At 64.8% G+C, this 113460-nt stretch carries 98 protein-coding genes, 1 tRNA gene and 2 riboswitches (2 of these 101 only partly in view); of the genes, 45 read left to right on the plus strand and 54 right to left on the minus strand.

Features of this window, described 5'->3' with window-relative positions; translation table 11 throughout:
* From ACT89O_RS11880 to ACT89O_RS11895, 4 genes are all read right to left on the minus strand, one after another.
* Window positions 1–899, minus strand: partial view of a tripartite tricarboxylate transporter substrate binding protein gene (locus ACT89O_RS11880; RefSeq protein WP_055397442.1) — the 5' portion only. The gene continues 85 nt to the left of window position 1, outside the view; only the first 899 of its 984 coding nucleotides appear in the window; its start codon is at window positions 897–899; its stop codon lies beyond the left edge, outside the window.
* Between the two features lie 176 nt (window positions 900–1075).
* On the minus strand, window positions 1076–2260 hold the full coding sequence (bktB, locus tag ACT89O_RS11885) for a beta-ketothiolase BktB (RefSeq protein WP_055397440.1): 1185 nt from the start codon (window positions 2258–2260) through the stop codon (window positions 1076–1078).
* A 93-nt stretch (window positions 2261–2353) separates the two neighbouring features.
* On the minus strand, window positions 2354–3115 hold the full coding sequence (locus ACT89O_RS11890) for an SDR family NAD(P)-dependent oxidoreductase (protein ID WP_055397439.1): 762 nt from the start codon (window positions 3113–3115) through the stop codon (window positions 2354–2356).
* 39 nt (window positions 3116–3154) lie between these two features.
* Entirely contained in the window at window positions 3155–3670 is a 516-nt protein-coding gene (locus tag ACT89O_RS11895) for a MarR family winged helix-turn-helix transcriptional regulator (RefSeq protein WP_431152845.1), read from the minus strand.
* A gap of 87 nt (window positions 3671–3757) precedes the next feature.
* Between ACT89O_RS11895 and ACT89O_RS11900 the strand changes: the two genes are divergently transcribed.
* Window positions 3758–4642: an EamA family transporter gene (locus tag ACT89O_RS11900; protein WP_121506588.1), complete on the plus strand. Its 885-nt coding sequence runs from the start codon at window positions 3758–3760 to the stop codon at window positions 4640–4642.
* 118 nt (window positions 4643–4760) lie between these two features.
* Here the strand turns inward: ACT89O_RS11900 and ACT89O_RS11905 are convergent, their stop codons facing one another.
* From ACT89O_RS11905 to ACT89O_RS11925, 5 genes are all read right to left on the minus strand, one after another.
* Complete coding sequence (locus tag ACT89O_RS11905; protein WP_487262756.1) at window positions 4761–6422, minus strand: methyl-accepting chemotaxis protein; 1662 nt, start codon at window positions 6420–6422, stop codon at window positions 4761–4763.
* Between the two features lie 85 nt (window positions 6423–6507).
* On the minus strand, window positions 6508–7581 hold the full coding sequence (locus ACT89O_RS11910; RefSeq protein ID WP_487262757.1) for a sulfotransferase family protein: 1074 nt from the start codon (window positions 7579–7581) through the stop codon (window positions 6508–6510).
* Complete coding sequence (locus ACT89O_RS11915; RefSeq protein WP_487262758.1) at window positions 7578–8603, minus strand: hypothetical protein; 1026 nt, start codon at window positions 8601–8603, stop codon at window positions 7578–7580. Before ACT89O_RS11915 ends, ACT89O_RS11910 begins: the two co-directional genes overlap by 4 nt.
* 27 nt (window positions 8604–8630) lie before the next feature.
* Window positions 8631–9305: an adenylyl-sulfate kinase gene (gene cysC, locus ACT89O_RS11920; RefSeq protein WP_487257150.1), complete on the minus strand. Its 675-nt coding sequence runs from the start codon at window positions 9303–9305 to the stop codon at window positions 8631–8633.
* Between the two features lie 57 nt (window positions 9306–9362).
* Complete coding sequence (locus tag ACT89O_RS11925; RefSeq protein WP_055397429.1) at window positions 9363–9917, minus strand: acyl-homoserine-lactone synthase; 555 nt, start codon at window positions 9915–9917, stop codon at window positions 9363–9365.
* A gap of 252 nt (window positions 9918–10169) precedes the next feature.
* Here ACT89O_RS11925 and ACT89O_RS11930 point away from each other — a divergent pair, with 252 nt between their 5' ends.
* Entirely contained in the window at window positions 10170–10850 is a 681-nt protein-coding gene (locus tag ACT89O_RS11930; RefSeq protein ID WP_121506585.1) for an autoinducer binding domain-containing protein, read from the plus strand.
* 58 nt (window positions 10851–10908) lie between these two features.
* Window positions 10909–11352, plus strand: coding sequence for a DUF4902 domain-containing protein (locus tag ACT89O_RS11935; protein WP_055397425.1), 444 nt, complete (start codon window positions 10909–10911; stop codon window positions 11350–11352).
* Between the two features lie 65 nt (window positions 11353–11417).
* Here the strand turns inward: ACT89O_RS11935 and ACT89O_RS11940 are convergent, their stop codons facing one another.
* Complete coding sequence (locus ACT89O_RS11940; protein ID WP_121506584.1) at window positions 11418–12104, minus strand: RluA family pseudouridine synthase; 687 nt, start codon at window positions 12102–12104, stop codon at window positions 11418–11420.
* Window positions 12091–14316 (minus strand): PAS domain-containing hybrid sensor histidine kinase/response regulator, encoded by a 2226-nt coding sequence (locus tag ACT89O_RS11945; protein ID WP_487262759.1) that lies wholly within the window; start codon window positions 14314–14316, stop codon window positions 12091–12093. Before ACT89O_RS11945 ends, ACT89O_RS11940 begins: the two co-directional genes overlap by 14 nt.
* A gap of 306 nt (window positions 14317–14622) precedes the next feature.
* On the opposite strand from ACT89O_RS11945, the gene ACT89O_RS11950 reads away from it, so the two are divergent.
* Window positions 14623–15285, plus strand: a complete 663-nt coding sequence (locus tag ACT89O_RS11950; RefSeq protein WP_121506582.1) for an NAD(P)H-dependent oxidoreductase — start codon at window positions 14623–14625, stop codon at window positions 15283–15285.
* Window positions 15286–15348: 63 nt separating this feature from the next.
* Here ACT89O_RS11950 and ACT89O_RS11955 read toward each other — a convergent pair whose 3' ends face one another.
* The 4 genes from ACT89O_RS11955 to ACT89O_RS11970 all read right to left on the minus strand — a co-directional run bounded on the left by ACT89O_RS11955 (window position 15349) and on the right by ACT89O_RS11970 (window position 19490).
* Window positions 15349–16689, minus strand: a complete 1341-nt coding sequence (locus ACT89O_RS11955; protein WP_487262760.1) for an MFS transporter — start codon at window positions 16687–16689, stop codon at window positions 15349–15351.
* 1 nt (window position 16690) lies between these two features.
* Window positions 16691–17971, minus strand: coding sequence for an acyltransferase family protein (locus ACT89O_RS11960; RefSeq protein ID WP_487262761.1), 1281 nt, complete (start codon window positions 17969–17971; stop codon window positions 16691–16693).
* 72 nt (window positions 17972–18043) lie between these two features.
* A complete protein-coding gene (locus ACT89O_RS11965; protein ID WP_121419944.1) occupies window positions 18044–19084 on the minus strand; it encodes a MerR family transcriptional regulator in 1041 nt (346 codons plus the stop codon).
* A gap of 4 nt (window positions 19085–19088) precedes the next feature.
* Window positions 19089–19490, minus strand: a complete 402-nt coding sequence (locus ACT89O_RS11970) for an FKBP-type peptidyl-prolyl cis-trans isomerase (RefSeq protein ID WP_369801340.1) — start codon at window positions 19488–19490, stop codon at window positions 19089–19091.
* 233 nt (window positions 19491–19723) lie between these two features.
* On the opposite strand from ACT89O_RS11970, the gene soxC reads away from it, so the two are divergent.
* Together soxC and ACT89O_RS11980 are read left to right on the plus strand one after the other, a co-directional pair.
* Window positions 19724–20971 carry a sulfite dehydrogenase gene (soxC, locus tag ACT89O_RS11975; protein WP_487262762.1) on the plus strand — a complete coding sequence of 416 codons (1248 nt, stop codon included), beginning with the start codon at window positions 19724–19726 and terminating at the stop codon, window positions 20969–20971.
* Window positions 20964–21617: a c-type cytochrome gene (locus ACT89O_RS11980; protein ID WP_487262763.1), complete on the plus strand. Its 654-nt coding sequence runs from the start codon at window positions 20964–20966 to the stop codon at window positions 21615–21617. Before soxC ends, ACT89O_RS11980 begins: the two co-directional genes overlap by 8 nt.
* 6 nt (window positions 21618–21623) lie before the next feature.
* Here ACT89O_RS11980 and ACT89O_RS11985 read toward each other — a convergent pair whose 3' ends face one another.
* The 7 genes from ACT89O_RS11985 to ACT89O_RS12015 form a co-directional block, all read right to left on the minus strand.
* The gene (locus tag ACT89O_RS11985) at window positions 21624–22235 is read right to left on the minus strand and encodes a Crp/Fnr family transcriptional regulator (protein ID WP_487262764.1); all 612 of its coding nucleotides are present in this window, start codon (window positions 22233–22235) and stop codon (window positions 21624–21626) included.
* A gap of 23 nt (window positions 22236–22258) precedes the next feature.
* Entirely contained in the window at window positions 22259–25150 is a 2892-nt protein-coding gene (gene gcvP / locus ACT89O_RS11990) for an aminomethyl-transferring glycine dehydrogenase (protein ID WP_487262765.1), read from the minus strand.
* Window positions 25151–25227: 77 nt separating this feature from the next.
* Window positions 25228–25602 carry a glycine cleavage system protein GcvH gene (gcvH, locus tag ACT89O_RS11995; RefSeq protein ID WP_055397402.1) on the minus strand — a complete coding sequence of 125 codons (375 nt, stop codon included), beginning with the start codon at window positions 25600–25602 and terminating at the stop codon, window positions 25228–25230.
* Between the two features lie 85 nt (window positions 25603–25687).
* Window positions 25688–26824, minus strand: coding sequence for a glycine cleavage system aminomethyltransferase GcvT (gene gcvT / locus ACT89O_RS12000; protein ID WP_487262766.1), 1137 nt, complete (start codon window positions 26822–26824; stop codon window positions 25688–25690).
* A 48-nt stretch (window positions 26825–26872) separates the two neighbouring features.
* A riboswitch (glycine riboswitch) is annotated at window positions 26873–26999 on the minus strand.
* A 21-nt stretch (window positions 27000–27020) separates the two neighbouring features.
* Window positions 27021–27104, minus strand: a riboswitch (glycine riboswitch).
* Between the two features lie 13 nt (window positions 27105–27117).
* On the minus strand, window positions 27118–28395 hold the full coding sequence (locus ACT89O_RS12005) for a TRAP transporter large permease (protein ID WP_055397398.1): 1278 nt from the start codon (window positions 28393–28395) through the stop codon (window positions 27118–27120).
* Window positions 28392–28886 carry a TRAP transporter small permease gene (locus tag ACT89O_RS12010; protein ID WP_055397396.1) on the minus strand — a complete coding sequence of 165 codons (495 nt, stop codon included), beginning with the start codon at window positions 28884–28886 and terminating at the stop codon, window positions 28392–28394. The genes ACT89O_RS12005 and ACT89O_RS12010 overlap by 4 nt, the downstream gene beginning before the upstream one ends.
* A gap of 128 nt (window positions 28887–29014) precedes the next feature.
* Entirely contained in the window at window positions 29015–29986 is a 972-nt protein-coding gene (locus ACT89O_RS12015; protein WP_121419952.1) for a TRAP transporter substrate-binding protein, read from the minus strand.
* A gap of 381 nt (window positions 29987–30367) precedes the next feature.
* Between ACT89O_RS12015 and ACT89O_RS12020 the strand changes: the two genes are divergently transcribed.
* The 10 genes from ACT89O_RS12020 (at window position 30368) to ACT89O_RS12065 (ending at window position 43214) form a co-directional block, all read left to right on the plus strand.
* Window positions 30368–30826 (plus strand): Lrp/AsnC family transcriptional regulator, encoded by a 459-nt coding sequence (locus ACT89O_RS12020; RefSeq protein ID WP_010458688.1) that lies wholly within the window; start codon window positions 30368–30370, stop codon window positions 30824–30826.
* Window positions 30827–31090: 264 nt separating this feature from the next.
* Window positions 31091–32005 carry a LysR family transcriptional regulator gene (locus ACT89O_RS12025; protein WP_121419953.1) on the plus strand — a complete coding sequence of 305 codons (915 nt, stop codon included), beginning with the start codon at window positions 31091–31093 and terminating at the stop codon, window positions 32003–32005.
* Window positions 32006–32324: 319 nt separating this feature from the next.
* A complete protein-coding gene (locus ACT89O_RS12030) occupies window positions 32325–33164 on the plus strand; it encodes a putative hydro-lyase (RefSeq protein ID WP_370641343.1) in 840 nt (279 codons plus the stop codon).
* Window positions 33165–33189: 25 nt separating this feature from the next.
* Window positions 33190–34155 (plus strand): TRAP transporter substrate-binding protein, encoded by a 966-nt coding sequence (locus ACT89O_RS12035; protein ID WP_487262767.1) that lies wholly within the window; start codon window positions 33190–33192, stop codon window positions 34153–34155.
* Between the two features lie 110 nt (window positions 34156–34265).
* A complete protein-coding gene (locus ACT89O_RS12040; protein ID WP_055402379.1) occupies window positions 34266–34775 on the plus strand; it encodes a TRAP transporter small permease in 510 nt (169 codons plus the stop codon).
* 21 nt (window positions 34776–34796) lie between these two features.
* Window positions 34797–36095, plus strand: a complete 1299-nt coding sequence (locus ACT89O_RS12045) for a TRAP transporter large permease (protein ID WP_121506566.1) — start codon at window positions 34797–34799, stop codon at window positions 36093–36095.
* Between the two features lie 43 nt (window positions 36096–36138).
* Window positions 36139–37104 (plus strand): TRAP transporter substrate-binding protein, encoded by a 966-nt coding sequence (locus ACT89O_RS12050; RefSeq protein ID WP_055402383.1) that lies wholly within the window; start codon window positions 36139–36141, stop codon window positions 37102–37104.
* A gap of 34 nt (window positions 37105–37138) precedes the next feature.
* Window positions 37139–37711, plus strand: coding sequence for a hypothetical protein (locus ACT89O_RS12055; RefSeq protein ID WP_121419956.1), 573 nt, complete (start codon window positions 37139–37141; stop codon window positions 37709–37711).
* A gap of 44 nt (window positions 37712–37755) precedes the next feature.
* Window positions 37756–41409: a hydantoinase B/oxoprolinase family protein gene (locus ACT89O_RS12060; protein WP_218299711.1), complete on the plus strand. Its 3654-nt coding sequence runs from the start codon at window positions 37756–37758 to the stop codon at window positions 41407–41409.
* 131 nt (window positions 41410–41540) lie between these two features.
* The gene (locus ACT89O_RS12065) at window positions 41541–43214 is read left to right on the plus strand and encodes a methyl-accepting chemotaxis protein (RefSeq protein WP_487262768.1); all 1674 of its coding nucleotides are present in this window, start codon (window positions 41541–41543) and stop codon (window positions 43212–43214) included.
* A gap of 82 nt (window positions 43215–43296) precedes the next feature.
* Here ACT89O_RS12065 and ACT89O_RS12070 read toward each other — a convergent pair whose 3' ends face one another.
* Window positions 43297–44997 carry an electron transfer flavoprotein-ubiquinone oxidoreductase gene (locus ACT89O_RS12070; RefSeq protein WP_487262769.1) on the minus strand — a complete coding sequence of 567 codons (1701 nt, stop codon included), beginning with the start codon at window positions 44995–44997 and terminating at the stop codon, window positions 43297–43299.
* 139 nt (window positions 44998–45136) lie between these two features.
* Here ACT89O_RS12070 and ACT89O_RS12075 point away from each other — a divergent pair, with 139 nt between their 5' ends.
* Together ACT89O_RS12075 and ACT89O_RS12080 are read left to right on the plus strand one after the other, a co-directional pair.
* Complete coding sequence (locus ACT89O_RS12075) at window positions 45137–45919, plus strand: SDR family oxidoreductase (RefSeq protein ID WP_436130146.1); 783 nt, start codon at window positions 45137–45139, stop codon at window positions 45917–45919.
* Between the two features lie 20 nt (window positions 45920–45939).
* Complete coding sequence (locus tag ACT89O_RS12080) at window positions 45940–46371, plus strand: acyl-CoA thioesterase (RefSeq protein WP_431152866.1); 432 nt, start codon at window positions 45940–45942, stop codon at window positions 46369–46371.
* Window positions 46372–46444: 73 nt separating this feature from the next.
* On the opposite strand, the gene ACT89O_RS12085 is transcribed toward ACT89O_RS12080, so the two are convergent.
* Both ACT89O_RS12085 and ACT89O_RS12090 read right to left on the minus strand, forming a co-directional pair.
* Window positions 46445–47017, minus strand: a complete 573-nt coding sequence (locus ACT89O_RS12085) for a peroxidase-related enzyme (protein ID WP_055402394.1) — start codon at window positions 47015–47017, stop codon at window positions 46445–46447.
* A gap of 45 nt (window positions 47018–47062) precedes the next feature.
* Window positions 47063–47866, minus strand: a complete 804-nt coding sequence (locus ACT89O_RS12090) for an IclR family transcriptional regulator (RefSeq protein WP_370108519.1) — start codon at window positions 47864–47866, stop codon at window positions 47063–47065.
* Between the two features lie 146 nt (window positions 47867–48012).
* Here ACT89O_RS12090 and ACT89O_RS12095 point away from each other — a divergent pair, with 146 nt between their 5' ends.
* From ACT89O_RS12095 to ACT89O_RS12125, 7 genes are all read left to right on the plus strand, one after another.
* On the plus strand, window positions 48013–49008 hold the full coding sequence (locus ACT89O_RS12095; RefSeq protein WP_121422712.1) for a tripartite tricarboxylate transporter substrate binding protein: 996 nt from the start codon (window positions 48013–48015) through the stop codon (window positions 49006–49008).
* A gap of 195 nt (window positions 49009–49203) precedes the next feature.
* On the plus strand, window positions 49204–49890 hold the full coding sequence (locus ACT89O_RS12100) for an RraA family protein (protein WP_228895083.1): 687 nt from the start codon (window positions 49204–49206) through the stop codon (window positions 49888–49890).
* A complete protein-coding gene (locus ACT89O_RS12105) occupies window positions 49887–50828 on the plus strand; it encodes an NAD(P)-dependent oxidoreductase (protein WP_487262770.1) in 942 nt (313 codons plus the stop codon). The genes ACT89O_RS12100 and ACT89O_RS12105 overlap by 4 nt, the downstream gene beginning before the upstream one ends.
* A gap of 73 nt (window positions 50829–50901) precedes the next feature.
* Window positions 50902–51900, plus strand: a complete 999-nt coding sequence (locus ACT89O_RS12110) for a Bug family tripartite tricarboxylate transporter substrate binding protein (protein WP_487262771.1) — start codon at window positions 50902–50904, stop codon at window positions 51898–51900.
* 187 nt (window positions 51901–52087) lie between these two features.
* Window positions 52088–53044, plus strand: a complete 957-nt coding sequence (locus ACT89O_RS12115; RefSeq protein WP_121419964.1) for a tripartite tricarboxylate transporter substrate binding protein — start codon at window positions 52088–52090, stop codon at window positions 53042–53044.
* 3 nt (window positions 53045–53047) lie between these two features.
* Window positions 53048–53950 carry an amidohydrolase family protein gene (locus tag ACT89O_RS12120; protein ID WP_487262772.1) on the plus strand — a complete coding sequence of 301 codons (903 nt, stop codon included), beginning with the start codon at window positions 53048–53050 and terminating at the stop codon, window positions 53948–53950.
* Between the two features lie 17 nt (window positions 53951–53967).
* Window positions 53968–54891: an SMP-30/gluconolactonase/LRE family protein gene (locus tag ACT89O_RS12125; protein ID WP_487262773.1), complete on the plus strand. Its 924-nt coding sequence runs from the start codon at window positions 53968–53970 to the stop codon at window positions 54889–54891.
* 35 nt (window positions 54892–54926) lie between these two features.
* On the opposite strand, the gene ACT89O_RS12130 is transcribed toward ACT89O_RS12125, so the two are convergent.
* Complete coding sequence (locus ACT89O_RS12130; RefSeq protein ID WP_487262774.1) at window positions 54927–56051, minus strand: NADH:flavin oxidoreductase/NADH oxidase; 1125 nt, start codon at window positions 56049–56051, stop codon at window positions 54927–54929.
* A gap of 139 nt (window positions 56052–56190) precedes the next feature.
* On the opposite strand from ACT89O_RS12130, the gene ACT89O_RS12135 reads away from it, so the two are divergent.
* The 3 genes from ACT89O_RS12135 to ACT89O_RS12145 all read left to right on the plus strand — a co-directional run bounded on the left by ACT89O_RS12135 (window position 56191) and on the right by ACT89O_RS12145 (window position 59936).
* Window positions 56191–57141 carry a LysR family transcriptional regulator gene (locus ACT89O_RS12135; protein WP_487262775.1) on the plus strand — a complete coding sequence of 317 codons (951 nt, stop codon included), beginning with the start codon at window positions 56191–56193 and terminating at the stop codon, window positions 57139–57141.
* Window positions 57142–57221: 80 nt separating this feature from the next.
* Window positions 57222–59417, plus strand: a complete 2196-nt coding sequence (gene katG, locus ACT89O_RS12140; protein ID WP_487262776.1) for a catalase/peroxidase HPI — start codon at window positions 57222–57224, stop codon at window positions 59415–59417.
* Window positions 59418–59546: 129 nt separating this feature from the next.
* Window positions 59547–59936, plus strand: coding sequence for a carboxymuconolactone decarboxylase family protein (locus ACT89O_RS12145; RefSeq protein ID WP_176885831.1), 390 nt, complete (start codon window positions 59547–59549; stop codon window positions 59934–59936).
* Between the two features lie 3 nt (window positions 59937–59939).
* On the opposite strand, the gene ACT89O_RS12150 is transcribed toward ACT89O_RS12145, so the two are convergent.
* A complete protein-coding gene (locus ACT89O_RS12150; RefSeq protein WP_487262777.1) occupies window positions 59940–60482 on the minus strand; it encodes a LuxR C-terminal-related transcriptional regulator in 543 nt (180 codons plus the stop codon).
* Window positions 60483–60571: 89 nt separating this feature from the next.
* On the opposite strand from ACT89O_RS12150, the gene ACT89O_RS12155 reads away from it, so the two are divergent.
* Together ACT89O_RS12155 and ACT89O_RS12160 are read left to right on the plus strand one after the other, a co-directional pair.
* On the plus strand, window positions 60572–61279 hold the full coding sequence (locus ACT89O_RS12155; protein WP_055402415.1) for a CoA transferase subunit A: 708 nt from the start codon (window positions 60572–60574) through the stop codon (window positions 61277–61279).
* Between the two features lie 64 nt (window positions 61280–61343).
* Window positions 61344–61985, plus strand: coding sequence for a CoA transferase subunit B (locus tag ACT89O_RS12160; protein WP_055402417.1), 642 nt, complete (start codon window positions 61344–61346; stop codon window positions 61983–61985).
* Between the two features lie 119 nt (window positions 61986–62104).
* Here ACT89O_RS12160 and ACT89O_RS12165 read toward each other — a convergent pair whose 3' ends face one another.
* Together ACT89O_RS12165 and ACT89O_RS12170 are read right to left on the minus strand one after the other, a co-directional pair.
* A complete protein-coding gene (locus tag ACT89O_RS12165; protein WP_121419969.1) occupies window positions 62105–62398 on the minus strand; it encodes a DUF4148 domain-containing protein in 294 nt (97 codons plus the stop codon).
* 82 nt (window positions 62399–62480) lie between these two features.
* A complete protein-coding gene (locus tag ACT89O_RS12170; protein WP_121419970.1) occupies window positions 62481–62768 on the minus strand; it encodes a DUF4148 domain-containing protein in 288 nt (95 codons plus the stop codon).
* Window positions 62769–63235: 467 nt separating this feature from the next.
* Between ACT89O_RS12170 and ACT89O_RS12175 the strand changes: the two genes are divergently transcribed.
* Window positions 63236–64546: an HD-GYP domain-containing protein gene (locus ACT89O_RS12175; RefSeq protein WP_121506551.1), complete on the plus strand. Its 1311-nt coding sequence runs from the start codon at window positions 63236–63238 to the stop codon at window positions 64544–64546.
* A gap of 9 nt (window positions 64547–64555) precedes the next feature.
* On the opposite strand, the gene ACT89O_RS12180 is transcribed toward ACT89O_RS12175, so the two are convergent.
* The gene (locus ACT89O_RS12180; protein ID WP_487262778.1) at window positions 64556–65161 is read right to left on the minus strand and encodes an IPTL-CTERM sorting domain-containing protein; all 606 of its coding nucleotides are present in this window, start codon (window positions 65159–65161) and stop codon (window positions 64556–64558) included.
* A 187-nt stretch (window positions 65162–65348) separates the two neighbouring features.
* Between ACT89O_RS12180 and imuA the strand changes: the two genes are divergently transcribed.
* From imuA to ACT89O_RS12195, 3 genes are read left to right on the plus strand one after another with little or no spacing between them, the layout of a single operon-like run.
* On the plus strand, window positions 65349–66233 hold the full coding sequence (gene imuA / locus ACT89O_RS12185) for a translesion DNA synthesis-associated protein ImuA (protein WP_228895105.1): 885 nt from the start codon (window positions 65349–65351) through the stop codon (window positions 66231–66233).
* On the plus strand, window positions 66196–67749 hold the full coding sequence (locus ACT89O_RS12190; RefSeq protein WP_436130157.1) for a Y-family DNA polymerase: 1554 nt from the start codon (window positions 66196–66198) through the stop codon (window positions 67747–67749). Before imuA ends, ACT89O_RS12190 begins: the two co-directional genes overlap by 38 nt.
* A 16-nt stretch (window positions 67750–67765) precedes the next feature.
* Complete coding sequence (locus ACT89O_RS12195; RefSeq protein ID WP_487262779.1) at window positions 67766–71029, plus strand: error-prone DNA polymerase; 3264 nt, start codon at window positions 67766–67768, stop codon at window positions 71027–71029.
* Between the two features lie 41 nt (window positions 71030–71070).
* On the opposite strand, the gene ACT89O_RS12200 is transcribed toward ACT89O_RS12195, so the two are convergent.
* Both ACT89O_RS12200 and ACT89O_RS12205 read right to left on the minus strand, forming a co-directional pair.
* Entirely contained in the window at window positions 71071–71586 is a 516-nt protein-coding gene (locus ACT89O_RS12200) for a M23 family metallopeptidase (RefSeq protein ID WP_487262780.1), read from the minus strand.
* Between the two features lie 43 nt (window positions 71587–71629).
* The gene (locus ACT89O_RS12205; RefSeq protein WP_487262781.1) at window positions 71630–73921 is read right to left on the minus strand and encodes an AsmA family protein; all 2292 of its coding nucleotides are present in this window, start codon (window positions 73919–73921) and stop codon (window positions 71630–71632) included.
* A gap of 203 nt (window positions 73922–74124) precedes the next feature.
* Between ACT89O_RS12205 and ACT89O_RS12210 the strand changes: the two genes are divergently transcribed.
* The gene (locus ACT89O_RS12210; protein ID WP_487262782.1) at window positions 74125–75042 is read left to right on the plus strand and encodes a pseudouridine synthase; all 918 of its coding nucleotides are present in this window, start codon (window positions 74125–74127) and stop codon (window positions 75040–75042) included.
* A gap of 153 nt (window positions 75043–75195) precedes the next feature.
* A complete protein-coding gene (locus ACT89O_RS12215; RefSeq protein WP_487262783.1) occupies window positions 75196–77226 on the plus strand; it encodes a Cache 3/Cache 2 fusion domain-containing protein in 2031 nt (676 codons plus the stop codon).
* A 46-nt stretch (window positions 77227–77272) separates the two neighbouring features.
* Here the strand turns inward: ACT89O_RS12215 and ACT89O_RS12220 are convergent, their stop codons facing one another.
* Entirely contained in the window at window positions 77273–77635 is a 363-nt protein-coding gene (locus ACT89O_RS12220; protein WP_218300983.1) for a hypothetical protein, read from the minus strand.
* A gap of 233 nt (window positions 77636–77868) precedes the next feature.
* Here ACT89O_RS12220 and ACT89O_RS12225 point away from each other — a divergent pair.
* Both ACT89O_RS12225 and ACT89O_RS12230 read left to right on the plus strand, forming a co-directional pair.
* Window positions 77869–77942: transfer RNA gene (locus tag ACT89O_RS12225), tRNA-Gly, on the plus strand.
* A 197-nt stretch (window positions 77943–78139) separates the two neighbouring features.
* A complete protein-coding gene (locus ACT89O_RS12230; RefSeq protein ID WP_487262784.1) occupies window positions 78140–79285 on the plus strand; it encodes an ROK family protein in 1146 nt (381 codons plus the stop codon).
* Window positions 79286–79353: 68 nt separating this feature from the next.
* On the opposite strand, the gene ACT89O_RS12235 is transcribed toward ACT89O_RS12230, so the two are convergent.
* The 7 genes from ACT89O_RS12235 to ACT89O_RS12265 all read right to left on the minus strand — a co-directional run bounded on the left by ACT89O_RS12235 (window position 79354) and on the right by ACT89O_RS12265 (window position 89097).
* Entirely contained in the window at window positions 79354–80844 is a 1491-nt protein-coding gene (locus ACT89O_RS12235; protein ID WP_487262785.1) for an NAD-dependent succinate-semialdehyde dehydrogenase, read from the minus strand.
* Between the two features lie 133 nt (window positions 80845–80977).
* The gene (locus tag ACT89O_RS12240) at window positions 80978–81799 is read right to left on the minus strand and encodes an ABC transporter permease (protein WP_487262786.1); all 822 of its coding nucleotides are present in this window, start codon (window positions 81797–81799) and stop codon (window positions 80978–80980) included.
* A 21-nt stretch (window positions 81800–81820) separates the two neighbouring features.
* The gene (locus ACT89O_RS12245; protein WP_487262787.1) at window positions 81821–83086 is read right to left on the minus strand and encodes an ABC transporter permease; all 1266 of its coding nucleotides are present in this window, start codon (window positions 83084–83086) and stop codon (window positions 81821–81823) included.
* Between the two features lie 34 nt (window positions 83087–83120).
* Window positions 83121–84152 (minus strand): ABC transporter substrate-binding protein, encoded by a 1032-nt coding sequence (locus ACT89O_RS12250; RefSeq protein WP_010458579.1) that lies wholly within the window; start codon window positions 84150–84152, stop codon window positions 83121–83123.
* Between the two features lie 66 nt (window positions 84153–84218).
* Window positions 84219–85319, minus strand: a complete 1101-nt coding sequence (locus tag ACT89O_RS12255; protein WP_487262788.1) for an ABC transporter ATP-binding protein — start codon at window positions 85317–85319, stop codon at window positions 84219–84221.
* 43 nt (window positions 85320–85362) lie between these two features.
* Window positions 85363–86655 (minus strand): 4-aminobutyrate--2-oxoglutarate transaminase, encoded by a 1293-nt coding sequence (gabT, locus tag ACT89O_RS12260; protein ID WP_487262789.1) that lies wholly within the window; start codon window positions 86653–86655, stop codon window positions 85363–85365.
* Window positions 86656–87288: 633 nt separating this feature from the next.
* Window positions 87289–89097: a right-handed parallel beta-helix repeat-containing protein gene (locus tag ACT89O_RS12265; RefSeq protein WP_487262790.1), complete on the minus strand. Its 1809-nt coding sequence runs from the start codon at window positions 89095–89097 to the stop codon at window positions 87289–87291.
* Between the two features lie 479 nt (window positions 89098–89576).
* Between ACT89O_RS12265 and ACT89O_RS12270 the strand changes: the two genes are divergently transcribed.
* Window positions 89577–90995 (plus strand): aminotransferase-like domain-containing protein, encoded by a 1419-nt coding sequence (locus ACT89O_RS12270; protein ID WP_055398091.1) that lies wholly within the window; start codon window positions 89577–89579, stop codon window positions 90993–90995.
* Between the two features lie 155 nt (window positions 90996–91150).
* Here ACT89O_RS12270 and ACT89O_RS12275 read toward each other — a convergent pair whose 3' ends face one another.
* The 9 genes from ACT89O_RS12275 to ACT89O_RS12315 all read right to left on the minus strand — a co-directional run bounded on the left by ACT89O_RS12275 (window position 91151) and on the right by ACT89O_RS12315 (window position 99739).
* Window positions 91151–91825, minus strand: a complete 675-nt coding sequence (locus ACT89O_RS12275) for a GntR family transcriptional regulator (protein WP_121419987.1) — start codon at window positions 91823–91825, stop codon at window positions 91151–91153.
* Window positions 91826–91892: 67 nt separating this feature from the next.
* Window positions 91893–92912, minus strand: a complete 1020-nt coding sequence (locus ACT89O_RS12280) for a TRAP transporter substrate-binding protein (protein WP_108498414.1) — start codon at window positions 92910–92912, stop codon at window positions 91893–91895.
* 58 nt (window positions 92913–92970) lie between these two features.
* Complete coding sequence (locus tag ACT89O_RS12285; protein ID WP_436075086.1) at window positions 92971–94236, minus strand: TRAP transporter large permease; 1266 nt, start codon at window positions 94234–94236, stop codon at window positions 92971–92973.
* Window positions 94237–94273: 37 nt separating this feature from the next.
* Complete coding sequence (locus ACT89O_RS12290; RefSeq protein WP_487262791.1) at window positions 94274–94909, minus strand: TRAP transporter small permease; 636 nt, start codon at window positions 94907–94909, stop codon at window positions 94274–94276.
* Window positions 94910–95059: 150 nt separating this feature from the next.
* Window positions 95060–96427 (minus strand): FAD-dependent oxidoreductase, encoded by a 1368-nt coding sequence (locus ACT89O_RS12295; RefSeq protein WP_487262792.1) that lies wholly within the window; start codon window positions 96425–96427, stop codon window positions 95060–95062.
* Window positions 96424–96684 (minus strand): 2Fe-2S iron-sulfur cluster-binding protein, encoded by a 261-nt coding sequence (locus ACT89O_RS12300; protein ID WP_487262854.1) that lies wholly within the window; start codon window positions 96682–96684, stop codon window positions 96424–96426. Before ACT89O_RS12300 ends, ACT89O_RS12295 begins: the two co-directional genes overlap by 4 nt.
* 23 nt (window positions 96685–96707) lie before the next feature.
* Window positions 96708–97823 carry an NAD(P)/FAD-dependent oxidoreductase gene (locus tag ACT89O_RS12305; RefSeq protein WP_487262793.1) on the minus strand — a complete coding sequence of 372 codons (1116 nt, stop codon included), beginning with the start codon at window positions 97821–97823 and terminating at the stop codon, window positions 96708–96710.
* 28 nt (window positions 97824–97851) lie between these two features.
* Window positions 97852–98787 (minus strand): 4-hydroxyproline epimerase, encoded by a 936-nt coding sequence (locus tag ACT89O_RS12310; protein WP_487262794.1) that lies wholly within the window; start codon window positions 98785–98787, stop codon window positions 97852–97854.
* 34 nt (window positions 98788–98821) lie between these two features.
* Window positions 98822–99739, minus strand: coding sequence for a dihydrodipicolinate synthase family protein (locus tag ACT89O_RS12315; RefSeq protein WP_055398099.1), 918 nt, complete (start codon window positions 99737–99739; stop codon window positions 98822–98824).
* A 254-nt stretch (window positions 99740–99993) separates the two neighbouring features.
* On the opposite strand from ACT89O_RS12315, the gene alaS reads away from it, so the two are divergent.
* The gene (alaS, locus tag ACT89O_RS12320) at window positions 99994–102621 is read left to right on the plus strand and encodes an alanine--tRNA ligase (protein WP_487262795.1); all 2628 of its coding nucleotides are present in this window, start codon (window positions 99994–99996) and stop codon (window positions 102619–102621) included.
* Between the two features lie 100 nt (window positions 102622–102721).
* Window positions 102722–105715 (plus strand): HD domain-containing phosphohydrolase, encoded by a 2994-nt coding sequence (locus ACT89O_RS12325; protein WP_487262796.1) that lies wholly within the window; start codon window positions 102722–102724, stop codon window positions 105713–105715.
* 60 nt (window positions 105716–105775) lie between these two features.
* On the opposite strand, the gene ACT89O_RS12330 is transcribed toward ACT89O_RS12325, so the two are convergent.
* From ACT89O_RS12330 to ACT89O_RS12350, 5 genes are all read right to left on the minus strand, one after another.
* The gene (locus ACT89O_RS12330; protein WP_055398103.1) at window positions 105776–106828 is read right to left on the minus strand and encodes a GGDEF domain-containing protein; all 1053 of its coding nucleotides are present in this window, start codon (window positions 106826–106828) and stop codon (window positions 105776–105778) included.
* A gap of 33 nt (window positions 106829–106861) precedes the next feature.
* Entirely contained in the window at window positions 106862–107623 is a 762-nt protein-coding gene (gene trmB, locus ACT89O_RS12335; RefSeq protein WP_487254891.1) for a tRNA (guanosine(46)-N7)-methyltransferase TrmB, read from the minus strand.
* On the minus strand, window positions 107620–108597 hold the full coding sequence (gluQRS, locus tag ACT89O_RS12340) for a tRNA glutamyl-Q(34) synthetase GluQRS (RefSeq protein WP_487262797.1): 978 nt from the start codon (window positions 108595–108597) through the stop codon (window positions 107620–107622). The genes trmB and gluQRS overlap by 4 nt, the downstream gene beginning before the upstream one ends.
* Window positions 108594–109736 carry an NAD(P)/FAD-dependent oxidoreductase gene (locus ACT89O_RS12345; RefSeq protein ID WP_255669567.1) on the minus strand — a complete coding sequence of 381 codons (1143 nt, stop codon included), beginning with the start codon at window positions 109734–109736 and terminating at the stop codon, window positions 108594–108596. The genes gluQRS and ACT89O_RS12345 overlap by 4 nt, the downstream gene beginning before the upstream one ends.
* Before the next feature lie 97 nt (window positions 109737–109833).
* Window positions 109834–110772, minus strand: coding sequence for a LysR substrate-binding domain-containing protein (locus ACT89O_RS12350; protein WP_487262798.1), 939 nt, complete (start codon window positions 110770–110772; stop codon window positions 109834–109836).
* Between the two features lie 104 nt (window positions 110773–110876).
* Between ACT89O_RS12350 and ACT89O_RS12355 the strand changes: the two genes are divergently transcribed.
* From ACT89O_RS12355 to ACT89O_RS12370, 4 genes are all read left to right on the plus strand, one after another.
* The gene (locus tag ACT89O_RS12355; protein WP_487262799.1) at window positions 110877–111578 is read left to right on the plus strand and encodes a pirin family protein; all 702 of its coding nucleotides are present in this window, start codon (window positions 110877–110879) and stop codon (window positions 111576–111578) included.
* Window positions 111579–111627: 49 nt separating this feature from the next.
* Window positions 111628–112041 carry a DoxX family protein gene (locus ACT89O_RS12360; protein ID WP_055398108.1) on the plus strand — a complete coding sequence of 138 codons (414 nt, stop codon included), beginning with the start codon at window positions 111628–111630 and terminating at the stop codon, window positions 112039–112041.
* Window positions 112042–112152: 111 nt separating this feature from the next.
* The gene (locus ACT89O_RS12365) at window positions 112153–112707 is read left to right on the plus strand and encodes a flavodoxin family protein (protein ID WP_436130175.1); all 555 of its coding nucleotides are present in this window, start codon (window positions 112153–112155) and stop codon (window positions 112705–112707) included.
* A gap of 109 nt (window positions 112708–112816) precedes the next feature.
* Window positions 112817–113460, plus strand: partial view of a pirin family protein gene (locus ACT89O_RS12370; protein ID WP_487262800.1) — the 5' portion only. Its footprint extends 241 nt past the window's final position; 644 of the gene's 885 nt are visible here — the first part of the coding sequence; its start codon is at window positions 112817–112819; the stop codon falls past the right edge of the window.

Here is a 113460-nt window from a genome sequence, read left to right on the forward strand (position 1 = left end):
GACATGGCTTCGGGCTCGGCGCCCTGGGCCTGGATGGCGGCCTTCATGTCGGGCGTGGCCAGCAGCTTGTTGATTTCAGCGTTCACGGTGGTCACCACGGCGGCGGGTGTACCGGCTGGGGCAAACACGCCGTACCAGGTGCTCACATCAAAGTCCTTGAAGCCCGACTCGGCCACGGTGGGCACTTCGGGCAGCGACGAGCTGCGCTTGGCCGACGTGACGGCCAGCGGACGCAGCTTGCCTGCCTTGATCTGGCCCATGGCAGAGGGCAGGGACGAGACCAGCAGGTCCACGTTGCCCGCCAGCGCATCCATCAACGCGGGGTTCGATCCTTTGTACGGGATGTGGCTCAGCTTGACGCCTGCGGCCTTCTCGAACAGGTCACCTGCCAGGTGGATGGAGGTGCCGTTGCCGGGCGAGCCATAGGTGATGGTGCCGGGCGAGGCCTTGGCGGCGGCCACCACGTCGGCCAGCGTTTTGTACTTGGAGTTGACGCTGGTGGCGATGACCACGGGCGTGTAGGCCACGTGGGCGATGGCGGTCAGGTCCTTGGTGGGGTCCCAGGGCAGGTTTTTGTACAGCCAGGGGCCAATCACGAGGTTGTCCTTCTGGCCCATCACCAGGTCATAGCCCGTGGGCGCGGCCTTGACAGCTTCGCCAATGCCGATGGTGCCGCCCGCGCCGGCCTTGTTGTCGGCCACCACGGTCCACTTGGCGCTTTCGGTGAGCTTGGTGGCCACCAGGCGCGAGAGGATGTCGGTGCCGCCGCCGGGCGGGAAGGGCACGATCAGGCGGATGGGCTTGGTGGGGTAGGCCGCAGCCGGTGCGGGTGCCTGGGCGTGCGCGGTGGTGCCCACGGCAAAAGCGATCGCAGTGAAGGAAAGCAGGGTGCGAATCATGGTGTGGTTTGTCTCCGTCGGTTCATGGAATGTGCAGGCGGTGGCTGGGCACACGCCACCTGGCTGATCTGGGTCAGCGGGCGCCAATGATCGCTGATGACCGGAGGCGCCCGCCTTGCCAATGGCAGGTGGCAGCATCGCGGGTGGCGATGGCAGTGTTCCCACCCGCAGGGAGGTCAGATGCGTTCAAAAATCGCTGCAATGCCCTGACCACCGCCGATGCACATCGTCACCAGCGCGTAGCGGCCCTGGATGCGTTGCAGCTCGTGGATGGCCTTCACGGTGATGAGCGCGCCGGTCGCGCCAATGGGGTGGCCCAGCGAAATACCCGAGCCATTGGGGTTGACCTTGGCAGGGTCCAGGCCCAGGTCCTTGGTCACTGCGCAGGCCTGGGCGGCAAAGGCTTCGTTGGCTTCGATCACGTCCAGGTCGTTGACGGTGAGGCCCGCCTTTTTCAGCGCCAGCTGCGTGGCAGGCACGGGGCCGATGCCCATGTACTTGGGGTCCACGCCTGCGTGGGCGTAGGCCACCAGGCGTGCCAGGGGCTTGGCGCCGCGGGCCTTGGCGGCACCGGCTTCCATCAGCACCACGGCGGCGGCAGCGTCGTTGATGCCCGAGGCGTTGCCGGCCGTCACCGTGCCGTTTTCCTTGATGAACACGGGCTTGAGCTTGGCCAGGTCGTCCATCGTGGCGCCGGGGCGGAAGTGCTCGTCGGTGGCGTACAACACGTCGCCCTTCTTGCTCTTGAGCGTGACGGGGACGATCTGGTCTTTGAACACGCCGTTTTGCGTGGCGCGTTCGGCGCGGTTGTGGCTTTCCACCGCCAGCTTGTCCTGGTCTTCACGCGTGATGCCCCATTTGGCGGCAATGTTCTCGGCCGTCACACCCATGTGGATGTTGTGGAAGGGGTCGTGCAGAGCGCCGATCATCATGTCCACCATCTTGGTGTCGCCCATGCGGGCGCCCCAGCGCATGTTCAGGCTGGCAAAGGGCACGCGGCTCATGTTTTCAGCGCCGGCGCCAATCGCCACGTCGGTGTCGCCCAGCAGGATGGACTGGCTGGCATTGACGATGGCCTGCAGGCCCGAGCCACACAGGCGGTTCACGTTGAAAGCAGGCGTGCCTTCGCCGCAGCCACCGTTGATGGCGGCCACGCGCGACAGGTACATGTCCTTGGGTTCGGTGTTGACCACATGGCCAAACACCACGTGGCCCACGTCCTTGCCTTCCACGTTGGCACGTGCAAGCGATTCGCGCACCACGAGTGCGCCCAGTTCGGTGGGAGGCACGTCCTTCAGGCTGCCACCAAAGGTGCCAATGGCGGTGCGCACTGCGCTGACGACGACGACTTCACGGGTCATGGGGAGGTCCTTTCAGATGAATTTGAGGCTAAATTGGCCGCTAGCGCTTGTCCAGAAAGCGCTAGCAGCTATAAAAACAGGAGTTTCGGGGCTTTAGGCATCTCTGACATCGGCCACCGGGTTGGTGCCAAAGTCTGCGCGCTCCAGCCAGGCGAGCACGCGGATAGCGGCGTCGGTGGGCGATGTGAGTTGGCCACCCGTCTTGAGGTTGGCGAAATTCTGGCGGTCCGGGAATGCGGCCGGGTCGGCGCCGCGCAGCTGGACCTGCATGTCGGTGTCGATCACACCAGGCGCCAGCGAGCATACCTTGGCACCGTGGGGCTTGAGGGCCTCGTCCAGCGCCACGCAGCGCGTGAAGTGGTCCATGCCGGCCTTGGCCGCGCAGTAGGCGGCCTGCGAGGCCATGGCCCGGCGGCCCAGGCCCGAGGAGATGTTGAGCACCTTGCGGGGCACCGTCCAGCTGTCCGTTGCACCCAGGAAGGCGGCGGTCAGTTGCATGGGAGCCTCCAGCCCCACACGCAGGGCGGTGGCCAGGTCGTCCACATTGCTGTGTGACAGCGGTGCAATCTGCGGAATCATGCCCGCGTTGTTGATCAGCGTGGCGCTGGCAAATGCCTGAGGGCCTTGCGCCTGCAGCCAAGCCTGCAGCTTGTGGGCGGCCTGTTCGCCCTGCGACAGGTCTTGCTGCCACTGTTCGATGGTGACGCCTGCCGCTTTCGCTTCGATGGCCAGGTCGGCGTTGGTGCTGCGCGCGATGCAGACGAGAGTGTTGCCGCTCTTCAAAAGCTGCTGGGCCATGGCCAGGCCCATGCCGCGCGATGCGCCGGTGAGGATGGTGAGGTGGTTTTGGGGCATCCCGCCATGTTACTGCGCAGTACCCATGGCCGGGGGTAATTACTGCCCTGTGGGCGACTCAAGCGCCGCCAGCAGCAGTGCCAGCCGGGCGTCAAGTGCCGCGAGGTCGGCGGCCTTCAGTGGCGCCAGGATGCGGTGCTCGTTGGCCACATGGGCTTCCACGGCGCGGTCGATCAGTGCCAACCCCTCGGGTGTGAGCTGCACCAGCGAGCTGCGCGCGTCGTCGGGGTTGGGCAGGCGGGTGATCCAGCCCTGGGCTTCGAGCTTGCCCATGCGGTGCGTCATGGTGCCCGAGGTGACCATGAGCGTGGAAAACAGCGTGGTCGGTGCCAGGCAGTGGGGCGCGCCGCTGCGGCGCAGCGTGGCCAGCACGTCGAACTCCCAATAGCTCAGGCCGAATTCGGCAAAGGTCTCGTCGAGCCTGCGCTGCAACAGTGCGGCGCAGCGTTTGATGCGGCCGATGGGGCCCATGGGGCTCACGTCCAGGTCGGGGCGCTCACGGTGCCACTGGGCCAGGATGGCGTCCACGGCGTCGGGTTGGCGTTGAGTGGCCATGGTGTTGGTGATGAAATTATCTTGAATTCAAGATTGTAGGGCACAGGCGTGGTAGGATTATTTATCTTGAATTGAAGATAGATTGCCATGCAAAACCACCGTACCTCTCCTTGGCTGGATGCGCTCACGACGGCTCTGGGCCCGGTGATCTGGGGCTCTACCTATATCGTCACCACCGAGCTGTTGCCGCCCGACCGGCCCTTCACGGCGGCGCTGCTGCGCACGCTGCCTGCAGGCCTGCTGCTGGTGTTGTGGTGCCGCCGTTGGCCGGCGTGGGGCGATTGGGTGGGGTGGCGGCGCCTGCTGGTGCTGTCGGCGCTGAACATCGGGGTCTTCCAGGCGCTGCTGTTTGTGGCGGCCTACCGGTTGCCGGGGGGCGTGGCGGCTGTGGTGGGCGCCATAGGTCCGCTGGTGGTGATGGGGCTGGTCTGGGCGCTGGACCATCGGCGTCCGCCCGGCCTGGCGTTGGCGGCGGGTGCCCTGGGCGTGCTGGGCATGGCGGCGCTGCTGCTGTCGCCGGGGGCGCGGTGGGACATGGTGGGCGTGGCTGCGGCGCTGGTGGGCACAGTGTGCATGGCAGCGGGCACGTTCTGGTCGCGGCGCTGGCGGTCGGACCTGCCGGTGCTGGCATTCACGGGCTGGCAGCTGCTGGCGGGCGGCATCATGCTGGCGCCCGTGGCCTGGGTGGTCGACCCGCCGCTGCCCGCGCTCTCGGCCACGCAGGTAGGCGGCTATGTCTACCTGAGTCTGGCGGGTGCCCTGTTGGCCTACGCGCTGTGGTTTCGTGGCATTGCGCGGTTGCCGTCGGTGGCGGTGTCGTCGCTAGGGCTGCTGAGTCCGGTCACGGCCGTGCTGCTGGGCTGGGTGTTGCTGGGGCAGGCCATGACAGGGGTGGCGCTGGGGGGCATGCTGGTGGTGCTGGCCAGCATTTTGGCGGTGCAGTGGGCGATGTCGAGGCCGGTGCAAGGGTAGGTTCGTTGGTGGCGCCGGGAGGCGGTCTTGATTGCTATATTTTGTATAGCTAACAATGAGAACCATCATGCGCCAGGGCCTCAAAAGGCCCTGAACCATCGCCCTGCCTTGCGGCGCCTCAGGCTGCGGCGATGGCGCGGGGCGCGCTGACGCGTGCAACCGGTGCCAGGGCTGGGTGGGCCGTGTGGGTCGGCGGTGTGGGCGCCCGGCTCGCGGCTGGCAGGGGGGGGCTGCTGCCCGCTGTATCCAACTGGAACACCGAGACCAGCTGGACGAGATCCTGGGCCTGGCTCTTCATGCTGCTGGCGGCGGCGGCCATTTCTTCGACGAGGGCTGCGTTCTGTTGCGTGGCCTGGTCCATCTGCATCACGGCTTCACCCACCTGGCCCACGCCGTCGCTCTGCTCGGCGCTGGCGGCACTGATCTCGCTCATGATGTCCGTCACACGCCGGATCGACTGGACAACATCCGTCATCGTCTGCCCGGCTTTGTCGACCAGGGCCGTGCCCTGGTCCACACGGCTGACGCTGGCCGAGATGAGTTCCTTGATCTCCTTGGCAGCTTCGGCCGACCGGCCCGCCAGCCCCCGCACTTCGGTGGCCACCACGGCAAAGCCCCGGCCCTGCTCGCCCGCACGCGCGGCTTCCACGGCGGCGTTCAGTGCCAGGATGTTGGTCTGAAAGGCGATGCCGTCGATCACGCTGATGATGTCGGCAATTTTCTTGGAGCTGTCGTTGATGCCCTTCATGGTCTCCACCACCTGGGCCACCACTTCGCCACCCTGCACGGCCACGTCGTTGGCATTGCGGGCGAGCTTGTTGGCTTGCTGGGCGCTGTCGGAGTTCTGCTTCACGGTCGAGCCCAGCTCCTCCATGGAAGCAGCGGTTTGCTGCAGCGCGCTGGCCTGGCGTTCGGTGCGGGCCGAGAGGTCGTGGTTGCCCTGCGAGATTTCTGCACTGGCGGTGGAGACGCTTTCGGCGCTTTGCCGCACGTTGGCCACGATGTCGGCCAGCTTGGCACGCATGTGTGCCAGCTCGGTGAGCAACTGGCCCGGCTCGTCCTTGGCCCCCAGGGGGATGGGAGTGGCCAGGTCACCCGCCGCGATGGCCGTGGTGGCCTGTACGGCCTGCCGCACAGGGGCGGTGATGGAGCGGGTGGTCCACCACGCCAGGAACAACCCCACCAGGATGGCCAGCACGGTGCTGCCGCTCACCCAGGCGGTGCTGGCCTCGGCCTTGCGCGTGGTGTCCTTCAGGGTGCTGGCCACGCCTTCGTCCAGCGTGTGGGTCAGCTCTTGCAGCACGGCCGCGTAGCTCTGAAAGACGGGCGCGAGCACGGTATCTGCCTGCGCGGCCACGTCCTGTCCCGCCTCCTTGGCTTTGACGAGTTCGGTGCGCTTGACGCGGTAGGCATCGCGCGCGGCAATAGCCTGGTCGTAAAGCTGTATTTCCTTGCCGGGCAACAGGTAGCTGTGCACCTCCTGCATGCGCTTGCTTTGCACCTCGACCACGGCAGACATGTCTTTCTTGAGCTTGCCGGCGTACTGGGCGTCGTTGGCTTTGAGGAAGGCCTCGGTGCGCAACCAGTTCATCTGGATGTCGGTCTGCCACTGGTGCACGATGCCCTGGCGCTTGAGTTCCGAGGTGGCAATGTGCTCGTTGCTGTGCTGCAGGGCGGTTACGCTCATGACGCCGAGTACAGCGATGACCATGGTGATCAGTAGCAGCAGCCCGAATGCCACTCCAAGTCGAATGCCCAGTTTCAGGTCTTTGATGCGCATGGCGGTTCCTTGAGGGTGCAGTGGCGAAGGTGTGTGAAGGGGCTGGGGTAGGGGTCCTGTGCACCAGGTTGGTTTGCCGCGCTGGTCAGGACAAGGCCGCTGCCCCGGTTTCCAGGGAGCTGGTGCTTTGCAGGCGCTGGCGCACGCGCTCCAGGTAGTCTGCCCGCACGCGGCGGGCCGCATAGTCGCGCGGCGCACTGCGCAGCAACTGCTCCCAGGCCTCGCCGCGCCGCTTTTCTGACTGCTGGTGGCACTGCGCCAGCACCACGGGCGTGGGGGGCAGGGCCTGGGCCTCGGTCATGCATTCGTAGCCGTAGTAGTGCATGGTTTCCCACGCCAGGCTTTCGATGGTCTCGATCTCGTGGGGCTGCAGTTGGGTCTTGAATTTGTCCTTGTTGGCTGGCAGGGGGGCAAAGCAGTTGGACTCCCACAGGGCGGACATGCGGGACAGGTCTTGCGCCTCTTGCGATGCCGCGATGTCCAGCATCTGCGGCAGGAACTCGATGCCGATGAACTGGCAGATGCGCCGCAGCGTGTGTTCCTGGTCGCTCAGGAAGTCTTCGTAGCGGATGGTGAGCACGCGGTCCGGGTAGCGCAGTGCCAGTGCGCGGCCTGTGGCGTGGGCCTTGACCCAGGCCAGGGCGTTGAGTGTGGTGTCGAAGTCGTGAATGATTGCCCGGTTCATCGAAGCCACCTGCGCCCGGGGGTCGCGCACCACGTTCAGAAAGCGCATATCCGGAAACAGGGCCATCAGGTCGTGCGCGTAGTGGACGCTGTCGAGCGACTTGTCCATGGCCACGCTGGCACCGTGCTGCTCCGCGCTGCGCAGCAGTAGCTCCCACACAATGCGGTGCACGCTGCGGGGTTCATTCTCCAGCGCGTTGAAGATCTCCTCGGCGTCGAAATGCACCCCCGGCCACTTCACCATGCTGGATTGCTGCAGTCCCACCACGTCTTTGACCATCTGCCGGTACGCGCTGTCGTCGCGCAGGTCGCCATACAGCGGCACCAGGGGCATGAAGTCCACGATGTGCAGGGGGTAGGGGGAGTGGAACTGTGGGCTGGCGTTCAGGCGCAGGCGCAGTGCATGGCTGCCGCAGCGCCGCAGCGGAATCATCAACAGCGGAAGCGGGCGTGTAGTGCGGGTTGGCTGGTTCATGGTGTGTCTGACTCCAGGTGCGCGAAGAACTCGTTGATGAAGCGATCCATATCCTGGTCGGGCAGCCGGTCGATGCCGCCCGCGCCATGGCGACCGCCACCCGCCGGGTAGCGGCTGCAGAAAATGTCGGCACGGCTGGCGCTGGCGCTGCCGATACGCAGGTTCACCAGAAAGTCGCCGTCCGAACGGGGCGTGAGCACGGCGACCGAACGCCCGTTGTTGCGCGCCACCAGCTGGTTGGCCAGGGTGCCGCACAGACGCCGGGCCCATGCGCGGTCGGGCAGCACGTACACGGTGGCCCGGTCGTTGGCGGTGTAGGGGGCCAGGTCCTGCACGGCCTGCTGGTCGCTGGCATGGCCTTCTTGCAGGCGGCGGAATTCGTAGGCCTTGGCCATGAAGTCGAGCGGGCTTTCAAAGCGATGGAGTGACCGGTACAGCTGCACGGGGCAAAAGTGCAGGTCTTCGCGGCTTTCGCCATAGGCGTTGTAGTTGAGCAGGTAGCCCAGCTGCGCCAGCGCACCGCGTGTGGCCGCCGTGCAGCCATACTCGCGCGCCATGCGGTCGGCCACGGCGTCCAGGTTGTCACCGTAGGCCGCCACGATGGCCCACTGGCGCAAAACGCCGCCCAGGTGGCGGTCTACCAGGATGCTGGTGCAGACGTCCAGGCCGGTGTCAATATGGGCGGTGAGCTGCGGGTGGCGGAAAAGGGTTTTTGCGCTGTGGTGGTCGAAATAAGTCACGTTGCCGCCGCCATTGAGCACCCGGCACACGCCCTGCGCATTGCGGTCCCACGAGATGTCGAGCGCCGTCACCTGCAGCGGCCGCCCGGAGGGCAGCTGGTCGAACAGGGCAATGTCCCGTTTCACCCCGCTGATGAGAAAGCTGTCGCGGGGCTCTACCAGGCGCAGCTGGTGCAGCGCACACAGCCCGTCGGCATCACCGTTGAAGAGGTCATAGGCGTGCACCCCATGGGCCGTGGGGGTTGGCGCCGGGGCGGAGACTGGGGCGTGGTCGGTAGACATGGAAAGAAACGTGCAAAAAAGACAGCCCTAGCGGATGTACCCGCGCTGGCGCAGGAGCGCGAGCACCTGCGCGCAGGCATCGGGCAGGCTCAGGTGGGCGGTGTCGATGCTGAAATCAGGCGATTCGGGTGCCTCGTAGGGGGCGGAAACCCCTGTGAACTGTGGGATGTGCCCCGCTCGCGCCAGGGTGTACAGGCCCTTGGGATCGCGGCCCTCGCACACGTTGAGCGGGGTGCTCACATGCACCTCCAGAAAGCGGTGTTCTCCGATGAGCGCACGGGCCATGGCACGGTCGCTGCGCTGGGGGGAGATGAGTGCGGTGAACACCATCAGCCCGGCGTCGTTCATGAGGGCGGCGACTTCGGCCACGCGCCGAATGTTTTCCGAGCGCTCGGCGGCGCTGAAACCGAGGTCGCGGTTGAGCCGGTGCCGCAGGTTGTCCCCGTCCAGCACAAAACTCGCAAACCCGAGTCCATGCAGTTCTTCCTCCAGCGCATAGGCCAGGGTGGACTTGCCCGCGCCGCTCAGGCCGGTGAGCCAGAGGGTGACGGGGCGCTGCTGCAGCAGGTCCTCGCGCAGGGGGCCGGTGACCCGTCCGGCATGCGGGATCACCACCCGCAGGCCGTGGGGCGTCAGGCCTGGAGAGGCAGCCGCAGGGGTCGGGCCCTGGGCCGGGTGCTGGAGCGAGGAAGGCTGCGGCATGGTCATGTCAGACAAAGGCTGTGGGCGGCGAGCGTGTCAGCAGGCGGTTTCGTGTTGTCACTTGCACCGAATGGAGCAGGCAAAAAGCGGATGGCCCTGGACCACGGTGGGCGGGCCCAGGCGATGCGATTCAAAACCCGTGCGGCGCAGCAGGCGCTCCACTCCCAGTGGAGAGACAGTGACCATGCGCTGGGCTCCGTGTGCCATGGCGCACCGGCTGGCCGCCTGCAGCAGGCCGGTGGTGATGGGCGAGGAGAACTGGTCGAGCGCAGAGCCCGTGGGGCCTGAAAAATCCATGGATGCAAAGCGGGACAGCTCCCACACCTCCGGCGCGTCGGGGGCCGGGGCACCGTTGAGCAGTTGCGGAAACACCTCGGCCAGCAGGTAGGGGCGGGTGGTGGGTAGAAGCCGGGCGGTGCCGATGACCTCGCCGTCTTCGTTCTGGGCGATGACGTAGACGGTGTCGTCCCGGTCGAACTGGTCCAGCTCCAGGGCATCGCGGCAGTGCAGCTGCCAGCCCAGTTTTTCCACAAAAACGCGGTGCCGGTACCGGGCCATGCGGGTCATCAGTGGTGGACGCAGTTCCGCAGAGCAGCCAGAGGTGATGCGCATCGGAGGTTCCCTCATGAGTTTTCCCCATTAGAAAATCACCCGAAAATATTTGTAACTACCAACTCTGGTAGGTGTTGCCTGACCCCGTCCCTCTCAAAATCAACTCGCCAAAGGGCTTCAATGCCGCCAGAATGTGGAAAAACGTAACGGCGGTTGATGGTGCGTAATTCGCATGCGGATGGTCAGTCTCTGTGGGGTGGTGCTCGGTGTTGGAGTCCTATGACAAGCTGGCAAGAAGATCTTTTGGGGGTGATGGACCGCGCGCAGTCTGAGCAAGAGGTTTTTTGCAAAATCGAGCTTGCTGCGCACGCCTTGGGGTTTGAGTACTGCGCCTATGGCCTGCGGGTACCCATGCCCCTGTCCAACCCAAAGACCATTTTCTTGAACAATTACCCGCCGGCCTGGCAGGAGCGGTATGTGCAGCAGGGCTATGTGCAGGTGGACCCCACGGTGCAGCATGGGTGCCGCAAGCAGACCCCGCTGGTCTGGTCGGACGACGTGTTTGCATCAGCCCAGGATTTCTGGGAGGACGCGCGATCGTTTGGCCTGCGCTTTGGATGGGCGCAATCGTGCATTGATGGGGGCGGGGTGCGCGGCATGCTGACGCTGGCGCGTTCGTCCGATGCCCTGACACCCGACGAGATTGCCCACAGCGAGATGAAGATGCGCTGGCTGGCGCACATTGCGCACCTGATCCTGTCGCGCATCTTTACGACACGCCAGGCCGAAGAGATGCAGCCGCATCTGACGGCCAGAGAAATCGAGGTGCTCAAATGGACCGCCGACGGCAAGACCTCTGCCGACATCTCCTCGCTGCTGGATGTGTCGGAAAACACCGTGAACTTCCACGTCAAGAATGCCGTGACCAAACTGCAAACCACCAACAAGACGGCTGCCACCGTGCGTGCCGCCATGCTGGGGTTGCTGGGCTGATGCAGCGGCCCGGGGGCGCTGTAGGCCCTTGCGCACAGCCAGACCGCACCAAGCTGGGATGGGCCGCAACCTGGGCGGCCTGTGGGGAGCGGGCGTGAACGCCATGCAGGTGTCGCCGGATGGCCTGCTGCGCCTGTCGATTGACGAGTTGCTGTCCCTGCCCATCCACCATCTGATGTCAGCGGTAGACCTGGACCTGGTGGTGCCGCGCACCGCAGTGTGCGGCTGCGAAACCACCATCAGCGGCTATACCGAATGGGTGAGCGCGTCCTGCCCCGTGGTTTCCATTGGCTGGGACTGGCACATCAGTCTCTGGACAGCGCAACGGCCCTTTGCCTGGGCACGGCTGGGCCAGCCCCGCAGCAACGTGATGCTGGTGTATTCCACGGGCAACGATACCGGGTGGCATAAGAACCTGGAACTGCTGTCCACGGTGGTGGACGCTTTGCCCTGGCAGGAGCAATTGAGCCATTCGGTGACGGCCCTGCTGCCCAGTCATTGAGTATGGTTTGCTATTAAAAATATAGCTGTAAATGACGCCCTTCAAGCGCTGGGTGGCAAAAACCTTCAAAAATCAGCTGCCAGCGCCCACCGCATGGCCTGCCCGGTGGCGGGGTGGGCCAAGGCCAGTTCCCCGGCATGCAGCAGCAGGCGTGGCGCCTGGGCCTGGGTGGCGGCATTGGCGTACAGCGCGTCTCCCAGGATCGGGTGGCCCAGGGCGGCCAGATGCACGCGCAGTTGGTGCGTGCGGCCAGTGACGGGTTCGAGCTCGACCCGCGTGGTTCCTGCCGCCGTGTTGTGGTCCAGCGGGCGCCAGCGGGTGTGGCTGGGCTTGCCGTGCTCTGCATCAATCACGCGCAGGGGGCGTCGCTCCCAGTCGGCAGCGATGGGCAGATGGATGTCTGCCCAGGAGCCGGTCGGTTCGGCCACCAGGCCTTGCACGATTGCGACGTAGCGCTTGTGAATCTGCCGCTGTTCGAACGCCAGGCTCAGGCGCCGTTGTGCATCGGCATGCCGGGCCATGAGCACCAGGCCTGAGGTGGCCTGGTCCAGCCGGTGCACGATGAGTGCGCCGGGCCAGTGCTGCTGAGCGCGGGCACTCAGGCAGTCTTGCTTGTCGGGGCCGCGCCCTGGTACGCACAGCAGGCCTGAGGGCTTGCAGAGCACGAGCAGATCGGCATCCTCATGCAGTGCCACCGGGGCGGGTAGGCCAGCAGTGTCCGCAGCCAGCGCGCTGGTTTCAGCCTGCGGCATGGCTGTCGCCGCCCACCAGGCGCTGCACGGTGGCGCAAAGCTCTTCCACGTCGTTGGGCTTGTGGATCAATGCCTGTGCGCCTTCGGCCAGCGCAGCCTGTTCGATTTCGGCCGTGACGTAGCCCGAGGCCAGGGCCACGGGCAGGTCGGGGCGGATCAGGCGGGCTTCGCGCACGAGGTCCACTCCACAGAAGCCGGGCATGTTGTAGTCGGTGACCAGCAGGTCAAAGGCCTGCGGGGCAGCGCGCAGCGCGGCCGTGGCCTCGTGCGGGTCGGTGTAGCCGCTGACCTCATAGCCCCGGCGGCGCAGCAGGCGCTGAACCAGAAACACCAGGGCCTGGTCATCGTCCACGTACATCACGTGGTGCTTCTTGCGCGGTGCGCTGCCGGGGGTATCGGTGGCGGGAGGCGTCGAGGGTGCGGAGGATGCTGGTGCGGCCTGCACCGCTTGAGTGGGCTGCGCATCCAGGGTGCTTTGCGCCGCGCTGTGGGCGACCGGAAAGTACAACGTGAACCGGCTGCCCTGGCCGGGGGCACTGTGCACGTCCACGCCGCCTTCATGTGTGCGCATCACGCCGTGCACCACCGCCAGGCCGAGGCCCGTGCCCTGGCCCACGGGCTTGGTGGTGAAGAAGGGCTCGAAGATGCGTTCCAGCGTGGCAGCGTCCATGCCGGGGCCACTGTCGCGCACGGTCAGTGCGACATAGTCCACGGGGGCCAGGCCCAGCCGTTCGCTCAGGCGCTGGTCGGGCTGCACGGCAGCGGCTTCCACATGGATGCTGCCGCGCTCGGTGCCTTGGCTCTGGATGGCGTGGACCGCATTGGTGCACAGGTTGAGCAGGGCCTGCTCGACCTGCGTGGCATCGGCCAGCACGGGGGGCAGGCCCGCCTGCAACTGCATGTGCAACTCGATGGCGGGGGGCAGGGTGACGCGCAGCAGGCGTTCGGTGTCGTGCACCACTTCGGCCAACGACACTGCGGAGCGCTGCGGTGGCTCGTTGCGGCTGAAAGTGAGGATCTGGCGCACCAGGTCGCGCGCGCGGCGGCCGGCCTTGTCGATCTCCATCAGGCTTTCCAGCACTGGTGAACCCGGTGCGCAGTCGGCCTTGGCCAGCTCGACATTGCCCAGGATGGCGCCCAGGATGTTGTTGAAGTCGTGCGCAATGCCGCCCGCCATGGTGCCCACGGCCTGCATCTTGTGCGACTCGCGCAGTTGGGCTTCCAGCTCGCTGCGGTGCGCCTCGGCCTTCTTGCGGCCGGTCAGGTCGCGGGCGAACACGGTGGTGGTTTCGCCTTCGGCATGGCGCTCGAACGACACGCTCACCTCTACCGCCAGTTCCTTGCCGCTGGCGGTCAGCGCCGTCATTTCACCCAGCAAGGCCTGGGTGGTGAGCTGGGCAAACGCCAGGGCCTGCGCCGCGTCGGGCAAAAAGCGGTCCAGCGTACTGCCCAGCGCGTCGCTGGCGCTGCACTGGAACAGCGCTGCCGCCGTAGGGTTGAACACGGTGATGCGCTGGTGCTGGTCCACGCAGATGATGGCGTCCAGCGCGGAGTTGATGATGGCCTCCAGCCGCTTCTCACTGGCGCGGATCTGTTCGTTGCGCTGCTGCAGGGTAATGGCGCTGTGCTGCAGCGCCTGGCGCTCGGCCAGCAGTGGGCCTTGGTCGATCACTGCACACAGAAACTGCGACAGGGGTGGACCACTGCTTTGCGGGGCCTCAATGTGCGCGATGTGCAGGTCGCCCGTGATGGGCGTATCTGCATTGATGGAAAAAACGACCTCCTTGACCTCGCTGCGGCCCAGGTCCTGCGCCAGCGCGAAGGCCTCGCGCACGCGCCGGGCGTCCTGCGGGCGCACAAAGGGCATCAGTGCCGTGAGCGGGCGGTCGCGTTCGGTGGGCTGGAACGAGCGGTGCGCCATCGAGTTGGCCTGCACCACCATGTCGTGTTCGTCCACCACCATGAGGGCCAGCGGCACACTGGCAAACAGGGTCTCGAAGCGTTCGTAGGCGCTTTCCGCCACGGTCTGGCTGTAGCGCAGGACCTTGTTCTGGCTCTCCAACTCTGCCTGGTAGGCGCGCAGCTCAGCCACCAGGCCCTCGGCTCCTGTGCTGGGGGGCGTGGCACGCGGGGTGGGAGTCCCGGGCGCATGACCTGTGGGAGCGGGCTGCCGCCCCGCAGGGTCCAGAAACGACAGGTCGGGTTCACTCATGGGAGGGGCGCGGCCAGGGGTTTTGGCGCGAGGAAAGTGCGCGCGCTGCGCAATGCTGTGGGCCAGAAAGCATGGCCACGAGTGTACGCCCGCAAGCCTGCGGATCCTGCAGGCCCCGGGGGCTCGTACGCGCAGAGACCGGGGTGAACGGCTTCAGCGCCTCTTTCAAGGGGCGATTGTTGATCAATTGCGAACAATCCTTTTCTCTCACGGGGCTTACCGAAGGAGATTCGGATCCCTACAGTTCCACCATCCCGCATTTTTTAGATCCAACCCGATCGCTACTGACTGTCAGGAATTTTTGCCATGAACCCCATCGACGACACCTCCCTTGCCCAACCCCTGCTGAACAAACTGCAATGGCGCTATGCCGCCAAGAAGATGAACCCCGCCAAGGCGGTTCCGCAGGAGAAGGTGGAGCGCATTCTCGAAGCCGCGCGCCTGGCGCCCACCTCCAGTGGCCTGCAGCCCTTTGAAATCATCGTGGTGACCGATCCAGCTGTGCGCGCCAAGATCCAGCCCATCGCCTGGAACCAGGCCCAGATCACCGATGGCTCGCACCTGCTGGTGTTTGCTGCATGGGACAACTACACGGCCGACCGCATCAACATGATGTTCGATCTGACCAATGACCAGCGTGGCTTCAAGAACGAAGGCTGGGAAAACTACCGCCAGATGCTGCTGAACAGCTACCCCCAGCGCGATGCCGAGGTGAACTTCCAGCACGCAGCCCGCCAAGCCTACATTGGCATGAGTGCCGCACTGATCGCCGCTGCGTTTGAAGAGGTGGACTCCACCCCCATGGAAGGTTTTGACCCCAACGCGCTCGATGAGATCCTGGGCCTGCGGGCACGTGGCCTGCGCAGCGTATCGATCCTGCCGCTGGGTTACCGCGCCGATGAAGGCGACTGGCTGGTGAACCTGAAGAAGGTGCGCCGCCCCCGCGAGCAGTTCGTGACTGAAGTCTGAGGATCTCCTCCTAAGGCACAAAAAAGGCTGGACGGTGGTCCAGCCTTTTTTGCGTGGGGAGCCTCAGCGTGTGGCGGGTGCTGCATCCGTCACGCGGCGCATGGGCGTCAGTACAAAAGCCAGCGCGGCCAGCACCACCAGCGTACCTCCGCTGGCCGCAAACAGCTGGGTCAGCGTGATGCTTTTCATCACCCAGCCCGTGACGGCTGCGGAGATGGGGGCCAGGCCCATGAAGATGAACATGAACAGGCTCATCGCCCGGCCAATCAGGGCCGGTGGCACACGTTGCTGGATCCAGGTGAACACGCTCACCTGCATGAAGCCGCCGAGCAGGCCGATGACCAGCATCAGCGTTGCGCCCTGCCACACGGCCGTGATCAGCCCCAGAGGCATGAACAGTACACCGATGATGGCGTCGAACGCCAGGATGGTCATGCCCAGGCTGCCAAAACGCAGTCTCGGCAACATGCCCGACACCACCATGCCCAGGAGCGTGCCCGCGCCATGGGCGCCCACCATGGTGCCGAACGCGGCCGCGCCCAGCGCTGGCGTGCTGCTGGCCAGCACGGGGATGGCGATGTGGATGGGGCCCATGATGAACAGGGCGATGGCGCTCCAGTAGAGAAAGCAGGTGCGCAGCTCTCCATCACGCCAGAAGTGAACCAGGCCCTGCGCCACCGACGCCAGCACCGCCTGGGGTGCCGCAGCCGGGGCCGAGTTGCCAGCATGGGTCTGCACCTTGGACAGCGTCCAGGCGGACACCGCAAAGCTCAGGGCATCCAGCGCGAAGGCCAGGCCGATGCCGGTGGCGTTGGCATGGGCCGGTGCACTGGCGACTTCTTTGACTGCGTCGCCCGCACCAAACAGCGCAATGAGCAGCCCTGCCAGCAGGGGCCCAAGGAACATGGTCAGCTGGCGCAGGCCCAGGCTGATGCCGTTGGCGGCCTGCAACTGCGAGCGCGCCACCACGTGCGGCATCATGGCCGTGCCAGCAGGAATGCTGAAGGCCGTGGCCAGGCCAATGCCCAGCGACAGCGCATACACCATCCACAGCGTCAGGGTGCCTGCAAGCACCAGCCCCGCCAGCACGGCCAGCAGCACCAGGTTGATGTATTTGGTGATCATCAGCACCTGTTTGGGCGAGTGGCGGTCTACCAGTGCTCCGCCGATCAGGATGAACAGTGCGCGCGGCACGCTGATGAGGGCCAGCACGGTGCCCAGCACCAGGGTGTCGCCCGTCATCTGCAGCACCAGCCAGGGCAGTGCAATCAGCGTGAACTGGTCGCCCAGCATGGACAGGAAGGAGCCGCTCGTCATCCAGCGAAAGTTGGGGTCCTTGAACAGCGCGGCGCGCGGGTCCTGGGGAGCGCTCTTTGGGTGGGGGGGCGTAGGGTGATGGGGCATTTCAGGTCGCATGAACAGGGTCTCCAAAAGATTTGCGGGTGTGCCGGCGCCCGTTGAGCCACTGGCTCACGGCAGTGAATCGCACGCACAGGTGGTAGCTGGCCAGGCACAGGGCCGTGGTGGCCAGCACGTTGAGAGCCATCTTGGCCAGGACGGGAATCGGCACGCCATACAGCAGCGCGCCAAAACCAATCGTCAGCGGCAGGTGCACGAGGTACACCCAGTACGAGCTGTCGGCGAGGTAGGCGAGCCAGGCACGGGGCTGTCCGACGTGGCGCAGAAAGAGTCCGATCAGCGCAAAGCTCCACAACCAGGACGCGGCGTTGTAAGCCAGTGCCATCCAGAACTGCAGGTGCCGGGTGGCAGAGACGGGCTCGGCCAGGATCTCGGTGAAGGCACCGGTGACCAGGACCAGAGCAAAGGCCGAAGCCTCAGGCTGGGCCAGCACTTCCGACAAGAATGCAGTGATCAGGAAGCACACGAGCCCCAGGCCCGCCAGCACGGGCCAGTGCCTTGCGTAGCGCACCATCAAGTCCCTGCGCTGCGTGTACAGGCACAGCCCGAATCCATAGAACAGCCCGTTGTGGAGCCATTCCGCCAAGGGAGGCAGAAAGGAACCGCTGGGCGTGACGATTCCGTGGTCGTAGTGGGCGCCGATCCAGGCGAGTGGAAGGGTGAGCGCCACAACGCCCAGGGCCGAACCGCCCAGCCAGGCGGTGAAGCGCCCCAGGGCTTTTTGCACGCCGCCGGGCAGCGCACGTGCTGCAGCCCACCCCACAGGCGTGAACACGGCCAGCCACAGCAGCATCCACAGAAACCACAGGTGCATGGTCGGCGGGCCTTTGGGTACGTTGGGGCCGTGGGGCAGCAGGCTGCGGTCCACGCCCCAGGTGCCATGGGCCATGCGGTGCAGGAACAACAGGCCCAGCAGGGCGCTGACCGCCAACAAGGGCGGCCAGAACACCACAAAAGGCAGGCCCAGGCGGCGCAGCCGGTTGCGCACCATGCCCGCCAGCCCTCGGTGCTGCACCAGTGCCGACACAAAAAAACCGGCCAGGATAAAAAACAGGGGCATGCGGAACGCATGGATCACCGCCACCAGCAAGTCGGCCACCGGCGTGGACAAATCGTCGTGCCAGGGCAGGGGAGACGGCCGGCTCATGTAAATGACCGAGACATGCAGCACGATGCCCAGCCACATCATGGCGGCGCGCAGATTGTCCAGGGCATGCAGCTTTCGGCCCGGGGCGGCGGATTCTGGGGTGTGAGTCGGTCCATTCATAGGGACCGACTGTGAAGCCTCACGTTGCGTGAGGGTCAAGCACTTTTCTGACTTTTTGGGGCGGTGCTGTTGTCAGCGGTGTGGGGATACCACAGCGGCCGCAGGTGCTGGCATGGCGTGCGCCAGCGCTGCCTGCAGATAGGCGCGCACGGGAGCACTCAGGGGCGAGCCTGCCTGCAGCAGCGGTTCATTGGCGGAGGCCATGAGCAGCTTCTGGCGCAACTCGGGGCTGCGCCGCGTGAGTGTGTCGAACAGATCGTTCCAGCGCAAAGCGGCAGCCACCGCATCGGGGTGGTGGGGAGGAAGGGCGCGGGCCAGAAGCTGTTGAACGTCCTGCTCCAGCGCTGCCCAGTCGGTATGGGGCACATGGCCCAGTGTGCGCAGATCGTTGCGGGTCAGGTACTTTTCCAGCAGCGCCATGCGCAGCTTGATGGCCGTTTCGATGTACTCGATCATTTCACCCGGCGGTGCATGGTTGCGCCCCTGGGTGCTGGGTTCGGTGCGGAACATATGGCCCCAGCGCTCCAGCAGGTCCAGATCGCCCTTCATCCAGTGCAGCATGAGCGCCATCCAGCGGTAGGCCAGCGCCTGCACCTCGGGTGTGTCGGGTGCCAGTTGGCGGTCCATGGCGCTGCGCACCAGGTCTTTGACGATCAGCCAGTCAGCCTCAATGAGGTTCCAGTTCTGAAAGATGTGCTTGAGTTCGGCCGAGCTGAAATACTTGCCATAGGTCGTCATCAGCGCCAGGGCCTCCAGCCAGTTGCCCATGTCTGGCTCGGCACCGGCCATCAGGCCGTCCCTCAGCATGGTCAGGCGTCCGCGCAGTTCGGTGGCCTGCGCGATTTGCTGGTCCAGCGAGCGGATCTGCTGCCCGATGATGCGTTCGGGGGCCATGCCGTCACCCGCCAGCAGCGCCCCGATGTCGCTGAGCGCCAGGCCCATCTGGCGCATGGTCTGGATGCCGTGCAGTCGCTGCACATCGGCCTGGCTGTAGAGGCGGTAGCCGGCCTCGGACCGGCCTGAAGGCTTGAGCAGCCCGATCTCGTCATAGTGGTGCAGCGTGCGCACCGTCAGGCCGGTGCGCCGCGCGAGATCACCGACCTTGAGCAGCATGGGGTCAGCGGCCGATGGAGATGAGTTCGATCTCGAAGTTGAGCGTGGCATTGGGTGGGATCACGCCACCGGCTCCCCGGGCGCCGTAAGCGATGGAGGGCGGGCAGGTCAGCTTGGCCTTGCCACCCGGCTTCATGCGTTGCACGCCTTCGGTCCAGCAGGGGATCACGCCGTTGAGCGGGAACGACGTCGGCTCGCCGCGCTTGTAGGAGCTGTCGAACTCCTTGCCGTCCAGAAACATGCCTTTGTAGTGCACCTTGACGGTGTCGGTGGCCTTGGGCGAATCGCCGGTGCCGTCCTTGAGCGATTCATAAACCAGGCCACTGGCCGTGGTGACGGGGCCTGCGGCCTGGGCAGAGGCAAAGGGGGCAGCCAGAAGGCCAATGAGCACAAGGGCGGAAGAAATGCGCACGGGGAGTCCTTGAAACAAAAAAGAAAGGGGGAAAAGTCAGAACGCCATTTTGCTCGTCAGCAACGGTTGGGCTGAGAGCGGCGCGCCAGTGTAAAGGGCGTGGCGCCGTGGCTGGTGCCAATCCACTGTGGGCGCGTTAACCAACGTTAATGCGCAGCGGCATGCGGAGGGCAACACTGCAGCTGCGGCCAATGGGTGCCGAGTGCTTGTTTTTGCGGAGATGACGGATGCGTTCATTCAACGGCCACAGCGGACTGGCTCGGAGGACTTTTTTGGGGGGGCTTGCGACGGGGGGCGTGGGTATGGCGGTGGCGCAGGGAGCGCCGCCACAGCCACTGGCCGCCCGTTTGCCCGATGCGATGACCCGCCCCGGTGGGGCCGATCTGCCGTACGGCCTGCCCGCAGCACAGGAGGCGCAGGTGGAGCGGACCTTGTCCACTGCGGCAGGCTTTCCGGTGTGGCGCACGCCGTTGCAGCACCAGCGCGGCATCATCACCCCCAGCGGCCTGCACTTTGCCGTGCACCACAACGGCGTGCCCGACATTGCGCCGGAGCGCCACACACTGAAGGTGCATGGGCTGGTGCACAAACCGCTGCGCTTTGACTTGGAACGCCTGCTGCGCTACCCCATGGTCAGCCGCGTGCATTTTCTGGAATGCGCGGGCAACTCAGCCGCCAACGCGCTATCGCCCACGGCTCTGGACCAGACGCTGGGCGAGATTGCGGGCGAGGTGTCGTGTTCGGAGTGGACGGGCGTGCCGCTGGCCTATCTGCTGAACGAAGCGGGGGTGAAGGACAGTGCCCAGTGGGTGGTGGCCGAAGGCGCCGACGGTGGATCGCACAGCCGCAGCCTGCCCCTGAAGGCCTTGCTGGAGCACGGCATGGTGGCGCTGTACCAGAACGGAGAGCGGCTGCGGCCTTCGCAGGGCTACCCCATGCGCCTGTTCATGCCGGGCTGGGAGGGCAACGTCAACGTGAAATGGCTGCACCGGCTCGAAGTGACCGACGCGCCCGCCTACACCAAGGACGAGTCGGGTCTGTACACGCAAGTGCTGGCCGATGGACGGATCGAGCGCTTCGCGTTCCACATGGAAGTGAAGTCGGTGATCACGCACCCCTCCGGCCAGCAGCGTTTGCCTGAGCCCCATGGGTTTTGCGAAATCGCTGGTCTGGCCTGGTCGGGCCGGGGGCGCATAGCGCGTGTGGATGTGTCCTTGGACGGAGGTCGCACCTGGGCTGCGGCGCAGCTGCACGGCCCGGTACTGGACCGGGCCTTTACGCGCTTCACGCTGCCCTGGCAGTGGAACGGCCGCAAGGCCGACCTGATGAGCCGCGCCACGGACGAGCATGGTCGTACACAGCCACTGCGCAGTGAATGGAAGCGGCGCTATGCCATGCACTCGTTCAATCACTACAACGCGGTGCAGGCCTGGCGCGTGCAGGCCGATGGCCGCGTGGAGAACGTCTATGCGTGAAGACCTGTGCAGCCAGTTGCTGCCCGCAGGACGCGCCACCCTGCGGCGGGGCGTGGCCGTGGCGATGGTGGTGGGACTGCTGAGTGCAGGCAGAGCCAGCGAGGCCCAGGCGCCATCCGCTGCGGCTCCTGCACCAGCTGCGCCGCCAGTTGTCATCGGCTTAGGCCAGCCGCTCTCGCCTGCCGACATCGATCGCTATGCCATCACCGTCTTCCCCAACGGCCGCAATCTGCCACCCGGCCGGGGCAGTGTGGAGCAGGGCGCGCGGCTGTATGCCATGCACTGTGCCGCCTGCCACGGCGCACAGGGCATCGAAGGGCCTGCCGCACGGCTGGCGGGCACAGATGGTTTTATCGGCTGGAGCGACCCGCTGCGCCCCCTGCGCGTGCGCAAGTACCCGCTGCAGGTGTTGTCGGTGGGCGCGATGTGGCCTTATGCCACGACGGTGTTCGACTATGTGCGCCGGGGCATGCCGATGCACGCGCCCAAGAGCCTGACCGATGACGAGGTGTACGGCATCACCGCGCACCTGCTGCATCTGAACGGGTTGGTGGCAGGTGACGCCATCATGGACAAGGAAAAATTGCCCCAGGTGGTGATGCCAGGGCGGGATCGCACGCTCAGTGCGTGGCCACAGGAACGCTGAAAATTCTCAAACGCCGCGTGACGCTTCCACCAAGCCCAGCCGTGCCCGGATGCGTGATAGCGATACCGGCGAGATGCCCAGGTAGCTGGCCACATGGTGCTGCGGCAGGTGGGGCGTCAAATCACCGTGTGTAGCGAGAAAAGATTGGTAGCGCACCTCGGGCGGGTGGCTCAACAACTCGGCTTCGCGCTGTGCGTTCTGCTGAAACACATAGCCCAGGGCCTCTTCCAGCAAGGGGCCGATGTGGGCAAAGCTGCGTTGCCACTGCTGCAAGGTGGCATAAGTCAGCTCCACAGCCTCTACGGGTGCCAGGGCCTCGATGGCATAAGGGCTGGGCAGCGCCAGAGGCGGCAGGTTGCCAGCCACCCAGCTGCCGGTGCCGTGAAACGACCGGTTGCGTTCGGTACCTTGTTCGTTCAGGTAGAACAGCCGAACCACACCGCTGCGCACCTGCCAGCAGCGCGTGCTGGTCTCGCCCGCGGGCTGCAGCAGCGTGCCTGCGCCGAACTGACGGCGGGGCAGGGCCTGCCACAGAGCGGCCAGGGCAGGTTCAGACCGGACCAGCGCGTCCAGCGCAGGCGGCTGGCAGACAGTGCAGGCGCTGGTGGTCGAGGTCACTGCGTTCAGGCAATTCAGGCGTCTCAGGCGTAGTCAGACACCGGGATGCAGCTGCAGCTCAGATTGCGGTCACCCCATACGTTGTCCACGCGGCCAACAGGAGACCAGTACTTGGCCTGGCGCAGGGCGGCCACCGGGTAAGCGGCGGCTTCGCGGGCGTAAGGGCGAGCCCATTCGCCGCCCAGCAGACTCTCGGCCGTGTGGGGTGCGTTCTTCAGCGGGTTGTTGTCCTGCGGCCAGGCGCCGGATTCGATCTGGCGGATCTCTTCGCGGATGGCAATCATCGCGTCGACGAAGCGGTCGATCTCGAACAGCGTTTCGCTCTCGGTGGGCTCCACCATCAGCGTGTTGGGCACGGGGAAGCTCAGTGTGGGCGCGTGGAAGCCGTAGTCGATCAGGCGCTTGGCGACATCCTCAGCCATCACGCCGCTGGTGTCCTTGAGGCCGCGCAGGTCCAGGATGCACTCGTGCGCCACGTGGCCATTGGCACTCGCGTACAGCGTGGGGTAGTGATCCTTGAGGCGTGCACTGATGTAGTTGGCCGAGAGGATGGCGGTTTCGGTCGCAGCCTGCAGGCCTTCGGCGCCCATCATGCGGCAGTACATCCAGCTGATGGGCAGCACGGCGGCATTGCCCAGAGGCGCTGCCGACACGGCACCCACGCCGCCGGCCACACCGGCCGTGGCATGACCAGGCAGGTAGGGCACCAGATCGGCCACCACACACACGGGACCTACGCCGGGGCCGCCACCGCCGTGCGGAATGCAGAAGGTCTTGTGCAGATTCAGGTGGCTCACGTCGCCGCCGAACTCGCCAGGGGCGGCCACGCCGACCAGGGCGTTCATGTTGGCGCCGTCCACATACACCCGGCCGCCGTGGCTGTGCACCAGGGCGCACAGCTCCTTCACCTGCGTTTCGAACACGCCGTGCGTGCTGGGGTAGGTGATCATGATGCAGGCCAGGTTGGCACTGTGCTGTTCGCACTTGGCCTGCAGGTCGGCCATGTCCACGTTGCCGTTGGCGTCGCAGGCGGTCACTACCACCTGCATGCCCACCATCTGGGCGCTGGCGGGGTTGGTGCCGTGTGCGCTGCTGGGGATCAGGCAGATGTTGCGGTGGCCGTGGCCCTGGGCCTCGTGGTATGCCTTGATGGCCAGCAGGCCCGCGTATTCGCCTTGCGATCCGGCGTTGGGCTGCAGGCTGATGCCTGCGTAGCCCGTGGCCTGGCACAGCCATGCGCGCAGCTGCTCATCCAGCTCCTTGTAGCCCAGCAGCTGGTCGGCAGGGGCAAACGGGTGCACGTTGGCAAACTCGGGCCAGGTGATGGGGATCATCTCGCTCGTGGCGTTGAGCTTCATGGTGCAGCTGCCCAGAGGGATCATGCTGCGGTCCAGCGCCAGGTCCTTGTCAGACAGCTGGCGGATGTAGCGCAGCATGCCGGTTTCGGAGTGGTGGGTGTTGAACACCGGATGAGTCAGGTACTTGCTGGCGCGGCGAAGTTCGGTGGGGATCAGCGGCTCTACACCCTTCTCGAAGGCGTCAAACGTGGGCAGCGCCTGGCCATCCGCGGCGAACACCTTCCACAGCAGCTCGATGTCGGCGCGCGTGGTGGTCTCGTCCAACGAGATGCACAGGTAGTTTTCGAAATAAATTCGCAGGTTGGCGCCCAGCTGTACTGCGCGAGCAGCTATGGATTTAGTAGCGCCATCGGTCTTGAGCGTCAGCGTGTCAAAACACGCCTGCGGGCGCACCGGTGCGCCCAGTTGGGTGAGCCCCTTGGCCAGAATGGCGGTGTAGCTGGCCACACGCTGTGCAATGCGCTTGAGCCCATCGGGGCCATGGTACACGGCGTACATGCTGGCGATCACGGCGGGCAACACCTGCGCGGTGCAGATGTTGGACGTGGCCTTTTCGCGGCGGATGTGCTGCTCGCGCGTTTGCAGGGCCAGGCGGTAGGCGGGCTTGCCATGTGTATCCACGCTCACGCCCACCAGGCGGCCGGGCAGGCTGCGCTTGAACTCGTCGCGGCAGGCCATGTAGGCAGCGTGCGGGCCACCCGCGCCCATGGGCATGCCGAAGCGCTGCGTGGTGCCTACGACGATATCGGCACCCCATTCACCGGGCGGGGTGATCAGCGTGAGGGCCAGGAGGTCGGCCGCTGCGATGAAGGCCGCCTGTTTGGCATGCGCCTTTTCCACGTCGGCGCGCAGGTCATCAATGCGGCCGCTGGTGGCGGGGTACTGGGCCAGCACGGCGAAGTAGTCGCCGTTCAGCGCTGCATCCCATTCGGCGGCGGAGTTGGCCAGCACCACATCGATATTGAGGGGCTTGGCACGGGTCTGGATCACTTCGATGGTTTGCGGGTGGGCATCACCGGCCACCACAAACACATTGCTTTTGCTCTTGACGGAGCGCTTGGCCAGCGTCATCGCCTCAGCGGCGGCCGTGGCTTCGTCCAGCATCGACGCATTGGCAATCGGCATGCCGGTCAGATCGCAGACCATGGTCTGAAAATTGACCAGCGCCTCCATGCGGCCTTGCGAGATTTCGGCCTGGTACGGCGTGTAGGCCGTGTACCAGGCGGGGTTCTCCAGGATGTTGCGCAGGATGACGCCCGGTGTGTGGGTGCCGTAGTAGCCCTGGCCGATGAAGCTCTTCAGGACCTGGTTCTTCGATGCCATCGCCTTGAGTTCGGCCAGCGCCGCCGCTTCCGTGATCGGCAGGGGCAGGTCCATCGCGCGGCTGCGTGCAATGGAGCGCGGCACGATGGAGTCGATGAGGGCGCGGCGCGAGGCCTCACCAATCACCGACAGCATGTGCGCTTCATCGGCCGCATCGATGCCGATGTGGCGTGGCAGGAATTCGGTGGCGTTTTCAAGCGCTGCGAGCGTGGGCAGGGGGGCGAGGGTGGTCATCGGCGGCGGCGTGGGACAACAAGGAGGCACATTGGCCCGGCAGGGCGCCGGGCCTCGGGGAACAAAAGATCCGGAGATCAGGCGTTCTTGGCGAACTCTGCGTACGCAGGTTCGTCCATGAGCGCGTCGAATTGCATCATGTCGGTCACGTGGACCTTGAAGAACCAGCCAGCGCCCAGCGGGTCGGTGTTGGCCAGCGAGGGGTCGGCGCGCAGGGCTTCGTTCACCTCGACGATTTCGCCGCTGACGGGCATGTACACGTCGGCGGCGGCTTTGACGGACTCCACCACGCCGGCGACTTCACCTTGGGTGAAGGTCTTGCCGACTTCGGGCAGGTCCACAAACACCACATCGCCCAGCGCGTCCTGGGCGTGTACCGTGATGCCCACGGTGGCGGCTTCGTGGTCGGAGATGTCGATCCACTCGTGATCCTTGGAAAACTTGACGGTCATGGGGGCTCCAGAAAAAAAGGGGAAAAACAAACAAAAGTGCCGATGCCAGCCAAGACTGTAGCCGGGCTGGCGCAGTTTCAGACGGTCAGCCGCGGTAGTAGCGCGCGGGGGTAAAGGGCATGGCACGCACTTCCATGGGCACGGCCTTGCCGCGCACGATGGCGTTCACCCGCGTGCCGATGGCGGCGAAGGCGGGTGTGACATAGCCCATAGCCACGGGTTCGTTCACCGTGGGGCTCAGCAGGCCGCTGGTCACTTCGCCAATCTTCTGGCCGTCTTCGCTCTGCAATTCGGTGTGTTCGCGCACAGGCACACGCTCCAGTGCGACGAGGCCGACGCGCTTGCGCTGCAGGCTGGCGGGGTTGTCGATCTGCGCGAGCACCTTGTCTGCTCCGGGGAAACCCCCTGCGCGGGCGCCGCCCGTGCGACGCACCTTCTGGATGGCCCAGTTCAGCGCGGCTTCAGGCGGCGTGGTGGTGGTGTCGATGTCGTTGCCATACAGGCACAGGCCTGCTTCGAGGCGCAGCGAGTTGCGCGCACCCAGGCCGATGGGCTTGACTTCAGGCTGCGCGAGCAGTGCGCGGGCCAGGGTGTCGGCCTGCGCAGCGGGCACCGAGATTTCAAAGCCGTCTTCGCCCGTGTAGCCGCTGCGGGTGACAAAACAGTCGCAGCCCGCGATGGAAAAATCACCGCCCGTCATGAACACCAGCTTTTCAACGCCGGGCGCCAGGCGCGCCAGGGCAGTGACGGCTTGCGGGCCTTGCAGCGCCAGCAGCGCGTGGTCGGGCATGGGGATCACGTTGCAGCGCTGGCCGATGCGGGCCTGGATGTGGGCGATGTCGCCCACCTTGCAGGCGCCGTTCACGATCACGAACAGGGTGTCGTTGCCTTTGTTGAAGAACATCAGGTCATCAATCACCGTGCCTTCGTCGGTCAGCAGCAGGCCGTAACGCTGCTTGCCCACGGGCAGGTCGATCACGTCCACGGGCATCAGCGTTTCAAACGCCGCTGCGGCGTCAGGGCCGACCAGCTTGAGCTGACCCATGTGCGAGACATCAAACAGACCCGCCGCGTTGCGCGTGTGCTGGTGTTCAGCCATCAGCCCTGCGGGGTATTGCACGGGCATGGAATAGCCGGCGAACGGCACCATGCGGGCGCCCAGCTCGATGTGCAGGGCGTTCAGGGGCGTGGTGAGCAGGGGGGCGGTGGTGGCTGACGACATGGCGGACTCCGGGCAAATGGGGGCCGCAACCACGGAGGTGGTCACGGGATTTGCCCTGCTGTCCGCTTTACCTGAGAGATTCACCGCAGCGCCCTGGCTGGCCGTGCGGTTTGCTCCTTCGGTGGATGGCCTCAACACGCGGTGCGGCGGACCATCTCTCTCCAGCAAGGGAACGCCCGCATCACTGCGGGCGGTTGTCAGTCCTTTTGCCTGAGCGTTCGGCTGTTGCCTGCGCCTTCGGCGGTGCGGTGGCCTGTGGGGCTTGGCACTCTCTCCTGACCGGGGGATTCTAACTACTTTGCGTAGACCAGATCGCGCAAACCCAGCGACAACTGCGGCACATAGGTCACCACCATCAGGCAGGCCATGATGACAAGCACAAACGGAATCAGGTGCCCGACGATGCGGTCTAGCGATATTCGCGCCACGGTGCAGGCTGCAAACAGGTTCACGCCAAACGGCGGCGTGATCATGCCCATGGCCAGGTTCACTACCATGATCAGGCCAAAGTGCACCGGGTCCACACCAAAGTGGATGGCCACGGGAGCCAGGATGGGCGCCAGAACGATGATGGCGGCACTGGTCTCGATGAACATGCCGATCACGAACAACGCCGCGTTCACCCCGAGCAGGAAGAGGGTGGGGGATTGCAGCACCGCCTCCAGCCAGCGGCCAATGGCATCCGGCACGCCAGCACGGGTGATGAGGAAGGCGAACAGGCCCGCATTGGCAATGATGAACATGATCACTGCGGACGAGATGGCCGATTTGCGCAGGATGGCAAACAGGTCCTTGAGCCGGATCTCGCGGTATATCACCACCCCCACAATCAATGCGTAGAACACCGCCACGGCCGATGCTTCAGTGGGGGTGAATACGCCACCGTAGATGCCGCCAAGGATGATCACCGGCATCAGCAGCGCCCAGCCCGCCTGCAGCGTGGCCTTGCCAAGAGGCATGCGGCCGTCGCCGTCGTTTTTGCCCCAGCCCTTGTACTTGCAGTACGCCCAGACAAAAAGCATCAGCGCGCCACTGATCAGCAGCCCCGGGCCAAAGCCGGCGATGAACAGCTCGCCAATCGACACTTCGGCGCTCACGCCATACAGGATCATGGGGATGGAGGGCGGGATGATCACGCCCAGCTCGGCGCTGGTGGCCTGCAGGGATGCGGCGTAGCTCGTGGGGTAGCCATGCTTGATGAGCGCGGGGATCAGGATGGCGCCAATGGCAAATGTGGTGGCCACCGACGAGCCCGACACGGCCGCAAAGATCATGCAGGTCAGCACGCAGGTCATGGGCAGGCCACCCTGCACGCCGCCCACGATGCTCTTGGCAAACTCCACCAGGCGGCGGGATATGCCGCCCGTTTCCATCAGGTTGCCCGCGAGGATGAAGAACGGAATGGCGGCCAGCGGAAATTTGTTGATGGAGCCAAACATCTCCTTCACAGAGATCAGCATGTTGGCATTGGCTACCTGGATGCCCAGGATGGAGGCCAGGCCGATGGAAACGGCCACGGACACAGTGAGTGCAAAACACAGCACCATGGTGGTGATCATGACGGGCGTCATTGCGCGGTCTCCAGCTCAAGGCGTTGAGGGTCTAGCAGGTTGCCGACGATGCCAATGGCGCTGAACACGCCACCCACCGGCATGGCCACGTAGGCCCAGAACATGGAGACGGATTCGAGCCCCGCCATCGACTGCACGCCGCCGCGTTGGGCATAGTCCCAGCCCCACCACACGATCACGCCAATCAGTGCCAGCGCCGCCACTGCCACGACATAGTCCAGCACCCGGCGCACGCGCGGGGGGCTCCAGCGGTACAGCACATCCACGCTGACCATCGCGCCCTGGCGGAACGCGCTGGGGATGGCCAGGAACACCATCCAGATCAGGCTGAAACGGATCAGCACTTCAGTCCACTCGGCGGGCTGCTCCAGCACAAAGCGGGTCACGATCTGGAACATGCCCAGCGATGCGGCAATGACCAGCATGGCGCACGCGCCGAGCAACGCTGCAAACGTGGCCCCGCGTTCAAACATCAGAAAAGCTTTTTTCATGGGGCGGACAACGCCATGGGTTCGGATGATTCGGTGGAGAGAATCAGATTGAAGATAAAAAACGCCCGTAGCGCTTATTCTACGGGCGTTGTGTGCTACTAAAAATATAGTAGCTGATGCGCATGCAACTACTTGACGTCGCGGATCTTGTCCAGGGTGGCCTTGCCAAACTGTTTTTCAAACTCGGCGTTCACAGGCGCCAGCGCCGCCACAAACTTGGACTTGTCCGGATTGTCCACCACCGTCATGCCTTTGGCGCGCAGGTCGGCCACGCCCTTGGCGTCGTCTTCATCCACGCGTGCACGGTTGGCCTTGGTGCCTTCCTTGGCGGCGTCGATGAAGGCCTGCTTGTCGGCGGCCGAGAGCTTGTCGAACGAGGCCTTGTTCATCACGAAGATGGCAGGCGAATACACGTGGCCGGTCAGCGTCAGGTGCTTTTGAACTTGGTCGAACTTGGCCGAGATGATCACGGGCAGCGGGTTCTCCTGGCCGTCCACGGTGCCTTGTTGCAGGGCCGTGAACACTTCGGGGAAGGCCATGGGCGTGGTGATGATGCCGAAGCCCTTGTACGCGGCGATGTGCACGGGGTTTTCCATGGTGCGCATCTTCAGGCCCTTGAGGTCTTCAGGCGTGTTCACCGAGCGCTTGCTGTTCGTCATGTGGCGAAAGCCGTTCTCGGCCCAGGCCAGGGCCTTGAAGCCCTTGCTGTCGAACTTGGTCAGCATCTCCTGGCCGATGGGGCCATCCAGCACCGCACGCGCATGGGCCTTGTCGCGGAACAGGAAGGGCACGTCAAAGATGCGCGCTTCGGGCACAAAGTTGGGCACGGGGCCGGTGGAGCTGAAGGCCAGCTCTTGCGTGCCCAGCTGCACGGCTTCAATCGATTCGCGCTCGCCACCCAGGGCGCCGTTGTAGAACGTCTGTACCTTGTAGCGGCCGGCCGTGCGCTTTTCGACTTCCTTGGCAAACGTGTCGATGGCAATCCCCTGGTGGGAATTCTGGGCTGTCGAGATGCTGATGCGCATGGTGGTCTGCGCGGCAGCGGTGGCCACAAAGCCGAGCGCAAGGCTCAGGCCGACGACGAGTTTGGTCAGTTGCATGCTGTCTCCTGTTAATGGTGGGCTGGGTTGGTGGGGATGCACGGTTGCTCCTTGCAGAGCGGACCCCAGCCTCTGCCAAATTATGGCGGTGCAGCATCGGCGCAGGCATCGGGGTTTGTGCTGGTAAGCGTGCTTATTAACTACCCACCAGGGCGCTAGCCAAGGCGCTTCTGTTGGCCATGGGCGACGCCAAAAAATGCCAAGGGCCCCGTGCTGGCGGTAACCAGCCGGGGCCTTGTCAGTTTGTGCGCTCCGGTAAGAGCGCCTTGATGGAAGAAGTATGCGCGGGGCGGATGAGATGAATTTGCTGAATTCGCTTCAAATGGAGTGAATCGCAGGATATTTTTCTGTGTTGGCGAAGATTGGTGAATAATCCAGCCGATGGATCGACTGGATAGAAAAATTCTCGCTGTGCTGCAGGGCAACGCCCGCGCCAGCCTGCAAGAGATCGGGCAGGCCGTGGGCCTGAGCGCATCGCCCTGCTGGGGCCGCATCAAGAAGATGGAAGAGGCGGGTGTGATCCAGGGCTATACCGTGCGCATCAACCCGCAGTCGCTGGACCTGGCCGACACGGTGCTGGTGCAGGTCACGCTCGACAGCCATTCCGACAACACGCTCGAAAAATTTGGCGAAACACTCGCCAGCATTCCCGAGGTGATCGAGGCGCACCTGGTGTCGGGCGACTACGACTACCTGCTGCGCATCGTCGTGAAGGACACGCGCGATTACGAGCGCTTGCTGCGTGAGAAGCTCTACAAGATCAAAGGCATCCGGCACAGCCGCTCCAGCTTCGTGCTGCGCACGCTCAAGAAGGCCGATCTGCCCCTGTTTGTGGGGTGAGTTTGAATGAAATTGGACTCTAGCGCTTATCTTTAAAGCGCTAATAGCTATTGTTTTTATAGTATTTGCATCCGGTCGCAATTCCATTGCGCAGGCATCGAGGAAACCCGGCGATGCTCTGTTTTTGCGGTTCAAAGGCTGTGGAACACGCGGATCAACGGCAGAATGGCCACGCCTTTCAGCGCTGGCTTGGGGGGTGTTGCACCACCAGGGTGCACCGCCCAGGAGCTTGCAACGTGCCAGCAAGGCCGGAGAACCACCACCATGAACCTGCGTTTTGTCGAAGCCTTTTACTGGGTGGCCTCCCTCAAGAGCGTGACGCGCGCAGCGGAAAAGCTCTTTCTGACGCAGTCGGCCATGTCAAGTCGCGTGGCGGCGCTGGAGGAAGAACTGGGCGTGCTGCTGCTGGACCGGCGCGACAAACATTTCAAGCTCACAGTGGCGGGCACGCGCTTTCTGACGTACGCCAAGCGGATGCTGGAGCTGCAGCGCCAGCTCAAGGCCGAGATGGGCTCGGGCGGCCCGCTGGAAGTGTCGATTCGACTGGGCGCCATTGAGTCGGTGCTCCACTCGTGGCTCATCCCCTGGGTGGAACAACTGCGCAAGGACAACCCGCTGCTGGAGCTGGAACTCACGGTCGAATCCACGCCGGTGCTGCTGGATCAGATCCGCCGGGGCACGCTGGATGCCGTGTTTGCGGCCTTGCCCGCATCGGCCGAAGGCATTCGCAGCCAGGCGCTGACGCCGATGGAGATGGTGTTCGTCGGCAACAGCAAGATCCACCGCAAGCGGCGCTATGCATCAGAAGACTTTGCCGGCACCGACATCCTGACCTTTCAGCGCGGTTCTCAGCCCCATGTGTACCTGTTGGACACGCTGCGCCAGGCGCAGGTGGAGCCGCGCTGCGTGCACACCATTTCCTCAATCTCTGCCATGGTGCAGCTGGTGCAGGGCGGTTTTGGCGTTGCCACGCTGCCGCGCCTGGCGGTGCAGAGGATGCTGGCATTCCCGGATCTTCGTGCGCTGGCCTGCGACATTGCGCTGCGTCCGCTGCCCATTCACGTGAGCTACCGCGAAGACCCGTCTTCGCCCGCGATGGAGGCGATCGTGCGTTCGGCGCTCAGCTTCATCGAAGCGCAGCAACCCCCAGCGCCCAAGCCCCGCAAGGCCCGCGCCTGAGCGCGGGGACCACGCACGCTCCTTTTTCCGCTGCGCGCACTGCGGCTGCAGTGTCTGCGTTTACGGCGCAGCCCCGAGAACTTCGCATTGAAGCGACATGCGCAGTTCGGTGCGGCTGCGCTTGTGCAAATTCTCCTTTCGAGGACTCGGGTTAACCCTAAATAGAAATTCAAGGGTTAACCCTGAGCACCAAATTGGTTTGCTTCGCCCCAATGAAGTGCATCGAAAAAATCGATGAGCTAAGAGAAATTTTTTGAATTTGCCAGCGCAGTTACACCCCAACACAATCCGTCCAACGTCATGCAATTGACTTTTCTCAATGCAAGGAAATACGGTGGACTTAGCTCAAGAAAATTCGCTCGCGGTGTTTGGCCCTGAGGGCGCCAGCAATCCGAACCACGTCCGCGACACCATCCGCAAGGGCCTGTGGACATCGCACACCAGCGGTCTCGCAGACGGCCATGTGCAAGGCAACGTGGTCATCCTGCCCGAGGTGCTTGCCAGTGACTTTCTGCGGTTCTGCCAGCGCAATCCCAAGCCTTGCCCCGTGCTGGCGGTCAGCGAGCCCGGCCAGTTCACCCTGCCTTCGCTGGGCAAGGACATCGACATCCGCAGTGATGTGCCGCTGTACCGCATCTGGCGCCACGGTGAAATGTCGGAGGAGGTGGCGGACATTGCCAGCCTCTGGCGGCCGGACCTGGTCACCTTCATCCTGGGCTGTTCGTTTTCGTTCGAGTCCGCATTGATCGAGGCAGGCATCCGCCTGCGCCACATCGACGAAGGCAAGAACGTGGCCATGTTCCGCACCAACGTGCAAACCGAGCCGGCCGGCCCTTTTGGCGGCGCCATGGTGGTGACCATGCGTCCCATGCCCGCAGCGGATGTGATCCGCGCCGTGCAAGTCACTTCTCGTTTTCCCAACGTGCATGGAGCACCTGTGCACATCGGTGACCCGGCGCTGATCGGCATCGCCGATCTGGCCCATCCCGACTACGGCGACGCCGTAGCGCTGATGCCGGGCGAAATCCCTGTTTTCTGGGCCTGCGGCGTCACCCCGCAATCGGCCATCTTGAATGCCCAGCCCGCGTTCTGCATCACGCATGCACCGGGCTGCATGCTGGTCACCGACCTTCTCAACCACCAGCTCGCCAGTTTCTGATCCGCTTTCAACAAGGAGTTCCACCATGAAGAAAATCACAATTTGTTTGTCCGCAGTCCTCAGCGCCTGCGCCGCCCAGGCCCAGATCAAGTGGGACCTGCCCACGGGCTATGGCGCCAACAGCTTCCAGACGCAGAACGTGCAGCAGTTCGCCAACGAGGTGGATCAGCTCACGGGCGGCAAGCTCAAGATCGTGTTGCACCCCGGTGGCTCGCTGTACAAGGCCAACGAAATCAAGCGTGCGGTGCAAACCGGCCAGGTGCCTTCGGCCGAGTTCATTCTCTCCGGCGCATCCAACGAGAACCCGCTGTTTGGTGTGGACTCGATTCCGTTCCTGGCCACGAGCTATGCCGATTCCAAGCGCCTGTATCTGGCCGCCAAGCCTGCCCAGGAGAAGCTGCTCGCGTCCCAAGGCGTGAAAGTGCTGTTCAGCGTGCCATGGCCCGGCCAGTCGCTCTACTCGCTCAAGCCCGTGAGTACGCCCGCGGACTTTGCAGGCACCAAGATGCGGGCCTACAACCCCGCCACCACGCGCATTGCGCAACTGCTCAAGGCGCAACCGGTGACGATCCAGCTGTCGGAGCTGGGCCAGGCCCTGGCTACCAACACCGTGCAGAACTTCCTGACGTCCAGCGCCAGCGGCGTGGAATCCAAGCTGTATGAGCAGGTGAAGCACTTCTATCCCGTCAGCGCATGGCTTCCGCGCAATGCCACCGTGGTGAACCAGAAGGCGTTCGATGCCCTCGACAAGCCTTTGCAGGACGCCGTGCTGAAGGCAGCGGCAGCCGCCGAAGAGCGCGGCTGGTCCACGAGCGAGCGAGTGGACAAGGAGTTCATCAAAGAGCTGGGCGCCAAAGGCATGACCGTGGCCGAGCCCAGCGACAGCATCAAGAAGGAACTGGCAAGCATTGGCGAGTCCATGACGGCCGATTGGATCAAGTCTGCTGGACCTGAGGGGCAGGCCATCATCGACGCCTACCGCAAGAAGTAATCGTCGTTTTCCGAGCCCCCGCAGTGGGGCCGGGGTAGCACAGGCGCATGCTGCCCAGTTCTTTCGTCGCCACTCCCCCTCATTTTTTTCAAGCGTTACCGGAGTACGCCATGGACAAACTCGTCCGAAATTTCTACAGGCTGCTGATGTTGCTGTCCGGCCTGTCCATGCTGGCTGCGTTCGCCGCAGTCACGCTGGGCGTGTTTGCCCGCGAGGTCATTCACGTCAACATCGACGGTCTCGACGCGTATGCAGGCTACGCCATCGCCGCAGCGCTGTTCTTTGCATTGCCCGGCACATTGCAAAACGGAGACCACATCCGGGTGACCCTGTTGCTCGACCGGCTGCCGTCACGCTGGCGCGGCGCCTTTGAATGGTTCTGCCTGTCCAGTGCACTGGTGCTCACGGCCTATATCGCCTGCTACGCAGTGCGCTCGGTGTGGATTTCCTACGTCACGCACGACATTTCGCCTGCGGCCGATGCTTCGCCGCTGTGGATTCCCCAGATCAGCATGGCCATGGGCTGCATCGGCTTTGCGCTGTCGTTTGCCCATGCGCTCATCCTGCGCTTTCAGGGCGTGGCCTTCATGGCCGTGTCTGAATCGGCCCGTTCCGAGTAACCCCCTGCAGGAGAAATCAACATGGACGTCATCATTGCCTTTGGCCTGATCGTGGTGCTCTTTGCAGTGCTCGGTTCGGGTTTGTGGATCGGCCTGTCACTGCTTGCGGTGGCGCTGGTCGGTATGGAGCTTTTTACCAGCCGCCCCGTGGGTGACAGCATGATGCTGACCATCTGGGGGTCTACCTCCAGCTGGACGCTCACGGCCTTGCCGCTATTCCTCTGGATGGGCGAGATATTGTTTCGCAGCAAGCTGTCGAGCAGCATGTTCAAAGGCCTGGCGCCCTGGCTGGACCGTCTGCCCGGCCGCCTGTTGCACGTGAACGTGGTGGGCTGCACCATCTTCGCTGCCATCTCGGGCTCATCGGCGGCCACTTGCGCGACCATCGGCAAGATCACGCTGCCCGAACTCAAGCAGCGTGGCTATCCCGAAGACATCTCGGTGGGCACACTGGCTGGCGCAGGCACGCTGGGCCTGCTGATCCCGCCGTCGATCATCATGATCGTCTATGGCGTGGCGGCCAATGTGTCGATCTCCAAGCTGTTCCTGGCCGGCGTGATTCCAGGCCTGCTGCTGGCAGCACTGTTCATGGGCTACATCGTCGTGTGGGCCTTGTTCAACAAGGACAAGGTGCCAGCGCCCGATGCCCGCCTGAGCTTTGTGCAGAAGCTCTATGCGTCGCGCCACCTGATCCCTGTGGTGTCGCTCATCGTGGTGGTGCTGGGCGCCATCTACAGCGGTATTGCCACCGCCACCGAGGCCGCGGCGCTGGGTGTGGGCGGGTCGCTGATTCTGGCGAAGATTGAGGGATCACTCGATTGGGCGCGCTTCAAGGACGGGCTGGTCGCTGCCTGCCGCGTGTACTGCATGATCGGCCTCATCCTGGCGGGCGCCGCGTTCCTCACACTGGCCATGGGCTTCATCGGCCTGCCACGCCACCTGGCCGAGTTCATCGGCGCCCTGCACCTGTCGCCCTTTGCGCTGATGCTGCTGCTCATCATGTTTTTCATCCTGCTGGGCTGCTTCCTGGATGGCATCTCCATGGTGGTGCTGACCATCGCGGTGCTGCTGCCCACGGTGGAAGCTGCAGGCTTTGACCTGGTGTGGTTCGGCATCTTCATCGTGTTGGTGGTGGAGATGGCGCAGATCACGCCGCCGGTGGGCTTCAACCTCTTTGTGCTGCAGGGCATGACGCGCCGCGAAGTTACCTGGATCGCCCGCACTGCGCTGCCTTTGTTCGCATTGATGATCGTTGCGGTCATCCTGACGTATTTCGTGCCCGACGTCGTGCTCTGGCTGCCACGCCAGATGCAGGGCTGACCCCGCAGCACCTCTCGCCGAAAAATCCGTACAGGAGCTCACCATGAAGACCATCGTGTTGTTGGCCGCGCTTGCCGTGGCCCCGGTGCTGCACGCCCAAACCCAGTGGAAGCTGGCCACGGGCTACCGGGCGGAGTCGTTCCACACGCGCAATATCGTCCAGTTTGCGCAGGACGTGGAGCGTGCTTCAGCCGGTGCATTGCGCATTGAAGTGCATGCCAACAACGCCTTGTTCAAACTGGCGGAGATTCCTCAGGCGGTGCAGGACGGCAAGGCCCAGGCGGGCGAAACCATCATGACGAGCCTGGTGCGCGAGATCCCCATGGCAGGTGGCGATTCCGTGCCTTTTGTGGTCCGCAGCTATGCCGACGCACGGCGCATGTGGGATGTGCAGCGACCGTTGATCGAAGTGCACATGGCGCGCAAGGGGCTCAAAGCCTTGTACGCCGTGCCGTGGCCTCCGCAGGGGCTGTTCACCACGGTCCCGGTGCGTTCGTCTGTGGATTTCAAGGGAACCCGCATGCGCACCTACAACCCGGGCACGGTGCGTATTGCCGAGCTGCTGGGCGCCACGCCCGTGGATGTGCCCATGGTCGAGGTCAACCAGGCACTGGCGGCCGGAAAGCTGGATTCGATGATCACATCGGCCCTGACCGGGGTGGAAAACCAGGTCTGGGGCCAGATCAAGCAGTACTACGGTATCAACGCCTGGTTCCCCAAGAACATCGTCTTTGTGAACCAGCAGGCGTTTGACGCACTGCCCGCCCCGGTGCGCCAGGCCGTGAGCCAGGCTGCAGCAGACGCCGAAAAACGGGGCTGGGCGATGAGCGCCGCAGTGGCCGAGGAGTCGGTGATCGAACTGCAGCGCAAAGGCATCAAGGTCGAGCCCCCCACCGCGGTGCTGGACTCCGAACTCAAACGCCTGGGCGAACGGTTTTCCCGCGAATGGGTGCGGTCCGTGGGGAGCGAGGCCAACCAGCTCTTCATCCCGTACTACACGCAGCGCTAGGCCATTGCATTGTTGGCATCACCAAGGAATCACCATGCAAACCCCTTCCGACACCATCGAGATGTATCTGCTGGCCAAGGATGGCAACCGGCCTCACCTGATCGAGCGGGCCTTTGCCGGTGGCGCGCTGCTGCGCATGGACGTGCGGCAGGGCGACATGGACTTTCCGCCGGTGGCCCACGGCCGCGACGCCATTGCCGAAACCCTGGTACGCCGCTTTGGCCGCACTTATGAAAACGTGTACAGCTTCTGTTTGGCCGATCCTCCCGATCCTGCGTGCGCGGAGTTTCACTGCCCCTGGCTCGTGGCCATGACCGAAAAAGACAGCCGCGCGGTGCGCCTGGGTTGCGGCCAGTACCACTGGCGCTTTGCACCGGGCTCGCGCCTGGCGCAGGAGCTGAGCATTGTGGTGGACAGCATGCAGACCCTGCCGCCCTCGGACATCCATGTCGTGATGCCCTGGATCGCTGCACTGAGCCGCCCCTGGTGCGGAGCGGACAAGGCAATGGTCACAGCGCCCTCCATTCCTTCTGTGCGCGCGGTGCTGGAGGCACTGGCTCGCGCGCCGCGCGCCCCGGCCCGCTCCCCTCTGGCCCTGGCGGCCTGAGCGAGCACCGAACCCTTTCATTTCACTTTGCAAACCATCACACCATGACACAACTTGCACCCACCACCCACATTCCCCGCTGGCAGTTCTGGATTGACCGTGGGGGCACATTCACCGACATCGTGGCCAAGCGGCCCGATGGCTCGCTGACCACCCACAAGCTGCTGTCCGAAAACCCCGAGCAGTACAAGGACGCCGCCGTGGCGGGCATCCGCCACCTGCTGGGTTTGAAGCCTGGCGAGCCCGTCACACCCGCGCTGGTGGAGTGCGTGAAGATGGGCACCACCGTGGCCACCAACGCATTGCTGGAGCGCAAGGGCGAGCCCACGCTGCTGGTGACCACGCGCGGCTTTCGCGACGCGCTGCGTATTGCCTACCAGAACCGCCCCCGTTTGTTCGATCGCCACATCCAGTTGCCCGAGCTTTTGTACACCGAGGTGATCGAAGCGTGCGAACGGGTGGGCGCCCATGGCGATGTGCTGCAGGCACTGGACGAACCCAGCCTGCGCGGCGACCTGCTGGCCGCCTACGGACGTGGTCTGCGCAGCGTGGCCATTGTGTTCATGCACGGCTACCGCTACACCCAGCATGAACAGGCGGCTCAGCGCATCGCCAAAGAGGTGGGCTTCACGCAGATCAGCACCTCGCACGAAACCAGCCCGATGATGAAGTTCGTGAGCCGGGGCGACACCACCGTGGTGGATGCTTACCTCTCACCCATCCTGCGCCGCTATGTGGAGCAGGTCGCCAGCGAGATGCCGGGCGTCAAGCTGTTCTTCATGCAGTCTTCGGGGGGGCTCACCGATGCGGGTACCTTTCAGGGCAAGGATGCGATTCTGTCGGGGCCCGCAGGTGGCATCGTAGGCATGGCGCGCACGGCGGGCCTGGCCGGGCATGAAAAGGTCATCGGCTTTGACATGGGCGGAACGTCCACGGATGTAAGTCACTACGCCGGTGCGTTCGAGCGCGAGTTCGAAACCCACGTCGCCGGTGTGCGCATGCGCGCCCCCATGATGAGCATCCACACGGTGGCGGCTGGCGGCGGCTCGGTGCTGGCCTACGACGGTGCCCGCTTCCGAGTGGGCCCCGAAAGCGCAGGCGCCAACCCAGGTCCGGTGAGCTACCGCCGGGGCGGCCCGCTGGCCGTGACCGATGCCAACGTGATGGTGGGCAAGGTGCAGCCGCGTTACTTCCCCAGCGTGTTTGGCCCCGCCGCCAACGAAACACTGGACGCCGATGCGGTGCGTGCCCGCTTTGAAGAAATTGCTGCGCAGACCCAGCGCAAGCCCGAAGAAGTGGCTGAAGGCTTCATCCAGATCGCTGTGCAGCAGATGGCCAACGCCATCAAGAAGATCAGCGTGGCACGCGGCTACGACGTGACGCGCTACACGCTGCAGTGTTTTGGTGGCGCGGGCGGCCAGCATGCCTGCCTGGTGGCCGATGCCTTGGGCATGTCGCGTGTGTTTGTGCACCCGCTGGCGGGCGTGCTCAGTGCTTACGGCATGGGTCTGGCGGACCAGACGGTGATCCGCGAACAGGCGGTGGAGATGCCGCTGGCCGCCGCATCGCTGCCGCTGATTGCGGAACGCCTGGACGCACTGGGCTCTGCGGCCCAGGCCGAGCTGGAGCGCCAGCAGGTCAGCGCCAACCCGGTGCAGGTGCGCCACAACGTGCACGTGCGCTACGAAGGCACCGATTCGGCCCTGGTGGTGCCGTTTGGCGACATGGCCAGCATCCAGGCCGCTTTCGAATCTGCCTATCGCCAGCGTTTTGCCTTCCTGATGGTCGGCAAGGGTCTGGTGGTGGAGGCAGTGTCGGTCGAGGCCATGATTGCGGGCGATGCCCCCGCCGAGCCGCGCCTTCCCGTGCATCCGCACCGCAAGCACCCACAGCGCGAGACGGTGAAGATGTACTCGGGCAGCGCATGGCACGATGCTGCCCTGGTGGTGCGCGAGGACCTGCACCCTGGCGACGTGATCCCAGGCCCGGCCATCATTGCAGAGAAGAACACCACCACCGTGGTGGAGCCCGGCTGGTCTGCGCGCCTCACGGACCTGGATCACCTGGTGCTGGACCGCGTCACCGCGCGCAAGGTGCAGTACGCCGCAGGCACCACGGTGGACCCGGTGCTACTGGAGGTGTTCAACAACCTGTTCATGAACATCGCTGAGCAGATGGGCCTGCAGCTGCAGAACACGGCCTACTCGGTCAACATCAAGGAGCGCCTGGACTTCAGCTGTGCGCTCTTCGATGCCACGGGCAACCTGATCGCCAACGCGCCGCACATGCCCGTGCACCTGGGTTCCATGGGTGAGAGCATCAAGACCGTGATCCGCGAGAACGCGGGGAAGATGCACCCGGGCGATGTGTACATGCTCAACGACCCGTACCATGGCGGCACCCATCTGCCCGATGTGACCGTGATCACCCCGGTGTATGTGGCCGAGGGCAACGAGCCCACGTTTTATGTGGGAAGCCGGGGCCACCATGCCGACATCGGTGGCACCACGCCGGGCTCGATGCCACCGTTCTCCACGCGTATCGACGAAGAGGGTGTGCAGATCAACAACGTGAAGCTGGTGGACCGTGGCATCTTTCTGGAAGAAGAGGTGCGCAGCCTGCTGACGACGGGTGGCGGCACCACGCCATACCCCAGCCGAAATCCCCAGCAGAACCTGGCCGATCTGCGCGCGCAAATCGCTGCCAACGAGAAGGGTGTGCAGGAACTCTCGAAGATGGTGGGGCAGTTTGGCCTGGATGTCGTGCAGGCCTACATGCGCCATGTGCAGGACAACGCGGAAGAGTCGGTGCGCCGCGTGATCACGCAGCTCAAAGACGGGCAGTTCACCCTGAAGTTGGACAACGGCGCACAGATCAGCGTGTCGGTCAAGGTCAATGTGGCCGAGCGCAGCGCGGTGATCGACTTTGCAGGCACCAGTGCGCAGCAGACCAACAACTTCAACGCCCCGCGTGCTGTGTGCATGGCGGCGGTGCTGTATGTGTTCCGCACGCTGGTCGACGATGACATTCCGCTCAATGCCGGGTGTTTGAAACCCCTGCAGGTCATCATCCCGCAGGGCTCCATGCTCAACCCCAATCCGCCGGCCTCGGTGGTGGCGGGCAATGTGGAGACCTCCACCTGCATTACCAATGCGCTGTTCGGCGCTTTGGGCGTGATGGCGGGCAGCCAGCCCACCATGAACAACTTCACCTTTGGCAATGCGCAGTACCAGTACTACGAAACCATTGCCGGCGGCAGCGGTGCCGGTGCGGTGTTCGATGCTTCGGGCCGCACGGTGCGCGGGTTTGACGGCACCAGCGTGGTCCAGACGCACATGACCAATTCGCGCCTGACCGACCCCGAGGTGCTGGAGTTCCGCTTCCCCGTGGTGCTCGACAGCTACGAGATCCAGCGCGGGTCCGGCGGGGCAGGCCGCTGGGCGGGTGGTGATGGTGGCGTGCGGCGCGTGCGCTTTCTGGAGGCGATGACGGCCAGCATTTTGTCCAACGGGCGCCTGAACCCCGCCTTTGGCATGGCAGGCGGCCAGCCCGGCCGGCCCGGTGCCAACCGCGTGCTGCGTGCCAACGGCCAGGTGGAAGAGCTGGGCCATATCGGCGCGGCGCTGATGGAGCCTGGCGATGTGTTCGAGATCGCTACCCCCGGCGGTGGCGGCTTTGGCGAATGTGTCACGTCGTGACGTGATGGGCCGCTGACCCCAGTGGGGCATGTGCTGTGTGCGATGTACCTGCGGGGACACACTGGGCACAGCGCTTGCCACCACTGGTTTCCACCCCCGCACGGTGCGGGAAATGAACCAGGAGAACGCTCATGAACTACTTGCCAGCCACTTCCGGGGCGCTTGGCGGCGCCACCTTCTCCGCCGCACCTGTACAAGCGGATGTCAGCCGTGCCACAACAGACTCTGCCGCCCAGAGCCCAGAGCCTGCGCGGCGCAGCCGCACCCTGAGCGTGGGGCAGAAGCTGGCGGCCAGCTTTGGCATTCTGGGCTTCGCGGTGGCCTTGCTCGGCGCCACCACCTGGCTGACGGGCCAGGACACCAGCCGCCAGGCTACGCTGCTGACTGCAGAGCAGCTGCCCATTGAGCGCACGGTGCGGGACTGGAAAACGCAGTCTGTCTATATCGGCCAGATTGCATTGCGTGCCACGTTGTCGTCCGACGTGTTCCCGCTGGTGGCTGAGATGCGCAGCCAAATCGCCGCCGAAGACGCGATGCGCAAGCGCATTGAAGAAGCGATGGCCAAGGCGTCCTCCAGCGAGAGCGCCGGGCCGCTGTGGACCGAAGCCCAGGAGCAACGCCAGAAATATGCAGTGTTGCGGGATGCGCTGGTGCAAAACGCCCTCGAAGCCAAGATCATCAGCCAGAAGGAGTTGCAGGAACACGCTGCTGCGTTGACCCAGTACCTGCGCTCCATTGACCAGTTGCTCGCAGCCTCCGAGCAGTCATCCCTGAAAGCGGGTGACAGCATGATTACCGACGCGTCCCGTGCGCAATGGGTCAGTGCTGTGGCGGTGCTGGTGGTGGTGGCGCTGTCGGCGCTGTTTGGCTGGCTGCTGCGGCGCTCCATCGTGCTGCCGCTGCGCCAGGCCTGCGAAGCGGCGGACCTGGTGGCGCGGGGCGACCTGACGGTGCGCATGAAAACCCAGCGCACCGACGAGATTGGCCAGCTGCTCACGGCGCTGGACAAGATGGTCGAGTCGCTGCACTACGTGGTGACCGAGGTGCGTGACTCGGGCGAATCCATCCATGTGGCCAGTTCGGAGGTGGCAGCCGGCAACACTGACCTGAGCATGCGCACCGAGCATGCCGCCAGCAACCTGCAGCAGACTGCGGCCAGCATTGCGCAGCTGGCGCAGATGGTGGCCGCCAATGCCGACAGCACACGCCAGGCCAATGCCCTGGCGCTGAACGCCACCGAAGTGGCCAGCAAAGGCGGCGAAGTGGTCAGCCAGGTGGTCAAGACCATGGAAGAGATCAACGCCAGCAGCAAGAAGATCGCCGACATCGTGGGCATCATTGATGGCATTGCGTTCCAGACGAATATCCTGGCACTGAACGCCGCCGTGGAGGCCGCCCGCGCGGGCGAACAGGGGCGCGGCTTTGCCGTGGTGGCCAGCGAAGTGCGGGGCCTCGCAGGGCGCAGTGCCAATGCGGCGCGCGAGATCAAGGCGTTGATCTCCACCAGTGTGGACAAGGTGAGTGACGGCGCCCGGCTGGTGGTCACCGCAGGTTCCACCATGGGCGACATCGTGCAGAGCGTGGAGCGGGTGACCACGCTGATGTCCGAGATCAACGAGGCCAGCAGCGAGCAGAGCACGCAGATCGGCCAGGTGAGCCAGGCGGTCGACCAGCTCGACCACATGACGCAGCAAAACGCCGCGCTGGTGGAGCAGGGCGCTGCAGCGGCCCAGAGCCTCAAGGACCAGGCCAACCGGCTGGCGGGTGCGATGGGGCAGTTTCAACTCACGCGGGCAGCCGCGTGAGCGCCAGTGCCAGATACATCAATAAAAAAGGGCCTGCAGCGCAGGCCCTTCAAGCGCAAGGTGCTATGAATTTTGATGGTGCTTACATGCCCGCGTAGTTCGGACCGCCGCCGCCTTCCGGCGTGACCCACACGATGTTCTGCGTGGGGTCCTTGATGTCGCAGGTCTTGCAGTGCACGCAATTTTGCGCATTGATCTGCAGACGCTGGGCATCACCGCCTTTGGTGGTGTCGGGCACGAACTCGTAAACGCCCGCCGGGCAATAGCGCGCCTCGGGGCCCGCGTACTTGGCCAGGTTGATGTTGACCGGCACGCTCGCGTCCTTGAGCGTCAGGTGGGCGGGCTGGTTCTCTTCATGGTTGGTGTTGCTGATGAACACGCTGGAGAGGCGGTCGAACGTGAGCTTGCCATCGGGCTTGGGGTAGACGATGGGTTTGCACTCGGCCGCAGGCTTGAGGTACGCGTGGTCGGGCTTGTCGCGGTGCAACGTCCAGGGGATGTGGCCGCGCAGCACAAATTGTTCGAAACCGTTCATCAGCGTGGCCGTGGTCAGGCCGTACTTGAACCAGTTCTTGAAGTTGCGGTCCTTGTTCAGTTCGGTGTGCAGCCAGCTCTTTTCAAAGGCTTCGGGGTAGGCTGTCAGCTCGTCGTGCTGGCGGCCAGCCACCACGGCGTCGTAGGCGGCTTCAGCGGCCAGCATGCCGGTCTTGATGGCGGCGTGGCTGCCCTTGATGCGGCCCACGTTCAGGTAGCCCGCATTGCAGCCCACCAGTGCGCCACCCGGGAACACGGTCTTGGGCAGGGCGTTGATGCCGCTGGCGTTGATGGCGCGCGCGCCGTACGACAGGCGCTTGGCCGTGATTTCGCCTTTTTCGTTTTCGAAGTAATAGCGGACGTTCGGGTGCGTCTTCCAGCGCTGGAATTCTTCAAACGGGCTGAGGTAGGGGTTCTGGTAGCCCAGGCCGGTCACAAAACCGACGGCGACTTTGTTGCCCTCCAGGTGGTACAGGAAGGCGCCGCCATAGGTGTCGTTCTCCATGGGCCAGCCAGCGGTGTGCATCACAAAGCCGGGCTGGTGCTTCTTGGGGTCGATCTCCCACAGTTCCTTGACGCCGATACCGAAGCTCTGCGGGTCGCGGTCCTTGTCGAGGTGGAACTTGGCAATCAGCTGCTTGCCCAGGTGGCCGCGCGCGCCTTCGGCAAAAACGGTGTACTTGCCCAGCAGTTCCATGCCGAGCTGGAAGTTCTCGGTGGGCTCGCCATCCTTGCCAACGCCCATGTTGCCGGTGGCCACGCCCTTGACGGAGCCGTTGTCGTTGTAGAGCACTTCAGCCGCAGTGAAGCCGGGGAAGATCTCCACGCCCAGGGCTTCGGCCTGTTCGCCCAGCCACTTGGTCAGGTTGCCCAGGCTGATGATGTAGTTGCCATGGTTCTGCGCAAACGGTGGCAGGAACATGTTGGGCACGCGAAAGCCCGACTTTTCGCTGAGGAAGATATAGGCGTCGTCGGTGACGGGCTGGTTCAGCGGCGCGCCGCGCTTTTTCCAGTCGGGGATCAGCTCGGTGAGGGCCTTGGGGTCCATGATGGCGCCCGACAGGATGTGCGCACCGGGTTCGGAGCCTTTTTCCAGCACCACCACCGAGACGTCCTGGCCTTTTTCGGCCGCCAGTTGCTTCAGGCGGATCGCAGTGGCAAGGCCGCCAGGGCCGCCGCCAACGACCACCACGTCGTATTCCATGGATTCGCGGGGGCCGTATTGGGCGAGGATTTCTTCGTTGGTCATGGGCTTCTCGTCGGGCGTTTGATAATGGATTATTTTCTACAGAGCGCCGACCGCGCTCTGTCTGTCTGGCGACTGATTGTATTCACGGAATATAGACAATCGAACGACCGTTCTATTTTGATCAGTAGGGAGACTCTAAATGGCATACAGCATCGACTTGTCCGGCCGCGTGGCCTTCATCACGGGCGCCTCCAGCGGGCTGGGCGCGCAGTTTGCCCGCACCCTGGCCCGCGCTGGCGCAGGCGTCGTGCTGGCCAGCCGCCGGGTGGAAAAACTCAAGGAGCTGCGCGCGCGCATCGAAGGCGAGGGCGGTGACGCCCATGTGATCGAGCTGGACGTGACCGACCACGACTCCATCAAGTCCGCCGTGGCACATGCCGAGACCGAAATGGGCTCCATCGACATTCTGGTGAACAACTCCGGCGTGAGCACCACGCAGCGCATCCAGGACGTGACGCCCGAGGACTATGACTTCATCTTCGACACCAATGTGAAGGGCGCCTTCTTTGTGGCGCAAGAGGTGGGCAGGCGCATGCTGGCCCGCTCCCGCGGTGCAGCGCCGGGCAGCTTCACCGGCGGTCGCATCATCAATATCGCTTCGATGGCGGGCCTGAAGGTGCTGCCGCAGATCGGCGCCTATTGCATGAGCAAGGCAGCTGTGGTGCAGATGACCCGGGCGATGGCCCTGGAGTGGGGCCGGTTCGGCATCAACGTGAATGCGATCTGCCCCGGCTACATCGACACGGAAATCAACCACCACCACTGGCAGACCGAGCAGGGCAAGAAGCTCATGGACATGCTGCCGCGCAAGCGCGTGGGCCAGCCGCAGGACCTGGATGCGCTGCTGGTGATGCTGGCCAGTGACCAGAGCCATTTTGTGAATGGCGCGGTGATCGCAGCCGACGACGGCTTCGCGGTCTGATCCCTGGGGCACGAGCGGGTATGAAGATCGAAATCCCTGAGGTCAAGAAGCTGGTCTTTGAGATGCGGTTCCCGGTGCGCTGGGGCGACATGGATGCGATGGGCCATGTCAACAACACCGTGTACTTCCGCTACCTGGAAACCGCGCGCATCGAGTGGATGGTGTCGGTGGGCTGCAACCCCGACCCGCGCGGACAGGGGCCTGTCATCGTCAATGCGTTCTGCAATTTCTACAAGCAGCTCGAATACCCGGCCGACGTGTTGCTCAAGCTCTACGTGAGCGACCCGGGCCGCACCACGTTTGAGACCTGGGGCACGATGGAGCGCGTGGACCAGCCCGGCGTGATTTGCGCGGCAGGTGGCGCCACCACCATCTGGGTGGACTTCCCGCAGCAGAAGGCAGCGCCCTTGCCGGACTGGATGCGGGCGCTGGTCTCTGCGGATAGAATTTGAATGAAATTGGGCTCTAGCGCTTATTGGATAAGCGCTATTGGCTATTAGATTGATAGTAAATGCGCCAGGGCACTTACTTCTGCTTGGGCACCCGTCCCATCAAGTAAAACTCTGGGTTGGGCTGCATGCCCGCAAAGCTGGCCATGCGGTTGCTCAGGCCAAAGAATGCAGTGATGGCCGCGATGTCCCAGATGTCCTCGTCGTCAAAGCCGTGGGCGTGCAGCGCAGCGAAGTCGGCGTCCTCGATCTCGTGCGAGCGCTGGCAGACCTTCATCGCAAAGTCGAGCATCGCGCGTTCGCGTGGGCTGATGTCGGCCTTGCGGTAGTTCACGGCCACCTGGTCGGCGATGAGGGGTTTCTTTTCATAGATGCGCAGGATCGCGCCGTGCGCCACCACGCAATACAGGCACTGGTTGGCCGCGCTGGTGGTAGTGACGATCATCTCGCGCTCGCCCTTGGTCAGGCTGCCTTCTTCTTTCAGCATGAGTGCATCGTGGTAGGCAAAGAACGCTCGCCACTCGGCCGGGCGGCGCGCAAATGCCAGGAACACGTTGGGGATGAAGCCCGCCTTCTCCTGCACTTCCACGATGCGTGCGCGGATGTCTTCGGGCAGGGTGTTCAGGTCGGGAAAAGGGTAGCGGCTCACGGCGGTCTCCTGTGGTTTTTGTGAGTTGAGGTTGCGGGGCAAGTATCACGGATGCCACTGGGTGGCTCGTACAGGGCTTTGTGCGGGCGCGGCCGAATTGCCCGCCAGCGCATACGACAACTGGGTGGCCGCAGCCATCACTGTCTGCGCCAGCGCTTCGAGCTTTTCGGCGGGCAGGCGCGATGCCGGGCCCGAAATGCACACCGAGCCCATCAGCCGCCAGTGCATGCCAAACACCGGCGCCGACACCGTGGCCACGCCCTGTTCGCGCTCGCCAATCGACCAGTGGTAGCCCTTCTTGCGGATCTCTTCATAGGCCTTGCCCGGCTCGCCCGAAAACGCCAGGATCACACGGCCCGGCGATCCTTTGTCCAGCGGCAGGCCTTCGCCCATGCGTGCGTGGTGGCGCAGCGCCTGCGGGCCTTCCACACGCACGAGGCAGGTCCGCACATTGCCTTCGCGCACATAAAACGCGGCGCTTTCGCCCGTGGCAAGAGTCAGCTCGCGCAGCGCGGGCTCCAGCACGTTCTGCACGTCAAAACCGGCCTGGTAGCGCGCCCCCAGCCAGCCTGCGGCCGGGCCCAGGCGCCAGTCGCCGTCCTCGCGCTGCACCATGAAGCCCGACTGCGCCAGCGTGCGCGCCAGGCGCAGCACGGTGGTCTTGTGCAGGCCGCAGCGGCGGCTCAGCTCGGCCAGGGGCAGGCTGGATTCGCCCAGTGCAAAGGCTTCCAGCACCTGCAGGGCACGTGTGACGGCGATGACACCACCACCGGGTTCTGCATCTGCCGGAGCCATGGGACGGGGCGCGGGGGCGAGGGGTTGGGAGGGCTTGGCGGGGTGGTTGCTCATGGCGCAATTCGTTTCATGGTACGCAACTGCATTGTATGGGTTGAAACGTCTGCGTACAGTCGCACCCACGGCGCCGGACCAGAACACGTATCACAACAAAGGCCCTGCAGACCGGCGTGACGAACCACCACAACGGAGACAAATTCATGACCGCCTTCACTTCGCTTTCGCGCTCCCTGTGCGCTGCCTTCCTGGGCTTTGCGGCCGCAGCCGCACCCACCGGGGCCGCTCTGGCGCAGGCCGCTTACCCCAGCAAACCCATCCGCCTGATCGTGCCGTTCCCTCCCGGCGGAGGCACCGACATGATTGCCCGCACGGTGGCGCAAAAGCTCACGGACCAGAACAAGTGGAACGTCATCGTGGACAACCGCCCCGGCGCGGGCGGCAACCTGGGGGTGGATGCCGCCGCCAAGTCACCCGCCGACGGCTACACGCTCGTCATTGGCCAGACCAGCAACCTGGCCATCAACCCCACGCTGTACCCCAAGCTGCCGTACGACCCGCTCAAGGACCTTGTGCCCGTGGCGCTCGTCTCGTCCTCGCCCATCGTCATGGCTGCGCCCATCAACTCACCCTTCAAGAGCTACGCTGATGTGGTGGCGGCCGCCAAGGGCAAGCCCGATGCGCTCACGCTGGGCTATTCGGGCAACGGCACCGTGGCCCACCTGGCCGGGGAGCTGGCCGAAAACGCCGCCGACATCAAGCTGCGCCACATCCCCTACAAGGGCGCGGCCCAGGCCATGACGGACCTGGTGGGCGGGCAGATCGACCTGTACATGTCGTCGGTGCCCACGCTGCTGGGCCAGGTGCGCAACGGCAAGCTCAAGGTGATTGCCATCACCTCGGCCAAGCGCTCGCCGCAACTGCCGGATGTGCCCACGCTGGCCGAGTCGGGCTACAAGGGCTTTGAGGCCGTGACCTGGTTCGGCATCCTGGCCCCTGCCGGTACGCCCACACCCATCCTGGCGCAGCTCAACAAGGCCATCAACGCGGCCCTGCAGCAGCCCGATGTGGCCGACAAGCTGCGCTCCGAAGGCGGCGATGTGCTGGGCGGCACCGCCGAGCAGTTCAGCGCGCTGCTCAAAGCCGAAGTGCCGCGCTGGGCCAAGATCGTCAAGGACTCCGGCGCCAGCCTGGACTGACGGGCTCACGCTGGGGGGGCGGTTTGTCCCGCGTATCTGCCCGCCCCACTTCTTCACCTTCGCATTTCGTCTGCACTTCGCCAGCCGCTGAGTCCGGGGCTGGTTGCGCTGCGGCATGGGCGCCTTGCACGCGCATCCCAGTCAGCCGCGCCCATTCGCTCCCCAGCATCTCCGCGTTCTTTCCAAGGATTCCCCATGAGCCAACTCCCTGAAATCATCCGCACCATCGACCGCGTGAGCGCCGACGTAGTGCAAAAAGCCGCCACCTACCAGGCCGCCATCCTGGCCGACGTGGCAGGCCGCCGCGGCACCATGCACGGCCGTGTGGCCCCTGTGCACCAGAACATGAAGGTGGCGGGCCCTGCCTTCACCGTCGAAGTGCGCCCCGGCGACAACCTCATGATCCACGCCGCCATTGCCCTGGCTCAGCCGGGCGATGTGCTGGTGATCGACGGCAAGGGCGACCAGACGGCGGCCCTGATGGGCACGCTGATGCTCAGCGCCTGCAAGAAGCGCGGCCTGGCCGGCGTGATCGTGGACGCCGCCATCCGAGACAAGCTGGAGATCCTGGAGCTGGACTTCCCCGTGTTCAGCGCGGGCTTCAACCCCGCTGGGCCCACCAAGTACGTGCCCGGCCGCATCAACCACCCCATCTGCGCCGGTGGTGCCGTGGTGAACGCGGGTGACCTGGTCGTGGGCGATGCTGATGGCGTGGTGGTGATCGAGCGCGAAAAAGCCCCCGCCATGCTGGCCCTGGCCGACAAGAAGGTGGCGGACGAAGCCGCTCGCATCGAAGCCATTGCACGCGGCGACACCGCATCGAAATGGCTGCCTGCCGCGCTGCGCGCTGCGGGCGTGCTGAAGGAAGGGGAATCGCTGTGAGCCAAACCATCATCGTCACCGGCGCCGATCTGGCGCAGCAAGCCCTGGACCTGCTCACGGGCTACGACATCGTCTACGCAGGCAAGACGCCTACCGAAGAAGACATGGTGGCCCTGTGCGGTGCGCACAACCCCGTGGCCATCATCGTGCGCTACGGCAAGGTGGGCGCTGCGGTGATGGACGCGGCCCCCGCGCTCAAGGTCATCTCCAAGCACGGCAGCGGCACTGACACCATCGACAAGGTGGCGGCCAAGGCCCGGGGCATTGAGGTGGTGGCCGCCGTGGGCGCCAACGCCGCCGCCGTGGCCGAGCAGGCGCTAGCGCTGCTGCTGGCCTGCGCCAAATCGGTGGTGCAGCTCGATGCGCGCATGCACGCGGGCCACTGGGACAAAGCCACGCACAAAAGCCTGGAACTGGGTGGCCGCACCGTGGGCCTGGTGGGCCTGGGCGCCATCGGCCTGCGGTTTGCCAAGATGGCCGACGCCCTGGGCATGCGCGTGATCGGCTTCGACCCGTTTGCCAAGAACCTGCCCGCCTACGTGCAGAGCGTGGGCCTGGAGACGATCTGGCGCGAAGCCGATGCTGTGTCTCTTCACTGCCCGCTGACCGACGAGAACCGGGGCATGCTGAACGCCACCACGCTGGCGCAATGCAAGCGCGGCGTGATTGTGGTGAACACGGCGCGTGGCGGCCTGATCGACGAGGCCGCGCTGCTGGCTGCCGTGCGTTCGGGCCAGGTGATGGCGGCGGGGCTGGACAGTTTTGCGGTCGAGCCGATGACGGCGGGCCATCCCTTCCAGGGCGAGAAGCACTTCATCCTCAGCCCCCACATCGGCGGCGTGACCAGCGATGCCTACGTGAACATGGGCGTGGGCGCGGCGCAGAACCTGCTGGCCGTGCTGGCCCGGGTGCCTGGCGCAGCGATGGCTGCGGCCTGACGCCAGCCCCCTTCCTGAAAGCAAAGAGAAAAAAGGCACGGGGCAGGGCGCCCCGGCCCATGGAGACAAAGACATGCACGACATTTTGAGAAGAAAAACGGCCTCTGCGCTCGTCCATAAAGCGCTGATAGCTATTGTTTGTATAGCATCCGGTGCAGCAGGGGCGCAAACTGCGTTCCCCCACAAGCCCGTCAAACTGGTGGTGGGATTTGCCGCAGGCGGCCCCACCGATGTGGTGGCCCGTGCGTTTGCCGACCACGCCAGCCGCGCGCTGGGCCAGCCCTTTGTGGTGGACAACAAGCCCGGCGCCAACACCATCCTGGCCGCCCAGGCGGTGGCCAGCGCGCCCGCCGACGGCTACACGCTGCTGTTTGGCGCCACCAATCACACCATGATCCCGGGTCTGTACGCCGGGCGGGTGAAGTTCGATGCGGTGAAGTCGTTCAAGCCGCTGTGCACCGTAGCCACCAGCCCCACGGTGCTGGTGGTGGGGCAGGCCCTGCCCGTGAAGTCGCTGGCTGAGTACATGGCCCGTGCGCGCGAGGATCCGGGGCGTCTGTCCGCAGGCACGGCGGGCGTGGGGAGCTCAGGCCACTTTGCCACCGAGATGTTTGCCCGCGCCAACAGCTTGCAGCTGAACCATGTGCCCTACAAGGGCGCCGCGCCGGTGGTCACGGACTTGGTGGGCGGCCAGCTCGACAGCTCGTTTGCCACGCTGGGCTCGGTGCTGCCGCAGATCAAGAGCGGCAAGCTCACCGCGCTGGCCGTGGCATCGCCCAAGCGGTCGTCGCTGCTGCCCGATGTGGCCACGTTTGCCGAGGCCGGTGGCGGCAAGTATTCGGCCGACGCCTGGTATGGCCTGCTGGCCCCGGCGGGGCTGGACGACGCCATTGCCCAGCAGCTGGAGCGCGTGGCCAGGGACTTTGTGCAAAGCCCTGCGGCCAACGACAAGTTGCGCGGCCTGGGGCTGGACGCCGATGCCACCTGCGGCGCTGCGTTTGCCAGCCAGGTCGGCCGCGAAGTGGCCGCCTATACGCAGATTGCACGCGAGCTTGATCTGAAAGTGGATTGACCCCCCTGAGGCGCTTTGCGCCTTCCCCCCCTCTCTCGCCTCGCTGCGCGATGCGGGAAGGGGGACGCAGCCAGTGCGGCAGGGCGGCCCTTGCACGGCTGCCTGCGCTTTGTCAGCGCCAGTTTCGCAGGCCATGGGCCAGCGATACCTGTTTGTTCTTCATGGATTGAATAGATAAGGAGACTTCATGTTGCGTTTTCTCAAACCCTTGATCGCCGCCTGCGCCCTGGCTGCAGGCCTGGCCCACGCCGCGTTCCCCGAGCGGCCCATCACACTCGTTGTGCCCTATGCCCCCGGTGGCGCGGCCGATGCGGTGGCCCGCGTGGTGGCCACCCGCCTGGGCGCCAAGCTGGGCGGCAGCGTGATTGTGGACAACAAGGCGGGCGCCAGTGGCACCATTGGCGCGAGTTTTGTGGCCAAGGCCCCGGCGGATGGCTACACCATGCTGTACGACGCCACGCCGCACTCCATCAACCCGCACCTGTTCCCCAAGATGCCGTATGCCAGCACCGCGCTGCAGCCACTGTCGCTGGTGCTGCTGGCGCCCAATGTGCTCATCGTGAAGGCCGATGCGCCCTACAAGAACGTGGGCGAGCTGATTGCCAAGGCCAAGGCGCAGCCCGGCAAGATCAACTTTGCCTCGGGCGGCAGCGGCACGGTGCAGCGCCTAGCGGCGGAGCTGATGGCCCAGAAGCTGGGCCTCGATATGGTGCACGTGCCCTACAAGAGCGGTGGCCCCGCCATCACCGACGTGATTGCGGGCCAGGTGGACTTCATGTTCGGCACCGTGGCCGCCACCTACCCGCATGTGGCGGGCGGCAAGCTGCGCGCGCTGGCCGTGTCGGCGCCTGAGCGTTCCAAGCGCCTGCCCGATGTGCCCACCGTGGCCGAGGCGGCCATCCCCGGTTATGAGGCCTATGAGTGGAACGGCGTGTTCCTGCCTGCGGGCGTACCTGCCGACGTGGCCACCAAACTGCAGCAGGCCCTGCAAGAGGTGCTGAAGGAAGACGAAGTGAAGCAGCGCCTGGCCGACCTGGGCGCCCAGCCCATCGGCTCCACGCCTGCGGAGTTTGCCGCCTTCCTCAAGAAGGAAGACAGCAAGTGGGGCGAGGTGGTGAAGAAGGGCAACATCAAACTCGACTGAGCCATGTCTTTGCCCGCGCTGACCACGCCCGTGCCGCACTCGGTGGGCCTGAACCGCCCGCAGCGCCTGCTGCCGCCCGGCGCGTGCGACAGCCACATGCACATCTTCGATGCACGTTTTGCACCGTCTGCCCACTGGCCGCGCACGCCGCCCGATGCGCCCGTGGCCGCCTATCGGCAGCTGCAGCAGCGCCTGGGCAGCACACGCACGGTGGTGGTGACGCCATCCACCTACGGCACCGACAACGCCTGCACGCTGGATGCGCTGGACCAGTTGGGTGACGACGCACGTGGCGTGGCTGTGGTGGACCCCCGCGTGAGCGATGCAGAGCTGGCCCGGCTGGCCGCGCGCCGCGTGTGCGGGCTGCGGGTCAACTTTGTCTCACCCCAATCGTGGGGCACCACCACGGCGCAGATGCTGACCACACTGGCGGGCAAGGTGGCACGGCATGCGGACTGCGCTGGCTGGCACATCCAGGTGTTCGCACACCCGGAGCAGATCGTGGCGCTGGCGCCTGTGCTGCAGGCGCTGCCGGTGCCGCTGGTCATCGACCACCTGGGGCGCATCGATCCGGCCGAAGGTCCATCGGCCCAAGCCTTTGGCGTGCTGCGCCGCTTGCTGGACGGGGGCAACACCTGGGTCAAGCTCTCGGGTGCCTACATGCGCTCTGCCGTGCAGGGCCCCAGCTACGCCGACACCCTGCCGCTGGGGCAAGCCCTGGTGCGGGTAGCCCCCAATCACCTGGTGTGGGGCAGCGACTGGCCCCACACCACCGAGGCGCCGGGCACCGTGAACGATGCCGACCTGGTGGACCTGCTGCGCGCTTGGGCGGGCTCGGATGCGGCGATGGACCGTATCCTGGTGGACAACCCGGCGCGGCTTTATGGTTTCGGCGCCACCTCCTGACAAAGAAAGCCTCTTCCATGTTTCTGCTGCAATCCCCCGAGGTCCGCGAGCTGGCGTTTTTCAGCTCCATGCCCGACACCTTCCGCCGCCCCGAGCGCAGCGTCTGGGCCGATGCCAACCGGGGCGGCACCGTCACCGATTCGTTCCTCGAAGGCCCGGTGTTCGACGGCGTGGGCAACCTGTACGTGACCGACATCCCCTGGGGCCGCATCTTCCGCATCGACCCGCAGGGCGCGTGGACGCTGGTGGCCGAGTACGACGGCGAGCCCAATGGCATGAAGTTCATGGATGCTGGCACGCTGCTCATCACCGACTACAAGAACGGGTTGATGCGGCTCGATATCGCGACCGGCAGGGTCACGCCGTACCTGGAGCGCCGCAACAGCGAACGCTTCAAGGGCGTGAACGATTTGATCTTCGACGCCGATGGCAACCTGTACTTCACCGACCAGGGCCAGAGCGGCCTGCACGACCCGAGCGGGCGCCTGTACCGGCTGCGCCCCAATGGCCAGCTCGACTTGCTGCTGCACAACGTGCCCAGCCCCAACGGCGTGGCCCTGTCGCCCGACGGCCGCGTGCTGTACCTGGCCGCCACACGTGGCAATTGTGTGTGGCGCGTGCCGCTGCTGCCCGATGGCAGCGTGGCCAAGGTGGGGCAGTTCTTCACGTCCTATGGCCCGAGCGGCCCCGATGGGCTTGCGGTGGATGGGGCGGGGCGCCTGTTGGTGGCCAACCCGGGCCTGGGTTATGTGTGGGTGCTCAACCACCGGGCCGAGCCCGTGCTGGTGCTGCGGGGGCCGGCCGGAGCCTCCACCACAAATCTGGCTTATGGCGGGCAGGGAGGACAAACGGTGTTCGTGACCGATTCGACCCACGGCCACATCCTGCACGCACGGCTGGATGCGCCGGGGCTACCCCTGCACCGCTCGACCCCGGACTGAATGTCGGGCCAAAGGGCAAGGGCGTTTTCAGAGCTTTACTGGGCTGCAGCGACCTTTGCGGCGCCGCGATAGCGCGACAGCCAGTGCGCGTAGGGCGCGGGCAGCGTGTTCCATTCAGGCTTTTGCACGCCCAGCACCTGCGCCAGGTGGTAGGTGTAGTGCGGATTGGACAGGTGGGCGCGGCCGATCATCACCAAATCCATCTGGCCGTCGGCCACTGCACGTTCAGCGATTTTCGGGTCATCGATGCCCCACGACGAGGCCACGGGCAGGTCGGCTTCGCTGCGCACGCGCTGTGCGACCGGGGCCAGGAAGGCGGGGGTTGCCCAGGGAATCTGCGTCTCGGCAATCACGAAGTTCGCGCTGACGTTGACCATATCCAAGCCACGTTCGCGCATCTGGCGCACCAGCTCAATGGACTCGGCCACGGTTTCCTCGTCGCGTCCGTCGTATTCGATGACTCCGAAGCGTGCCGTGAGTGGCAGGTGCGCGGGCCACACCTTGCGCACGGCCTCCACGGTTTCCAGCAGAAAGCGCGCGCGGTTGTCAAAGCTGCCGCCGTACTGGTCGGTGCGCTGGTTGCTGTGGGGCGAGAAGAAGCTCTGCGCCAGGTAGCCGTGGGCAAAGTGCAGTTCCAGCCACTCGAACCCTGCGGCCAGTGCGCGACGTGCGGCGGCCACAAAGTCGGCCTGCACGCGGGCAATGTCTTGCAGTGTCATGGCCTGGGGTACCCGGGGCAGACCGCCGCCGTAAGCAATGGCGGACGGTGCTATCGGCTGCCAGGCACGCGCGTCGTTCTCGGGAATGTGGTCATCGCCTTCCCAGGGGCGTTGGGCGCTGGCCTTGCGGCCTGCGTGGGCGATCTGGATGCCGGGCACGGCGCCAGCGGCCTTGATGCTGGCGGCGATGCGGCCCATGCCTTCGACGTGCTGGTCGTTCCAAAGGCCTGTGCAGGCCGGGGTGATGCGGCCTTCGGGCGATACGCCCGTGGCCTCGACGATCACCAGGCCTGCGCCGCCGCGAGCGAGACCGGCGTAATGCGCTTGGTGCCATTCATTGGTGAAGCCATCCACCGCGCTGTACTGGCACATCGGCGGGATCGCGATGCGGTTGCGCAGGGTGACGCTTTTGAGCTGGAACGGTGTGAACAGGGCAGACATGCAGCTTGCTTTCTTGTCGGTTGATTAGAAAAGGAATTTCGGGCTGAGGGCGAGGGCAAAGACACCACGGCCACGCACAGTGAAGATGGTGGGTACGATGCAGCCATAAACCAAATCGATAGTTCTTATTTCTGAAATCATGGCAATTGATATCAGGGCCATGGACCTGAACCTGCTCAAGGCACTGGATGCCTTGCTCGACGAACGCAGCGTAACCCGCGCCGCCCAGCGCCTGTCGCTCACCCAGCCTGCGGTGAGCGGCATGCTGACCCGGCTGCGCGAGAGCTTTGATGACCCGCTTTTCGTGCGGACACAGCGTGGCATTACGCCCACGCTGCGCGCACAGGAGCTGGCCGCGCCTGTCAAGGAACTGCTGGGTGGGATCGAGTCGCTGCTGCAACCTCAGGTCTTTGACCCTGCCACGGCGCAGATGACGGTGCAGCTTGCATCCACCGACTATGCGTTGCAGGCGGTGGTGGTGCCATTCCTGGCCATGCTGCGTCGCCGCGCGCCCGGCGTGCGCGTGGCCGTGGTGCCGGCCCAGCATCTGCCGGTGTACGAGCGGCTGGAGCGGGGCGATATCGATCTGGCCCTGATCAGCCCCGAGAACACGGCGCCCGACCTGTATGCCCGGCACCTGTTTGACGAGCGCTACGTGTGCGTGATGCGCGCCGGGCACCCGGATGCGAAGGGCGGCGCGCTGTCGCTGGACCGCTTCTGTGCGCTGGACCATGCGCTCATTTCGTACACGGGTGGCGGTTTCTGCGGCGTGACGGATGAGGTGTTGGCACGCTTGGGCCGATCACGGCGGGTGGTGCTGTCGATCACCAGCTTTCTGGTGCTACCGGAAATCCTGCGCAATAGCGACCTGATCGCGGTGGTGCCCCAGCGGGTGGTAGCTGATGCACGCGGGCTGGTTGTGCTGGAGCCACCAGTGGCCATACCTGGCTTCGTTAAAACTGCTGCCTGGCATGAACGCACCCATCGCTCGCCGGGGCACCGCTGGGTCCGATCGGTGCTGTTCGATACGTGTGGGTGCAAGGAGGTCGGTAGTCCGCTGCATTTGCCGAAATTAGAGAAAAACTATTGAATTAATCAAAACTATTGCCTTTTCATAAGGAAATGCACTCCATAACATCGGCTGCTCACCAACGCCAACAGGAGTGCCTCATGACACAAGAGACCAACAAGTGCCCGTTTGACCACACTAAGGCTGCCGCGCCCAAGGGCCGTGGCAATGCCGACTGGTGGCCAGACCAGCTCAATATCCGTCCCCTGAACCAGAACTCCCCGCTCACCGATCCCATGGGCGACGGCTTCGATTACGCAAAAGAATTCAAGAGCCTCGACCTTGCTGCCGTAAAGGCCGATCTGCATGCGCTGATGACCGACTCGCAGGATTGGTGGCCCGCAGACTTTGGCCACTATGGGCCATTGTTTGTGCGCATGGCCTGGCACAGCGCCGGAACCTACCGCCTGGCGGATGGACGTGGCGGCGCAGGGGCAGGGCAGCAGCGGTTTGCGCCGCTCAATAGCTGGCCCGACAACGCCAACCTGGACAAGGCGCGCCGCCTGCTCTGGCCCGTCAAGCAGAAGTACGGCCGCAAGATTTCGTGGGCCGACCTGATGATCTTGACCGGCAACGTGGCACTGGAGTCCATGGGCTTCAAGACCTTCGGCTTTGCCGGGGGCCGCTCCGACGTGTGGGAACCCGATGAAAACGTGTACTGGGGCGCCGAGAACACCTGGCTGGGCGGCGACAAGCGCTACAGCGGTGAGCGTGACTTGGCCAACCCGCTGGCTGCTGTGCAGATGGGCCTGATTTATGTGAACCCCGAAGGTCCCAACGGCAACCCTGACCCCATCGCCGCTGCGCGCGACATCCGCGACACCTTTGCCCGCATGGCCATGGACGACGAGGAAACCGTGGCACTCATCGCGGGTGGCCATACCTTTGGCAAGACCCATGGCGCGGGCGACGCCGCGCTGGTGGGCAAGGAGCCGGAAGGCGCAGGCATTGAGGAGCAGGGCCTGGGCTGGAAGAGCAGCCATGGTTCTGGAAAGGGCGGCGACACCATCACCAGCGGCCTGGAAGTCACCTGGACCACCACACCCATCCAATGGAGCAACAACTTCTTCGAAAACCTGTTCGGCTTTGAGTGGGAGCTGACCAAGAGCCCGGCCGGTGCTCACCAGTGGACGGCCAAGGGGGCCGAGGCCACGATTCCGCATGCGCACGATCCGTCGAAGAAGCTGGTGCCCACGATGCTCACCACCGACCTGTCGCTGCGCTTTGATCCGGCTTACGAGAAGATCTCGCGCCGCTTCCTGGCCCACCCTGAGCAGTTTGCCGACGCCTTTGCGCGCGCCTGGTTCAAGCTCACACACCGCGACATGGGGCCACGTGCACGCTACCTGGGCCCTGAAGTGCCCGCCGAAGTGCTGGTCTGGCAAGACCCTGTTCCTGCAGTGGACCATGCTCTGGTCAACGAACAAGACATCACGGCACTCAAGTCCAAGGTGTTGGCGTCGGGCCTGTCGATCTCTGAGCTGGTATCGACGGCCTGGGCTTCTGCCTCAACTTTCCGAGGCGGCGACAAGCGCGGCGGAGCCAATGGGGCGCGCATTCGTCTGGCTCCGCAGAAGGACTGGGACGTAAACCAGCCTGCACAACTGGCCAAGGTGCTGGGCCAGCTCGAAGCCATCCAGCGCGCGTTCAACGCCGAGCAGACGGGCGGCAAGAAAATCTCGCTGGCCGACCTCATCGTGCTGGCCGGTGGCGCCGCTGTGGAGGCTGCCGCAAAGCAAGGCGGGCAGAACGTGACCGTGCCTTTCGTCCCCGGCCGCACCGACGCCTCGCAGGAGCAAACCGATGTGCCATCGTTCGAAGTGATGGAGCCCGTGGCCGATGGCTTTCGCAACTACGTCCGCCCCGGGCTGGAGGGTGCGGTGGCCGAGCTGCTGATCGACCGCGCAAACCAGCTGACCTTGACTGGGCCAGAGATGACGGTGCTGATCGGCGGTTTGCGGGTACTGGGTGCCAACATGGGCCAGGCGCCTCACGGAGCTTTCACGCAGCGCCCGGAAACGTTGAGCAATGACTTCTTTGTGAACCTGCTCGACATGCGCACCCAATGGCAGAAGTCAGCTAGCGCAACCGGTGTGCTGGAAGGGGTGGACCGCAGCACAGGCGCCAAGAAATGGACCGGCACCGTGGCCGACCTCGTGTTTGGCTCGAACTCCGTGCTCCGTGCGCTGGCCGAGGTGTATGCCAGCAGCGATGCCAACGCCGTCTTCGTGCAGGACTTCATCAAGGCCTGGACCAAGGTGATGAACCTGGATCGTTTTGATCTCGCGGCAGCGTAAACCTGGGGCTTGGCACTTTGACAAAGCCACCTGCCTGGCCCTGCGCGGGGCATGGCCGCAGGTGGCTTTGTGTTTTTCGTGCAGGCGCTGCGGCTACGATGGCGGCCCCAACTGAACCGGAGAGCCCGCATGACACAACAACTCCCATCCACCAAGGACTTCGACAAAGGTCTGGCCACACGCAAGCAGGTCATGGGCGAGGACTTTGTCGCCAATGCCTTTGGCAATGCCACGGCGTTCACCCAGCCGATCCAGGAGTTCATCACCCGCAATGCCTGGGGCGATGTATGGCAGCGGCCGGGGCTGGACATGAAAACGCGCAGCTTGATCACGGTGGCGTTTCTTACCGCGCTGGGCAAGCAGCATGAGCTTAAGGGCCACGTGCGCGGCGCGCTCAACAACGGCGCTACAGCGGCAGAGATCCAGGAAGTGTTGCTGCACGCCAGCATCTACTGCGGCCTGCCGACGGCAGTCGAGGCTTTTCGCACAGCTGCTGACGTGATCGACGGCCCGAAGTAGGGCTCAACCCGCGAGCAATTTGTGTACTAGGTCGGCCGCAGTGGACGCGTTGTACTTGCGCATGAGGCGCGCCCGGTAAATCTCCACCGTGCGGTGGCTGATCTCCAGGGCCCGGCCGATCTCCTTGGAAGTCAGTCCCTCCAAGAGGCGCGCAGCCACCTCGCGTTCGCGGCCTGTCAGCTCGGCCTTCACGGGGCGTTGCGAACTCAGGTCTTCAAAGCTCCAGATGCCCGATTCATGGGGCGCTTCACGGTTGAGCGCACGGCCCGACACATGGCACCAGAAGACTTCGCCATTGGCGCGCTTCATGATGCGGTTGTCGGCGTAGTGGCCCTTGGCGTTGAGGATGGGCTCCATGTGCGCGCCCAGGCGCTCGTATTCGTCGGCGCTTGGATAAAGTATCTGGAACGACTGACCGATGAGCACCTCGCGCGAGGCTCCGAACATCTCGCACACATGCCGGTTGCAATCGACCATGGTGCGGTTGCGCGACAGCACCAGGCCCACGGGGGCCATGTCAAAAGCGAGTCGGTAATCAACGTCCATTGGCAACGTCCATAGTGCAAGTCTTTACGGGATACTACTTAATCGGGTACGTAGTATCGTAGCGCATCCAAATTCACAAGGAGATCGTGGTGAACAAGTTATTCCCCTCCGCAGCTGAGGCCCTCAAGGGCGTGGTTGCAGACGGCCAGCTCATGGCTGTGGGTGGTTTCGGTTTGTGTGGCATCCCTGAAGCGCTGATCGACGCCTTGCGCGATTCCGGCGTCAAGAACCTCACCGTGATTTCCAACAACGCAGGTGTGGATGGCTTTGGCTTGGGCAAGCTGCTGGAAACCCGCCAGATCAAGAAGATGATTTCGTCCTACGTGGGCGAAAACAAGGAGTTCGAGCGCCAATACCTTGCCGGCGAGCTGGAGCTGGAGTTCACGCCCCAGGGCACGCTGGCCGAGAAGCTGCGTGCAGGCGGCGCGGGCATTCCTGCTTTCTTTACCAAGACCGGTGTGGGCACCATCGTGGCCGAGGGCAAGGAACTGCGCGAGTTCGACGGCGAAACCTATGTGATGGAACGCTCGCTCGTGCCCGAGGTGGCGCTGGTCAAGGCGCACCGCGCCGACAAGTCGGGCAACCTGCAGTTCCGTCTGACGGCCCGTAACTTCAATCCTGCCGCTGCCATGGCCGGCAAGGTCTGCATCGTTGAAGTGGAAGAGGTGGTGGAAACCGGCGCCATGGTGCCCGACCAGATCCATCTGCCCGGCATCTATGTGCACCGCATCGTGCACAACCCGAACCCGGAAAAGCGCATCGAAAAGCGCACCATCACTGAGAAGGCGGGCGTTTAAGCCTGCGTTTATCGAAAAGCAGGCGTACAAGCCTGCCGTCACCGAACAAGCTGGAGAAATACATATGTCGTGGAGTCAAGACCAAATGGCGGCGCGTGCCGCCCATGAGCTCGAAGACGGCTTTTACGTGAATCTGGGTATTGGCATCCCTACGCTGGTGGCCAATTTCGTGCCCGCCGACAAGGAAGTGTGGCTGCAGTCCGAAAACGGCATGCTCGGCATCGGCCCGTTCCCCAACGAAGATGAGGTGGATGCGGACCTGATCAACGCTGGCAAGCAGACCGTGACCACCATCAAGGGCTCGTCCATCTTTGGCAGCCATGACAGCTTTGCCATGATCCGTGGCGGCAAGATCAACCTGTCCATCCTGGGCGCCATGCAGGTCAGCGAAAAGGGCGATCTGGCCAACTGGATGATCCCCGGCAAGATGGTCAAGGGCATGGGCGGCGCGATGGACCTGGTGGCGGGTGTCAAGCGCGTGATCGTGCTCATGGAACACGTTGCCAAGAAGAAGGACGGCACCGAAGACCTGAAGATCCTGCCCCAGTGCACGCTGCCGCTGACGGGCGTGGGCGTGGTCGACCGCATCATCACCGACCTTGCGGTGATGGACGTCACCCCCCAAGGCCTGAAGGTGGTGGAACTGGCTCCGGGCGTGACGTTTGATGCTCTGCAAGCCAAAACGGGCGTGACGCTGATTCCTTGACCGTTGTTGGGGGCGTTCCTCAAACGCAAAAAAGGCCGAGGCTCCGTGAGGGGCCTCGGCCTTTTGCTTTCAGCATCAGGCTGCAGCCGTGACAACGACCGCAGTACCTCCCGCGCGAATTACATGGCGCTGAATTCGCCCGAAGGGATCTTGCCAGTGCGCAGGGCTTCAGCAGCCTGGGCGCGCACAGCAGCGCGGTCAGCCGTGGACGTGTAGGTCACCACACGCGAACCAGCGGGCTCGATGCTGCGGGTCTGGGCCACGGTAGCGGCTTCCGCGGCCACTTCGGCACGGGTGCGGTTCGTGTCGAACTTCAGTGCAAATTGCGAACCATCGGCTTCGTCAGCGTGGGCGCCGAAAGCAGTGAAAGCGGCAACAGCGGCGATAGAGAGGAAACGGACAGACTTGTTCATGGTGAAACTCCAGTGAAATTCAAAAAATAGGGACGAGGTACTTGGCAATACGAAAACGTGTGAACCGTGGATTCAACAAGAATCAACCACGTTCACCCGAAGGGATCTGGCCAGCTCGCAGGGCTTCTGCAGCCTGGGCACGCACGGCAGCGCGGTCAGCCGTGGACGTGTAGGTCAACACACGCGAGCCTGCCGGCTCGATGGAGCGGGTCTGGGCAACGCTGGCGGCTTCTGCCTGCACTTCAGCGCGGGTGCGGTTGGTTTCAAATTTGGTAGCGAATTGCGAAGCATCGGCTTCATCAGCCTGTGCGCCGAAAGAGGCGAAAGCGGCAACGGCAGCGATGGAGAGGAAGCGGGCGGTGTTGTTCATGATGAAAATCCTTGGAAGTTAAAAAGCGTCTCAAAAAAGCCGGGTCAAAAAACCATTCCTGAACCGGGTTCGGTGAGTCGCCTTGCGGGTTCGGCTCATCGATGGGTTGAACTGTACGCGGGTGAAGTCCAAAGAAAAACCACCGAGTCGCAAACTAACTGTTCCAGTATTGGAAACAATACCGCCAGAGAATTTCAGGGTTTACCCAAACTTTTAGCCTGAAAAGAAGGCTTGAACCGCTTTTGCATGCAATGAGTGAAGCGTTTATCCGGAATGGTGACCATGGTTGCAGGACGGGCTGAATCGGGTGGTGAATGGCGTGCAGGGAAGTCTCCCGGCCTTGTGAAACACTGGGGGACGGCGACTGGGACTTGATCTGGCTCAAGACTGTGTGTGGCCCGGGTATTTTTAGTGGATGCCCCTCGGGGAGAACGCTCTATAGTCCCGAATAAGCTTTTGTTATCTGCATGACGGACACCCTTGCGCCTGCGGGCATCGACACTTCGGACAGCCCCCACTACTTGCGCGCGTTGACCGACATGGCTGACCGGCGCACGGTGGTTGCTGACGCAGCTATTTACACCGACAAAGGTATCAAGCTGGTCGAAAAAGGCGCGCGCATCGACAGCCGCCTGTATGACCGCCTGGTGCAGCACAAGCTGCGCGAGCCCATTGACCGCCATCTGTCCATCGAGAATCCCGTGGACGTACCCGCTTTGCTCGCGGCGGGGCAGGCCATGAGCGAACAGGAGGTGCTGCCCAACCTGCTGGCAGAAGCCCTCGGCTCGGCTGCCCGGCTGCTGGCGCCGCTGCGCTCGCTGCCCTTGCCTCCATCCATGGCCTGCAAGCTCACCGTGATGCGCGATCAGCGGCCCGGGCTGTTTCAACACAGCCTGCAGATGATGACGGTGGCCGTGTTCCTGGGCATCAAAAGCGGTCTTGCTGAGCGCGACTGCGCCAATCTTGCGGCAGCAGCCTTGCTGCACGATCTGGGTGTGCTGCACATGGATCCGGCCTGGGACGATCCCGACCACAAGGTCGTTGGTGTTCAGCGCAAGCATCTGGTGGCGCACCCCATCACCGCCATGCTCATGATCCGCGATACCCAGGTCTATCCCCGGGCTGTGGATGTGGCGGTGCTGGAACACCACGAGCGCATGGATGGCAGCGGCTACCCGCGTGGCCTGGCCGGTGCGGACATCTCTGTTCTGGGCCGCATCCTGTTGCTGGCCGAGGTGGTGGCGGCGTTCTATGAAAAATACGACGACATGCCCGCGCAGCGCCTGTCGCTGGTGCTGCGGCTGAACCATCGCAAATTTCCATCGGCCCTGGTGGCGCACATCCTGCCCCTGCTGCAGGAAGAAGTCGCCCGGGAATCTGCCCTCATGCCGCTGGGCAACGATGCCTCGCGCCAGATCGACCTGCTGGCCGAAGCTTTTGAATGCTGGGATCAGCTCAAGACCGCACTGCCTCCCGAAACCAGTGTCAAGGCACTGCCGGGAAGCGCCTTTGTGTTCCTCGATGCGCGGCTGCTGGCTTTGCAAAAAGCCTTGCTGGAGGCCGGTTCACACCCTCGGCAGCAGGGTGAACTCATGACCCAGTTGCAGGGCGATGCTATTGGGATGGCTGAAGTGGCGCTGGTGGGGCGCGAGGCGCTGTGGCAGCTGCAAAGTATTGTGAATGCCAGCTATCGCCGCTGGCCGCAGCTGGCAGACCGCGCCACCCCTGCGGATGCAGCGGTGGCGGATTGGTGTGATTGGGCAGTGCGGAAGCTCTGAAAAGGGTGGTCAGCCCACCCGGCTTCGCTGCCAGAACCGATGGTGCATCGCCCAGCCAGCCATGAGCACCGCGAGGACCAGCAGCCCCCATTCAGACAGCGTCGGAATGGATGCTGGCGGCGCGATGCCGATGTGGACCGTGAATGAATCCGCTGTCGGGCCCGTGCCCCAGGTCCAGAGATAGGTGCCCGGTGTGAGCCCCAGGCTGGCCAGCGAGGTCGCAGTCCAGGTGGCCGAGGACGTGAGCGCAGAGCCCGAGACGTAGCCTGCCGGGGCGAAGACGAAACCGGGCATTGTGCTGTCCAGGCCCACCATGTCGCCAGATCCTGCATTCGCCCCGACAGGGCCTCCGCCTCCGAACGCTGGTGGGCCGGATATCCCCAGGTAGGCGTCCACGGTGCCAGCCGTGCCGGTGAAGACCAACCCAGCCGAAGCAATGACCCCGGGGGACAGAGGCCCGCTGCCCGCAGGCGAGAGGGCCCCCAGATTCATGCTGCCACTGCCACTGGCGACCACATTGCCACCGCTTTCAAAAAAGTAGAGCGTATAGGCCGCGAACGTGTTGCCGGACAGGAGCAGCAACAGGGCGACTGCTGCCGATTGGATTGTTTTCATTCAACGGACCCTCTCTTTTTTGTCCTGCCTATTGTAGGGAGCGTGGTGTGCGTTGGCCCAGTTTTATAGGGCCTGGGACGCGTTGCCTCCAAAAACCCCTCACCCCAAAGTCTTCTCCGCCAGTTGCCCCGCTGCTCGAAATACTGGTTATATTTACAGTATTCATATTGTTCTTCTCGTCTTCGCCATGCCTGCGCTACGCCACTCCCTGGGGGTTGTCGCGTCCGATCTGCCATTGACCGTGCCCGGTGTCTGGCATGCGGACGCATTGGGTGCGGGCCAGTTGCAGGTGCAGTCCACCGGTTATGGTCCTCTGGATGCGCAGTTGCCCGGTGGGGGCTGGCCGGTGGGGGCGTTGAGCGAGGTGCTGCAACCCCTGGCGGGCCTGCACGAATGGCAGCTGGTGCTGCCTGCCCTGGTACAGGCCACTGCCCCGCGCTCGGGGGCGGTGGTGGTGGTAGCGCCGCCTTGCGAGCCTTTTGGACCGGCGCTGCAGGCCCAGGGCTTGTCAGCCGAGCGGCTGTGTGTGGTGCGGGCCGATGCCGCCGCTGCGCTCTGGGCGGCAGAGCAGGCGTTGCGTTGCCGGGAGGTTCTGGCCGTGATGGCCTGGCTGCCGCAGGTGCAGTCCGCAGCCCTGCGCAGGCTGCAACTGGCAGCAGCGCAGCAACGTCAACTGCTATGGGTGTTTCGCCCGGCCAGTGCTGCGGCGCAGGCCTCACCAGCCTTGCTGCGGCTACAGGTGCAGGGGATGGCCATGCCGGGAGGTGTATGCACAGTCCCCGGGATGCAGGTGCACATTCTCAAGCGCCGGGGGCCGCCCCTGGCGCAAGGGCTGGATCTGCCGGGCTGTCATCCCCGGCTGGCCCAGGTGCTGGCGGCCCAGGCCGGGCGCCGGCGTGCAGCGCAGGTGGATGCTGGTAGCACCTTGGTGGCAGGTCGCCTTGCTGCGGCAGCCAAGGCATCGGGGGCGTTGCCCATGCGCCCTTCATTGGAGCTGCTGGTGCCGTTGGGGGCGGGGCCAGAGGGGAGGGCGCATGCACTGGATCGCGCTGCCATTGCCCTGGTGCGATGAGGCATCCGCACCGCCTGCAGGGGTTGTGCACACCGCTGCGGCAGGCTGGTGGGCCCTGCGTTTTACCCCGCGTGTGGCACTGGTGGATGCAGAGGCCGTGCTGCTGGAGGTGTCCACCACCGAGCGGCTGTGGGGCGGGCGCGAAGTGCTGCTGGCCCAGGTGCTGCAGGCCTGGGCCTGGGCCGGGGCATCTGCCAGGTGCTCCGCCCCCCCCGCTGCCCAGGTCGCTGGCGAGTGTGGGCCTGCAGGGGAAGGGACGGCGGCGGGCGCACAGCCGACGGGCGCACCCGTGATCTGGGGCAGTGGCCCCACCGCCCTGGTGGCGCAGGCCCGGCTGCGTATGGCGTTGGCGGGGCAGGCTCTCCCTGCACAGGGGCCGCTGAGCCTGCCTCTGCACACACTCACAGCCTTGCGCCCGCATGTGGCCAGCCTGGAGCGCATGGGCTGCCGCACCTGGGGGGCACTGCGGGCGCTGCCCCGCGCCGGGGTGTCGCGGCGTTTTGGTGCGGCGGTGCTGCGGGTGCTGGACCAGGCCCTGGGAGATGCCCCCGAGGCCCACGCCTGGCTGGAGCTGCCCGAGCAGTTTGTGCTGACGGGCGAGTTGCCTGCGCTGGCAGAGTCGGCCGATGCGCTGCTCTGGAGCGCCAGCCGCTGCCTCACGGCCTTGCAAGGCTGGCTGCAAGCGCGGCAGCAGGGCGTGCTGGGCCTGGAGCTGGCCTGGCGCCATGACCTGCGGCGCATCGATGGTGTGGCCATCGCCCCCACGCAGGCGCTGCAGGTGCGCACGGCGCAGGCCACGCAGGACATGGGGCATCTGCGGCGCCTGTTGTCTGAAAATCTGGCGCGCACCACGCTGGCCGCGCCGGTCAATCAGATCACGCTGCGTTTGCTGGAGGCGGCCCCGCTGCCACACCGCAGTGCGAGCCTGCTGCCGCCTGACCATCTGGGCGGCGCAGACCCTGCTGGCGCCCAGGGCGAGGCTTTACACCAGTTGCTGGAGCGCCTGTCAGCCCGCCTGGGAGCAGACCATGTGCAGGCCCCGGTGCTGCAGGCCGACCACCGCCCCGAATGCATGCAGCAGTGGCGCCCGGCGGCCGAGGTGCTGCGCGTGACGGCGGCGGCCGCAAAGCACGCTGCAGCCCGGAATGCCTCCGTCAGTGTTGCCAAGACGGCGCTGGATGCAGCCCCCGATGCCCTGCTGCTGCCCACCTGGCTGCTGAACCCGCCCCGGCGGCTGGCGGTGCAGGGCAACCGCCCCTGCCACCACGGCCTGCTGCGACTGCTGGCCGGGCCCCACCGCTTTGAAGCGGGCTGGTGGTCTGCGGCCGGGGAGGGCGCAGGCCCGGCCCCCGGTGAAGGTGCCCTGGCCTTGCGCGACTACTTTGTGGCGCACAACGATGTGGCGGGGCTGGTGTGGGTGTTCCGCGAGCGGCTGGCGCCGGTGCCGTCCGTGTCGGATGGTCCCCCTGTCGCCGTGCGGCCCCATCGCTGGTTCCTGCATGGGGTGTTTGGGTGATGTCTGCGGAGGCTCCATGGGCCTGACACCTTCCTCTGCATCGCCTGCACAAGCCACCGTGCTGCCGGGCTATGCCGAGCTGCACTGCCTGTCCAACTTCAGCTTCCAGCGTGGTGCATCGCATCCACAGGAACTCGTGAAGCGCGCGCTGGCGCTGGGCTACCAGGCCCTAGCGCTGACGGACGAATGCTCGGTGGCGGGTGTGGTGCGCGCTTGGGAGGCCGCCAAGGAATGTGGTTTGCACCTCATCGTGGGCAGCGAGTTTTTGTGGGGTGACGACCTGCGGCTGGTGGCCCTGGCGCGCGATGCCGAGGGCTGGGGCAATCTGTGTGAGTTCATCACCGCGGCCCGTGCGGTCGCATCCAAGGGGCAGTACCACGTGGGCCCTTGCAGCCCCTGGGGATTGCTGCAAGGGTGCGAATTGCTGCTGGCGCCTATCCGGCAACGCTTTGATGCTTCTGATTTGATAGCTGTTAGCGCTTTTCTATCCAGCGCTAGAGGCCAATTTGACTCAAATTTTGATGGCCATATCTGGTTGGCGGTCGAACTGCACCTGGCCCCGGACGACAGCCTGTGGCTGGCCACGCTGCAGCGTGTGGGTGCGGCGCTGGGCTTGCCGCTGGTGGCAGCGGGCGATGTGCACATGCACGCCCGTTCGCGCAAGCCGCTGCAGGATGTGATCACCGCCGTACGCCTGGGCCGCAGCGTGGGCGAATGCGGGTTTGCGCTGCAGCCCAATGCCGAGCGCCATCTGCGCCGGCGCGTGCGGCTGGCGGGCGTCTATCCGCCCGAGTTGCTGGACGCCACGCTCACCGTGGCGGGGCGCTGCACGTTCACCCTGGACGAAATCAAGTACCAGTACCCGCTGGAGACCGTGCCCGCTGGCATGACCCCCGCGCAGGCCCTGGCCTGGCTGGTGCAGGTGGGCGTGCAAGGCGTTTACCCGCAGGGCGCGCCACAGAAGGTGCAGGCGCAGATCCGCAAAGAGCTGGACCTGATCGCACACTGCCAGTACGAGATGTACTTCCTCACGGTGCACGACATCGTGCGCTACGCGCGCAGCCAGGGCATCCTGTGCCAGGGGCGTGGCTCGGCCGCGAATTCGGTGGTCTGCTACATGCTGGGCATCACGGCCGTGCCGCCCGAAAACTCACACCTGCTGTTCGAGCGCTTTATCAGCAAAGAGCGCAAGGAGCCGCCCGACATCGACGTGGACTTCGAGCACGACCGGCGCGAGGAGGTCATCCAGTACATCTACGAAAAATACGGCCGCGAGCGCGCCGCCATCGCGGCCGTGGTTACCACCTACCGCACGCGCAGCGCACTGCGCGATGTGGGCAAGGCGCTGGGCGTGGCGCCGTCCTTGGTCGATGCCTTTGCCAAGGACCACCACTGGTTTGACGAGCAGTTTGCCACCGACCGGTTGCAGGAACTGGCTGAAAGCCTGGGGGCACCGCTGCACCGGCACACGGCCCAGTTGTGGCTGGAGCTTGCGGCGGACCTGAAAGGCTTTCCGCGCCACCTGAGCCAGCATGTGGGCGGCTTTGTGCTCACGCAGGGCAAGCTCACGCGCCTGGTGCCCGTGGAGCCCGCGAGCATGGAGCACCGATCGGTCATCCAGTGGGACAAGGACGACCTGGACACCATGGGCCTGCTCAAGGTCGATGTGCTGGCCCTTGGCATGCTCAGCGCGCTGCGCCGCTGCCTGAATTTGCGCGAAGCCTTGCGCGGTGAGCGCTGGGACCTCCAGGGCATTCCGCGCGAAGACCCCGCCACCTACGACATGATCTGCGCCGCCGACACCGTGGGCGTGTTCCAGATCGAAAGCCGCGCGCAGATGAGCATGCTGCCGCGCCTGCGCCCGCGCGAGTTCTACGACCTGGTGGTGGAGGTGGCGATTGTGCGGCCCGGGCCTATTCAGGGCGGCATGGTGCACCCCTACCTGCAGGCGCGCGAACGCAGGCGCAGGGGCGAGCCACTGCAATTGGAGAAGCCTGAACTGGAAGCGGCCCTGGCGCGCACGCTGGGCGTGCCGATTTTTCAGGAGCAGGTGATGCAGATCGCCATGGTGGCGGCCGGGTTCTCTGCCGGCATGGCGGACGATCTGCGCCGGTCGATGGCGGCCTGGAAGCGCAAGGGCGGCGTGCACCGGTTCGAGCGCCCACTGGTCGGAGGCATGGAAGCGCGTGGTTACCGCACCGAGTTTGCCCAGGCCATCTTCCAGCAGATGCTGGGCTTTGGCGAATATGGCTTTCCTGAAAGCCACGCCCACAGCTTTGCCTTGCTGGCCTATGCCAGCAGCTGGCTCAAATGCCATGAGCCCGCGTGTTTTCTGGCCGCGCTGCTCAATTCGTTGCCCATGGGTTTTTACACCGCCTCGCAACTGGTGCAGGATGCGCGCCGCCACGGCGTGCGTGTGCTGCCCATCGACGTGACCTGCAGCGACATCGACTGCACGCTGGAGGGCACACCAGAGCCACTGAGGCCGGCGCGGGGGCTGGGCGTGCCGCCACTGCCGCAGCCCGCTGTGCGTCTGGGCTTGCGGCTGGTGGGCAGCCTGCACAAAGATGCTGCCGAACGACTGGTAGAGGCCCGCGCTACAGGCCCTGCCTTTGCCAACACCGAAGACCTGGCCCTGCGCGCACAGCTGAGCCATCAAGACCTACAGGCGCTCGCTGCAGCCGATGCGCTGGCGGGTCTGTCAGGCCACCGGCGCCAGCAGATGTGGGAGGCGGCCGCGCAGCACACGGCACCGCCCCTGCTGCGCGATGTGCCCGTGCACGAAGCGCCCCTGCAATTGCTCGCCGCGCCCGAGGGCGAAGAGATTCTTTTCGACTACGCCGCCACCGGCCTCACACTGCGCCGCCACCCGCTGGCCCTGCTGCGCCCGCGCCTTGCGCGCTGGCGCCTGCAGACCGCCCTGCAGCTGAACACCGTGCCCCATGGCCGCAAGGTGCGCGCCTGCGGCATCGTCACTGTGCGCCAGCGCCCCGGCACGGCCAAAGGCACGATGTTCGTCACGCTGGAGGACGAGACGGGTCCCGTCAACGTGATCGTGTGGCCTGCGCTGGTGGAGACATGGCGCAATGCGCTGCTCAGATCGCAATTGCTGGCGGTGGAGGGCGTGTGGCAGTGCAGCGTGCCCGAGGGGGAGGGGGCCGATGCGCCATCGCCATCGGCGTCGGTAGTGCGCCACCTGGTGGCCCAGCGCTTCAAGGACTTGACACCGCTGCTCGGTCGCATGGCCCAGGCGCTGCAGGGTAGCCGGGACTTTCACTGACCTTCGGAGCGCTTCGGATCATCCTTCTGACTCCCTTGCGGTCACCGCTCCAGCAGATAAGCGTGGGGGTCGATGAAGAACGCTTTTTTGACGCCCTGCGTAGCGCCATCCACCTTCCACGGCACGGGCAGCATTCGCACGATGGAATAGTGCAGGTGTGGCGGCTTGCCCTGCGCGTTGCCGCTGGCGCCCAGCGTGCCAATCGCCTCCCCAGACGCCACGAAGGACAAGGCGCCTGTGCCGATCAAGTCCAGGTGCGCAAAGTAATGCAGCCGCCAGCGCGGCCCGAGCACCAGCACCACCTTGCCGCCTTTGGCGATTTCTCCTGTGAACAGCACGACGCCATCCGTAGTGCTCAGCACTGGCGTACCGGTCTTGCCAAAGATGTCGATGCCCTTGTGCACACCCGAGCTGCCCCAGGGTTCGAACCAGAAGGACTTGGAATTCCAGTCTTTTGCGGAGGCCCCGGCCACGGGGATCTGGATGCGCTCCGGCAGTAACAGGCCCGCCACCAGCACGGCCAGCAGGGTGAGGCCCAGAATCTTTGCAATTTTCATGGCGCGATTATTCCGCGCTCGCAATCGTTGCAGTCGCTGTGTATCAACGCGAAGGGTCTGCCTTGCTGGCGGCCTGCCGTGCCGGCTGCGAGGCCGTGCCGGCTGCCCCCTGGACTCCGGGCTTGACAGGCTGCTGGGCCAGGTTCAGCAGCGGTTTGCAATGGGTGTCGTCGTCTGCCGCCGGCACGGTGATGGGTACCAGGGCCAGCGCGGCAGGGGCCACCACAGCAGCCACCACCGCAGCGCCTGCGCGCAGCAGCAGCGGCCCGGCCTCGACGCCCACATCCGGGTTGCCAAACGTGCCCCTCACATACAGGGGGGAACGCAGCGAAAAGAACTTCCATTGCAAGGATTCGGGCTTGATGCGCAGGTCCAGTGCCTCGGTGCCCAGGTCGATGGTGCCCGTGGCCTCCACCACAGCATCGTCGGTGCTCATTTTCACGACGCGGGCGGTTGCCAAGCCATCCACCACCATGAAGTCGGCCACCGCGCAGCGCAGGTGCACTTCCTTGCTTTCGCCAAAGAGCTTGCCCACGATGATGCTGCCCACGTTGAGCGCGGCCAGGTCCAGCATCTGCTTGCTCAGCGTGCCCTCGCGCACATACAGGCGCATCTCGCCCGTGCCGTGGCCCAGCAGTACGGCCATGCTGTTGCCGGTGCTCTCCAGGGCAATGGCTCCGTCCATGCGGCCAAAACTTTTCTTCATGAGCTGCACCTTGGGGAACAGGGCCGACAACTGCAGTCCCTGCACGGTGCCGCGTATCTGGGCCTTGAGGGGGGCGCTGCGGCCATCGATGGTGACCTGCGATTCGATCTTGCCTTCTGCCACGCCAAACGTGAGGGGCGCCAGTCTGAGCTGCGCGTTTTCCATTACGGCGCGTGTGCTCAGGTCCTGCAGCGGCAGGCTCTCGGGGCGGATGATGTGGCGGCCCTTGAACACGATGTCCATGTCCATGGCATTCCACCGCTCGGCCGCAAATTGCGAATCCGGCAGCACCTTGCCACCCTGGCTGCGGGTGCGTTGCGTGTTGCCGGACACGCGGGTGCCCAGCGTCGGCCCCAGGTCTGCCAGGCGCAGCTGGTTCGATGTCATGGTGCCGGTGAGCCGGGGGCGCGGTTTGCCCGAGGTGTATTTCAGCGACCCCTGCAGATCACTCTGACCCACCTTGCCGCGAAAATCGTTGTACTCCCACACCGCGCGTTCGGGTTCCAGGCTCCCGGTCAGCCGTCCGCGCGTTTCAAACGCCGGGGTGTTGGGCAGCACCAGCCCGGTCAGGTCGTACAGATCGGCCATGCTGCCGCCTTGGAGGAACACCAGAAAATCCAGCCCCGAGAGCGCCCCGGGGTTGGCCAGCACCCCTTCAGCCGACAGTGCCACGCTGCCCGCGCTGGCATCAATCTGCAGCGGATAGTTCACCACCTTGTTGCGCAGGCTGATGACCTGGCCCGCGCGCCCCTGTCCCTTGATCTGGGCCTTGGCATAGCGGCCCTTCAGTTCAAAGCGCAGGCCATAGGGCATCGCCCCCTGGGAGGATGTGCCGGGGGCCGCGATCGCTGCCGTCGGGGCTGTGCCACTGGCGGCGCTGGCGGAAGCCTTGGCGGCCGGGCTGCCGGGTGGGCTGGAGGGGGCAATGGGCTCCGTTGTGTCAATGCGCGCCTGCAGGTCCAGGTCTTTCATGCCATCGGCATAGGCCAACACGCCCTGCTTGAGCACGAGCCGGTCTACATCGAAGCTCCACCCGCTCCTGGGGCCGTCCTTGCGCTCAAAGGTCCAGTTGTTGGTGCCATCGGCGGTGCGGGACAGCGCCACCTGGGGGCTGGTGAGTGCCACGGTGTTGATCGACAGATGCCGCCCCAGCAGCGGCAGCAGGCGCACCGTGGCGGTGGCGCTGCCGATGCGGGCCATGGCGGGCGCTTCCGGCAGATCGGCGTTGTCCTTGGGAGGCGTTTTGCCATCGGCACGCTGGAAGGGGGGGATGAACCCCGCCGGCTGGTCCATCACCAGGCGCTCGGCCTGGACGGTGACGCCAGGTATCCATCGTCGCCATCCTTCCTCCAGGGGTTGGGGCCAGTGCCAGGCTGCCGACAATTCGCCCTCAATCGCAAAGTGCCTGCCCGTGGCTTCGCTGACTTTTTCGTTGACCCAGGGTTTTGCACGGTTCCAGTCGATCACGGCCAGCAAGGCGCCGAGCAGCACCAGCAGCGCGGCCACTACACCCAGGGCCACCAGCAACCACCGTGCTACACGTCGACCAACCCCCGAGGCGGGTGCGGGGTGGCCGGTGGACGCGGCAGGGCGGGGAAGATCGGCAGAAGGCGTGGTAGGTGACGGCATGAAGGGTGTATGGGTTATGGCCGCATGCCGCAGAACAGCCATGCTGCACGGGACAGGGGGGGGGGCTCGTTTGCTCATGCGGCACCGGGCCTCCTGGGTTCATGCTAGCCCGCATTGGCGCGCCCAGTGACAGTGCAGGCGCAACTGCCGCCCTTGTCCTACAGGCGGAAAACGGTGCTGCCGCGCCCTAAAATCCGCGCACCATGCACAACCCCCACCACCCCCACGCCCCGCCCATGCGCGATGGCGTGGGCCCAAGCTGCGTGGTGCTGCCCAGCCAGGGGCAGGGCAGCATGCTGGACTTTCTGGCGCAGCGTCTGCCCGTCGTGACCCGCGACGAATGGCTGCAGCGTATGCAGGCGGGGGATGTGGTGGACGAACGCGGGGAGCCCGTGTCGCCCGGGCGGCCGTTTGAAGGCAGCTTGCGCGTGTACTACTACCGCAGCCTGCCCGCAGAGCCCGCCTTGCCTTTCACAGAAACGGTGCTGTACCAGGACGAGCACCTCGTGGTGGCCGACAAGCCCCATTTCATGCCCGTGACACCGTCGGGCCGTTATCTGCACAACACACTGCTGGTGCGCCTCAAGCGACAGCTGGGGTTGCCTGAACTGTCGCCCCTGCACCGCATCGACCGGGACACGGCGGGGCTGGTGCTGCTATCGGTGCAGCAGCGCACACGCGGGGCCTACCAGGCGCTGTTCCGTGACAAGCAGATCACCAAACACTACGACGCGATTGCGCCGTGGCGCGAAGACCTCGTGTTTCCGCGCGAACACATGAGCCGCCTGGAAGAAAGCCCTCAGTTCTTTCGCATGCAGGAAGTGCCCGGCGAGCCCAACAGCCACACACAGATGCAGATGCTGGAGGTGGCAAGGTCTGGCGCCTGGGCCCGGTACCGCCTCATGCCGATCACCGGCAAACGGCACCAACTGCGCGTACACATGGCCGCGTTGGGCCTGCCCCTGCGCAACGACCCGTTCTATCCAGTGGTCAACGATCCTCCCGAAGGAGACTACTCGCGGCCTCTGCAACTGCTGGCGCGGTCCCTGGAGTTTGCAGACCCGGTTTTGGGCGTGCCCCGAATGTTTGAGAGCAGGCAGCGGCTGAGTCTGGAAAACTAGGGTTTACCACTAGTAATCGCTATTTGCTCGTTGAGGGCGGGGTGGCCCTCATGAAAGCATGGCATTGCTTTGGGTTTTGTTTTTACACACAGATAAGGTAACTTGGTTACCTGTTCTGGGCAGAGGGCCCGGAAACTGCAGAAGAAAACAACAATGAGCCCCACCACCACACACCGTTCCGTCGCGTTCAAGCTGTCGCTTGCGGCGTTACTCAGCCTGCTGCTTGTGCTGCTCATCACCATGGGTATCGTCAGCGCCTTGCTCTGGCAAAACTTTGGACGGCTATCGCGCGGCGATGCCCAGCAATACGCAGCCCAGTTGCGCACCTTGGTGCAGACGTTTGACGAAACCGCGCAAGAGCAGGCCAAACGCGATTTCACCCTGTTCAAGGCCAATTTTCCGGGCAATTTTTCGCTCAGCGAGGCGCCGGGGGCTGACGGTAAGCCCGAGGCCACGCTGGCATTTCAAGGGGTGCCGATCAATGGCGACTTTGAGGTGGTGGATCGGTTTTCCAAAGACAGCATGGGTGCCGTCGCCACCATCTTCGCGCGCACGGGCGACGACTTCATCCGTGTGACCACTTCGCTCAAGAAGCAGGACGGAGACCGCGCCTACAAGACCCTTCTGGATCGCAAGCACCCCGCCTATGAACTGATGAACGAAGGCAAAACCTTCATCGGCCGCGCGAATCTGTTTGGCCGGGAGTACATGACGGTGTATGAACCCATCCGCGAAGGCAACCGCACCATCGGCATCCTGTTCATCGGTTCGGACATCGGCCCCATTCTGGGCAAGCTCAACACCGTGATGGCGGGCCAGAAGCTGTTTGCCACGGGCGCTGTCTACGCGGTCAATATTTCAGCAGGCCCTGCACGGGGCAACATTTTTGGTTTGACGGGCGCCAACGCGGCGCTCAAGGTCGATGAGAAAGTGGATGAGGCCAAGGCCTGGCTTGCTTCACTGTCGGGTATCGAGCAAACCGGCGATTTTGAATCGAGCTGGTCGCCGCGCCGCAGTGGCGACGGTGACACCGCCGCGCGTTATGTGGCGGTGGAGCGCTACAAGCCCTGGAACTGGGCCATAGTGGCCGAGGCGCCGGAGTCTGAAATGATGGGCGAGGCCCGCAGCGTGCTCACCTGGCTGTGGCTGGGTGTGCTGGTGGCGCTGACACTGCTGACGGTGGTACTGGTGGTTGCCACACGCCGCTTGGTGGGTGCTCCCGTGCAGCAGCTGAGCACCGCGCTGGGTTACCTGGCGCAGGGCGACCTGACCCATGCAGTTACCCTGAAATCCCGCGACGAAATCGGCAGCCTGGCCCAGGCCATGGAAGGCTTTCGTGTCCGCCTGGTAGAAAGCCTGAGCACCGTGCGCACCAGTGCCGAAAGCGTGTCGTCGGCCAGCACCGAAATCGCCCAAGGCAACCAGGACCTGTCGGGCCGCACCGAAAGCCAGGCCAGCTCTCTGGAAGAAACGGCGGCCAGCATGGAGCAGCTGGGTGCCACCATCCGACACAACGCCGACAGCGCCAGCCAGGCCAACCAGCTGGCCGTCGGCGCCAGCCGCGTGGCCGCGCAAGGCGGTGAAGTGGTGTCCAAGGTGGTCAGCACCATGCAGGACATCAACACCAGCAGCCAGAAGATTGCCGACATCATCGGCGTCATCGACGGCATTGCTTTCCAGACCAACATCCTGGCCCTGAACGCTGCGGTTGAAGCCGCTCGTGCTGGCGAGCAAGGCAGGGGCTTTGCCGTGGTGGCTGCTGAAGTGCGCAACCTGGCTCAGCGCACCGCCGCCGAGGCCAAGGCCATCAAAGAACTGATCGGCGCCAGCAGCGCCATGGTGCAGCAGGGCTCGGTGCTGGCCGATCAGGCGGGCACCACGATGCAGGAAGTCGTGAGCTCTATCCAGCGCGTGGCCGACATGGTCTCTGAAATCAGCGCTGCCAGCAGCGAGCAGACCGCCGGCGTGGGCCAGGTGGGAGAGGCAGTGACGCAACTGGACCAGACTACTCAGCAGAATGCCGCCCTGGTGGAAGAAATGGCTGCTGCGGCCAGCAGCCTGCAGACGCAGGCGCACCAGATGGTGTCTGCCATTGCGCAGTTCAATCTGGGTGGCGCCAGTGCCAGCCCCGGTGTGCCAAACCGGGCGCGTGGGGGCTCCCACAACCCGGCAATCTCCGGCTGAACGCCCGCGCACTCGCGGGCGCTAGCGGAGCTACGCCATGGCAGGATCAGCGAAACGGAATGGGCTTGCCCTTGGCAGGCGCGCTTTTTGGAAGCCGTGAATTGAAGAATTCAGCCAGTGCCCGCTGGGTGTCGGGATGCAGCCGCCATGCGGTCCAGCCCAGGCCGATACTGCGCAGGTACACGGTGACGTGCGCGTCTTCCAGCGGGTACTGGATGGCGAGGGTGGGGTTGTCCTGCGACATCACCGGGACCCCGCTCCCATTGCTGTCCTGGGGGGCCGGGGTGACTTCAGGCGTCATCTGCGAGCGCAACATGGCCAACTCACGAATCAGATTTTCGATCTCTGGCGCTGTGAGCGTTTTGTTGATTGCCAGGGTGGCCTGCGTGCGGTCGTCGCTCAGTTGCATGGGGCTTTTCCTTCTTTCGCTGGTAGTTGTGAAGGCTCCATTGTGCTGCCTTCGGTCTGCATCCCGCCGAAGGGGCGCAAACATGGGACACAAGCCTCTGGCCAAACCCGTTTCGGGCGCGCCGCCGCGTGGCTACAATACGGCTGCTGATGAAACTCTGGCGCGGCAACTGCCAAGCCGGTGTTTTCACAGGCCTCACTGAAATACCGTTGTCCGTCAACGGCTTACAGAAGGCGGGTGTAGTTCAATGGTAGAACGGCAGCTTCCCAAGCTTCATACGAGGGTTCGATTCCCTTCACCCGCTCCAGCCCTCTTCGGCTGATCATCTCCCCCCGTCCTTGCCTTTACTGTTGTTTTGACCGCGCATGCTGCACGCATGACGGCATGGGCGCGCGCCCATCCGGTAGGGCATGTCAAGCCATTTGCTGACGCCACGCGGCCGCCACCCACGCCACCATGCTGGAACGGCCTCCTTTGGAGGGGCACTATCGTGTGAGGAAATGAATGGCTTCCAAAGACAAGGACTCAGCACAGAAACCCGCCGCCAGCAAGAAGCCAAGCACGGCGCAGGAAGGTAGGGACGCCAAGGCACAACGCGAGCTGGGCATCGTCGGGCCGCATGGCGACATGCGGCTGGCCTCGGTCATCATCGAAGGCTATAGCCTCGAGTTGAGCGACGGCGAAGGCTATGTGGGGGATGTCGCCAGCCGCACGGCCTTTCGCCACATGCTCGATGCCTGGCGCAAGCTGTATGCATCCATGGAGGGCAAGGACCCTATGGGCACCAAGCCCACGCGCGAACTCAGCAAACATAAGCTGGATGCGTTGCTGGAGAAAGACGGCGTGGCCGCCCAAGCCATCGAAGCCGCGTCGGAAGACTACGCGATGCAGCTGGCGCACGTGGTGCAGCGATTTCTGAAACACAAGACCTGGCGCGGCGTGGAGCGCATCATCATCGGCGGAGGCTTTCACCAGAGCGAGGTGGGTGGCCGCGCCATCGATTGCACCCGCAAGATCCTCAAGGCCGAAAAGGTGCCCGTGGAGCTGCGCACGCTGCGCCACCATGCGGACGAGGGCGGCCTGATTGGCTGGGTGCACCTGGCGCCCCCCGCGCTGCTGCAAAGCTACGACGCCATCCTGGCGGTGGACATTGGCGGCACCAATGTGCGCTGCGGCATCGTGCAAACCCATTTGCACCGCGCCCCCGATCTTTCGCTGGCCGAGGTGGTGCGCCGCGAGAAATGGGCCCATGCCAACGACGAACCCCGGCGCGACGAACTGGTCGAGGGCATCGCCACGCTGCTCGAAGGCCTGATCGCGTACGCCGAGAAAAAGAAGATCCGCCTGGCGCCCTACATCGGCGTGGCCTGCCCGGGGCTCATCGTGGAAGACGGCTCGCTGGCCGGTGGCACGCAGAACCTTCCGGGCAACTGGGAGAGCACCCGCTTTCACCTTCCGCGCGACCTGTGCGAGCGGCTACCGCACATTGGCGATGGCCGCACCCAGGTGTGCCTGCATAACGATGCAGTGGTGCAGGGCCTGTCTGAAATGCCCTTCATGCAGGACGTGGAGCGCTGGGCCGTGCTGACGGTGGGCACGGGGCTGGGCAACGCGAGCTACACCAACCGCCAGCCACCAGAATTTGAATGATTTTGGCTTCTAGCGCTTAATGGTAAAGCGCTAGAAGCTATAAAATTAGTAGCATTTTATGGGGCTGCTTATTTCTGAATGTCCCCCAGGCACAGGTACTTGATCTCCACATAGTCGTCCATGCCGTAGTGCGAGCCCTCGCGGCCCAGGCCCGACTGCTTGACGCCGCCAAAGGGCACGTGCTCGGTGGCCAGAATACCCACGTTGGCACCCACCATGCCGTATTCCAGCGCCTCGGTCACGCGGAAGATACGGCCCACGTCGCGGCTGTAGAAGTAGCTGGCCAGGCCAAACTCGGTGTTGTTGGCCGCGTCGATGGCTTCCTGCTCGGTCTTGAACTTGAAGACCGGGGCAAAGGGGCCAAAGGTTTCCTCGCGCGCGCAGAGCATGTCGGCCGTGGCGTTGGCGACCACCGTGGGCTCGAAGAACTGGCCGGAGCCCAGGCTGGTGAGGCGCTGGCCGCCGGCCACCACCTGGCCGCCCTTGGCCAGCGCGTCGTCCACGTGGCGCTGCACCTTGGTCAGTGCCGCTTCCTCGATCAGCGGGCCCTGGTTCACCCCAGCTTCAAAACCGTTGCCCACCTTGGCTGTCTTGACCTTGGCGGCGAACTTGGTCACGAACTCGTCGTACACACCTTCCTGCACATAAAAGCGGTTGGTGCACACGCAGGTCTGGCCCGCGTTGCGGTACTTGCTGGCAAAGGCGCCTTCCACGGCGCTGTCGATGTCGGCGTCGTCAAACACGATGAAGGGCGCGTTGCCGCCCAGCTCCAGCGACATCTTCTTGACGGTGGGGGCCGACTGTGCCATCAGGATGCGGCCCACTTCGGTGGAGCCCGTGAAGCTGATGTGGCGCACCACGTCGCTCGCGCACAGCACCTTGCCGATGGCGATGGAGTTGTCGCTGTCTGCGGGCAGGATGTTGAACACACCGGCCGGAATACCCGCGCGGATGGCCAGCTCGGCGGCGGCCAGGGCTGTGAGTGGTGTCAGCTCGGCGGGCTTGATGACCACGGGGCAGCCCGCAGCCAGCGCAGGCGCGACCTTGCGGGTGATCATGGCTAGCGGGAAGTTCCATGGCGTGATGGCCGCGCACACGCCGATGGGTTGCTTCAAGACCAGCAGGCGGCGGCTGTTGTCAAACTGCGGCAGCGTTTCGCCGTTGATGCGCTTGGCTTCTTCGGCAAACCATTCCACAAAGCTCGCGCCGTAGGCGACTTCGCCCTTGGCTTCGGCCAGGGGCTTGCCTTGTTCGGCGGTCATGATGCGGCCCAGGTCGTCCTGGTTGGCCATCAGCAGGTCGTACCACTTGCGCAGGATGATGCTGCGCTCCTTGGCCGTCTTGGTCTTCCAGGGGCCCCAGGCGGCGTTGGCGGCGGCAATCGCGGCCTCGGCGTCGGCCGGGCCTAGGTTTGCCACATCGGCCAGCTTGAGGCCCGTGGCCGGGTCGTTCACATCAAAGCGGCTGCTACCTGCCACCCACTGGCCGTTGATGAGGCCGTCGGTCTTGAGCAAGGTGGGGTCGTTCAGCAGGGCGAGGGGGGAGGTCTTCATGTCCATGGGATGGTCCTTGAGAAAGGGGGCTAAACGTGGGCAGATCGAGGTTCACGCACGAAGCGGCAGCGGTCATTGTCAGCCGCCTGGGCGACGGCCGCATGTCGCCGATGTGAACTCCCGGGCGGCAAGGGGCATATCAGGCACGGCGACCGCGCAGCCACTCCAGCGCCAGCAGCAAGCTGGTGGTGAACAGGATGAGCAGCGTGGCCACCGCGGCGATGGTGGGCGAGATGTTCTCGCGGATGCCGTTGAACATCTGGCGCGGCAGTGTGGACTGGTCGGCACCGGCCAGGAACAGCGTGACCACCACCTCGTCGAACGAGGTAGCAAACGCAAACAGCGCGCCGGAGATCACGCCCGGCGCAATCACAGGCAGCGTCACACGAAAAAAGGTGTTGAAGGGCGTCTCACCGAGGCTCAGTGAGGCGCGCACGAGGTTGTGGTTGAAGCCTGCCAGAGTCGCCAGCACGGTGGTCAGCACAAAAGGTGCGCCCAGGGCGGCGTGCACGATGATGAGCCCGAAGTAGCTGTCGGCCAGGCCCAGCGGCGCAAAGTACAGGTAGGTGGCCACACCCACCACAATGATCGGCACCACCATGGGCGCAATCAGGATGCTCATGAGCAGGCCCTTGAAGCGGAAGTCGGCCCGCGACAGACCCACCGCCGCCAGTGTGCCCAGGGCCGTGGCGATCAACGTGGCCGCAGGTGCCACGATGAAGCTGTTGCGCGTGGCGCGGGCCCACTCGGCGGATTCGAACAGGTTGCGGTACCACTTGAGCGACCAGCCGTGAATGGGGTAGGCCAGGAATGAACTCTCGGAGAACGACAGCGGCACCATCACCAGGATGGGGGCCAGCAGGAACACCAGCACGGCCACGCACAGGGCGCGCACCGCCCACCAGCCGAGCTTGTCGGCCGGTGTGGCGTACAGGGGGAATTGGGGCAGAAGATGGCGCATGGTGAGTGTCTTTTGAAGCGGTTAGCCCAGGCTCAATTCGGCTTTGCCAAACCGGCGGTACACGCTGTACAGCACCAGCGTGGCGGCCAGCAGCAGGGCGCCCAGCGCGCAGGCCATGCCCCAGTTCACTTCCACATTGGTGTAGCGGGCGATGTAGTAGCTCAGCATCTGGTCATCGGCCCCGCCCAGCAGCGCGGGGGTGACGTAGTAGCCGATGGCCAGGATGAAAACCAGCAGCGCCCCGGCACCAATGCCGGGGTAGGTTTGTGGCACATACACCCGAAAGAACGCGGCGATGGGCGAGCTGCCCAGCGACACCGCAGCGCGCAGGTAGGTGGGTGGCACGCTTTTCATCACGCTGTACAGCGGCAGCACCATGAAGGGCAGCAGGATGTGCACCATGGCAATCACCACGCCCGTGCGGTTGAACAGCAGTGGCAAAGGCTCGGCAATGGCGCCCAGGCCCATCAACCCCCGGTTGACCAGCCCCTCGGACTGCAGCAGCACGATCCATGCGGCCACGCGCACCAGGATCGACGTCCAGAACGGCACCAGCACCAGAATCATCAGCACATTGGCCTGGCGTGCGGGCAGCGAGGCCAGCCACCAGGCCAGCGGGTAGCCCAGCAGCAGGCACAGCACCGTAACCACAAAGCTGATGTGAAAGGTGCGCAGCAGGATGCCGCCAAACGCGCGCTGCTCCTCGGGCATGCGTTCGACCTGGCCCAGCGCATCGCGCTGCAGGTCCACCGAGGCGAGCAGGTAGTCGGGCGTCCAGCGCGCCCCGTTTTTGGCAATGGCACGCCAGAAAGGCGCTTCGCCCCAGCGTGCATCCTTGTCGATCAGCTGGTCGCGGATGGACTCGGGCGTGCCCTGCAGGGGCAGGGCGCGGAAAGCGCCCATCACCATCGAACGTGCTCCAGGCACTTCCGAGTTCAGCCTGCGCGCCAGGGCACCTGCATCAGAGCTGTCGGGCAGGCGGGCCAGGTCTTTGATCAGCGCGGCATAGGCAGCGGGGCCCGGCGCCTCGTGGCGGTCCCAACCATGCAAGGCCTCGATGGTGGCGGGCAGCGTGTTGGCGACCTCGGGGTTCTCCACGCCGCGCTGCAGCAGCGCGGCAATGGGGACCAGCAGCGTGAGCAGCAAGAACACCAGCAAGGGCAGGGTCAGGGCAAAGGCCCGCCATTTGCGCCGCGCTTCGGCACGCGACAGCGCCTTGCGCAGTGCGCCGGGTGCGTGGGCGTCCAGCGCAAGCGCGGCGGGGGCGATGGCAGAAGAGGCTTGCATGGTGTCTTGTGCTCCGAGGGTGCGGTTTACTGACTTATTGGGTGGCCCAGGCTGCGAAGCGTTTCTCCAGCGCCTCGCCCTGATCGGCCCAGAAGCTCACGCCGAACTGGATGGCTTCCTTGGCGTTGCTGGCTGAGGTAGGCAGGTCGTCCAGCACCTTCTTGTCCAGCTTGGCGAGGGCCGTGGTGTTGGCCGGGCCATAGGCGATGTTCTGCGCGTAGGCGGCCTGGTTGGCGGTCTGCATGGTGTAGGCGATGAACTTCACCGCCGCGTCCTTGTTCGGTGTGCCCTTGGGGATGGCCCAGTAGTCCAGGTCATAGATGCCGCCGGGCCAGTAGATCTTGAGATTGCGGCCTTCGCGGTTGGCCGCGTCGATGCGGCCGTTGAACACAGTGGTCAGCACCACGTCGCCCGCCACCAGGAACTGCGGCGCCTGGGCACCTGCTTCCCACCATTGAATGTTGGGCTTGAGTTCGGTCAGCTTCTTGAAGGCGCGGTCGGCACCGTCTTTGGTGGCGAGCACCTTGTACACATCGGCGGGCTTCACGCCATCGGCCATCAGCGCGAATTCGAGGTTGTAGCGCGCACCCTTGCGCATGCCGCGCTTGCCAGGGATCTTCTTGGTGTCCCAGAAGTCAGCCCAGCTCGTGGGGGCAGTCTTGAGCTTGTCGCCGTTGTAGGCCATGACGGTGGACCACACGAAGATGCCCACGGCGCAGTCGGACACCGCAGCGGGAAGCAGGTCGGACTTGCTCACGATCTTGCTGTAATCGAGTTTTTCATACAGGCCCTCGTCGCAGCCGCGTGCGGCGTCTGGCGACTCCAGCTCCACCACGTCCCAGGTCACCTTCTTGGCCTCGACCATGGCCTTGACCTTGGCCTGCTCGCCGTTGTATTCCACGGCCACGATCTTGTTGCCCAGCTTTTCATAGGGCTCGTAGAACGCCTTTTTCTGCGCGTTGGCGTTGGCGCCACCAAAGTTCACGACGGTCAGTTGCTGCTGCGCAAAGCTGGGAAGTGCCAGGCAGGCGGCCAGAGAGGCGCAGGCGATAAGACTCTTTTTCATGGTGCAGTTTTTCCTTAGGGTTGTGGAGGAACAGGGGACGGGAAAAGGGTGTGGCTGTGCCGGTGGTCAGACCGCGTAAATGCGCGTGGAGACCGGGGGGAACTCCAGCAGCACGGCATCACCCGGCTGTGGATGGGGGTTGCTAGCGGACGAAGCCAGCGCCACCTTCACCGTGGCGGGCTCTTGGCCATGGCCCAGGTCGCACATCAGGCGCAGGTGGTCGCCGTAGTAAATGGCGCGCGCCACCGTGGCGGGAATCGCTGAGGTTTTGGGGTACTCGGAATGCGCATGCAGCACGATGCGTTCGGGCCTTACACAGGCGTGCACGGCAGAGCCCAGTGCGGCCTGGTTTACGTTCACACCCGGCAACAGGTAGCCGCCTGGCAGCTGGATGGCGGTGTCGGTACCCGCGCCTTGCAGGGTGCCCGAAAGCACCGTGTTGTCGCCCACAAAGCCGGCCACGAATCGGTTGGATGGAGCTTCGTACAGGGTTTCCACATCGGCGAGTTGCTGAATGACCCCTTCGTTGAACACCGCCACGCGGTCGCTCATGGTCAGGGCCTCGCCCTGGTCATGGGTCACGTAGACAAAGGTCACGCCCAGCTGGCGGTGCAGTTCTTTCAGCTCGATCTGCATATGCTCGCGCAGCTGCTTGTCCAGCGCGCCCAGGGGTTCATCCATCAGCACCAGCTGGGGGTTGAACACCAGGGCGCGGGCCAGCGCCACGCGCTGCTGCTGGCCGCCCGAAAGGCGCGTGGGCAAGCGGTCGGCCATGCCGGTCAGGCGAACCATGTCCAGCACCTTCTTCACACGCTCGGCCTGTTCGGCCTTGGGCACCTTGCGCACGGTGAGCGGGTAAGCCACGTTCTGACCCACGGTGAGGTGGGGGAACAGCGCGTAGTTCTGGAACACCATGCCAAAGTTGCGCTTGTGGGGCGGCGTGCCGGTGATCTGCTTGCCATCGAGCAGGATGTCGCCCGCAGTAGGGGACTCAAACCCCGCCAGCATCATCAGTGTGGTGGTCTTGCCCGAGCCCGAGGGCCCGAGGAGGCTCAGGAATTCACCGCGCTGGATGTCCAGGTCCAGCGAGCGCACCACCAGTTGTTCACCGTCGTACGTCTTTTGCACACCGCTGAAGCGGACCAGGGGCTCTGCTGATGGGTTCATGGTTGGGGGCACCTTGTAAGCAGAATGAAGGTCGGGTCGCATGTCAGCCCAGCGCGGCAAAGCTGTCGGCCAGGATGGCCAGGCCCTCTTCGAGCAGCTCGTTGGAGGCGGTCAGCGGCACCAGGATGCGGATCACGTTGCCATACGTTCCGCACGACAGCAGGATGAGCCCGCGCTTGGCGGCTTCGGCGACGACTTTCTTGGTCAGTGCGGCGTCGGGGCGGTGGACATCGCCGTCTTCGAACAGCTCGATCGCCACCATGGCACCCAGGCCGCGCACATCGCCGATGGCGGGGACTGTGGCGGCCATTTCTTTCAGTGCCCTCACCAGCAGCGCACCCGTGTCCTGGCTGCGGGCCAGCAGGTTTTCCTTTTCAAACGCATCGATCACCGCCAGCGCTGCGGCACAGGCCACGGGGCTGCCCGCATAGGTGCCACCCAGGCCACCGGCTGCAGGGGCGTCGATGACGTCGGCGCGGCCCACCACGCCAGACAGGGGGAAGCCGCCTGCCAGTGATTTGGCAGTGGTGATGAGGTCGGGCGCCACGGGCCATTGCTCGCATGCAAACCAAGTGCCGGTGCGGCCAGCGCCGGTCTGCACTTCGTCGGCGATCAGCAGGATGCCGTAGCGGTCTGCCAGGGCCTTGAGGCCGGTGACGAATTCGGGTGGCGCCACGTAGAAGCCGCCTTCGCCCTGCACGGGCTCAAGGATGAAGGCTGCCACACGCTCGGGCTCGATGTCGTTCTTGAAGATCAGCTCCACCGAATGCAGGGCCTGCTCCACGCTGACGCCATGCAGCGCGTTAGGGAACAGGGCGTGGTACATCTCGCCAGGGAAGGGGCCGAACCCGATCTTGTAAGGCGCGACCTTGCCGGTGAGGCCCAGCGTGAGGTTGGTGCGGCCGTGGTAGCCGCCCGTGAAGGCGATCACGCCGGGGCGCTTGGTGTAGGCTCGGGCGATCTTGATGGCGTTTTCCACGGCCTCGGCGCCGGTGGTGAGCAGCAGGCTCTTTTTGGCAAACGCGCCGGGGGCCAGGGTGTTCAGGCGCTCGCACACTTCCACGTAGGGCTCGTACGCCACCACCTGGAAGCAGGTGTGGGTGTACAGCTCCAGCTGGGCTTTGACTGCAGCGATCACTCCGGCGTGCAGGTGGCCGGTGTTGAGCACGGCGATGCCACCGGCAAAGTCGATGAAGCGGCGGCCCTCCACATCCCACAGCTCGGCGTTAAGCGCCTTCTGTACGAAGAGTTCATGGGCCTGACCCACGCCCCGGGCCACAGCGGCATGGCGGCGGGTGAGGAGGGCGGCGTTGGTGAAGTGGCGGTCTTGCTGCATGGCGGTGGGCGGGTGGGTTGAACACGAAATGAAGGAATGGGCGAATTCTGGAATTCGCGCCACGGCCCGTCCATGTACACCGGCATGCTGTTTTGCGCGCACTGTGCAGGTCCTCCATCCTGTACAGGCAATCCCTGATTTGGTGTGCGCCAACACGGTGCACAATGCAGCCCCTTTTGCGTAGCCGTAGTGCAATCCCCCACGCTGATCTGCAGGAAAACCGGGCACTCGGGGGATTGAAGGGGTTTGTATCGGGATGCAGCGGCGGGCCGCTTGCCATCTTCCGAAACGGTGCCTAAGAACCTGTTCAAAATCTTTTCAGGGATCGCATTGGAGTGCCATCGTGATGGACGTGGAAGCTTCGGATGCGCCGCATGGGCTCATGCCCATGCAAGCAGCTGAGGTGTCCAATCGCCCGATTTCACTCCAACCCTGCGGGCAAGTGCCTTGCCGGGCGGTCTGCGGCGTTGCGGCGCTTGTGGATAGCCAAGCTATCCACTGCGCACCGCGCCTTGCATCCCATCCCGGCAAGGTACTTGTGCGACCCCGAAAAGATCTTGAACAGGTTCTAAGAACAAAAAAGGCCTCGCAGCGTGCTGCGAGGCCTCTGCCGGCCGAAACTTGAACGCTCTGCTACCGGGCGCACACCCCGGTCGTTGCAGCCGCCCCGGTCACCATGGCGTTGTTCGTGACCACACTGTTCGGTGCAATCACGCGCACCACCGTGCTGCCCGCGTGGGGTGTGGGGAAACACGCAATGTTGTTACGCACCACAGCGTTTCCATCGGGTACATCGCCATTCTGGAATTCGGTGTGGCCCACATTGATGGCTGTCTGAAACGTCGTCTGCGTGTTGATGATGACGTTGCCTTCAATCACGATACCGGGTGCCGACTGCACTGCCATGCCCGTGTTGCCGGCGTTGATGAGTGTGTTGTTGCGCACCACGAAGTTGCGGAACCATTCGGCCGAGTCGTACCCCTGCGTGATCGACATCTCCCAGCAGCCATCCGTCGCAGCATCCTGCTCAATCCGGTTACCCTCAATCAGTACGCCGTCCATCTGGCCGTGGAAGGTCATGTTGCCCCCTTGGCAGATGCCATTGACCACCGAGTTGCGGATGTAGCGGTTGTTGCGCAAGGTGACGTTGGTTCCACTCAGTCCATGGCTGCCCGACAGGTAGGTGCCGTGGTTGAAGCCGCTGCCGCTGAAGTTGTTGGCCTCGATCAGGTTGCCTTCGATCACGCTGTTGCGGAATTGGCCCAGGATGCCCATGCTTCCGTTGTGATGGATGTGGTTGTTGCGGATCAGCACGTTGTTCACACCGTGGGGAGCGCGTGCCTGCGAGTGGATGGCAATCTGGAAGCCGGATATCTCCACGTTCTCAATCACGATGTCGCGGACATTGCCACTCAGCCAGAAGCCCCAGGCCGAGTTGTTGGAGCCGTGGATCCGCAAATTGCGGAACACGTAGCCGCCGTCGTTGGAGGTGTTGGCGTAACGCCCTCCCAGCTCAAAGGGCGCGATGGCATTGTTGTTGGTGTTGAGGAGGGGGGCGGGCCCTGCGCCATACGCATCGAGGGTGAGGGGCGCGTCTGCGCGGACGTTCATGTTCTCGAACGTGGTGACACCCACCACCCAGGCACCGCCACGCGCAAAAAGCAGTGCTGTGCCCGCAGGCAGTGTGTTGACATTGATCCCCGTGAGGTTCTGCTTGGGTGCCGCCTGCGTGCCGGGGTTGGAATTGCTCCCTGGCACGCAACCGGTGGCGGCGCCCGCCTGGCAGTCCGAGAAGTAGTACGTTACGGAGCCACCGGGCGTCGGTGCTGGCGGAGGCGCCGGTGGAGCCGGCGGTGCCGGAGGCGTTGGCGGTGGGGCGGGCGGGGCGGGCGTTGGGACGGGGCTGCTGACGTAGCACGCCTTTTTCACCTGCCGCAGGGGGTCGCCAAAGGTGGCGTTGTTGCACATCACGTTGTTGGTGAATGCGCGCGCGGCAGTCCAGGTGGTGCCAGCCCCATAGACCACCTTGGCCGTACCGGTAAAGCTGCATTGCTGCCCCTCGACGGCACACAAGGTGTAGCCCGGTGGCGGTGCTGTCAGCACGGGATCGGGCGCAGGAGCTGGCGACGGTGCGCTGGCATAGCAAGCCTTTTGCACACCCCACAGGGGGTCGCCAAAGGTGGCGTTGCTGCAACTGACACCGTTGGTGAAACTGCGGGGGCTGGTCCAGGTCGTGCCTGCTCCATAGACCACGTGGGCCGCGCCGCTGAAGCTGCATTTCTGTCCCTCGACGGCGCACGGCTTGTAGCCTGCCGGTGGGGTGTGGGTCGCCTGCGCCAGTGCAGGGCCTGTGGCTGTGCCCAGGCATAGACCCAAGGCAATGGCCCATGGCCTGGGTTGAAAAATCCGTGAAGAGTTGAGTTCAGATGTTCGTGTCAGCATGGGTGTCCCTCGGTGTGTTGGGTATTGGTTTTCAAACCCGATTTGCGGTCACCGATGCCAATCGAGTTGGGGGGCAAGCCTATCGCTGGGGCATGGGTGTGTGAGCATTGCGGTGGCGGAAAAGGGACAGGCGGTGGATGCAATCCGATAGCCGCTGCATCGGACAAAAGACTGAATACCGCCCATCGGTTGGACACTACCGTTCACAGTCTGCGGGCCTTTTCGAGCGCGGCGTCATCAACGTGCAAGACATCCCACAGCCCTGCAAATCGCTGGAGACCGCTGTCCCAGGGTAGGTGGGGCTGACGGACAATAGGGGCATCCCGGCCGGACCGGATGCGGGCTCAGCGGTGGTACCTCCAGGCACGCGTCGCTGTTGAGGGGAGCACACTGTGCAGGTGCCCCGTCCTGTACAAGCAATCCCTGAGTTCGCGGGTGTTGGCCCGGTGCACAATTTGGCCCCTTTCCCTGTTCTTTTGATGCTCACTCTCAGCCCGGATCTTCAGACACCGCTGGTCAGCCAGATCGTTGATGGCCTGCGGGGTCTCATCGCTGGCCAGGTGCTCAAACCTGGTGCCAAGCTCCCCTCCATCCGCGCCTTTGCGGCAGCCCACGGCGTGAGCGTGTTCACCGTGGTCGAGGCCTACGACCGCCTGGTGGCGCAGGGCTGGCTGGTGTCGCGCGCCAATGCAGGTTTTTTTGTGAAGCGACGGGGCGATGAGGGCGCTTCGCCCGGTACTGGTGCGCCCGAGCGGCCGGTGCCCCGTTTTGATGCGCGCTGGTACCTCAAACAAATTTTTGAAAACCGCAACCTGCCCATGAAACCGGGCTGCGGCTGGCTGCCCCACGACTGGCTGTTTGGCGATGCGGTCAAACGCAGCATGCGTCAGCTGTCGTCCGACGGGCCCGAGCTGGATGGCTATGGCCTGCCCCACGGCCACATGGCGCTGCGCATGGTGGTGGCCGAGTCGCTGGCTGAACACCATCTGGCGGTGGACGCCGACCAGGTGCTGCTGACCCAGGGCTCCAGCCAGGCACTGGACCTGGTGGCGCGCCGCATGGTCAAGCCTGGTGACGTGGTGCTGGTGGACGACCCGGGTTACCCCAACCTGTTGTTCATGCTTCGCTTTGCAGGAGCACAGGTGGTGGGTGTGCCGCGTACCGCCACCGGCTACGACCTGCCGGCGCTAGAGGCCCTGCTGGCCGAGCACAAGCCCACGGTGTTCTTCACGCAGCCGCGTCTGCAAAGCCCGACCTGTTCGGTGGCATCGGTGGCGCACTTGCACCGGCTGCTGCAACTGGCCGAGCAGCACCACTTCATGCTGGTAGAGAACGACATCTATGCCGACATGGACCCTGGTGTGCGCCCCTCGCTGGCCAGCCTGGACCAGCTCAACCGCGTGATCTACCTGGGCAGTTTCTCCAAGACGATTTCGCCCAACCTGCGCACCGGCTTTCTGGCGGCGCGGCGCGATCTGCTCGATGAGCTGGTGCAGCTCAAGATGATCTCGGGCCTGACCTCGTCAGAGATCACCGAGCGCATCACCTTTGGCGTGGTGACCGACGGGCGCTGGCGCAAGCACCTCAAGTCCCTGCGCGAGCGGCTGGCCGAGGCGCACCGCACGGTGGGGCGGCGCTTGCTGAACCTGGGGTTCGAGCTGTTTCACGAGCCCGAGGCGGGCATGTACCTGTGGGCGCGCCATCCTGATCTGCCCGACAGTGCCGAGCTGTCGAAGGAAGCCACGGGTGCGGGCATCATGCTCGGCCCCGGTCAGCTGTTTCTGGTGGAGCCACGCCCCACGGGCTGGCTGCGGTTTAACGTGGCGTTCAGCCAGGACGAGCGTCTGTGGCGCTTTCTGGAGCAGCGCATTCTGCTGGGCCAGCAAGTGTCGGAATAGGCCTGCTGTTGCCGCTGCTGGGGTGAAAAATTTGAGCCTTTTTGGCCGCTAGCGCTTATTGGTAAAGCGCAATAAGCTATAAAAATTAGAGCAATTGCCCTTTGGAACTGAGGCTGTCCACGCGGTTGCAGGCGCTGTGTGCGTGGTGGCGCGTGCTACCGGTCAATGATGCGCCGCGCAAACCGCTCCAGATACTCCATCAACTGCTCCGCGCCGGCAATGGCCTGGGCTTCGTCGCCACTGGCAATGCCCTGCGCCAACTGCATGTGCGCGCGGGCGCCCTCTGACACCTCGCCTTCGTGCTGGTAGGCGTACCAGAAGCGGCGGCACTGCACGATGAGCGGTTGCACGCATTTGACGGCCGAGTGGTTCTGGCTGGCCTGATGGGTGACGAGGTCCAGTTCATGGTCGGCCAGCATGTAGTCGTCGAGGTGGCCGCGCGCTGCGGCCTGCACCATGTTTTCCGCACACCGCACGATGGCCTGGCGCTGCGGCGCGGTGGCGCGGCGTGCGGCGTTGGAGGCCAGCAGGCGCTCCAGCACGCGGCGGGTCTGGATCACGTCCAGGTGATCGGCCAGGTCGATGTGCGACACCAGCAGCCCGCGCCGGGGCTGCTGCACGATGAGCCCGATGGACACCATGCGCAGCAGTGCCTCGCGCACCGGCGTGCGGCCCAGGCCCGTGCTCTCGGCGATCTCGGCCTCCACCACGGGGCTGCCGGGCTGCAGCTGCAGCGTGGAGATCATGGTCTCGATGGCGTCGTAGGCCACGTCCGCCGCGCGCCGCTTGGGCGCGGAGTCTTGCTGGGGGGAGGGGCGGCGGAGTGTCATCGGGCGTGAAGGACGTTGCGGGAGGCCGCATCTTATGGGATGCGGCCCCGGTGACCCTTGCGGACTGTCAGAGGCTTGCGCCCGCCTTGCGCAGCTCGGCAATCTGCGGCGCCTTGGGCAGCCACAGCTTGTCGAACTCCTGGATGATGCCGTCGGGGTTGAAGGACGATGCCGTCTTGAAGGCGATGGACGTGCCCTTGAACTTCTCGATCAGCCCGGCCTCGGTGGTCACGATGTCGTTGATCTGCGCATCCAGCGACTGGGCCACCAGCTTGCGGATGATGTCCTTGTCCTTGGCGTCCAGCCCTTGCCAGATGCGGCCGGAGACCAGCGGCGCGAACGGCATGAACAGGGCGTTCATCTGCAGCAGGGTCTTGGCCACCTTGTCGAAGCGCTGGTTCCACGAGAACTCGATGTCCGCCTCCAGCCCGTCGACCTGGCCGTTGCTCATGGCATCAAACACCTGCGGCGTGGGGATGGGTGTGGGCGCGGCGCCGAGCATTTGGTAGAAGTCGCGGTACACCGGCGTGGGGTTGATGCGCAGCTTCATGCCCTTGATGTCGGTGGGCACGGCGATGTCCTTGGTGGAGAACACGGCGCGCATGCCGGTGATGCCCCAGCCCAGGCCGATGGTGCCGGTCTCGCGCGGCAGCACTTCGAGCAGTTTGGTGGCAGATGGGTGTTTGACGAGTTTGGCCACGGCAGGCGTGGAGCGCACCAGGTACGGAGCATTGATCGCCGCGATGCTGGACACGCGCGAGCCCAGCTCGGCCGCCTGGATCCAGCCCATGTCGAGCGCGCCGGATTGCAGCTGCTGCATCATCGCAGCCTCGTTGCCCAGCTGGCCCGAGTGGAAGACCGTGACGCTCAGTCGGCCATCAGTTTCCTTCTTGAGTGCCTCGCCAAACTGCAGCGCGGCGCGGTTCCAGGAGTGGCCCGCAGGCGTGATCAGCCCCAGGCGAAACTCCTTGGCATCGGCTGCACGTACCAGCGCTGGAAAGCCCAGCCCCGTGACGGTGGCAGCGGCCACGGCGTGGCGCTGGATGAAATGGCGGCGGGTGACAGTGTGGGCGGGCGTGGTCGTCATGGTGAACTCCGTGTGAAAGAACCTTGGGAGGGGGACGGGGGATCTGTTGCTCGACGGGCTACTTGAGCAAACCGAGCGACAGGCTGGGGAACAGCGACAACATCACCAGCGCCACGCAGCTGATGATGAAAAACGGCAGCGTGACGATGAACATCTTTCCGGGCTTGGCCCCGGTGACGGCCGACGCGACAAAGAAGCTCAGGCCCACGGGCGGAGTCATCAGCCCCAGCACCAGGTTGACGACGATCACCACACCAAAGTGGCGCGGGTCAATGTGATAAACCTCGGTGGCAATCGGCAGCAGGATGGGCGCGGTCATGATGAGACCGGGGATGCCGTCGATCACCGTGCCGATGACCAGCAGGATGGCGTTGGTGAGCAGCAAAAAGGTGACCGGATCGTGTGCCACGGTCTGCACCCAGGCGGCCACCATCTGCGGCACCTTGCCGTAGATCAGCAGCCACGAGAACACGGCCGCCGCCGCCACCAGAAACAGCACGATGGCCGAGTAAATGGCTGAGCGCAGCAGGATGGCGGGCATCGCGTTGAAGCGGAACTCCTTGGTCACGTACCGACCCACCAGTGCCGATACCAGCGCACCCACGGCGGCAGATTCGGTCGGGTTGGCCAGGCCACTGAGGATGGAGCCCACGATGATGATGGGGATCAGCAGCGTGGGGCTGGCCTGCACCACGGTGCGCGCGCGCTGGGCCAGCGTGCGCTTTTCGCTGCGCGGGTAGTTGTAGACAAAGCCCATGAGCGCGATCACGACAAAGAACAGCACGGTGAGCAGCACGCCGGGCAGGATGCCTGCAATCAGCATGTCGCCCACGGCCACCTGGGCCAGCACGCTGTAGACCACAAACATCACCGAGGGCGGAATGATGGGCCCCAGCATGCCGCCATACACCGTGAGGCCGGCTGCAAAGGTCTTGTCGTAGCCCTGCTTTTCCATCTCGGGCACCATGACCTGCGACATGATGGCCACCTGCGCGGTGGCCGATCCAATGATGGACGACACCAGCATGTTGGCCAGGATGTTCACGTAGGCCAGCCCCCCTTTGACCGAGCCGATGAAGGCCATGGACAGGTCCACCAGCCGCCGCGTGATGCCGCCGCTGTTCATGATCTCGCCGATCAGGATGAACAGCGGAATGGCGATAAGACCATAGCTGTCCACCCCGCCGAACATCTGCATGGGGAAGGACTGGAACAGCACCGGGCTGCCGATGCTGAGGATGTACACCGCGCCCGAAAGGCACAGGCACACGCCGATGGGCACACCCACCATCAAGGCGGCGAGGAAGAACAGCGTGGTGATCATGGTCGGGCTCTCGTGGGTTTGCGTACGTGGGTGGCGTTCAGTTCACGGCGTCGGCGTTGACCACGTCAAAGCCTGCGTGCTGCACACGCTCTGCTGCGCCCATGTCTTCGAGCAGGTTGGCCAGCGCATGCACGCTGAAGGTGGCAGAGAAGATCGGCAGGATCAGCTGCAGCACCCAGGTGGGCCAGTTCAGCGTCTGGGTGCGCTCGGTGTAGATGAAGTTGAAGCTCTCGGCCGCAAACTCCTTGGCGTCAAAGCCGTAGCGCGCAATGCCGATGGGGTCCATCCACATCCAGCACATCGCCAGCATGGCCAGGCCAAACAGCAGCACGCCGCAGGTGGCTACCACCTTGAACGCCTGGGCACCCCGCGCGCCGAGGTGGTCGGTCAGCATGGTCACGGCAAAGTCCATGCGCAGCCGCGTCATGACCGAGGCGCCCACAAAGGTCAGCCACACCACTGTGTAGACCGCCGCCTCGTCCACCCAGTAGATCGGCATGCCGGTGTAGCGCGTGACCACGTTGAGCAGGATCAGCAGCACCAGCAACGTCATGAGGGCGGTGAGCAGGTGCCGCTCCATGCGCAGAACCTGCGTGGACAGCGCCAGCACCCAGCGGACGGGAGCGCGCGGCGCCGGAGATTGCGGGGCGGGTGGACTGTTGGGTATGGGCATGATGGGGTTCCTGGGGAGGAGGGCGCGGCGATGAAAGAAAAAGCCTTGTACTTTTTAATATCTAACAAATATATTTAAAAGCAAGATGGATGCCTGCTGGGTGCGGGTAAGCCCTGAAAGGAAGGACGAGGGAAAACGGCTGCGCGCCTGTCAGCCCGAGGGAGCTGCGGGCTCGCGCTGAGCGCTGGTGGTGGGCGCGGGCGTGCAGGCGGCCAGCGTGCCAATGCGTGTGGGCGCCAGCAGATGCCGTGGGGGCGCAGGCTTCCAGCCAAACAGGTGCTGTGCGGCAGCGCCGCAAATGCGGCCCTGGCACGCGCCCATGCCGCAGCGGGTGTGGAGCTTGGCGTCGATCCAGCCGTTGCGATCGGCCAGTGCAGCGTAGGGCACGTCTTCGCAGCGGCACACCAGGGTGCCGGGCTGCGCCAGGGTTTTGAGTGCTTCGTTCAGTGGAAAAGAAGCGTGCAACGCCTGCGCAAAGCCCTCCCAGCGTGCCAGTTGCGGGCGCAGCGCCTGGGCCTGTTGCACCTGTCCCGCTGCCACATGTCCTGCCATGGCGCCCTGAACCAGTGCACGTTCGCTGCCGCCAAAGCCGGTGGCTTCACCCGCGGCGAACACACCGGGCACGCTGGTGCGCATCTGTGCATCGACAGCCAGGCCCTGGCCACCGCTGAGCGGTCCGCCCAGGGTGCAGCCCAGCATCTGCCCCAGGTGGGTGTTGGGCACCAGCCCGAACCCGCAGGCCACGCGGTCGCAGGCCATGGTTTCTTCGGCGTGTTGGCCTTTGCGCAGCCTCACTGCTTGCACCTGCGTGGTGCCTTGGACTTCCAGCATATGGCTGCTGGCGCGCAACTGCGGGTGAAGCAGCGTGAGGGCTTGCAGCGCCTTGGCAGGCCAGCGCGGCAGTTGCGCTGCGAAGCCAGCGAGCGCGCTCCACGGCGCCTGTTCGGCCACGCGCACCACGGTGGCACCCGCTTTGTTGGCGGTGGCGGCAGCGGCCAGCAGCAGAGGGCCTGTGCCTGCAATGACGATGCGCTGGCCGCGCACGTCGAGCCCTGCCTTGATGAGGGCCTGCAAGGCGCCTGCACCCGTCACACCGGGCAACGTCCAGCCCGGGAAGGGCAGCAACAGCTCGCGGGCTCCGGTGCACAGCACGATGCGGTGGCTGTGCTGCGTCCAGCCCCGGTCTGCGTCTTCCAGCAGCAGGGCCGGGGCCTTGTCGCCGGGTTGGGAATCACCCAGGCCCACCACGCGGGTGCCAGGCAGCAGGCGGATGTTGGTGTGCCGGGCCAGCGCCGCGCGGTGCTGTTGCGCCAGGGCGGGCAAGACCACCTGGGGGCCATCGCGCCAGATTTGCCCACCGGGCTGCGGGTTGTCGTCCACGATGGTGATCGCTGCCCCGCTGGGCGCGGCAGCGAGGGCAGCCGCCAAACCTGCGGGGCCCGCGCCGATGATGAGGATGTCGCAGCGCTCGTGCGCCGAGTGTTGCTCGGTCATGGGTGGGGTCACGGGCTGGTTCATGGTGTGGCGCTCCCGGGTGCTGTGCCGACATCGGTGTGAATCGACATGCCCTCGGTGCAGACCGTCTGGCACGCCAGGCGGGTGCGGCCGTGGATGCGGACCCTGCATTCGTGGCACACCCCCATGCCACACAGCGGTGCCCGCGCCGCGCCGGTGACCGAGGTGCGTGTGGTGCCGGGTGTTTGCTGCGCCAGCGCGGCGGCGACGCTGGTCCCTGGGGGCACCTGCAGGGGGGTGCCATTCACCACGAGGTGCACCAGGGCGGGTGTTCTGGATGCGGTCATGGTGTGCTCAGGCCCGCAAAGCGGGCAGGTGCAAAGGGCGTGGGGTCGATCGCTGGGGTGCCCCCTGCGATCTGGGCCGCCAGCAACTGCGCGGTGGCCGGGGCGGTGGTCACCCCCAGTCCTTCATGTCCCACGGCCAGCCACAGGTGCGGGTGTTCGGGGTGCGCGCCAATCAGCGGCAGGCTGTCTGGCGTGGCGGCGCGAAAGCCGGTCCAGGTGCGGATGGCGTTGAGTTCGGCCAGGCCTGGCAGGTAGTCGAGTGCCCGTTGCAGCATGCGCGCCATCACGGCGTTGTTGACGGCGGGGTCGGTGGTGTCGAACTCGCGCGACGAGCCGATCAGCAACTGCCCTGTGGGCCGGGGCTGCACGTTGAAGGCCACCGAGGTACCGTCGCTGTGGTGCGCGCTGGTGATGTAGCCCAGCTCCACCAGCTGGTGGTGCACGGTGCCCGGGTAGCGGTCGGTGATGACGAGGTGGCCCTTTTTGGGGCGCAGCGGCAGGCCGGGGCACAGCTGCGGGGCCTGGATGCCGCTGGCCAGCACGATGGCGCCGGCGCTGCGCTGGCTTCCGTCGCGCAGGGTGACGGTGTGGCCGTCGATCTGCGTGGCTTCGGCTTGTTCAAAAACTACGGCTCCATGCGCTGCGGCCTGCTCCAGCAGCCACTGGGCGGCACGCGGTGCATAGACCACGCTGTCGCCATTCACCTTGAGCGCGCCGGCCAGACCGGGGCGCAGTGCGGGTTCTGCGCGGGCGAGGGCTGCGGCATCCAGCATCTCGCAAGCTACGCCTTGTGCTTGCAAGGAGGAACGCTTGGCGTGCGCGGCCTGCAGCTCTTCCTCGTTGGCAGCCAGCCAGAGCGTTCCGCAGGCCGTGAAGGCGCAGCCGGCATCCATTTGCGGTGCCCAGGCGTGCCAGAGGTCGAGCGACGATTTGCTCAGCGCCAGCTCAGCCGGGTTGTCATCCATCACCACCAGATGGCCCATGCCCGCCGCAGTGGCACCGCCGAGGCGCGCATCGATGACACGTACCGACAGCCCGGCCGACACCAGCGCATGGGCGCAGGCGGCGCCCACGATGCCAGCGCCAATCACAAGGACATCGGTGTGTTGCATGGGGCGCGGGTGCAGCAGTAGGGTCGGGTTAAAGCCGGATGCCCCAGCCGAAGGGGTCCTTGTCTTCAATCAGCAAAGTAGCGTCGGCGCTCATGTGCGCGCGGCCCCGCAAGGTGGGGATGACCTTGCCATCGTCCTGCAGCGTGTAGCTGGCCTCGAACTGGCTGCCGATGATGCTGGCCTGGCGCCAGAGTGCGCCCGGTGCCAGCTTGCCGTCAGCCGCCAGGCAGGCCACCTTGGCGCTGGTGCCCGTGCCACAGGGCGAGCGGTCATAGGCCTTGCCGGGACAGAGCACATAGTTACGGCTGTCGGCCTGGTCGTCGTCGGCAAACAGCTCGATGTGGTCAATCTCGCCGCCGTCGTCGCCCCGAATGCCCTGGTCTTTGAGGGCTTGCTGCACGGCGCAGCTGTAGGCCATCAACGCCTCCAGGTTGTCACTGGCTACACGCTGGCCGTGGTCTGAGATCAGGAAGAACCAGTTGCCGCCCCAGGCCACATCGCCCACCACCTGGCCATAGCCGGGCACCTCGACGACCAATGCGTGGTGCAGCCGGTAGGCCGGCACGTTGCGCACGCTGACGGAGCCATCCGTGTACAGGGTGGTGGTGACGGTGCCCACCGGGGTTTCGATGCGGTGCTCGCCGGGCGTGATGCGGCCCAGGTAGGCGAGCGATGCGATCAGCCCGATGGTGCCGTGGCCACACATACCCAGGTAGCCGCTGTTGTTGAAGAAGATCACGCCCGCTGCATTGGCCGGGTCTTGCGGCGCACAGAGCAGCGCCCCCACTACCACGTCACTGCCCCGCGGCTCCAGCACGGTAGCGGCCCGCCAGGCATCGTGGCGCTCGGCCAGCAGCGCACGCCGCTCGGCCATGGTGCCAGTGCCCAGGTCCGGAAAACCGTCGATGACAAGCCGGGTCGGCTCGCCGCCCGTGTGGGAGTCAATCACGTGGATGCGTTGCATGGTGCTGTGGTGGTGGAGTAGGGCGCTCAGTGTCTCAGGCGACAGACTGGTATTTTGTAGGGCGCGTGGCCAGGGCCTTGCGCACCACACTCTCGACAAACGCGCGTTCGTCGCCCACCAGGGGCAGGCGGGGGCGGCGCATGTGTTCGGTGCCCACACCCACCAGCGCATCGATGAGCTTGAGGTTCTGCACGAGCTTGTTGGACACATCCAGGTGCAGCATGGGCGTCATCCACTGGTAGAGCGGCAGCGCCTCGGCAAATTTACCCGCTTTCATCAGGTCATACAGCGCCACGGTTTCGCGCGGGAAGGCGCAGCCCACGCCGGCCAGCAGGCCGTCGCAGCCCAGGGCCAGGCCTTCGTAAGCCAGGTCATCCACGCCCAAAAAGAGCTGGTAGCGGTCGCCCACGGTGTTGCGCAGGTCGGTGATGCGGCGAATGTCGCCGGTGCTTTCCTTGATGGCGGCGATCCACTCGCAGTCGGCCAGCTCCACCATGTGCTCGGGTTTCAGGTCCACGCGGTAGGCCACAGGGTTGTTGTAGACCATCAGGGGGCGCTGGGCGGCGCCCGCCATGGCGCGCACATTGGCCATGGCCTCGCGGGCGTCGGCCACGTAGATCACCGAGGGCATGACCATGTAGCCGGCCACACCGAGCTTGTTGCCGCCGTCGATGTAGCGCAGGGCCTCGCGGGTGCTGGTTTCGGACACGTTGGCGAGTACGGGCACGCGGCCGTCAGCGGCTTCGAGGGCGATCTTGGCGACCTGAAGCTTTTCCTCCAGCGTGAGGGTGCTGGCTTCGCCGAGAGAGCCGCAGGTGACCAGCCCGTGGATGCCGTTGCGGATCTGGAAGTCAATGTGGCGGGCTGTGCCTTCGGCGTCGATGGACTCGTCGGCGTGGAACTTGGTGGTGATGGCGGGGAAGATGCCTTGCCAGCGGGGTTGTGGGTTCACGAGGGGCTCCTTGGATCAGAGTGTGGGTTACGGTTATTAATATATTAACAAGATATTTAAAGCGCGCAAGCGGATTTTCCGCATTCGTTGGCGCATGGAGTGGAGGCGTCTATCCCCGCCCTGTCGCCCTTCCGCCACGGACCGCCAGACTGCAAACCTATAATGAAAGGTTGGTCCCCATAGGGGCAGCGACAGGCAGCGCGCAGGCGTGGGTCCTGCGGCCTGCCTGCTGCGTGCAACCACTCCACAACACCATGAGCACTCCCACTTTTTCTGTCGCTGACATCCGCAAGTCCTTCCTGGACTTCTTCGTCTCCAAGGGCCACACCGTGGTGCCGTCGAGCCCTCTGGTGCCTGGCAACGACCCCACGCTGATGTTCACCAACTCGGGCATGGTGCAGTTCAAGGACGTGTTCCTGGGCACCGACAAGCGCTCGTACAACCGGGCGGTGTCGGTTCAGGCCTGCCTGCGTGCGGGTGGCAAGCACAACGACCTGGAAAACGTGGGCTACACCGCGCGCCACCACACCTTCTTTGAGATGCTGGGCAACTGGTCGTTTGGCGACTACTTCAAGCGCGAATCGCTCAAGTGGGCCTGGGAACTGCTGACCGAGGTCTACAAGTTGCCGCCAGAGCGCCTTCTGGCCACGGTCTACCAGGAAGACGACGAGGCCTACGACATCTGGACCAAGGAAATCGGCTTGCCACCCGAGCGCGTGATCCGCATCGGCGACAACAAGGGCGGCCGCTACAAGTCCGACAACTTCTGGATGATGGCCGACACCGGCCCTTGCGGCCCCTGCAGCGAAATCTTCTACGACCATGGCCCGCACATTGCGGGTGGCCCTCCCGGCAGCCCCGATGAAGACGGCGACCGCTTCATCGAGATCTGGAACAACGTGTTCATGCAGTTCAACATGGACGAGACGGGCGCCGTGACCCCGCTGCCCGCGCCCTGCGTGGACACCGGCATGGGCCTGGAGCGCCTGGCCGCCATCCTGCAGCATGTGCACAGCAACTACGAGATCGACCTGTTCGATGCGCTGATCAAGGCCGCTGGACGTGAGACCGGTGTGGCCGACCTCAACAACAAGAGCCTGCGTGTGATCGCCGACCACATCCGCGCCACCGCGTTTTTGGTGAGCGATGGCGTGATCCCCAGCAACGAAGGCCGTGGCTACGTGCAGCGCCGCATCGTGCGCCGTGCCATCCGCCACGGGTACAAGCTGGGCAAGAAGACGCCGTTCTTCCACAAGCTGGTGGCCGACCTGGTGCGCCTGATGGGTGACGCCTACCCATCCCTGCGCGAGCAGGAACAGCGCATCACCGAGGTGCTCAAGGTGGAAGAAGAGCGCTTCTTCGAGACGCTGGCCAACGGCATGGAAATCCTGGACGCTACCCTGGACGGCGGTGCCAAGGTGCTGCCCGGCGACGTGGCGTTCAAGCTGCACGACACCTACGGCTTCCCGCTCGACCTGACCAATGACGTCTGCCGCGAGCGCGACGTGGAAGTGGACGAGGCCGGCTTCAAGACCGCCATGGAAAAGCAGAAGGCGCAGGCCCGCGCGGCCGGCAAGTTCAAGATGGACAAGGCGCTAGAGTACACCGGTGCCGCCAACCAGTTCACGGGCTACGAACAGCTCGCAGAGACTGCAAAAATCGTAGCAATCTATGTAGATGGAACAAGCGCTGCGGCCCTGAAAGCCGGCCAAAACGGCGTGGTGGTGCTGGACACCACCCCGTTCTATGCCGAAAGCGGCGGCCAGGTGGGTGACGAAGGTGTCATCACCAGCGGGTCGGCACGCTTTGCGGTGGGTGACACGCTCAAGATCAAGGCCGATGTGTTTGGCCACCACGGCACGCTCGAAGAGGGCACGCTGAACGTGGGCGACACCGTGCAGGCCCAGGTCAACACCGCCGTGCGCGCTGCCACCATGCGCAACCACTCGGTCACGCACATCATGCACAAGGCCCTGCGCGAAGTGCTGGGCAGCCATGTGCAGCAAAAGGGCAGCCTGGTCAATGCTGACCGCACGCGTTTCGACTTCACGCACAACGGAGCCGTGACGGCGGCAGAGATCCGCGAGATTGAGCGCCGCGTGAACGAAGAAATCCTGGCCAACCAGCCCACGCAAGCGCGCGTGATGGACATCGAGTCGGCCCAGAAGACCGGCGCCATGATGTTGTTTGGCGAGAAGTACGGCGAAACCGTGCGCGTGCTGGACATCGGCACCAGCCGCGAGCTGTGTGGCGGCACCCACGTGCAGCGCACGGGTGACATCGGCCTGTTCAAGGTGGTGGGCGAGGGTGGCGTGGCTGCGGGCATCCGCCGCATTGAGGCCGTGACGGGCGCCAATGCGCTGACATATCTGCAAAACCTGGAAGACACCGTGAACCAGGCCGCCAGCACCCTCAAGGCGCCGGTGGCCGAGCTCAACGGCCGCATCAGCCTGGCGCTGGACAACGCCCGCGCGCTCGAAAAGGAAGTGGCTGCCTTGAAGGGTAAGCTGGCCTCCAGCCAGGGCGACGAGTTGGTGAATCAGGCTGTGGATGTGAAGGGCCTCAAGGTTCTGGCTGCCGCGCTGCCGGGTGCCGACGCCAAGACCCTGCGCGACACCATGGACAAGCTCAAGGACAAGCTCAAGACCGCTGCCATCGTGCTGGCCGCCGTGGATGGCGACAAGGTGCAGATCGCTGCAGGCGTGACGGCCGACAGCGTGGGCAAGGTCAAGGCCGGCGAGCTGGTCAACTTTGTGGCCCAGCAAGTGGGTGGCAAAGGCGGCGGCAAGCCCGACATGGCCATGGCCGGCGGCACCGATGCCTCCAAGCTGCCAGCAGCGCTGGCTTCGGTGACAGGCTGGGTCACGCAGCAACTGGGCTGATGTACCGGTCGCCATAGCGGCACCAGCCGCTGTGGTGTGGCAGCCATTTCTGCCAAAAATAGGGTGACGGAAAACCGGCTTTCCCCCTACATTCAAGCGCATGGACCCCCTGCGCGAAAGCCCGCAAGAGCCGGTGCCTGCCCATGGCACCCGGCCCACCTCGTCTGATCGAGGGGCCGCCGAGTCGCCCTGGTGGCGGCGCATTACCGTTCCGTTCGAGGTGGTGATTGCCTCGGTGGTGGTATCTGCCATGCTGCTGCTCACGGTGCTCTTGGTCTACCAGGTAGGCACCAGCGCGCGGCAGGCCATCATCGCGGCGTCGGACGACAGTGCGCAGCACATCAGCCTGTTGATCAGCGAGCGGGTGCACCATATCGTCGACCCGGCAGATGCCACGCTGCGGCTGCTCGCGTTTGATCCCATTGCTTCGGCCACCACCCTCCAGGCGCGGCTGCGCCGCCTGCCGGTGTTTGTGCGCCTGCTGGAGCAGAACGCTTTGCTGTCGGCGGTCTTCATCGGGTATTCCGACGGGCAGTTTTTGCTCATGCGTCCGCTGCGCAACGCTGCGCTGCGGGCACGGCTTCAGGCGCCTGCGGAGGCTGCATTCCTGGTGCAGTCGATGGCGCGGGAGCGCAGCGCGGCGGGTCTGATGGGCCTGGTGGGGCGCTGGAACTATTACGACGCACAGCTGCGTCTCATCGATTCCTCCGTGCGCCCCGGCTACCGCTATGACCCCCGGTCCCGCCCGTGGTATGCCGAGGCGGCTGAAAAGAACACGCAGGTCCTCACTGCCCCCTATGTGTTTTTCACCACGCAGGAGGTCGGCGTTACGCTGAGCCAGCCCAGCGAAGACGGCCGTGCTGTGATCGGCCTGGATGTTGCGCTCACCGACCTGGGCCGCGAGATCGGCGAGCTGCGGCTGATGCCGCGCACCGAGATCGCTGTGGTGGACCAGGACCAGCGCGTGCTGGCCTACCCGGACATGTCCCGCGTGCTGGTGCGTGAGGACGGCGACCAGCCCAGCCTCAAGCTGCGCACACTCGACGGCCTGGGGGTGCCAAGCCTGCAGGCCCTGCACAGCTTGGACATGAAAGAGGGGCCTTCGCGCCGCTTTGTGGCAGGTGGCGAGGAGTGGCTGGCCAGGGTCATGTCACTCAAGTCGCAGCGCTGGGAGGGGCTGCACATCCTGATGGCCATTCCCACCCGGGAGCTGCTGGCGGATGTGAACCAAAACTTGCAGCGCCAGGTATGGCTGTCCCTGGGGCTCATCGCGCTGATGCTGCCTTTTGGGTGGCTGGCCGGGAGGCGTGTGGGGCGCAGCCTGTCGGGGCTGGCCACGCAGGCGCAGGCCTTGGCACGGTTTGATTTCCGGCGGCCGACACAACACCACATGTCGCGCGTGCGCGAGGTGCGCGCACTGGGTCAGGTGATGGACCGCATGTCTGACACCATCCAGGAGTTCCTGCACATCACGCACCACATCAGCGCCGAGTCGCGCCTGGACCTCATGCTGTCGAGCGTGCTCTACGAGCTGGTGCGCGCCACCAGCTGCACCGGCGGTGCGGTGTACCTGGTAGAGGCACAGCGCGCGGGCTTGCTGCGCACGGCAAGGTATTGCGAAGATCCTGAGCACCAGTCGCTCTACCCGGAGCACCTGCCCATGGTGTTTTTCATCAACCCTGCCGAGCCGCAGGACGGCGACCAGCACCCTGATGACGACCAGGCCACGCCCCAGCGCGTGCTGCGCGTGCAGCTACGCACGCGCGACGGCCAACCGCTGGGCCTGCTGGTGCTGCGCTACCGTGCGGACCAGCAGCAGGACGATGTCCACTTCCGGGCGTTTGTCGAGAAACTCTCGGGCACGTTGTCGGTCGCCATCGAGACGCGCAGTTTGATCGAAGGGCAAAAGAAGCTGTTCGATGCCGTCATCCGCCTGCTGGCCGACGCGATCGACGCCAAGAGCCCTTACACCGGCGGCCACTGCGAGCGGGTGCCCCAGTTGGCGGAATCCCTGATGCAGCGCCTGTGCGAGGCCGAGGAAGGTCCATTTGCCCACGTCGCCATGACGGATGCCGAGCGCTACGAATTCCGCCTGGGCGCGTGGCTGCACGACTGTGGCAAGGTCACCAGCCCCGAGCACATCATCGACAAGGCGACCAAGCTGGAGGCGCTCTACAACCGCATCCATGAGGTGCGCATGCGCTTTGAGGTGCTGTGGCGCGACGCGGAACTGGACTACTGGAAGCAGCACGTGTCCGGCGTGGACCCGGTGCGGCTGCAGCGCGAGCTTTTGCAGCGGCGCGACCGCCTGCAGGAAGAGTTTGCCTTTGTGGCCCGCAGCAATGTGGGCGGCGAGTTCATGGCCGATGCCGACATCAAGCGGCTAGCCACCATCGGGCGCCAGGTGTGGCAGCGGCATTTTGATGACCGGCTGGGCTTGTCAGCAGCCGAATTGGGGCGGCTGGCGAATGTGCCGACGCGCCCCTTGCCCGCCAATGAGCCCCTGCTGGCAGACCGGCCTGAACACATCGTGCCCTGGGGTGCCCGCAAACCGCCGGTGGAGGTTGGCAACCCGGCCAACCTGTGGAGCTTTGACATGGTGCTGCCACCGCAACAAGCCCACCTCGGCGAGCTGCACAATCTGTCGATCCAGCGCGGCACGCTCACTGCAGAAGACCGTTTCAAGATCAACGATCACATCGTTCAGACCATCGTCATGCTCAGCGGCCTGCCATTCCCGCCGCATCTGGCGCGCGTACCGTCGATTGCGGGCTCGCACCATGAAAAACTGGACGGTACGGGCTACCCCCGGCGCCTGAAGGCTTCAGAGCTGACGCTGGCAGACAGGGTGATGACACTGGCCGATATCTTCGAGGCCTTGACGGCGTCAGACCGGCCCTACAAGCCGCCCAAGACTCTGTCGGAATCGCTCAAGATCATGGGCCACATGGTGCGCGAACGCCATATTGATGCCGAGGTGTTCCGCTTCTTCCTGCGCAGCGGGGTCTGGCGTGAGTATGCGGAGCAGTTCTTGCCTGCTGCGCAGCGGGACGCAGTGGATGTGGAGGCGATCCTGGAGTCGTTGAGCCAATGAGCCAATGAGCCAGTGCGCTGAAGGCGGGCAGTGGTGCCCTTTCGCTCCGCCTGGGTAGCTTCAGAACAGCTCGACGTCGTCGTTGGCCACCTTGGCGGCCAGCTGGCCGCTGGCCACCAGGTCGTCATAAAAGCAGACCTGGTTGCGTCCGTGCTCTTTGGCGTAATACAGCGCCTGGTCGGCCTGACCCAGGATCTCCACGGGCGAACCCTGCATGGTGCTCACAAAACCCAGGCTCACCGTGACCTGGCCCACCTGCGGGAAGTTGTATTCCTGCACCGCAAGCCGGAAGCGGTTGAACACCTTGTGGGCGGTGCTCAGCGTGGTGGAGCGCAGCAGCACCACGAATTCTTCGCCGCCAAAGCGGAAGATGCGATCGTGGCTGCGAAACGAGCTGCGCAGGATGTTGGCAATCAGGATCAGCACTTCGTCGCCATACAGGTGGCCAAAGCGGTCGTTGACCTGCTTGAAGTGATCGATATCCACCACCGCCAGCCATTGCTGCACGGGCTCGCCGGGCTGTGAGCCTTCTTCGGGGGGAAGAGATTCGGTAACAGTGCCCGGGCGGCCACTGGAAAGGCCATTGAGCGCGTGGCGCGAGAACTGCTCGTCGAAGGTCTTGCGGTTGAACAGGCCGGTGAGGGCGTCGCGTTCGCTGTAGTCCAGCAGGCTCTGGTAGTTCTGGTAGACCTGGAACACGCCCTTGAGCACTTCCAGCTTGTGCGCCGAGAACGCGCGCGACTGCGTGATCTCCAGACAGGTGGTGACCTTGTCATGCATCCACACCGGCAGCCAGAGCACATGGCGCCCCCTGCGGGGCGATGCGAGGGCGCTGTCCCCCTGGCTGGCTACGCAATCGCGAAGTGCGGGGTATTTTTCCAGCGTTTCGCGGCGGGGGTCTGCGGCGGCTTCGGAATCGGTCGAGACGAGCTGTCCGTCCTCAACCCAGGAACGGGGGCGTACATGGGCCACGCCGTCAACGGTGAAAAGCTCCAGCGCGCGCACTTCAACGATGCCACTGAGCGTTTGCAGCGTGGACAGCACCGAGACCTCCAAACGCAAGTGGTCGCGGTGGCCAGTCATTTCCACCAAGTTCTGGAGAATGGGCTTCATTGGGATGTACGGTGGAGCACTAGGCACAGCTTGTCAATGTCGTCGCACGAACACAACATCCCACACGCCATGCCCCAGCCGCAGGCCCCGGTTCTCGAACTTGGTCAGGGGCCGGTAGTCGGGCTGCGGGGCAAAGTCCGTGGCGGTGTTCTGCAACAGGGGTTCGGCGCCCAGCACCTGCAGCATCTGCTCGGCATAGGGCTGCCAGTCGGTCGCGCAGTGCAGGTAGCCACCGGGCTTGAGGCGGGCCGCCAGCTTGGCCACCAGCGGGCCTTGAATCAGGCGGCGCTTGTTGTGTTTGGTCTTGTGCCAGGGGTCGGGAAAGAAGATGTGCACACCGTCCAGGCTGCCCTCGGGCAGCATGTGGTCGATGACCTCCACGGCGTCGTGCTGCAGGATGCGGATGTTGGTCAGCTCCTGTTCGCCAATGCGCTTGAGCAGTGCGCCCACACCCGGCTCATGCACCTCGCAGCACAGGAAGTTGTCATCGGGGCGCACGCGGGCGATATGGGCCGTGGCCTCGCCCATGCCAAAGCCAATTTCGAGAATCAGCGGTGCCGTGCGGCCAAAGGCCGAAGCGGCGTCGAGCGGCGCCGGGGCATACGGCAGGACAAAGCGGGGGCCGAAGTCTTCAAAGGCCTTAGCCTGGCCCGTGGTGGTGCGGCCGGCACGGCGCACAAAGCTTTTGATGGTCTTGGGGTGGGTCACGCCAGCGGGAACCCCGCCAGATGTCGTCGCGGGGGCTGCAGCGGGCGCAGCGTTGGGGGCGGAAGCGGTAGGGGTCAGTTCGGTCACGGTGCGCCATTGTAGTTTCGTCGCCACGCGGCGACCCACAGGGTCAGTGCGTCAGAGATGCAAGGGCTGTGCGGGGCAGGCAGCGGTGGCAGGCCCAGCACCCGCGCGGCATCGTCAAGAGCCTGAAGCGGGTGGGACAGGTCCAGCGCGCGGGCGCCGTTCTGCTTGGAGAGTTTTTCGCCGTTGTCGCCACACACCAGCGGGGTGTGCAGGTAGCGGGGCGTGGGCACGCCCAGGGCCTGCTGCAGCAGGATCTGGCGCGGGGTGTTGTCGGCCAGGTCTTCGCCGCGCACCACATCGGTGACGCCCTGGTCGGCGTCGTCCACCACCACGGCGAGCTGGTAGGCCCAGAGCCCGTCGGCCCGGCGCAGGATGAAATCACCCACCGCTTGTTCCACGTCCTGCTGCTGCAGACCCAGGCGGCGGTCCTCCCACTGCAGGAGATGATTTGCTATGATTTTTGCAGCTACTGGCGCTTTGCCATCAAGCGCCTGGGCCTGTTTTTGCTTGAAATCTGTGACATTGAACCGCCATGCGCGCGCGGCGCGGCCCTGCAGCCCGTGGCGGCAGGTGCCTGGGTAAGGCAGCGCGGCATGGCGCTCACGCGTGTGGCCCTGGGCGGCATGGGCGTCTTCGATGTCCTTGCGCGAGCAGGCGCAGGGGTAGGCGTGGCCTTGGGCTACCAATTGGTCCAGCGCCCGCTGGTAGAGCGGGCTGCGGGTGGACTGCCATTGGGGGGGAGCGTCGGGCACCATGCCGCAGCTGGCCAGCTGTTGCAGGATGAGCCGGTCCGCCCCCGGCACGCAGCGGGGTGTGTCCACATCTTCAATGCGAACAAGCCACTGGCCCCGGTGCGCCCGCGCGTCCAGCCAGCTGGCGAGGGCCGCTACCAGGGAGCCCGCGTGCAACGGCCCCGTGGGCGAAGGGGCAAACCGGCCCACGTAGCGCCGTGCAGCGCCCACCTCGGCCGTCATGCCACGGCAAGTGCCAGTTCGAGTCCCGACACGAAGGCGTCTTCAACCCGGTGCCCCAGGCACCAGTCACCGCATGCACCCAGGCCCATGGATTTGTCCCACAGGTGGCTCTTGCCCAGCGGGTGGGTGGTTTGGGCATAGCGCCAGCGGCGTGTGTCCGCATGGGCGGGGGCGGCACGAATACCCGTGACTTCTGCAAAGGCCTTGATGAGCTTGGCCTGCACGCGGGCTTCGTCGTCTTCGAGGTGTTCGGCAGACCAGGCGGGGCTGGCCTGCACCGTCCAGCGTTCGACCACATTGCGGCCGGGCTTGGACGATTCGCGTGCCAGCCAGGCGATGCGGTGGTGTGTGCTGCGTGCAGCATTCCACTGCGGGCCCAGCGTGGTCAGGCCGGGGCGCACGGCCTGCGGGTAGGCCAGCATCAGTGTCCAGCAGGGGGCAATGGCCACCTTGGACAGTGCGTCGGTCAGCGGGGTGTCCACCGCCGAGCTGGCCAGCAGGGCCTGGGCGGGCACCGAAGGCTGGGCCAGCAGCACAGCGTCGAAACCGGCATAGACGTGCTGGCTGCCCGCAGGCCCTTCGGTGCGCAGTTGCCAGCCAGGGGCGTTCAACGAATCGGGCTCGATGGAGGTGACGCGGGTGTGGGTGATGAGCTGGCCGGCCTTGAGCAGCGGCTCGGCCCAGGCGCCCACCAAAGACTGCATGCCTGGGCTGGCCACCCAGTGTGCTTCGCGGTGGGGCAGGCCCGCAGCGGCCACACGGCCTGCGGCGTCCAGCACCTGCACCGAATTGGCGCTCCAGCGCTTGCAGATGCCGGGCACGGTGTCGATGGCGCGGGCAAAACGCGGGTCGCGCACGGTGAAGTACTGGGCGCCCGCATCAAAGTTGCCAAAAGGGGTGTCGATGGTGGCAGTGCGGCCGCCCGCCTGGGAGGATTTCTCGAACACCGTCACGCGGTGTCCGGCCTGCACCAGGGTGCGTGCACAGGCAATACCAGCCATGCCAGCGCCGATGATGGCGAAGTGGCGCTGGGGTTTGCCAGAGAACGTGGTGGGGGCTGCGGGGGCTGCAACGGGGGGGGTTGCCAGTGCAGTGTTGCGTCGGAGCCGTTTGGCGGGAAGAGGATCGGGTTTGCTCATGGGAGGCCTTTCGGTGACGGTCGGCAAGCGAGATGCAATACAAAACCAACAGGAACCACTCTACACGCGGTATCACCCTGTCGGGACTTGATCGGGATCAGAAATGATGGTGGTTTTCCAGCAGAGCGCGGCGTGTGGTGGGGCTTTGCAGCTGGTTCAGCCACCATTGCAGCGCGCGGCCTGGTGCGGTGAAGCCCGGGCCGCCCCAGGCGTAGTGCACACGCACGTTGCGTTCCGGGCGGGCCACGCGGCGCTCGACCAGGCGGCCGGCCTCCAGGTAGGGGCGCACCATGGGCTCGGGCAGAAAACCGCCGCCCAGGCCACGCAGCTGCACGCGCACCTTGGCCTGCATGGTGTCCACCGTCAGCACGTCCTGCCCACCGAGCAGGCCCATGGTGGCGCCGCCACGTGTGGCCGAATCAGCCACGGCCACGGCCCGGTGTTCCAGCAAGGTGGCGTCTGAGATCGGTTCGGCAGCCGCCGCAAGCGGGTGGTGGGGCGCTACTACGTAGATGAACAATACATCGCCCAGCGTGCCCTGCTGCAGGCCCGCCACGTTGTTGCCCGCCACGGATACGCCGATGGCCAGGTCGGCCCGGCCGGAGGTCAACGCCTCCAGCGTGCCGGTCATGATGCCGTCGCGCAACTTCAGCCGCGTCGGGGGGGTCATGGCGTAAAACGCATCCACCAGCTCCAGCATGGTGTGGGGCGAAATGATGCCGTCGATGGACAGCGTGAGCTGCGGCTCCCAGCCCGTGGCCACGCGGCGCACGCGGTGGGCCACGGCGTCAATGTCCTGCAACAGGCGCGCGCCTTCGCGCAACAGCTCCACTCCGGCCTCCGTGGGGCGGGCCTGGCGTGCGCTGCGGTCGAACAACAGCACATCCAGTGCGTCTTCAATCTGCCGCACGCGGTAGGTGAGGGCGCTGGGCACCAGGCCCAATTGCCGGGCGGCGGCGGCAAAGCTGCCCGCTTCGGCAATCACCTGCAGCATGGTCAGTGCATCGGGGGTCAGGACATCGCGTGCGTTTTGCATGGTGGTGCCATGTTAATTCAGATTATTTGAACATTGCCATCAATTCATCTGCCCCTGCAGGGTGCGCTGCAGTCCTACAGTCGAGTCTTGAAAGGAGCACTCACATGCTGACTGTTCGTAAATCGCAAGACCGGGGCCACGCCGACCATGGCTGGCTCAATTCCTTCCACAGCTTCTCGTTTGCCGGGTACTACGACCCCGCCCACATGGGCTTTGGCAACCTGCGCGTCATCAACGAAGACCGCATCGCGCCGGGCACGGGGTTTGGCACCCATGGCCACCGCGACATGGAAATCATCAGCTACGTGCTGTCGGGCGAACTGGCCCACAAGGACAGCATGGGCAACATCAAGGGCATCCCGCCCGGCGACGTGCAGCGCATGAGTGCGGGCACGGGCGTGCAGCACAGCGAGTTCAATCACGCAGCGGGCCAGACCACGCACTTCCTGCAGATCTGGATCGAGCCCAATGTGCGCGGCATCCCGCCGAGCTACGAGCAAAAGACCTTTGCCGAGGCGGAAAAGCGCGGCGCCCTGCGCCTGGTGGCATCGTCCGACGGCGCCCAGGGCTCGGTCAAGATCCATGCCGATGCGGCCCTGTACGCAGGCTTGCTGGATGGCGCTGAATCCGCCACGCTGGAGCTGAACCCCGCCCGCAAGACCTATGTGCACCTGGTGCGCGGTGCACTCAGCGCCAATGGGCAAGCCCTGTCGGGCGGCGATGCGCTGCTGATGGAAAAGGAAACCACCTTGTCGTTGACCGATGGCCACGACGCCGAGGTGCTGGTGTTTGACCTGGCCGCCTGATCTCTGGATCGTTTGTTTCTCAACCCCCTTCACTCAGGAGTTCTTCACCATGTTCACATCCCTGCAAAACCCCCTGGCTCTCGCATCGCGCCTGTTGCTGGCCGCCCTGTTTCTGCCTGCGGGCATCAGCAAGCTCACCGGCTTTGCTGGCACTGTCGGTTACATCACGTCGGTAGGCCTGCCCATGCCCACCGTGGCCGCCGCCGTGGCCGCTGCGGTCGAGGTGCTGGGCAGCCTGGCGCTGATCTTCGGCTTTGGCACGCGTCTGGCAGCGCTCGCGCTGGCATTCTTCACGCTGGTGGCCAGCTTCTTCTTTCATGCGTTCTGGGACCTGCCCGCTGACAAGCAAATGATGCAGCAGCTCATGTTCTTCAAGAACGTGGGCGTGACCGGCGGCCTGCTGGCACTGGCAGCGTTTGGCGCAGGCGGCTGGAGCCTGGATGCGCGCCAGTCGGGCCGCTGAGCGATCCCCTCAAAAGGCCTGCTGACCGCAGGGCTGTGGTTTCCAGCATTCAATCCGTTCTTCCGCCGTTCTCGCTTTCCTTGTCCCCCTCGTTTCAACAGGAGTTTTCTCATGGCACACATCGCAGTTGTTTACCACTCGGGTTACGGTCACACACAGCGCCTGGCGCAGGCCGTGGCAGAGGGCGCTGGCGCCCAGTTGATCGCCATCGATGCCGAGGGCAATCTGCCCGAAGGCGGCTGGGAAACGCTGGCCGCTGCCAGCGCCATCATCTTTGGCTCGCCCACTTACATGGCCGGCCCCAGCTGGCAGTTCAAGAAGTTTGCCGACGCCTCGTCCAAGCCCTGGTTCAGCCAGGCCTGGAAGGACAAGCTGTTCGCAGGCTTTACCAACAGCGCCAGCACCAATGGCGACAAGCAGATCACGCTGGACTACATGTTCCACCTGGCCATGCAGCACGGCGGCCTGTGGGTGGGCAACGGCATGATGCCCGCCAACTCCAAGGCCGCCACGCGCAACGATGTGAACTGGATCGGCTCGTTCAGTGGCGCCATGGCGCAGTCGCCATCGGACGCCTCGGCCGCCGAGATGTTCCCTGGCGACCTGGAAACCGGCAAGCAGTTTGGCCAGCGTGTGGCAGAGATAGCTGCCAAGCTGGGCAGCTGAACCGCTGAAGCTGGTAGGCTGGCGGCGTTGTTGTCCAGCCCTCAAGGAGCCACCCGATGAATCACCTTTTTGACCTTGTCTCTGTCGTCGATGCGATGGGGGTGCTGTCATGAACGCTTCCCTGCGTCTGTCGGGCCAAGCCAAGGACCTGGGTGGTGGCTTCACGGTACGGCGCCTGCTGCCCGCCGTGCAGCGCCAGGCGGTGGGGCCCTTCCTGTTTTTTGACCACTTCGGTCCGGTGACGGTGGAGCCCGATGCGGGCCACGATGTGCGGCCTCACCCCCACATCGGCCTGGCCACCGTGACCTACCTGTTCTCTGGCGCCATCATGCACCGCGACAGCCTGGGCTATGTGCAGCAGATTGAGTCCGGTGCCATCAACTGGATGACGGCGGGGCGCGGCATCGTGCATTCCGAGCGCCGCCCGGAGAGTCTCGCAAACCAGGCCTACGTGAACCATGGCATTCAGCTGTGGGCTGCTTTGCCGGTGACCCATGAAGAGGCAGAGCCTTCGTTTGTGCACACGCCTGCCGCTGCCATTCCGCAAGTGCTGGTGGGAGATGCCACGGTGCGGGTGCTGATTGGAGAAGCCTTCGGGCAGACCTCTCCAGTTGCCACCTATTCGCCCACGCTGTACCTGGATGTCCAGTTGCCCGCCGGTGCCACGTTGGAGATTCCGGCGCTGGTGCCCGAGATGGCGGTCTATACCGTGGATGCTCCGGTCCAGCTCAACGGAGACACCGTGGCTGCGCA

This window comes from Acidovorax sp. NN32, from assembly GCF_057597245.1.

Excerpts from the sequence above, each read along its gene's own strand:
- gcvP (WP_487262765.1), bottom strand. The coding sequence starts at position 25,150 with ATGACCACCCTCGCCCCCCTGCCCACGCTCGCAGCGCTTGAAAACGCC.
- ACT89O_RS11940 (WP_121506584.1), bottom strand. The coding sequence starts at position 12,104 with ATGCCGCAGGCTGAAACCAGCGCGCTGGCTGCGGACACTGCTGGCCTA.
- ACT89O_RS12215 (WP_487262783.1), top strand. The coding sequence starts at position 75,196 with ATGAGCCCCACCACCACACACCGTTCCGTCGCGTTCAAGCTGTCGCTT.
- ACT89O_RS12015 (WP_121419952.1), bottom strand. The coding sequence starts at position 29,986 with ATGCAACTGACCAAACTCGTCGTCGGCCTGAGCCTTGCGCTCGGCTTT.
- ACT89O_RS12070 (WP_487262769.1), bottom strand. The coding sequence starts at position 44,997 with ATGACCAACGAAGAAATCCTCGCCCAATACGGCCCCCGCGAATCCATG.
- soxC (WP_487262762.1), top strand. The coding sequence starts at position 19,724 with ATGCGTTCATTCAACGGCCACAGCGGACTGGCTCGGAGGACTTTTTTG.
- ACT89O_RS12290 (WP_487262791.1), bottom strand. The coding sequence starts at position 94,909 with ATGCCCATACCCAACAGTCCACCCGCCCCGCAATCTCCGGCGCCGCGC.
- cysC (WP_487257150.1), bottom strand. The coding sequence starts at position 9,305 with ATGCCGCAGCCTTCCTCGCTCCAGCACCCGGCCCAGGGCCCGACCCCT.
- ACT89O_RS12035 (WP_487262767.1), top strand. The coding sequence starts at position 33,190 with ATGAAGAAAATCACAATTTGTTTGTCCGCAGTCCTCAGCGCCTGCGCC.
- ACT89O_RS12095 (WP_121422712.1), top strand. The coding sequence starts at position 48,013 with ATGACCGCCTTCACTTCGCTTTCGCGCTCCCTGTGCGCTGCCTTCCTG.
- ACT89O_RS12060 (WP_218299711.1), top strand. The coding sequence starts at position 37,756 with ATGACACAACTTGCACCCACCACCCACATTCCCCGCTGGCAGTTCTGG.
- ACT89O_RS12325 (WP_487262796.1), top strand. The coding sequence starts at position 102,722 with ATGGACCCCCTGCGCGAAAGCCCGCAAGAGCCGGTGCCTGCCCATGGC.
- ACT89O_RS11980 (WP_487262763.1), top strand. The coding sequence starts at position 20,964 with ATGCGTGAAGACCTGTGCAGCCAGTTGCTGCCCGCAGGACGCGCCACC.
- ACT89O_RS11935 (WP_055397425.1), top strand. The coding sequence starts at position 10,909 with ATGGGCCGCAACCTGGGCGGCCTGTGGGGAGCGGGCGTGAACGCCATG.
- ACT89O_RS12115 (WP_121419964.1), top strand. The coding sequence starts at position 52,088 with ATGTTGCGTTTTCTCAAACCCTTGATCGCCGCCTGCGCCCTGGCTGCA.
- ACT89O_RS12130 (WP_487262774.1), bottom strand. The coding sequence starts at position 56,051 with ATGTCTGCCCTGTTCACACCGTTCCAGCTCAAAAGCGTCACCCTGCGC.
- ACT89O_RS12295 (WP_487262792.1), bottom strand. The coding sequence starts at position 96,427 with ATGAACCAGCCCGTGACCCCACCCATGACCGAGCAACACTCGGCGCAC.
- ACT89O_RS12175 (WP_121506551.1), top strand. The coding sequence starts at position 63,236 with ATGACGGACACCCTTGCGCCTGCGGGCATCGACACTTCGGACAGCCCC.
- gcvH (WP_055397402.1), bottom strand. The coding sequence starts at position 25,602 with ATGACCGTCAAGTTTTCCAAGGATCACGAGTGGATCGACATCTCCGAC.
- alaS (WP_487262795.1), top strand. The coding sequence starts at position 99,994 with ATGAGCACTCCCACTTTTTCTGTCGCTGACATCCGCAAGTCCTTCCTG.
- ACT89O_RS12040 (WP_055402379.1), top strand. The coding sequence starts at position 34,266 with ATGGACAAACTCGTCCGAAATTTCTACAGGCTGCTGATGTTGCTGTCC.
- ACT89O_RS12270 (WP_055398091.1), top strand. The coding sequence starts at position 89,577 with ATGCTCACTCTCAGCCCGGATCTTCAGACACCGCTGGTCAGCCAGATC.
- ACT89O_RS12080 (WP_431152866.1), top strand. The coding sequence starts at position 45,940 with ATGAAGATCGAAATCCCTGAGGTCAAGAAGCTGGTCTTTGAGATGCGG.
- ACT89O_RS12030 (WP_370641343.1), top strand. The coding sequence starts at position 32,325 with ATGCAAGGAAATACGGTGGACTTAGCTCAAGAAAATTCGCTCGCGGTG.
- ACT89O_RS12190 (WP_436130157.1), top strand. The coding sequence starts at position 66,196 with ATGCACTGGATCGCGCTGCCATTGCCCTGGTGCGATGAGGCATCCGCA.
- ACT89O_RS12090 (WP_370108519.1), bottom strand. The coding sequence starts at position 47,866 with ATGAGCAACCACCCCGCCAAGCCCTCCCAACCCCTCGCCCCCGCGCCC.
- ACT89O_RS11955 (WP_487262760.1), bottom strand. The coding sequence starts at position 16,689 with ATGCCCCATCACCCTACGCCCCCCCACCCAAAGAGCGCTCCCCAGGAC.
- ACT89O_RS12050 (WP_055402383.1), top strand. The coding sequence starts at position 36,139 with ATGAAGACCATCGTGTTGTTGGCCGCGCTTGCCGTGGCCCCGGTGCTG.
- imuA (WP_228895105.1), top strand. The coding sequence starts at position 65,349 with ATGCCTGCGCTACGCCACTCCCTGGGGGTTGTCGCGTCCGATCTGCCA.
- ACT89O_RS12055 (WP_121419956.1), top strand. The coding sequence starts at position 37,139 with ATGCAAACCCCTTCCGACACCATCGAGATGTATCTGCTGGCCAAGGAT.
- ACT89O_RS12025 (WP_121419953.1), top strand. The coding sequence starts at position 31,091 with ATGAACCTGCGTTTTGTCGAAGCCTTTTACTGGGTGGCCTCCCTCAAG.
- ACT89O_RS11950 (WP_121506582.1), top strand. The coding sequence starts at position 14,623 with ATGAACCCCATCGACGACACCTCCCTTGCCCAACCCCTGCTGAACAAA.
- gabT (WP_487262789.1), bottom strand. The coding sequence starts at position 86,655 with ATGCAGCAAGACCGCCACTTCACCAACGCCGCCCTCCTCACCCGCCGC.
- ACT89O_RS12360 (WP_055398108.1), top strand. The coding sequence starts at position 111,628 with ATGTTCACATCCCTGCAAAACCCCCTGGCTCTCGCATCGCGCCTGTTG.
- ACT89O_RS12005 (WP_055397398.1), bottom strand. The coding sequence starts at position 28,395 with ATGACGCCCGTCATGATCACCACCATGGTGCTGTGTTTTGCACTCACT.
- bktB (WP_055397440.1), bottom strand. The coding sequence starts at position 2,260 with ATGACCCGTGAAGTCGTCGTCGTCAGCGCAGTGCGCACCGCCATTGGC.
- gluQRS (WP_487262797.1), bottom strand. The coding sequence starts at position 108,597 with ATGACGGCCGAGGTGGGCGCTGCACGGCGCTACGTGGGCCGGTTTGCC.
- ACT89O_RS12245 (WP_487262787.1), bottom strand. The coding sequence starts at position 83,086 with ATGCAAGCCTCTTCTGCCATCGCCCCCGCCGCGCTTGCGCTGGACGCC.
- ACT89O_RS12220 (WP_218300983.1), bottom strand. The coding sequence starts at position 77,635 with ATGCAACTGAGCGACGACCGCACGCAGGCCACCCTGGCAATCAACAAA.
- ACT89O_RS12045 (WP_121506566.1), top strand. The coding sequence starts at position 34,797 with ATGGACGTCATCATTGCCTTTGGCCTGATCGTGGTGCTCTTTGCAGTG.
- ACT89O_RS12305 (WP_487262793.1), bottom strand. The coding sequence starts at position 97,823 with ATGCAACACACCGATGTCCTTGTGATTGGCGCTGGCATCGTGGGCGCC.
- ACT89O_RS12125 (WP_487262773.1), top strand. The coding sequence starts at position 53,968 with ATGTTTCTGCTGCAATCCCCCGAGGTCCGCGAGCTGGCGTTTTTCAGC.
- ACT89O_RS12235 (WP_487262785.1), bottom strand. The coding sequence starts at position 80,844 with ATGGACATGAAGACCTCCCCCCTCGCCCTGCTGAACGACCCCACCTTG.
- ACT89O_RS12310 (WP_487262794.1), bottom strand. The coding sequence starts at position 98,787 with ATGCAACGCATCCACGTGATTGACTCCCACACGGGCGGCGAGCCGACC.
- ACT89O_RS12230 (WP_487262784.1), top strand. The coding sequence starts at position 78,140 with ATGGCTTCCAAAGACAAGGACTCAGCACAGAAACCCGCCGCCAGCAAG.
- ACT89O_RS11890 (WP_055397439.1), bottom strand. The coding sequence starts at position 3,115 with ATGCCCCAAAACCACCTCACCATCCTCACCGGCGCATCGCGCGGCATG.
- ACT89O_RS11925 (WP_055397429.1), bottom strand. The coding sequence starts at position 9,917 with ATGCGCATCACCTCTGGCTGCTCTGCGGAACTGCGTCCACCACTGATG.
- ACT89O_RS12280 (WP_108498414.1), bottom strand. The coding sequence starts at position 92,912 with ATGACGACCACGCCCGCCCACACTGTCACCCGCCGCCATTTCATCCAG.
- ACT89O_RS12250 (WP_010458579.1), bottom strand. The coding sequence starts at position 84,152 with ATGAAAAAGAGTCTTATCGCCTGCGCCTCTCTGGCCGCCTGCCTGGCA.
- katG (WP_487262776.1), top strand. The coding sequence starts at position 57,222 with ATGACACAAGAGACCAACAAGTGCCCGTTTGACCACACTAAGGCTGCC.
- ACT89O_RS12100 (WP_228895083.1), top strand. The coding sequence starts at position 49,204 with ATGAGCCAACTCCCTGAAATCATCCGCACCATCGACCGCGTGAGCGCC.
- ACT89O_RS12195 (WP_487262779.1), top strand. The coding sequence starts at position 67,766 with ATGGGCCTGACACCTTCCTCTGCATCGCCTGCACAAGCCACCGTGCTG.
- ACT89O_RS11900 (WP_121506588.1), top strand. The coding sequence starts at position 3,758 with ATGCAAAACCACCGTACCTCTCCTTGGCTGGATGCGCTCACGACGGCT.
- ACT89O_RS12365 (WP_436130175.1), top strand. The coding sequence starts at position 112,153 with ATGGCACACATCGCAGTTGTTTACCACTCGGGTTACGGTCACACACAG.
- ACT89O_RS12205 (WP_487262781.1), bottom strand. The coding sequence starts at position 73,921 with ATGCCGTCACCTACCACGCCTTCTGCCGATCTTCCCCGCCCTGCCGCG.
- ACT89O_RS12330 (WP_055398103.1), bottom strand. The coding sequence starts at position 106,828 with ATGAAGCCCATTCTCCAGAACTTGGTGGAAATGACTGGCCACCGCGAC.
- gcvT (WP_487262766.1), bottom strand. The coding sequence starts at position 26,824 with ATGTCGTCAGCCACCACCGCCCCCCTGCTCACCACGCCCCTGAACGCC.
- ACT89O_RS11945 (WP_487262759.1), bottom strand. The coding sequence starts at position 14,316 with ATGAGTGAACCCGACCTGTCGTTTCTGGACCCTGCGGGGCGGCAGCCC.
- ACT89O_RS12285 (WP_436075086.1), bottom strand. The coding sequence starts at position 94,236 with ATGATCACCACGCTGTTCTTCCTCGCCGCCTTGATGGTGGGTGTGCCC.
- ACT89O_RS11930 (WP_121506585.1), top strand. The coding sequence starts at position 10,170 with ATGGACCGCGCGCAGTCTGAGCAAGAGGTTTTTTGCAAAATCGAGCTT.
- ACT89O_RS12075 (WP_436130146.1), top strand. The coding sequence starts at position 45,137 with ATGGCATACAGCATCGACTTGTCCGGCCGCGTGGCCTTCATCACGGGC.
- ACT89O_RS12145 (WP_176885831.1), top strand. The coding sequence starts at position 59,547 with ATGACACAACAACTCCCATCCACCAAGGACTTCGACAAAGGTCTGGCC.
- ACT89O_RS12020 (WP_010458688.1), top strand. The coding sequence starts at position 30,368 with ATGGATCGACTGGATAGAAAAATTCTCGCTGTGCTGCAGGGCAACGCC.
- ACT89O_RS11960 (WP_487262761.1), bottom strand. The coding sequence starts at position 17,971 with ATGAATGGACCGACTCACACCCCAGAATCCGCCGCCCCGGGCCGAAAG.
- ACT89O_RS12165 (WP_121419969.1), bottom strand. The coding sequence starts at position 62,398 with ATGAACAAGTCTGTCCGTTTCCTCTCTATCGCCGCTGTTGCCGCTTTC.
- ACT89O_RS11895 (WP_431152845.1), bottom strand. The coding sequence starts at position 3,670 with ATGGCCACTCAACGCCAACCCGACGCCGTGGACGCCATCCTGGCCCAG.
- ACT89O_RS12120 (WP_487262772.1), top strand. The coding sequence starts at position 53,048 with ATGTCTTTGCCCGCGCTGACCACGCCCGTGCCGCACTCGGTGGGCCTG.
- ACT89O_RS12210 (WP_487262782.1), top strand. The coding sequence starts at position 74,125 with ATGCACAACCCCCACCACCCCCACGCCCCGCCCATGCGCGATGGCGTG.
- ACT89O_RS12010 (WP_055397396.1), bottom strand. The coding sequence starts at position 28,886 with ATGAAAAAAGCTTTTCTGATGTTTGAACGCGGGGCCACGTTTGCAGCG.
- ACT89O_RS12150 (WP_487262777.1), bottom strand. The coding sequence starts at position 60,482 with ATGGACGTTGATTACCGACTCGCTTTTGACATGGCCCCCGTGGGCCTG.
- ACT89O_RS11965 (WP_121419944.1), bottom strand. The coding sequence starts at position 19,084 with ATGCTGCTCAAGGTCGGTGATCTCGCGCGGCGCACCGGCCTGACGGTG.
- ACT89O_RS12275 (WP_121419987.1), bottom strand. The coding sequence starts at position 91,825 with ATGACACTCCGCCGCCCCTCCCCCCAGCAAGACTCCGCGCCCAAGCGG.
- ACT89O_RS11910 (WP_487262757.1), bottom strand. The coding sequence starts at position 7,581 with ATGAACCAGCCAACCCGCACTACACGCCCGCTTCCGCTGTTGATGATT.
- ACT89O_RS12065 (WP_487262768.1), top strand. The coding sequence starts at position 41,541 with ATGAACTACTTGCCAGCCACTTCCGGGGCGCTTGGCGGCGCCACCTTC.
- ACT89O_RS12180 (WP_487262778.1), bottom strand. The coding sequence starts at position 65,161 with ATGAAAACAATCCAATCGGCAGCAGTCGCCCTGTTGCTGCTCCTGTCC.
- ACT89O_RS12135 (WP_487262775.1), top strand. The coding sequence starts at position 56,191 with ATGGCAATTGATATCAGGGCCATGGACCTGAACCTGCTCAAGGCACTG.
- ACT89O_RS12355 (WP_487262799.1), top strand. The coding sequence starts at position 110,877 with ATGCTGACTGTTCGTAAATCGCAAGACCGGGGCCACGCCGACCATGGC.
- ACT89O_RS12240 (WP_487262786.1), bottom strand. The coding sequence starts at position 81,799 with ATGCGCCATCTTCTGCCCCAATTCCCCCTGTACGCCACACCGGCCGAC.
- ACT89O_RS12200 (WP_487262780.1), bottom strand. The coding sequence starts at position 71,586 with ATGAAAATTGCAAAGATTCTGGGCCTCACCCTGCTGGCCGTGCTGGTG.
- ACT89O_RS12255 (WP_487262788.1), bottom strand. The coding sequence starts at position 85,319 with ATGAACCCATCAGCAGAGCCCCTGGTCCGCTTCAGCGGTGTGCAAAAG.
- ACT89O_RS12170 (WP_121419970.1), bottom strand. The coding sequence starts at position 62,768 with ATGAACAACACCGCCCGCTTCCTCTCCATCGCTGCCGTTGCCGCTTTC.
- ACT89O_RS11915 (WP_487262758.1), bottom strand. The coding sequence starts at position 8,603 with ATGTCTACCGACCACGCCCCAGTCTCCGCCCCGGCGCCAACCCCCACG.
- ACT89O_RS12350 (WP_487262798.1), bottom strand. The coding sequence starts at position 110,772 with ATGCAAAACGCACGCGATGTCCTGACCCCCGATGCACTGACCATGCTG.
- ACT89O_RS12160 (WP_055402417.1), top strand. The coding sequence starts at position 61,344 with ATGTCGTGGAGTCAAGACCAAATGGCGGCGCGTGCCGCCCATGAGCTC.
- ACT89O_RS11905 (WP_487262756.1), bottom strand. The coding sequence starts at position 6,422 with ATGCGCATCAAAGACCTGAAACTGGGCATTCGACTTGGAGTGGCATTC.
- ACT89O_RS12265 (WP_487262790.1), bottom strand. The coding sequence starts at position 89,097 with ATGCTGACACGAACATCTGAACTCAACTCTTCACGGATTTTTCAACCC.
- ACT89O_RS12110 (WP_487262771.1), top strand. The coding sequence starts at position 50,902 with ATGCACGACATTTTGAGAAGAAAAACGGCCTCTGCGCTCGTCCATAAA.
- ACT89O_RS12345 (WP_255669567.1), bottom strand. The coding sequence starts at position 109,736 with ATGAGCAAACCCGATCCTCTTCCCGCCAAACGGCTCCGACGCAACACT.